The 110,599-nt window shown below is 69.9% G+C and carries 112 protein-coding genes, 1 tRNA gene, 1 pseudogene and 3 riboswitches (2 of these 117 running past the window's edge); of the genes and pseudogenes, 54 read left to right on the forward strand and 60 right to left on the reverse strand.

Annotated elements, in window-relative coordinates:
• The 7 genes from rpmB to ACX80K_RS05430 all read left to right on the forward strand — a co-directional run.
• On the forward strand, positions 1 to 105 hold the final stretch of the coding sequence (gene rpmB / locus ACX80K_RS05400; protein ID WP_043441573.1) for a 50S ribosomal protein L28. 132 nt of this gene lie to the left of the window's left edge; 105 of the gene's 237 nt are visible here — the last part of the coding sequence; its start codon lies beyond the left edge, outside the window; its stop codon occupies positions 103 to 105.
• Positions 105 to 272 (forward strand): 50S ribosomal protein L33, encoded by a 168-nt coding sequence (gene rpmG, locus ACX80K_RS05405; RefSeq protein ID WP_019481734.1) that lies wholly within the window; start codon positions 105 to 107, stop codon positions 270 to 272. Before rpmB ends, rpmG begins: the two co-directional genes overlap by 1 nt.
• 2 nt (positions 273 to 274) lie before the next feature.
• Positions 275 to 580 (forward strand): 30S ribosomal protein S14, encoded by a 306-nt coding sequence (gene rpsN, locus ACX80K_RS05410; RefSeq protein WP_158502799.1) that lies wholly within the window; start codon positions 275 to 277, stop codon positions 578 to 580.
• 254 nt (positions 581 to 834) lie between these two features.
• Positions 835 to 1,113, forward strand: a complete 279-nt coding sequence (locus ACX80K_RS05415) for an HU family DNA-binding protein (RefSeq protein WP_104181350.1) — start codon at positions 835 to 837, stop codon at positions 1,111 to 1,113.
• 129 nt (positions 1,114 to 1,242) lie between these two features.
• Positions 1,243 to 3,396: a cytochrome c oxidase assembly protein gene (locus ACX80K_RS05420; RefSeq protein WP_459270849.1), complete on the forward strand. Its 2,154-nt coding sequence runs from the start codon at positions 1,243 to 1,245 to the stop codon at positions 3,394 to 3,396.
• The gene (locus ACX80K_RS05425) at positions 3,393 to 5,375 is read left to right on the forward strand and encodes an NHL domain-containing thioredoxin family protein (RefSeq protein WP_459270850.1); all 1,983 of its coding nucleotides are present in this window, start codon (positions 3,393 to 3,395) and stop codon (positions 5,373 to 5,375) included. Before ACX80K_RS05420 ends, ACX80K_RS05425 begins: the two co-directional genes overlap by 4 nt.
• 138 nt (positions 5,376 to 5,513) lie before the next feature.
• The gene (locus ACX80K_RS05430; RefSeq protein WP_459270851.1) at positions 5,514 to 6,602 is read left to right on the forward strand and encodes an SDR family oxidoreductase; all 1,089 of its coding nucleotides are present in this window, start codon (positions 5,514 to 5,516) and stop codon (positions 6,600 to 6,602) included.
• Between the two features lie 21 nt (positions 6,603 to 6,623).
• Here ACX80K_RS05430 and ACX80K_RS05435 read toward each other — a convergent pair whose 3' ends face one another.
• The 11 genes from ACX80K_RS05435 to ACX80K_RS05485 all read right to left on the reverse strand — a co-directional run bounded on the left by ACX80K_RS05435 (position 6,624) and on the right by ACX80K_RS05485 (position 16,967).
• The gene (locus tag ACX80K_RS05435; RefSeq protein WP_459270852.1) at positions 6,624 to 7,607 is read right to left on the reverse strand and encodes a hypothetical protein; all 984 of its coding nucleotides are present in this window, start codon (positions 7,605 to 7,607) and stop codon (positions 6,624 to 6,626) included.
• Positions 7,608 to 7,692: 85 nt separating this feature from the next.
• On the reverse strand, positions 7,693 to 8,070 hold the full coding sequence (locus tag ACX80K_RS05440) for a hypothetical protein (protein ID WP_459270853.1): 378 nt from the start codon (positions 8,068 to 8,070) through the stop codon (positions 7,693 to 7,695).
• 40 nt (positions 8,071 to 8,110) lie between these two features.
• Positions 8,111 to 9,868, reverse strand: coding sequence for a helicase HerA-like domain-containing protein (locus tag ACX80K_RS05445; protein WP_459270854.1), 1,758 nt, complete (start codon positions 9,866 to 9,868; stop codon positions 8,111 to 8,113).
• 91 nt (positions 9,869 to 9,959) lie between these two features.
• Entirely contained in the window at positions 9,960 to 11,336 is a 1,377-nt protein-coding gene (locus ACX80K_RS05450; RefSeq protein WP_459270855.1) for an ABC transporter ATP-binding protein, read from the reverse strand.
• A gap of 37 nt (positions 11,337 to 11,373) precedes the next feature.
• On the reverse strand, positions 11,374 to 12,222 hold the full coding sequence (locus ACX80K_RS05455; RefSeq protein WP_459270856.1) for a carbohydrate ABC transporter permease: 849 nt from the start codon (positions 12,220 to 12,222) through the stop codon (positions 11,374 to 11,376).
• Positions 12,222 to 13,238 (reverse strand): carbohydrate ABC transporter permease, encoded by a 1,017-nt coding sequence (locus tag ACX80K_RS05460; protein WP_459270857.1) that lies wholly within the window; start codon positions 13,236 to 13,238, stop codon positions 12,222 to 12,224. The genes ACX80K_RS05455 and ACX80K_RS05460 overlap by 1 nt, the downstream gene beginning before the upstream one ends.
• Entirely contained in the window at positions 13,235 to 14,554 is a 1,320-nt protein-coding gene (locus tag ACX80K_RS05465) for an extracellular solute-binding protein (RefSeq protein WP_459270858.1), read from the reverse strand. Before ACX80K_RS05465 ends, ACX80K_RS05460 begins: the two co-directional genes overlap by 4 nt.
• A gap of 159 nt (positions 14,555 to 14,713) precedes the next feature.
• Positions 14,714 to 15,142, reverse strand: coding sequence for an aspartate 1-decarboxylase (gene panD / locus ACX80K_RS05470; protein ID WP_459270859.1), 429 nt, complete (start codon positions 15,140 to 15,142; stop codon positions 14,714 to 14,716).
• A gap of 98 nt (positions 15,143 to 15,240) precedes the next feature.
• Positions 15,241 to 15,311 (reverse strand) — tRNA-Gly (locus ACX80K_RS05475).
• A gap of 25 nt (positions 15,312 to 15,336) precedes the next feature.
• Positions 15,337 to 15,921 (reverse strand): hypothetical protein, encoded by a 585-nt coding sequence (locus ACX80K_RS05480; protein WP_459270860.1) that lies wholly within the window; start codon positions 15,919 to 15,921, stop codon positions 15,337 to 15,339.
• Entirely contained in the window at positions 15,918 to 16,967 is a 1,050-nt protein-coding gene (locus ACX80K_RS05485) for a M4 family metallopeptidase (protein ID WP_459270861.1), read from the reverse strand. Before ACX80K_RS05485 ends, ACX80K_RS05480 begins: the two co-directional genes overlap by 4 nt.
• A gap of 79 nt (positions 16,968 to 17,046) precedes the next feature.
• On the opposite strand from ACX80K_RS05485, the gene kynA reads away from it, so the two are divergent.
• Together kynA and dcd are read left to right on the forward strand one after the other, a co-directional pair.
• Positions 17,047 to 17,901: a tryptophan 2,3-dioxygenase gene (gene kynA / locus ACX80K_RS05490; protein ID WP_459270862.1), complete on the forward strand. Its 855-nt coding sequence runs from the start codon at positions 17,047 to 17,049 to the stop codon at positions 17,899 to 17,901.
• Between the two features lie 55 nt (positions 17,902 to 17,956).
• Positions 17,957 to 18,532, forward strand: a complete 576-nt coding sequence (gene dcd / locus ACX80K_RS05495) for a dCTP deaminase (protein WP_104051780.1) — start codon at positions 17,957 to 17,959, stop codon at positions 18,530 to 18,532.
• 117 nt (positions 18,533 to 18,649) lie between these two features.
• Here the strand turns inward: dcd and ACX80K_RS05500 are convergent, their stop codons facing one another.
• Positions 18,650 to 20,038 carry an MFS transporter gene (locus ACX80K_RS05500; RefSeq protein WP_459270863.1) on the reverse strand — a complete coding sequence of 463 codons (1,389 nt, stop codon included), beginning with the start codon at positions 20,036 to 20,038 and terminating at the stop codon, positions 18,650 to 18,652.
• A gap of 153 nt (positions 20,039 to 20,191) precedes the next feature.
• Here ACX80K_RS05500 and ACX80K_RS05505 point away from each other — a divergent pair, with 153 nt between their 5' ends.
• The 10 genes from ACX80K_RS05505 to ACX80K_RS05550 all read left to right on the forward strand — a co-directional run bounded on the left by ACX80K_RS05505 (position 20,192) and on the right by ACX80K_RS05550 (position 30,715).
• Complete coding sequence (locus ACX80K_RS05505; protein WP_459270864.1) at positions 20,192 to 23,188, forward strand: Na+/H+ antiporter subunit A; 2,997 nt, start codon at positions 20,192 to 20,194, stop codon at positions 23,186 to 23,188.
• On the forward strand, positions 23,185 to 23,676 hold the full coding sequence (locus ACX80K_RS05510) for a Na(+)/H(+) antiporter subunit C (RefSeq protein ID WP_459270865.1): 492 nt from the start codon (positions 23,185 to 23,187) through the stop codon (positions 23,674 to 23,676). Before ACX80K_RS05505 ends, ACX80K_RS05510 begins: the two co-directional genes overlap by 4 nt.
• Complete coding sequence (locus tag ACX80K_RS05515) at positions 23,673 to 25,283, forward strand: Na+/H+ antiporter subunit D (RefSeq protein WP_459270866.1); 1,611 nt, start codon at positions 23,673 to 23,675, stop codon at positions 25,281 to 25,283. Before ACX80K_RS05510 ends, ACX80K_RS05515 begins: the two co-directional genes overlap by 4 nt.
• Positions 25,280 to 25,828 (forward strand): Na+/H+ antiporter subunit E, encoded by a 549-nt coding sequence (locus ACX80K_RS05520; protein ID WP_459270867.1) that lies wholly within the window; start codon positions 25,280 to 25,282, stop codon positions 25,826 to 25,828. Before ACX80K_RS05515 ends, ACX80K_RS05520 begins: the two co-directional genes overlap by 4 nt.
• The gene (locus tag ACX80K_RS05525; protein WP_459270868.1) at positions 25,825 to 26,082 is read left to right on the forward strand and encodes a monovalent cation/H+ antiporter complex subunit F; all 258 of its coding nucleotides are present in this window, start codon (positions 25,825 to 25,827) and stop codon (positions 26,080 to 26,082) included. The genes ACX80K_RS05520 and ACX80K_RS05525 overlap by 4 nt, the downstream gene beginning before the upstream one ends.
• Positions 26,083 to 26,086: 4 nt before the next feature.
• Positions 26,087 to 26,491: a monovalent cation/H(+) antiporter subunit G gene (gene mnhG, locus ACX80K_RS05530; RefSeq protein ID WP_459270869.1), complete on the forward strand. Its 405-nt coding sequence runs from the start codon at positions 26,087 to 26,089 to the stop codon at positions 26,489 to 26,491.
• 90 nt (positions 26,492 to 26,581) lie between these two features.
• Entirely contained in the window at positions 26,582 to 27,001 is a 420-nt protein-coding gene (locus ACX80K_RS05535; protein WP_459270870.1) for a hypothetical protein, read from the forward strand.
• A complete protein-coding gene (locus tag ACX80K_RS05540) occupies positions 27,001 to 28,644 on the forward strand; it encodes a LuxR C-terminal-related transcriptional regulator (RefSeq protein WP_459270871.1) in 1,644 nt (547 codons plus the stop codon). The genes ACX80K_RS05535 and ACX80K_RS05540 overlap by 1 nt, the downstream gene beginning before the upstream one ends.
• A 136-nt stretch (positions 28,645 to 28,780) precedes the next feature.
• Positions 28,781 to 30,202 (forward strand): FAD-binding oxidoreductase, encoded by a 1,422-nt coding sequence (locus ACX80K_RS05545; RefSeq protein WP_459270872.1) that lies wholly within the window; start codon positions 28,781 to 28,783, stop codon positions 30,200 to 30,202.
• A gap of 132 nt (positions 30,203 to 30,334) precedes the next feature.
• Positions 30,335 to 30,715, forward strand: a complete 381-nt coding sequence (locus ACX80K_RS05550; RefSeq protein ID WP_459270873.1) for a response regulator transcription factor — start codon at positions 30,335 to 30,337, stop codon at positions 30,713 to 30,715.
• Positions 30,716 to 30,773: 58 nt separating this feature from the next.
• Here ACX80K_RS05550 and ACX80K_RS05555 read toward each other — a convergent pair whose 3' ends face one another.
• On the reverse strand, positions 30,774 to 31,460 hold the full coding sequence (locus tag ACX80K_RS05555; protein WP_459270874.1) for an ANTAR domain-containing protein: 687 nt from the start codon (positions 31,458 to 31,460) through the stop codon (positions 30,774 to 30,776).
• Between the two features lie 222 nt (positions 31,461 to 31,682).
• On the opposite strand from ACX80K_RS05555, the gene ACX80K_RS05560 reads away from it, so the two are divergent.
• Positions 31,683 to 32,495 (forward strand): GAF domain-containing protein, encoded by an 813-nt coding sequence (locus tag ACX80K_RS05560; RefSeq protein ID WP_459270875.1) that lies wholly within the window; start codon positions 31,683 to 31,685, stop codon positions 32,493 to 32,495.
• A 110-nt stretch (positions 32,496 to 32,605) separates the two neighbouring features.
• Here ACX80K_RS05560 and ACX80K_RS05565 read toward each other — a convergent pair whose 3' ends face one another.
• Positions 32,606 to 33,376: a TetR/AcrR family transcriptional regulator C-terminal domain-containing protein gene (locus ACX80K_RS05565; RefSeq protein WP_459270876.1), complete on the reverse strand. Its 771-nt coding sequence runs from the start codon at positions 33,374 to 33,376 to the stop codon at positions 32,606 to 32,608.
• 248 nt (positions 33,377 to 33,624) lie between these two features.
• Here ACX80K_RS05565 and ACX80K_RS05570 point away from each other — a divergent pair, with 248 nt between their 5' ends.
• Together ACX80K_RS05570 and ACX80K_RS05575 are read left to right on the forward strand one after the other, a co-directional pair.
• A complete protein-coding gene (locus ACX80K_RS05570; protein WP_459270877.1) occupies positions 33,625 to 35,730 on the forward strand; it encodes a putative bifunctional diguanylate cyclase/phosphodiesterase in 2,106 nt (701 codons plus the stop codon).
• A complete protein-coding gene (locus tag ACX80K_RS05575; protein WP_459270878.1) occupies positions 35,723 to 36,400 on the forward strand; it encodes a GAF domain-containing protein in 678 nt (225 codons plus the stop codon). Before ACX80K_RS05570 ends, ACX80K_RS05575 begins: the two co-directional genes overlap by 8 nt.
• Before the next feature lie 303 nt (positions 36,401 to 36,703).
• Here ACX80K_RS05575 and ACX80K_RS05580 read toward each other — a convergent pair whose 3' ends face one another.
• The 9 genes from ACX80K_RS05580 to ACX80K_RS05620 all read right to left on the reverse strand — a co-directional run bounded on the left by ACX80K_RS05580 (position 36,704) and on the right by ACX80K_RS05620 (position 45,514).
• Positions 36,704 to 38,434, reverse strand: coding sequence for an alpha/beta fold hydrolase (locus ACX80K_RS05580; RefSeq protein ID WP_459270879.1), 1,731 nt, complete (start codon positions 38,432 to 38,434; stop codon positions 36,704 to 36,706).
• A gap of 129 nt (positions 38,435 to 38,563) precedes the next feature.
• A complete protein-coding gene (locus ACX80K_RS05585) occupies positions 38,564 to 38,854 on the reverse strand; it encodes a hypothetical protein (protein WP_459270880.1) in 291 nt (96 codons plus the stop codon).
• A gap of 274 nt (positions 38,855 to 39,128) precedes the next feature.
• Positions 39,129 to 39,470 carry a UBP-type zinc finger domain-containing protein gene (locus ACX80K_RS05590; RefSeq protein WP_459270881.1) on the reverse strand — a complete coding sequence of 114 codons (342 nt, stop codon included), beginning with the start codon at positions 39,468 to 39,470 and terminating at the stop codon, positions 39,129 to 39,131.
• Complete coding sequence (locus tag ACX80K_RS05595; protein ID WP_459270882.1) at positions 39,467 to 41,080, reverse strand: FAD-dependent monooxygenase; 1,614 nt, start codon at positions 41,078 to 41,080, stop codon at positions 39,467 to 39,469. Before ACX80K_RS05595 ends, ACX80K_RS05590 begins: the two co-directional genes overlap by 4 nt.
• Before the next feature lie 21 nt (positions 41,081 to 41,101).
• Complete coding sequence (locus ACX80K_RS05600; protein ID WP_459270883.1) at positions 41,102 to 41,749, reverse strand: 4a-hydroxytetrahydrobiopterin dehydratase; 648 nt, start codon at positions 41,747 to 41,749, stop codon at positions 41,102 to 41,104.
• An 86-nt stretch (positions 41,750 to 41,835) separates the two neighbouring features.
• Positions 41,836 to 42,486 (reverse strand): arsenate-mycothiol transferase ArsC, encoded by a 651-nt coding sequence (locus ACX80K_RS05605; protein ID WP_459270884.1) that lies wholly within the window; start codon positions 42,484 to 42,486, stop codon positions 41,836 to 41,838.
• An 87-nt stretch (positions 42,487 to 42,573) separates the two neighbouring features.
• Positions 42,574 to 44,025: an NAD(P)-binding domain-containing protein gene (locus tag ACX80K_RS05610; RefSeq protein WP_459270885.1), complete on the reverse strand. Its 1,452-nt coding sequence runs from the start codon at positions 44,023 to 44,025 to the stop codon at positions 42,574 to 42,576.
• On the reverse strand, positions 44,018 to 44,995 hold the full coding sequence (trxB, locus tag ACX80K_RS05615) for a thioredoxin-disulfide reductase (protein ID WP_459271373.1): 978 nt from the start codon (positions 44,993 to 44,995) through the stop codon (positions 44,018 to 44,020). The genes ACX80K_RS05610 and trxB overlap by 8 nt, the downstream gene beginning before the upstream one ends.
• Positions 44,996 to 45,049: 54 nt before the next feature.
• Positions 45,050 to 45,514, reverse strand: coding sequence for an arsenate reductase ArsC (locus tag ACX80K_RS05620; protein WP_459270886.1), 465 nt, complete (start codon positions 45,512 to 45,514; stop codon positions 45,050 to 45,052).
• A 286-nt stretch (positions 45,515 to 45,800) separates the two neighbouring features.
• On the opposite strand from ACX80K_RS05620, the gene ACX80K_RS05625 reads away from it, so the two are divergent.
• From ACX80K_RS05625 to ACX80K_RS05640, 4 genes are all read left to right on the forward strand, one after another.
• Positions 45,801 to 46,085 carry an ArsR/SmtB family transcription factor gene (locus ACX80K_RS05625; protein WP_459271374.1) on the forward strand — a complete coding sequence of 95 codons (285 nt, stop codon included), beginning with the start codon at positions 45,801 to 45,803 and terminating at the stop codon, positions 46,083 to 46,085.
• 43 nt (positions 46,086 to 46,128) lie between these two features.
• Positions 46,129 to 46,551 carry an arsenate-mycothiol transferase ArsC gene (locus ACX80K_RS05630; RefSeq protein ID WP_459270887.1) on the forward strand — a complete coding sequence of 141 codons (423 nt, stop codon included), beginning with the start codon at positions 46,129 to 46,131 and terminating at the stop codon, positions 46,549 to 46,551.
• A 180-nt stretch (positions 46,552 to 46,731) separates the two neighbouring features.
• Positions 46,732 to 48,282 carry an arsenic transporter gene (locus ACX80K_RS05635; protein WP_459270888.1) on the forward strand — a complete coding sequence of 517 codons (1,551 nt, stop codon included), beginning with the start codon at positions 46,732 to 46,734 and terminating at the stop codon, positions 48,280 to 48,282.
• A 132-nt stretch (positions 48,283 to 48,414) separates the two neighbouring features.
• Complete coding sequence (locus ACX80K_RS05640) at positions 48,415 to 49,899, forward strand: amino acid permease (RefSeq protein WP_459270889.1); 1,485 nt, start codon at positions 48,415 to 48,417, stop codon at positions 49,897 to 49,899.
• Here ACX80K_RS05640 and ACX80K_RS05645 read toward each other — a convergent pair.
• Positions 49,896 to 50,150: a hypothetical protein gene (locus tag ACX80K_RS05645; protein WP_459270890.1), complete on the reverse strand. Its 255-nt coding sequence runs from the start codon at positions 50,148 to 50,150 to the stop codon at positions 49,896 to 49,898. The two genes, ACX80K_RS05640 and ACX80K_RS05645, sit on opposite strands and share 4 nt — an antisense overlap.
• Positions 50,151 to 50,299: 149 nt before the next feature.
• Here ACX80K_RS05645 and ACX80K_RS05650 point away from each other — a divergent pair, with 149 nt between their 5' ends.
• Positions 50,300 to 51,427 (forward strand): FUSC family protein, encoded by a 1,128-nt coding sequence (locus tag ACX80K_RS05650; protein ID WP_459270891.1) that lies wholly within the window; start codon positions 50,300 to 50,302, stop codon positions 51,425 to 51,427.
• A gap of 74 nt (positions 51,428 to 51,501) precedes the next feature.
• Here ACX80K_RS05650 and ACX80K_RS05655 read toward each other — a convergent pair whose 3' ends face one another.
• A complete protein-coding gene (locus ACX80K_RS05655) occupies positions 51,502 to 51,762 on the reverse strand; it encodes a DUF4235 domain-containing protein (RefSeq protein ID WP_459270892.1) in 261 nt (86 codons plus the stop codon).
• A gap of 144 nt (positions 51,763 to 51,906) precedes the next feature.
• Positions 51,907 to 52,031, forward strand: a riboswitch (TPP riboswitch).
• A gap of 61 nt (positions 52,032 to 52,092) precedes the next feature.
• On the opposite strand from ACX80K_RS05655, the gene ACX80K_RS05660 reads away from it, so the two are divergent.
• Genes ACX80K_RS05660 through ACX80K_RS05670 form a run of 3 tightly spaced genes read left to right on the forward strand, consistent with a single transcriptional unit; the run spans position 52,093 to position 54,976 of the window.
• Complete coding sequence (locus ACX80K_RS05660) at positions 52,093 to 52,701, forward strand: ECF transporter S component (RefSeq protein ID WP_459270893.1); 609 nt, start codon at positions 52,093 to 52,095, stop codon at positions 52,699 to 52,701.
• Positions 52,698 to 54,182, forward strand: coding sequence for an ABC transporter ATP-binding protein (locus ACX80K_RS05665; protein ID WP_459270894.1), 1,485 nt, complete (start codon positions 52,698 to 52,700; stop codon positions 54,180 to 54,182). Before ACX80K_RS05660 ends, ACX80K_RS05665 begins: the two co-directional genes overlap by 4 nt.
• On the forward strand, positions 54,179 to 54,976 hold the full coding sequence (locus ACX80K_RS05670) for an energy-coupling factor transporter transmembrane component T family protein (protein WP_459270895.1): 798 nt from the start codon (positions 54,179 to 54,181) through the stop codon (positions 54,974 to 54,976). Before ACX80K_RS05665 ends, ACX80K_RS05670 begins: the two co-directional genes overlap by 4 nt.
• 109 nt (positions 54,977 to 55,085) lie before the next feature.
• On the opposite strand, the gene ACX80K_RS05675 is transcribed toward ACX80K_RS05670, so the two are convergent.
• The 11 genes from ACX80K_RS05675 to ACX80K_RS05725 form a co-directional block, all read right to left on the reverse strand.
• Positions 55,086 to 55,823 (reverse strand): amino acid ABC transporter ATP-binding protein, encoded by a 738-nt coding sequence (locus tag ACX80K_RS05675; protein WP_459270896.1) that lies wholly within the window; start codon positions 55,821 to 55,823, stop codon positions 55,086 to 55,088.
• Positions 55,820 to 56,584 carry an amino acid ABC transporter permease gene (locus ACX80K_RS05680; protein WP_459270897.1) on the reverse strand — a complete coding sequence of 255 codons (765 nt, stop codon included), beginning with the start codon at positions 56,582 to 56,584 and terminating at the stop codon, positions 55,820 to 55,822. The genes ACX80K_RS05675 and ACX80K_RS05680 overlap by 4 nt, the downstream gene beginning before the upstream one ends.
• Positions 56,585 to 56,594: 10 nt before the next feature.
• Positions 56,595 to 57,512, reverse strand: coding sequence for an ABC transporter substrate-binding protein (locus tag ACX80K_RS05685; RefSeq protein WP_459270898.1), 918 nt, complete (start codon positions 57,510 to 57,512; stop codon positions 56,595 to 56,597).
• Positions 57,513 to 57,677: 165 nt separating this feature from the next.
• A riboswitch (SAM riboswitch) is annotated at positions 57,678 to 57,795 on the reverse strand.
• Positions 57,796 to 57,902: 107 nt separating this feature from the next.
• Positions 57,903 to 58,781 (reverse strand): aminodeoxychorismate lyase, encoded by an 879-nt coding sequence (locus ACX80K_RS05690; RefSeq protein ID WP_459270899.1) that lies wholly within the window; start codon positions 58,779 to 58,781, stop codon positions 57,903 to 57,905.
• A 35-nt stretch (positions 58,782 to 58,816) separates the two neighbouring features.
• Positions 58,817 to 59,830, reverse strand: coding sequence for a galactofuranose ABC transporter, permease protein YjfF (gene yjfF, locus ACX80K_RS05695; RefSeq protein WP_459270900.1), 1,014 nt, complete (start codon positions 59,828 to 59,830; stop codon positions 58,817 to 58,819).
• Positions 59,830 to 60,861, reverse strand: coding sequence for an ABC transporter permease (locus tag ACX80K_RS05700; RefSeq protein WP_459270901.1), 1,032 nt, complete (start codon positions 60,859 to 60,861; stop codon positions 59,830 to 59,832). The genes yjfF and ACX80K_RS05700 overlap by 1 nt, the downstream gene beginning before the upstream one ends.
• Positions 60,858 to 62,381 carry a sugar ABC transporter ATP-binding protein gene (locus tag ACX80K_RS05705; RefSeq protein WP_459270902.1) on the reverse strand — a complete coding sequence of 508 codons (1,524 nt, stop codon included), beginning with the start codon at positions 62,379 to 62,381 and terminating at the stop codon, positions 60,858 to 60,860. The genes ACX80K_RS05700 and ACX80K_RS05705 overlap by 4 nt, the downstream gene beginning before the upstream one ends.
• Positions 62,382 to 62,477: 96 nt before the next feature.
• Positions 62,478 to 63,455, reverse strand: a complete 978-nt coding sequence (locus ACX80K_RS05710; protein ID WP_459270903.1) for an ABC transporter substrate-binding protein — start codon at positions 63,453 to 63,455, stop codon at positions 62,478 to 62,480.
• A gap of 281 nt (positions 63,456 to 63,736) precedes the next feature.
• Entirely contained in the window at positions 63,737 to 63,844 is a 108-nt protein-coding gene (locus ACX80K_RS05715) for an Rv0909 family putative TA system antitoxin (protein WP_459270904.1), read from the reverse strand.
• A 150-nt stretch (positions 63,845 to 63,994) separates the two neighbouring features.
• Complete coding sequence (locus ACX80K_RS05720) at positions 63,995 to 64,594, reverse strand: GNAT family N-acetyltransferase (RefSeq protein ID WP_459270905.1); 600 nt, start codon at positions 64,592 to 64,594, stop codon at positions 63,995 to 63,997.
• A 48-nt stretch (positions 64,595 to 64,642) separates the two neighbouring features.
• Positions 64,643 to 65,398 (reverse strand): ANTAR domain-containing protein, encoded by a 756-nt coding sequence (locus ACX80K_RS05725; RefSeq protein ID WP_459270906.1) that lies wholly within the window; start codon positions 65,396 to 65,398, stop codon positions 64,643 to 64,645.
• Between the two features lie 284 nt (positions 65,399 to 65,682).
• Between ACX80K_RS05725 and ACX80K_RS05730 the strand changes: the two genes are divergently transcribed.
• On the forward strand, positions 65,683 to 66,558 hold the full coding sequence (locus ACX80K_RS05730) for a GAF domain-containing protein (protein WP_459270907.1): 876 nt from the start codon (positions 65,683 to 65,685) through the stop codon (positions 66,556 to 66,558).
• Positions 66,559 to 66,593: 35 nt separating this feature from the next.
• Here ACX80K_RS05730 and ACX80K_RS05735 read toward each other — a convergent pair whose 3' ends face one another.
• The 5 genes from ACX80K_RS05735 to ACX80K_RS05755 form a co-directional block, all read right to left on the reverse strand.
• Entirely contained in the window at positions 66,594 to 68,729 is a 2,136-nt protein-coding gene (locus ACX80K_RS05735; protein ID WP_459270908.1) for a chorismate-binding protein, read from the reverse strand.
• A gap of 3 nt (positions 68,730 to 68,732) precedes the next feature.
• Entirely contained in the window at positions 68,733 to 69,350 is a 618-nt protein-coding gene (locus tag ACX80K_RS05740) for a LysE family transporter (RefSeq protein WP_459270909.1), read from the reverse strand.
• A 23-nt stretch (positions 69,351 to 69,373) separates the two neighbouring features.
• Positions 69,374 to 69,883 (reverse strand): low molecular weight protein-tyrosine-phosphatase, encoded by a 510-nt coding sequence (locus tag ACX80K_RS05745; protein ID WP_459270910.1) that lies wholly within the window; start codon positions 69,881 to 69,883, stop codon positions 69,374 to 69,376.
• 71 nt (positions 69,884 to 69,954) lie between these two features.
• A complete protein-coding gene (locus ACX80K_RS05750; RefSeq protein WP_459270911.1) occupies positions 69,955 to 70,752 on the reverse strand; it encodes a methyltransferase domain-containing protein in 798 nt (265 codons plus the stop codon).
• A 29-nt stretch (positions 70,753 to 70,781) separates the two neighbouring features.
• Positions 70,782 to 71,252: a MarR family winged helix-turn-helix transcriptional regulator gene (locus ACX80K_RS05755; protein WP_459270912.1), complete on the reverse strand. Its 471-nt coding sequence runs from the start codon at positions 71,250 to 71,252 to the stop codon at positions 70,782 to 70,784.
• Positions 71,253 to 71,352: 100 nt separating this feature from the next.
• Here ACX80K_RS05755 and ACX80K_RS05760 point away from each other — a divergent pair, with 100 nt between their 5' ends.
• The 6 genes from ACX80K_RS05760 to ACX80K_RS05785 all read left to right on the forward strand — a co-directional run bounded on the left by ACX80K_RS05760 (position 71,353) and on the right by ACX80K_RS05785 (position 77,368).
• Complete coding sequence (locus ACX80K_RS05760; protein ID WP_459270913.1) at positions 71,353 to 73,503, forward strand: MMPL family transporter; 2,151 nt, start codon at positions 71,353 to 71,355, stop codon at positions 73,501 to 73,503.
• Positions 73,504 to 73,723: 220 nt separating this feature from the next.
• Positions 73,724 to 73,975, forward strand: a complete 252-nt coding sequence (locus ACX80K_RS05765) for a hypothetical protein (RefSeq protein WP_459270914.1) — start codon at positions 73,724 to 73,726, stop codon at positions 73,973 to 73,975.
• A 100-nt stretch (positions 73,976 to 74,075) separates the two neighbouring features.
• Positions 74,076 to 74,822 carry a response regulator transcription factor gene (locus ACX80K_RS05770; RefSeq protein WP_459270915.1) on the forward strand — a complete coding sequence of 249 codons (747 nt, stop codon included), beginning with the start codon at positions 74,076 to 74,078 and terminating at the stop codon, positions 74,820 to 74,822.
• A 29-nt stretch (positions 74,823 to 74,851) separates the two neighbouring features.
• Positions 74,852 to 76,372: a sensor histidine kinase gene (locus ACX80K_RS05775; protein WP_459270916.1), complete on the forward strand. Its 1,521-nt coding sequence runs from the start codon at positions 74,852 to 74,854 to the stop codon at positions 76,370 to 76,372.
• An 85-nt stretch (positions 76,373 to 76,457) separates the two neighbouring features.
• Positions 76,458 to 76,751 (forward strand): DUF6221 family protein, encoded by a 294-nt coding sequence (locus ACX80K_RS05780; protein WP_459270917.1) that lies wholly within the window; start codon positions 76,458 to 76,460, stop codon positions 76,749 to 76,751.
• 164 nt (positions 76,752 to 76,915) lie between these two features.
• On the forward strand, positions 76,916 to 77,368 hold the full coding sequence (locus tag ACX80K_RS05785; protein ID WP_459270918.1) for a hypothetical protein: 453 nt from the start codon (positions 76,916 to 76,918) through the stop codon (positions 77,366 to 77,368).
• A 7-nt stretch (positions 77,369 to 77,375) separates the two neighbouring features.
• On the opposite strand, the gene ACX80K_RS05790 is transcribed toward ACX80K_RS05785, so the two are convergent.
• The 3 genes from ACX80K_RS05790 to ACX80K_RS05800 form a co-directional block, all read right to left on the reverse strand.
• Complete coding sequence (locus tag ACX80K_RS05790; RefSeq protein ID WP_459270919.1) at positions 77,376 to 78,188, reverse strand: response regulator transcription factor; 813 nt, start codon at positions 78,186 to 78,188, stop codon at positions 77,376 to 77,378.
• A 122-nt stretch (positions 78,189 to 78,310) separates the two neighbouring features.
• Positions 78,311 to 78,385, reverse strand: a riboswitch (cyclic di-GMP riboswitch).
• Between the two features lie 362 nt (positions 78,386 to 78,747).
• A complete protein-coding gene (locus tag ACX80K_RS05795; RefSeq protein WP_459270920.1) occupies positions 78,748 to 78,972 on the reverse strand; it encodes a hypothetical protein in 225 nt (74 codons plus the stop codon).
• A 58-nt stretch (positions 78,973 to 79,030) separates the two neighbouring features.
• Positions 79,031 to 79,429, reverse strand: coding sequence for a cupin domain-containing protein (locus tag ACX80K_RS05800; RefSeq protein WP_459270921.1), 399 nt, complete (start codon positions 79,427 to 79,429; stop codon positions 79,031 to 79,033).
• 119 nt (positions 79,430 to 79,548) lie between these two features.
• Between ACX80K_RS05800 and ACX80K_RS05805 the strand changes: the two genes are divergently transcribed.
• The 9 genes from ACX80K_RS05805 to ACX80K_RS05845 all read left to right on the forward strand — a co-directional run bounded on the left by ACX80K_RS05805 (position 79,549) and on the right by ACX80K_RS05845 (position 87,997).
• Complete coding sequence (locus ACX80K_RS05805; RefSeq protein WP_459270922.1) at positions 79,549 to 79,893, forward strand: PadR family transcriptional regulator; 345 nt, start codon at positions 79,549 to 79,551, stop codon at positions 79,891 to 79,893.
• Positions 79,890 to 80,879 carry a permease prefix domain 1-containing protein gene (locus tag ACX80K_RS05810; RefSeq protein WP_459270923.1) on the forward strand — a complete coding sequence of 330 codons (990 nt, stop codon included), beginning with the start codon at positions 79,890 to 79,892 and terminating at the stop codon, positions 80,877 to 80,879. The genes ACX80K_RS05805 and ACX80K_RS05810 overlap by 4 nt, the downstream gene beginning before the upstream one ends.
• Positions 80,880 to 80,917: 38 nt before the next feature.
• Positions 80,918 to 82,231 carry a DUF2252 domain-containing protein gene (locus ACX80K_RS05815; protein WP_459270924.1) on the forward strand — a complete coding sequence of 438 codons (1,314 nt, stop codon included), beginning with the start codon at positions 80,918 to 80,920 and terminating at the stop codon, positions 82,229 to 82,231.
• A gap of 138 nt (positions 82,232 to 82,369) precedes the next feature.
• Entirely contained in the window at positions 82,370 to 84,238 is a 1,869-nt protein-coding gene (gene dnaK / locus ACX80K_RS05820; protein WP_459270925.1) for a molecular chaperone DnaK, read from the forward strand.
• A 2-nt stretch (positions 84,239 to 84,240) separates the two neighbouring features.
• Complete coding sequence (locus ACX80K_RS05825) at positions 84,241 to 84,900, forward strand: nucleotide exchange factor GrpE (protein WP_459270926.1); 660 nt, start codon at positions 84,241 to 84,243, stop codon at positions 84,898 to 84,900.
• Between the two features lie 167 nt (positions 84,901 to 85,067).
• On the forward strand, positions 85,068 to 86,057 hold the full coding sequence (locus tag ACX80K_RS05830; protein ID WP_459270927.1) for a DnaJ C-terminal domain-containing protein: 990 nt from the start codon (positions 85,068 to 85,070) through the stop codon (positions 86,055 to 86,057).
• Positions 86,058 to 86,108: 51 nt separating this feature from the next.
• Positions 86,109 to 86,537 (forward strand): heat shock protein transcriptional repressor HspR, encoded by a 429-nt coding sequence (locus tag ACX80K_RS05835; RefSeq protein ID WP_459270928.1) that lies wholly within the window; start codon positions 86,109 to 86,111, stop codon positions 86,535 to 86,537.
• 141 nt (positions 86,538 to 86,678) lie between these two features.
• A complete protein-coding gene (locus ACX80K_RS05840) occupies positions 86,679 to 87,245 on the forward strand; it encodes a hypothetical protein (RefSeq protein ID WP_459270929.1) in 567 nt (188 codons plus the stop codon).
• Positions 87,246 to 87,295: 50 nt separating this feature from the next.
• Positions 87,296 to 87,997 carry a PspA/IM30 family protein gene (locus ACX80K_RS05845; RefSeq protein WP_459270930.1) on the forward strand — a complete coding sequence of 234 codons (702 nt, stop codon included), beginning with the start codon at positions 87,296 to 87,298 and terminating at the stop codon, positions 87,995 to 87,997.
• On the opposite strand, the gene ACX80K_RS05850 is transcribed toward ACX80K_RS05845, so the two are convergent.
• On the reverse strand, positions 87,954 to 88,532 hold the full coding sequence (locus ACX80K_RS05850) for a DUF5655 domain-containing protein (RefSeq protein ID WP_459270931.1): 579 nt from the start codon (positions 88,530 to 88,532) through the stop codon (positions 87,954 to 87,956). The two genes, ACX80K_RS05845 and ACX80K_RS05850, sit on opposite strands and share 44 nt — an antisense overlap.
• 118 nt (positions 88,533 to 88,650) lie before the next feature.
• On the opposite strand from ACX80K_RS05850, the gene ACX80K_RS05855 reads away from it, so the two are divergent.
• Positions 88,651 to 89,334, forward strand: coding sequence for an SDR family NAD(P)-dependent oxidoreductase (locus ACX80K_RS05855; protein ID WP_459270932.1), 684 nt, complete (start codon positions 88,651 to 88,653; stop codon positions 89,332 to 89,334).
• Between the two features lie 28 nt (positions 89,335 to 89,362).
• Here the strand turns inward: ACX80K_RS05855 and ACX80K_RS05860 are convergent, their stop codons facing one another.
• On the reverse strand, positions 89,363 to 90,544 hold the full coding sequence (locus ACX80K_RS05860) for an MFS transporter (RefSeq protein ID WP_459270933.1): 1,182 nt from the start codon (positions 90,542 to 90,544) through the stop codon (positions 89,363 to 89,365).
• A gap of 26 nt (positions 90,545 to 90,570) precedes the next feature.
• Between ACX80K_RS05860 and ACX80K_RS05865 the strand changes: the two genes are divergently transcribed.
• Positions 90,571 to 91,179 carry a TetR/AcrR family transcriptional regulator gene (locus tag ACX80K_RS05865; RefSeq protein WP_459270934.1) on the forward strand — a complete coding sequence of 203 codons (609 nt, stop codon included), beginning with the start codon at positions 90,571 to 90,573 and terminating at the stop codon, positions 91,177 to 91,179.
• On the opposite strand, the gene ACX80K_RS05870 is transcribed toward ACX80K_RS05865, so the two are convergent.
• The 7 genes from ACX80K_RS05870 to ACX80K_RS05900 form a co-directional block, all read right to left on the reverse strand.
• Positions 91,169 to 92,212 carry an LLM class flavin-dependent oxidoreductase gene (locus ACX80K_RS05870; RefSeq protein ID WP_459270935.1) on the reverse strand — a complete coding sequence of 348 codons (1,044 nt, stop codon included), beginning with the start codon at positions 92,210 to 92,212 and terminating at the stop codon, positions 91,169 to 91,171. The genes ACX80K_RS05865 and ACX80K_RS05870 overlap by 11 nt on opposite strands.
• 61 nt (positions 92,213 to 92,273) lie before the next feature.
• Positions 92,274 to 92,480: a tautomerase family protein gene (locus ACX80K_RS05875; protein ID WP_459270936.1), complete on the reverse strand. Its 207-nt coding sequence runs from the start codon at positions 92,478 to 92,480 to the stop codon at positions 92,274 to 92,276.
• 10 nt (positions 92,481 to 92,490) lie between these two features.
• The gene (locus ACX80K_RS05880; protein WP_459270937.1) at positions 92,491 to 93,972 is read right to left on the reverse strand and encodes an aldehyde dehydrogenase; all 1,482 of its coding nucleotides are present in this window, start codon (positions 93,970 to 93,972) and stop codon (positions 92,491 to 92,493) included.
• On the reverse strand, positions 93,965 to 94,723 hold the full coding sequence (locus ACX80K_RS05885; protein ID WP_459270938.1) for an alpha/beta fold hydrolase: 759 nt from the start codon (positions 94,721 to 94,723) through the stop codon (positions 93,965 to 93,967). Before ACX80K_RS05885 ends, ACX80K_RS05880 begins: the two co-directional genes overlap by 8 nt.
• Positions 94,720 to 95,271, reverse strand: a complete 552-nt coding sequence (locus tag ACX80K_RS05890) for an amino acid synthesis family protein (protein WP_459270939.1) — start codon at positions 95,269 to 95,271, stop codon at positions 94,720 to 94,722. Before ACX80K_RS05890 ends, ACX80K_RS05885 begins: the two co-directional genes overlap by 4 nt.
• A complete protein-coding gene (locus ACX80K_RS05895) occupies positions 95,268 to 95,894 on the reverse strand; it encodes an amino acid synthesis family protein (protein ID WP_459270940.1) in 627 nt (208 codons plus the stop codon). The genes ACX80K_RS05890 and ACX80K_RS05895 overlap by 4 nt, the downstream gene beginning before the upstream one ends.
• A 116-nt stretch (positions 95,895 to 96,010) precedes the next feature.
• Positions 96,011 to 96,712: a GntR family transcriptional regulator gene (locus tag ACX80K_RS05900; RefSeq protein ID WP_459270941.1), complete on the reverse strand. Its 702-nt coding sequence runs from the start codon at positions 96,710 to 96,712 to the stop codon at positions 96,011 to 96,013.
• Positions 96,713 to 96,852: 140 nt separating this feature from the next.
• On the opposite strand from ACX80K_RS05900, the gene ACX80K_RS05905 reads away from it, so the two are divergent.
• The 4 genes and pseudogenes from ACX80K_RS05905 to ACX80K_RS05920 form a co-directional block, all read left to right on the forward strand.
• A complete protein-coding gene (locus ACX80K_RS05905; RefSeq protein ID WP_459270942.1) occupies positions 96,853 to 97,797 on the forward strand; it encodes a flavin reductase in 945 nt (314 codons plus the stop codon).
• 127 nt (positions 97,798 to 97,924) lie between these two features.
• Positions 97,925 to 99,454, forward strand: coding sequence for a BCCT family transporter (locus ACX80K_RS05910; protein WP_459270943.1), 1,530 nt, complete (start codon positions 97,925 to 97,927; stop codon positions 99,452 to 99,454).
• A gap of 54 nt (positions 99,455 to 99,508) precedes the next feature.
• Positions 99,509 to 101,029, forward strand: a complete 1,521-nt coding sequence (locus ACX80K_RS05915; protein WP_459270944.1) for an NAD-dependent succinate-semialdehyde dehydrogenase — start codon at positions 99,509 to 99,511, stop codon at positions 101,027 to 101,029.
• Between the two features lie 58 nt (positions 101,030 to 101,087).
• Positions 101,088 to 101,234: pseudogene (locus ACX80K_RS05920) on the forward strand (riboflavin kinase); the annotation flags it as partial.
• A 52-nt stretch (positions 101,235 to 101,286) separates the two neighbouring features.
• Here the strand turns inward: ACX80K_RS05920 and ACX80K_RS05925 are convergent.
• The 7 genes from ACX80K_RS05925 to glnT are packed head-to-tail and all read right to left on the reverse strand — an operon-like array spanning position 101,287 to position 108,797.
• On the reverse strand, positions 101,287 to 101,874 hold the full coding sequence (locus ACX80K_RS05925; protein WP_459270945.1) for a helix-turn-helix domain-containing protein: 588 nt from the start codon (positions 101,872 to 101,874) through the stop codon (positions 101,287 to 101,289).
• Positions 101,875 to 101,929: 55 nt separating this feature from the next.
• Positions 101,930 to 103,195 carry an allantoate amidohydrolase gene (locus ACX80K_RS05930; protein ID WP_459270946.1) on the reverse strand — a complete coding sequence of 422 codons (1,266 nt, stop codon included), beginning with the start codon at positions 103,193 to 103,195 and terminating at the stop codon, positions 101,930 to 101,932.
• A 35-nt stretch (positions 103,196 to 103,230) separates the two neighbouring features.
• Positions 103,231 to 104,364 (reverse strand): FAD-dependent oxidoreductase, encoded by a 1,134-nt coding sequence (locus ACX80K_RS05935; protein WP_459270947.1) that lies wholly within the window; start codon positions 104,362 to 104,364, stop codon positions 103,231 to 103,233.
• 9 nt (positions 104,365 to 104,373) lie between these two features.
• The gene (locus ACX80K_RS05940; RefSeq protein ID WP_459270948.1) at positions 104,374 to 105,753 is read right to left on the reverse strand and encodes an FMN-binding glutamate synthase family protein; all 1,380 of its coding nucleotides are present in this window, start codon (positions 105,751 to 105,753) and stop codon (positions 104,374 to 104,376) included.
• A gap of 13 nt (positions 105,754 to 105,766) precedes the next feature.
• Entirely contained in the window at positions 105,767 to 106,507 is a 741-nt protein-coding gene (locus ACX80K_RS05945; protein WP_459270949.1) for a GltB/FmdC/FwdC-like GXGXG domain-containing protein, read from the reverse strand.
• Positions 106,495 to 107,403, reverse strand: coding sequence for a class II glutamine amidotransferase domain-containing protein (locus tag ACX80K_RS05950; RefSeq protein ID WP_459270950.1), 909 nt, complete (start codon positions 107,401 to 107,403; stop codon positions 106,495 to 106,497). The genes ACX80K_RS05945 and ACX80K_RS05950 overlap by 13 nt, the downstream gene beginning before the upstream one ends.
• Positions 107,404 to 107,423: 20 nt before the next feature.
• Entirely contained in the window at positions 107,424 to 108,797 is a 1,374-nt protein-coding gene (gene glnT, locus ACX80K_RS05955; RefSeq protein ID WP_459270951.1) for a type III glutamate--ammonia ligase, read from the reverse strand.
• Between the two features lie 159 nt (positions 108,798 to 108,956).
• Between glnT and ACX80K_RS05960 the strand changes: the two genes are divergently transcribed.
• Together ACX80K_RS05960 and ACX80K_RS05965 are read left to right on the forward strand one after the other, a co-directional pair.
• A complete protein-coding gene (locus tag ACX80K_RS05960) occupies positions 108,957 to 109,544 on the forward strand; it encodes a HutD/Ves family protein (RefSeq protein ID WP_459270952.1) in 588 nt (195 codons plus the stop codon).
• Between the two features lie 160 nt (positions 109,545 to 109,704).
• Positions 109,705 to 110,599, forward strand: partial view of a tyramine oxidase subunit B gene (locus ACX80K_RS05965; RefSeq protein WP_459270953.1) — the 5' portion only. It continues 236 nt past the right edge of the window; the window shows 895 of its 1,131 coding nt (coding positions 1–895); the start codon lies at positions 109,705 to 109,707; its stop codon lies off the right edge, out of view.

Consider the following 110,599-nt stretch of genomic DNA (forward strand, 5'->3'; position numbering starts at 1 on the left):
CGCAACGTGACGCTGCAGGTCTCCGCCCGCGGCATCAAGACGATCGACGTCCGCGGCATCGACGCTGTCGTCGCGTCGATTCTCGCGAGGGGAGTGAAGCTCTAATGGCAAAGGACAAGGACGTACGTCCGATCATCAAGCTGAAGTCCACCGCAGGGACGGGCTACACCTACGTGACGCGCAAGAACCGTCGTAACGATCCGGACCGCATGGTCCTGATGAAGTACGACCCCAAGATCCGCAAGCACGTCGAATTCCGAGAGGAGCGCTAACCATGGCCAAGAAGTCAAAGATTGCTCGCAACGAGCAGCGCAAGGTCATCGTCGAGCGCTACGCGGCCAAGCGCCTCGAGCTCAAGAAGACCCTCGTCGACGAGAACGCCACCGACGAAGCACGCGAAGCGGCACGCCTCGGCCTGCAGAAGCTCCCGCGCAACGCCTCGCCGGTGCGCCTGCGCAACCGCGACCAGATCGACGGCCGCCCCCGTGGCACGCTCCAGAAGTTCGGCATCTCGCGTATCCGTTTCCGCGACATGGCGCACCGCGGCGAGCTGCCCGGCGTGACCAAGTCGAGCTGGTAACAGCCGCCGGGGCCCAGGCCCCCAGCACGACCATGCACGACACCGGAGAAGCCGGCAACCACAGGTTGCCGGCTTCTCCGTTCTTCACCGGATGTGTGCAGGAGACGCCCAAACTGGCCCGAAACGACCCTGTTCCGGCCGAAAAGCCGCGTAAACACGCGGGGCAGGGCGTCCAAGCTGATAGGTTTTCGGACAGAGGCTTTCGAATACCGCGAAAAGCTCGTTCCGCAGAGTGACGTCCAGGAGGACCTAAATTGGCTAAAAACCGTAGTGAACTTGTTGCCGAGGTAGCAGCGAAGGCTGACACCAGCCAGGCCGCCGTCAACGGCGTCCTCGACGCGCTGTTCGACGTCTTCGCCGAGTCCATCGCCAAGGACGAGAAGATCACCATCCCCGGATGGCTCGCCGTCGAGCGCACCAGCCGCGCAGCGCGCACCGGCCGCAACCCCCAGACCGGCGAGACCATCCAGATCGCCGCCGGCCACAGCGTCAAGCTGACCGCCGGCTCGAAGCTGAAGGCTTCCGCCAAGTAGTCCCTGTTCCACCGGAGTTCCACCGGAGGGCCGCTGCCGCCATGGCAGCGGCCCTCCGTCGTTCCGGGGCCGATCGGAGGCGGTCGCGACCCCGCGCGGGATTGGCCCTATTTCTACTGCGGGTAGAGAATGGTGTACGTGTCGACTACTGCCAAGCACCCGCGCGAGACGCTCGCCCGCACCTCCCCGGAGCGCGCCGTCGGGACCGCCTGGCTGATCCTCGCCGGCGTCGTCGTCCTCGCCGCCCTCGTGGTGGCCCTGTTCTTCTCGGGCGCCGCGGCGGCCCGGCAGCTCGGTGACCCGGGCGCCCTGACCCGGTGGGGCCTGCCCGTCGCCAAGGTCCTCAACAACACGGCGGCCGCGGGGACCATCGGCGCCCTCGTCTTCGCCGTCGTCATGCTGCCCCGGCAGGTCGGCACCAACGGGCGCAAGCCGCGGGACGACGCGGGCGAGCACCCCGCCTTCTCCCGCGTGCTGCTCCTCGCGTCCGTCTCCGCCGTCGTCTGGACCCTCGGGGCGCTCGGCGTCATGGTCTTCACCTACTCCGACGCGGCGGGCCTCCCGCTCAGCACCGACCCCGCCTACACGCAGGGGCTCGCGGCGTTCCTCACCGATTTCTCCACCGGCCGCGCCTGGCTCGTGACGTCCATCGTCTCCGCGGTCCTCGCCACGGTGCTGTTCGGGGTGCGGTCGCAGACGGGGCTGGCACTGGCGCTGGTGCTCGCACTCCTGAACCTGCTGCCCATGGCGCTGATCGGGCACTCGGCCAGCGGTAACGACCACAACGCCGCCGTGAACTCGATCGCACTGCACCTCGTCGGGGTCTGCCTGTGGGTCGGGGGGATCATCTCCCTCGCCGTCGTCGGCGGCAGGCTGGGGGACCAGACGCTGCCGGTCCTCAGGCGCTTCTCCGCGCTGGCCGGGTTCGCGTTCCTCCTCGTGGTGGGCTCCGGCGTGGTGAACGCCAGCCTCCGGATCACGGAGCTCGCGCAGCTCAGCTCGCAGTGGGGCCTGCTCGTCACCTTCAAGACCATCGCCACCCTGCTGCTGGGCGGCATCGGCTGGATGCACCGGCAGTGGATCATCCCGCAGCTGGAGGCCCCGGCCGGGACCGCGGCGTCGAAGCTCTCCGCCCGGCGCGTGCTGTGGCAGCTCATCGCCGTGGAACTCGTGATCATGGCCGCGGTGTCCGGTGTGGCAGGCGCCCTCGGCCGCACCGCACCCCCACGCGGGGAGGAGCTGCCCACGGAGGCGGGCCCCGCCCGGATCCTGACCGGGTACGACCTCCCGCCCGACCCGACCCTGGACCGCTGGCTCAGCGAGTGGCGGCTGGACTGGCTGTGGATCACGGTGGCCCTGACCCTCGGCGTCGCGTACCTCCTCGGCGCGGTCAAGCTGTACCGTCGCGGCGACTCCTGGTCCCCGCTGAGGCTCGTCAGCTGGCTGGTGGGCCTGTGCCTGCTGACCTACTTCACGTCCGGGGCCCCCGCCGTCTACGGCATGGTGCTGTTCAGCGCCCACATGATCGACCACATGGCGTTGACCATGGTGGTGCCGCTGTTCCTCGTCCTGGGCGCGCCCGTCACGCTGGCGCTCAGGGCGCTCGGCGCGCGACGCGACGGGACCCGCGGTATCCGGGAGTGGATCCTCGTGATCGTGCATTCCTGGCCGTCGAGGATCATCACGCACCCGCTCTTCGCGGCGGGCAACTTCGTGGCCTCCATCGTCGTCTTCTACTACTCGCCGCTCTTCGGGTTCGCGCTCCGCGAGCACGTGGGCCACGAGCTGATGATCACGCACTTCCTCATCACCGGGTACATCTTCGTGCTCTCGATGATCGGCTCCGACCCCGTCCCGTACCGCGCACCCTTCCCCCTGCGGATCCTGCTCCTCTTCGCGACCATGGCCTTCCACGCCTTCTTCGGCGTCACCCTCATGGGCTCCACGTCGCTGTTCGAGGCCTCCTGGTTCGGCAACATGGGCCGCGAGTGGGGTGTCTCCGCGCTCGCCGACCAGCAGGTGGGCGGCGCCGTGACGTGGGGCGTCGGCGAGATCCCGACGCTGCTGCTCGCGATCGGCGTCGCGATCATGTGGTCGAAGTCCGACGCCCGGGAGACGAAGCGCAAGGATCGTGCGGCGGACAGGAATAACGACGCCGACCTGACGGCTTACAACAGCATGTTCGCCGACCTCGCGGCGCGCGACGCCGGACCCCGGCGTCCCGGGCAGCAGCCCGCGGCGCGGGCCACGACCGCAGGAGATCCTGCAGGGGAGACCGAATGACCGAGACCACCGGGCGCACCGGCTACCGCGTGCGCGGTTCAGCGCTGACCGGCCGGAACTGGCTCAACACCGGCGGGAAGCACCTGCAGCTCGAGGACCTCCGAGGCAAGATCGTCGTCCTCGATTTCTGGACCTTCTGCTGCATCAACTGCCTGCACGTCCTCGACGAGCTGCGCCCCCTCGAGGAGCAGTATTCGGACGTCCTCGTCACCGTCGGCGTGCATTCCCCGAAGTTCGAGCACGAGGCCGACCCGGTGGCGCTCGCCGCCGCCGTCGAACGCTACGACATCCACCACCCGGTGCTGGACGACCCGGAACTCACCACGTGGCAGGCGTACACGGCGCGCGCGTGGCCCACGCTCGTGGTCATCGACCCCGAGGGCTACATCGTGGCGCACCTCTCCGGTGAGGGCCATGCGGCCGGTCTGACCTCGCTCGTCGAGGAGCTCGTGGCCGAGCACGAGGCGAAGGGCACCCTGCACCGGGGGGACGGGCCCTACGTCCCGGCCGAGAGCACCGCCGGGGAGCTGAAGTTCCCGGGCAAGCTCCTCGCCCTGCCCGCCACCGGCACCTTCCTCGCCGGGGACACCGGCCACCACCGGCTCGTGGAGCTCGAGGCGGACCTCGTCACCGTGCGCCGCACCATCGGCTCCGGCACCAAGGGCTTCCGCGACGGCACGGCCGACGAGGCCGAGTTCAACGAGCCCCAGGGAGTCGCCCTCCTGCCCGCCGGGCTCGCCGCGGAGGTCGGGTACGACGTCGTCGTCGCCGACTCCGTCAACCACCGCCTCCGCGGCGTGGACCTCGCGACCGGCGAGGTGCGAACGCTCGCCGGCAACGGGACACAGCGCCTGCTCGACGCCGGGAACCACACCAAGACGGGCCGGCAGGAGAACGCGTACGAGGTCGGCGCGCCGAGCGAGACGCCGCGCCTCACCGAGACGCACCTCGGCACCGATGCCCTGCACGTGTCGCTGTCCTCCCCGTGGGACGTGCTCTACTCGTCGGTCCTGGACCGCGTGGTCATCGCCATGGCCGGTACCCACCAGATCTTCGGCTACGACCCCCGCACCCATGCCGTCGAGGTCCTCGCGGGGACGGGCCTCGAGGGACTGCTCGACGGCGACGCCTCGGCGGCCTGGTTCGCGCAGTCCTCGGGCCTCGCCGAGGACGCGAACGGCTCCATCTGGATCGCCGATTCCGAGACGTCCTCCGTACGGATCCTGTCCTTCCTCGAGGTTAACGGGCGCAACCGGGTCCAGGTGCAGACGGCCGTCGGGACCGGCCTGTTCGACTTCGGGTTCCGCGACGGCGACGCCGACCAGGCGCGCCTGCAGCATCCGCTCGGCGTCACCGCCCTGCCTGACGGCTCCATCGCGATCGCCGACACCTACAACGGCGCCGTCCGCCGCTACGACCCGGCCACGCGCCAGGTGTCCACGCTGCTGCGCGGACTGTCCGAGCCGTCCGACGTCCTCGTCGACATGACCCCAGTGGCCGACGGCGGCGACCCCCTGCTGATCGTCGTCGAGACCAACCGGCACCAGCTCGTCCGCGTGCCGCTGCCCAAGGAGGCGCTCGCCGTCGACGAGGGGGCGTCCCGGACGCAGCGGCCGAAGACACCGATGGCCGCCGGCCCGGTCGCGTTGACCGTCCGCTTCGCCGCGCCCAGCGGCCAGAAGCTCGACGACCGCTGGGGCGATCCCACCCAGCTGAAGATCAGCGCGTCCCCCGAGTCACTCCTGGTCTCCGGCGGCGGCACGTCCACGGGGCTCACGCGCGAGCTCGTGCTGTCCCCCGATGCAGGTGACGGCGTCCTCCACATCGCCGCGCGGGCGGCGTCCTGCGACGGCGAGCCGGGCGGGGAGATCCCCGACCACGCCGCCTGCCACCTGTACCAGCAGGACTGGGGCATCCCGGTGTCGGTCACGGTCGACGGCGACACGGCCCTGACCCTGGACCTGCGGGGCCTCGACTGACCTTCCGCTCGTGGGGGCCGCCGCGCCGGGTGCCCACACCCGGTGCGGGGTTTCCCCGGACGTGCACCTGACCACCGGCTTCAACCCCTGCAACCCGTGGCACCGTGCCGACGCACGGCCCACGACGAGGAGCGCACCATGACCGACGACGGACCAGCAGCACAGCAACAGCGGACGGCGCTCGTGGTGGGGGCCACGGGCATCGCCGGCTCGGCGCTCGTCGAGAGGCTCACCTCGGAGGGGTGGCCGGTGCTGGCGCTGTCCCGCACACCCGGCGCGGAGCGCGACGGCGTCCGCTGGCTCTCCGCCGACCTCACCTCGGTCGAGGCGCTGTCCGCGGTCCTCGCACCCGAGCATCCCACGCACGTCTTCTTCACCGCGTGGTCGCGCCGGGACACCGAGGAGGAGAACATCGAGGTGAACGCGGGCATGCTGCGTGACCTGCTGCTCGCCCTCCGCGGCAAGGACGTGGCCCATGTGGCCCTCATGACCGGACTGAAGCACTACCTGGGGCCGTTCGAGGCGTACGCCGCCGGGCAGATGGCCGACACGCCGTTCCACGAGGAGGAGCCGCGCCTGCCGGTACGGAACTTCTACTACGCCCAGGAGGACGAGCTGTTCGCCGCCGCCGCGGAGCAGGGTTTCGCGTGGTCGGTGCACCGCGCGCACACGGTGATCGGCCATGCGGTGGGCAACGCCATGAACATGGGGCTGACGCTCGCCACGCAGGCCACCCTCTGCCGTGAGGCCGGGCAGCCCTTCGTCTTCCCCGGCTCGGAGACGCAGTGGAACGGCCTCACCGACATGACCGACGCCGGCGTCCTCGCCGAGCACATGCTGTGGGCCGCCACGACTCCCGCCGCCGCCGATCAGGCCTTCAACATCGTCAACGGCGACGTCTTCCGGTGGCGCTGGCTGTGGCCGCAGCTCGCCGCCTACTTCGGCGTGGAATGGGAGGGCTACAGCGGGGCGCCGCGGCCGCTCGAGCAGGCGATGGCCGGCCGGGACGAGGAATGGGCCGGGATCGCGCAGCGCCGGGGGCTGGCCGAACCGCGGCTGGACCGGATGGCCTCGTGGTGGCACACCGACAGTGACCTCGGGCGCGGCATCGAGGTCGTCACCGACATGGGCAAGAGCCGGGTGGCCGGATTCACCGGATACCGCAGGACGCCGGACGCGTTCTTCGCGCTGTTCGACCGCTACCGCGCGGAGCGCCTCATCCCGTAGCGCGCGGCCGGGCCCCGTCGCCTAGTAGCGGACGACGGGCGTGACCGTGACGGCGTCGTCGGTCACCTCGAGGTCGGCACCGAACTCGAACGGCACGGGCTCCGACACGTCCCGGACGGCGCCGGAGAAGAAATCGCGGAGCTGCGTGTCGATGCGGGCCGAACCCTGCAGCGGCGCCAGGCGCCACCCGCCGTCCTCCGGGGTGACGGACGCCGCCGGGTACTCCTCGATGGACCAGGCGATGTCGCCGGCCAGCCGCTCGTTGGTCAGGTAGTTGAACGGGCAGTTCGTGGGCTGGAAGACGGTCTGCTGCGCGCATCCGTCGAGGAAGGCGTGCAGCTGCTCGTCGACCGTCCGGGTCAGTTCCGGCGTCGCCTCGGTGGCGAGGGCCAGGGGAGGCGGCGCCTCCTGGCCGGTGACCGTTGCATGACGCTCGGGTGCCGAGAAGTACTTCCCCTCGTACTGTGCCGTGACCGCTGTGGGGTAGAAGGAGGCGAGGGCGGCCCTACCGTCGGGAAGACCGACGTCGATGCCGTTCACCGTCGCCTGGACGCTGTTCGCCACGGACACCTCGACGGTCGGGAGGACGCCCTGCTCGAACTGCCACACGTTGAACAGCCCCCACTCGGTGCCGGTGCGCTGGAGGGGGAAGGCCGTGGTCGTCTCGGCCCCGTCGAGCGAGTAGGTGACGGGGACCTCGGCGCGGTCCGCGCCCGTCTCCCGTGCCTCACCGATCGCCACGTCCTCCACGGAGGCGCTGGCCCGGCGGAGGGCCTCCCCGTCCAGGAGGGCCGGGTTGGCCCCTTCCGGCACCGACGCGTTGAGCAGGCCCAGGGCCTTCCCTCCCTCGCCCTCGCGCAGGGCCTCGAGGTACAGGCCCACCTGATGTTCGGGGCTGTACAGCCGCGCATTGAGGAGGGAGACGGTCGCGAGGAAGCCCGTGCCGACCAGCATGAGACCGAGCAGCCAGGCCGCGAGTACCTTCACGACAGGAGTGGTTTGCACCCCTCCACGGTACCGGCTGCGCCGGGGCCGCCCGACAGCGGGCCTGACAGCCGGATTGACAGCGGCATCGGGGGCCGGCCGGAGATCAGCCGGGAAGGAAGCCCAGGAGCGCCCCGAGCACCGCGCAGGCGAGCCCGACGACGGCGACCACCCGGGTGCCCCGGTACGGCTCCTCGAGCGACCACTGCGTGGGGTTGCGTGCCTGGTAGAAGATGGTGACGTCCACGCCGGGGGGCAGCGGCGGCCCGGCATCGCGCCGCCGTCGTACACCGCTGGACCACAGCGCCTCGACGATCCGGTACCGGTGGTCGTGCCAGCGGAGGTAGGGGTGCCCCTCGTGGTCGTAGGTGATGGCCTGCGTCCTGATCCACGAGCCGTAGACCAGGCGGATGACGAGCGCGGCCACGAGCAGCCCGAGTCCGAGCGCCGTCAGGGCCGCCGTCACGAACTCGATCACGACCACGGGGTGCTTCCTTCGGGAACTGCGGCAGGGGCGTCCGGCCTCACCATGGGCGCTTGCGGCGTTTCGTGCCGAACAGGCCCCGCACCAGCTCCTTCCCGATGACCCCGGCGGCCTTCAGCGCGAGATCGGCCAGCTCGTCCCGGTCGGGGCCACGGCGCTGCGGCGTCCCGCCCGTACGGTGCCCGCCGTCGTACGGGTCGACGTCGCTGTCGTCCCGACCGACGCCGCCGGAACCCCCGGAGCCGCGCCCTGCGGTACCGGGCCCGTCCCGCCGTTCGTCCCTCGGCGGGCCGTCGGCACGCTGCGGTGCCGGACGGGGCGGCAGGCCGAGGATCTCCTCCTCGATGCGCCGCGCCTCGTCGTCGCGTGCCTGGCGGGACGCGGCAGGCCCCCCGGCGGTATCCGACGCACCCGACGGCGTCCCCGGAGCGCCGGTCGGCGCGCTGGCGGCCCGGCCGGTGAGCTTCTCGTGGGCGGAGTGGCTGTCCACGGCCTGGCTGTACCGGGACAGCAGGGGAGAGGAGGCGACGACGGCGGGCACCGTCCCCTCGGCCGCCCGGCCCATGACGGACTCGGGGGAGCGGAGCCGCGTCCAGGCGACCGGCGTGGGGGCGCCGCGCTCGTTCATCACCGTGACCACGGCCTCGCCGATGCCGGCCGACGTCAGGACCTCCTCCAGGTCGTAGCCGCTCATGGGGAAGGTGGAGACGGTGGCGCGGAGGGCCTTGGCGTCGTCGGGTGTGAAGGCGCGCAGGGCGTGCTGGATGCGGTTGGCCAGCTGGCCGAGCACCTCACCGGGCACGTCCTTCGGCGTCTGCGTGATGAAGAAGATGCCCACGCCCTTGGACCGGATGAGGCGCACCGTGGCCTGGATGGATTCGCGGAAGGCCTTCGAGGAGCCGGTGAAGAGCAGGTGCGCCTCGTCGAGGAAGAACACGAGACGGGGCTTGTCGACGTCGCCGACCTCGGGCAGCTCGGCGAAGAGGTCGGCGAGCAGCCACATGAGGAAGGTGGAGAACAGCCGCGGCTTCTGCTGCACGCTGACGAGTTCCAGCGCGGTGATGATGCCGCGACCGTCCGGGGCGGTGCGGAGGAGGTCGGCGGTGTCGAACTCCGGCTCGCCGAAGAAGGTGTCCATGCCCTGGGCCTCGAGCGTCACGAGTTCGCGGAGGATCACCCCGGCCGTGGCACGGGACAGGCCGCCGAGGGAGGCGAGGGCGTCCCTGCCCTCGTCCGAGGTGAGGAAGCCGATGACGGCGCGGAGGTCGGCGAGGTCGTAGAGCTCCAGGCCGTTCCTGTCCGCGTAGTGGAAGACAAGCTGCAGGCTCGATTCCTGCGTCTCGTTGAGGTCCAGGACCCGGCTGAGGAGGAGGGGCCCGAAGGAGGAGACGGTGGCGCGGACGGGGATGCCGTCCCCTCCGCCGAGGGACAGGAACTCCACGGGGAAGCCGGTCGGCGTCCAGTCCTGTCCGACGCTCGCCGTCCGCTTCGTGAGCCGGTCGGAGGCCGTCCCCGGCGTGGTGAGGCCGGTGAGGTCACCCTTGATGTCGGACAGGAACACGGGGACGCCCTGCGCGGAGAGCTGCTCGGCGAGGACCTGCAGCGTCACGGTCTTGCCGGTGCCCGTCGCGCCCGCGATCAGCCCGTGGCGGTTCATCATGGCGAGCGGCAGGCGGACCTGCGCGTCGTCGTGCAGCGTACCGCCCACGAGGGCCGCCCCGAGGTGCAGGGTCGGCCCATCGAAGACGTATCCGGCGGTGATGGCGGCGACCTGTGCCGCGCCGTCGTGTTCGACCATAGGGCCACACTACACAGCAGGACCGGCACCCGATCGGGTGCCGGTCCTGCTGTTCTCGAGCTCTTCCGGGACGGAGGCAGCCCGGGTCCGGTCAGCCTGCCGCGTGCTTGCCGCCGGCGGCGGACGAGCCGCCGGAGCGGGAAGCTCCGGCCTCCACCGTGGCGGTCCCACCAGCGGATGTCCCGTTGCCGGAGGTGCCGTTGCCGAAGGCGCTGCCTCCCTGCCGGTCCGCCTGCTGGGCGGTGGCGATCTCCTCCGCGCGGTCCTCGGCGGCCTCGAGCGTCAGTGCGGCACCCGCGTCGGCGTCCCGCGTCAGGTTCTCCCCGGACTCGGCGTCGAACAGGTGGAGCTTCCGCGTGTCCAGCCAGATCTCGGCCTCCCTCCCGCCCCGGATGCGGCTCGCGGCGTCGAGGGTGACCACGACCTGCGGGCGCAGTTCGTCGGCGTCCATGTCGCGGGCGAGGCTGTTGAGCAGCTCCCTCATCTCGGGGGCCGGGTCGAAGTTGATGTACCCGTACTGCTCGTTGCCGAGCCACTCCGTGTGGGTCAGCGTGGCCATGAACGTGGAGCCGTGGGGGCGCTTGCTCTCCTCGACGAGTTTCGCGTCCTCGAAGAACTCCGGGCGGACGCCCACGAGGACCACCCGCTTGCCGGCAGCCTTGCGGGCCTTCTCCTCCGGGATGCTGATGTTGCCGAGTGCAGTGCTGAGGGTCGTACCGTCCAGGGTGGCCGGCAGGAAGTTCATCGACGGCGAGCCGATGAAGCCCGCCACGAAGAGGTTCACCGGCTGCTCGTACAGCTCCCGCGGAGAGGCGATCTGCTGCAGCTCGCCCTTCTTGAGCACGGCGACGCGGTCACCGAGGGTCATGGCCTCGGTCTGGTCGTGCGTCACGTAGACGGAGGTGACGCCCAGGCGCCGCTGCATCTGGGAGATCTCGGACCGCATCTGTCCGCGCAGCTTGGCGTCCAGGTTGGACAGCGGCTCGTCGAAGAGGAACGCGTCCGCCTGGCGGACGATGGCCCGGCCCATCGCGACGCGCTGCCGCTGGCCGCCCGAGAGGTTCGCGGGTTTGCGCTGCAGGTGGTCGGTGAGCTCGAGGGTCGCCGCGGCCTCGGTGACGAGCTTGTTCACCTGGTCCTCCGAGTGCTTGCCCTTGGCCAGGCGCAGGGGGAACGCGATGTTCTCGTACACCGTCAGGTGCGGGTACAGGGCGTAGTTCTGGAACACCATCGCCAGGTTGCGGTCGCGGGGCGCCTTGTCGTTGACGCGCTGGCCGTCGATGAGCAGGTCGCCGTCCGTGATGTCCTCGAGGCCCACGATCATGCGCAGCAGCGTGGACTTCCCGCAGCCCGACGGGCCGACGAGGATGATGAACTCGCCGTCCGCGATGTCGATGCTGATGTCGTTGACGGCGGGGAAGCCGTCGCCGTATTTCTTGACCAGATGGTTGAGGGTGATTGAAGCCATGGTGCGATTCCTTTTCTTGAGCGCGCCGGGAAGGGCGTCAGCCCTTGACGGCGCCCGAGGTCAGGCCGGAGACGATCTGGCGTTGGAAGAGGAGGACGAGGAGGACCACCGGGATGGTGACGATGATCGCCGCCGCCGAGATGGCTCCGGTCGGTGACTCGAACTGCGAGGCCCCGGTGAAGAACGCGAGCGCGGCGGGCACGGGGCGCGCCGCCTCGGTGGACGTCAGCGAGATGCCGTAGACGAAGTCGTTCCACGCGATGAAGAACGCGATGATCGCCGTCGTGAACACCCCCGGCAGGGCGAGCGGGACGATGGCCTTGCGGAACGCCTGCCACGTCGTGGCGCCGTCCACCTGGGCCGCCTGCTCGAGCTCCCAGGGGATCTGCCGGAAGAACGCGGCGAGGGTCCAGATGGAGATGGGGAGCGTGAGCGACAGGTACGGGATGATGAGGCCGAGCCACGTGTCGTAGAGGCCGATGGTGCGCCACAGGTTGAACAGCGGCGTCACGATCGAGATGACGGGGAAGATCGAGACGGCCAGCGCCGTCGTCAGGATGACCTTCTTGCCGGGGAAGTCCAGTCGGGCGATCGCGTAGGCGCACAGCGTCGCGAGGACCACGGCGATGAACGTCGCGATGAGCGAGATGCCGATGGAGTTACGCAGGGCCGAGAGGAACAGCCCCTGGGCGTCGCCCACGAGGATCTGCTCGTAGTTGCCCGTGGTGGCCGTGCCCGACGAGGGGAGGAACTTCCCGTTCGTCAGGTCGCTCGGGGACTTGAAGGACGTGGCGAGGATTGAGGCCACCGGGAAGAGCGCGTAGAGGAGGACGAGGATCGTGGCGATCGCCCAGAGGACCTTGTTCCTGGTGCTGGTGTTCGTCATTACTTTCCTCCCTGCGTTCCGGCGAGATCGACCTTGAACAGCTTGATCGCCACGAAGCAGATCAGCAGGACGCAGAGGAACAGGAGCACGGACACCGCGGAGCCGAGCCCGATCTCCAGTCTGCTGATGGACTGCCGGTAGGCGAGCAGCGAGAGCACTTCCGTGCCGTAGGCGCCGTTGGTCATGATGAACACGTTGTCGAAGATGCGGAAGGCGTCGAGGGCCCTGAACAGGACGGCGACCATGATCGCGGCCTTCATGTTCGGGATGATGACCTTGCGCATCTGCTCCCACCAGGTGGCGCCGTCGACCTTCGCCGCCTCGCTGAGCTCGTCCGGTACCTGCGCGAGGCCGGCGAGGAGGAGCAGCGAGATGAACGGCGTGGTCTTCCAGATCTCGGAGGCCATGATGACGAACAGGGCGGTGGGGCCCTGGGCGAACCAGTTGAGGTTCTCGTCGATGCCCGGCAGCCAGGCGAACCAGCTGTTGACGTAGCCCGAGTTGATGTCGAAGGCGTAGAACCAAGCGAACGCGGACACCACGGTGATGATGCCGTACGGCACGAGGATCGCGGTGCGCAGCAGTCCCCGGACCGACTTGAGCGCCTTGTGCATGACGAGCGCGAGGGCGAACCCAAGCACGAGTTCCACGGCCACCGTGATGATGGTGATGAGCACCGTCGTCCACAGCCCGGACCACCAGACCGGATCCGACAGGATCACGATGTAGTTCTCGAGGCCGATGAACGCCCGCTCGTCGGGCGCCGTCAGCCGGAAGCGGAACAGCGACTCGTAAATGGCCTGCAGGATCGGGTACAGCGTGACGAGCAGCATGATGATGAACGCGGGGCCGGCGAGGATCCAGCCGAGCCGCCGCTCCGCGCGGGTGCGGTCGCTGTACTGCTTCGGGGCCCTGCCGGTCTTCGTGCGGTTGCCGTTGCTGCCGCCCGTCTCGAGGCTCGGGCCCGGTTCGCCGGGTGACGCCGTCGTCGTCTTCGCTGGGATGGCGGAGGTCACAGGAGTTGCTCCCCTCGGAGGACCGATGTGATGAAGTCGCTCGACGACTGCGGCGTGCTGTCCGGGTCGACGGCGGCGGGTGGCGCCCAGGTCTGCTGGATGCCGGTGGACACCTCGTTGTAGAACGGGGTCTGCGGGCGGGGTGCCGCGGCCTGGAGGGAGTCCCTGATGGTCTCCGCCATCGGGAACGACTCCTCGATCCGCGGGTCCTCGTAGGCTTCCGTGTTCGCCGGCGGGTTGCCGTTGGTGACGAAGTACTCGGCCTGGTTCTCGACCGAGACGATGCACTCGATGGCCTCGAAGGCGAGCTCCGGGTTGTCGCTCTGCGCTCCCACGCCGAGGTTGATGCCGCCGAGCGGGGGTGCGGCCTCCTGGTCCTCCGTCATGCGCGGGTAGATGCCCCAGGCGATATCGTCGAGGACCGCCTGATCCAGCGTGCCGGCCTCGACCGCGGCGACCGTAGCGGGCCAGACGAAGGGCCAATTGACCATGAATGAGCCTGAATCACCCTGGAAACCGATGAGGGATTCGTTCTCGGCCTGCGTGGGAAGGCCGGGACCGCCCAGGCCGTCCTTGCCGATCGTGGAGATCACGTCGGCCGCCGCAACGCCTGCCTCGGTGTCCAGGCCCAGTTCGATGGTCTCCGCCGTGGCTTCGGGGTCGACGACGATCGATCCGCCCGCCGATTCGACGAGGGCGTTGACCCACACCGTCATGGATTCGGCCTGCGCACCCTGTACCCCGAGGGTCTTGTCCTGGGTCCGGGCAGCCTCCATGACCTGCTCCCAGGTGACGGGTCCGCTCATGTCGAGACCCGCGGCCTCCGCCACCGACTCCCGGTACCAGAGGATCTGCGTATTGGCCCAGAACGGGACGGTGACGAGTTCGTCCTTCCAGGTGGCCCCGGCGATGGCACCCTCGACGACGTTCTCCGTGGTGGTCTCCGCCACGTCCTCGGGCACCGGCGCCAGGAAACCCGGCTCGGCGAGTTCGGGGACGAAGGGCGGGTCGAGGCTCATGATGTCGAGTGACGCGTCACCGGCTGCGAGGCGGCGGGCGAGCTGTTCGCGCTGCGAGGCGGCGTCGTTCGGGAGGAGCGAGGTCTCGATGCTGTAGCGGCCGCCGGACTCGTCGCTGCACTTCTGGGCGATGGCGGCCTGGCCGCCGGCGTCCGGATTGATGTACCAGGTGAGGGTGTTGTCCGCCTGTGCGGGGCCGCAGCCGCTCATCACCAGCGTGCCCATCACGAGACCCGCCAGGGCGGCGGATTTCGGGCGGCGCTTCACGGCGCCGGGCGTTCTTCGACTAATGGGCATTCGTACCGAGCCTCCACATCCTTGTAGACAACCCGGCTGACGGTTCGGTCGAATCGACAGCCTAAGCAACCTTGCTTTTCGACCCTATGCCTTGCCGTCGCAAATCGCTAGACAGGCTACTGACGATCCCGTGACGAGGGTGTTCGTGTAGGCCCGGCCTCAGGAGACGGCGGAGTTGTCCAGTGCGAAGGGAGGGCGTTCGACGTCCCCGGTCACTGCTTCCGCGGGATCGGAGCCGAGCTCGACGATCCGGTTGTCCGCGTCGACGTGGACCACGGTGGGGACGAACGTGCGCGCTTCCTCGGTGGTCATCTGCGCGTAGGTGATGAGGATGACGAGATCGCCCCGCTGCACCAGATGCGCGGCTGCACCGTTGATGCCGATGACGCCCGATCCGCGCTCGCCGGCGATGGTGTAGGTCTCCAGCCGGGCACCGTTCGTGATGTCGACGATCGAGACCAGCTCGCCGGGCAGGATGTCCGCGGCGTCGAGCAGGTCGAGGTCCACGGTCACGGAACCGACGTAGTGGAGGTCCGCGTGGGTGACGGTGGCGCGGTGGATCTTGGACTTGAACAGTGTGCGATTCATCGCCTCAAGGATACTGCCGATCCCGGGCCCGGCGACGGGCGGGGGAGGTGTCCTTGGGCACACCCAAGATGTGCAATGGAGCCCCGTCAGGGGCAGGGAGCGGGCGACGGGAATCGAACCCGCGTATCGAGCTTGGGAAGCTAGCGCTCTACCATTGAGCTACGCCCGCACGGTGGTGGAACCGCTCCATCACCTTACAACAGTTCTTCCGGCTTCCCGGGATCCGCCTCCCCGACCTGCCCCGCGCCTTCAGTCGTCGCGGGGTCCGGCACCGCCGGGTCCGACGTCGCAAGGTCCGACGTCGCAGGGGCGGGCACCGCGGTGTCCGGCACCGCCGCGGGCGGAGTGCCCGGAGCCGGGTTACCCACGGCGGGAGCCCCTGGAGCCCCTGGAGCCCCCGGAGCACCCGGAGCACCTGGAGCCGCTGCGGCCCGCGCCCGCTCGATCAGTTCCCGCCACGGGTCCGCCAGATGGCTCTCGGAGAGATACACCTCCGTGTACCCGATGGCGATCCGGTACATGAAGCGGTCCCGCTGCGCGCCTTCTCCCTGCGCGCCTTCTTGCTGCGCGCCTTCTCCCCGGGTGCCTGCTTTTTGCGGGGAGGCGCCCGTCGCGCGGGACTCCGGGACCTCCGCGTCCGTCTCCGCGTCCGTCTCCGCGTCCGCTTCCGCCTCCGCGAGCGGGAGCCAGCGCTGCTCGGCCTCTGTGCGGCTGACCTCCAGGCTCCACGAGCGGGTGAAGCCGCCGAAGCCGCCCGAGCGGGTAATCTCGATCCTCACGGCAGCACGCCGACCTGCACCCACGCGTCGGCGACCGCTCCCGCCTCCCGGCTGCCGGGCCCGAAACGTTTCTCCGCCGCCTCCCCGGTGGCCCGCGCGAACGCACGGAAGTCGCAGTCCGGGGCGATGCTCCCACTGAGGACGGTGTCGTACCAGATGCGGCCCGCGCCTTCCCAGGCCCGGCCGCCGAGGGCCCTGGCCGCGAGGTAGAAGGCGTGGTTGGGGATGCCCGAGTTGATGTGGACACCGCCGTTGTCGGACGCCGTCTGCACGTAGCCCGCCATGGTGGCCGGCTGCGGGTCCCTGCCGAGGATGTCGTCGTCGTAGGCGGTTCCCGGAGCGGCCAGCGAACGCAGCGCGCTGCCCTCCACCGCCGCCGTGAAGATCCCCGCCCCCACGAGCCAGGACGCGGCAGCGGCGTCCTGGCTCTGTTCGCGCTGCTCCACGAGGACGCCGAAGACGTCCGACAGGGACTCGTTGAGGGCGCCCGACTGGCCCTGGTACTCGAGGTTGGTGGAGTACTGCGTGAAGCCGTGCGTGAGTTCGTGGCTGATCACGGTGAGGGACGCCGTGAAGCGACCGAAGACCTCGCCGTCGCCGTCCCCGAACACCATCCGCTCGCCGTCCCAGAAGGCGTTGTCGTAGTTGGACCCGTAGTGCACCGTCGCCTCGAGCGGCTTGCCCGCGCCGTCGATCGAGGACCGCCCGTACTCCTCGCTGAACAGCCGGTAGGTGGCACCGAGTCCGTCGTAGGCCTCGTCCGTCGCGGCATCGCCCGTCGCCGGGGCTCCCTCCCGCCGCACGAGGGTCCCGGGGAGGTCCTCGCGTCCGCCGGCGTCGGAGATGCGGCGGGTCAGCGTCCCCATGACGGCCGAGCCGTGGCGCACCGGGACGCGGAGTGCCTCCGAGCGGACCTGCAGCAGGGGAGCCAGCTCCAGCAGGGCGTGCCGGGCCGCCTCGGACGCCACGGACAACCGGGCGTCCCGGACCGCCGCGAGGCGCGTGAGCAGGTGCGGCGGGATGATGCTGCAGTGGATTCGCTGCATGGGGCCTCCTCGAATTGGTCCCACCGTAGACGGGCAGGCCGACATTCGGCGGCTGATCCGCGCCGCGTAGTCTTGCCGCATGAGCGTGGAGCGGAACACCCGCAGCCTGGAGCAGGGCATCGAGCGGGACTTCTCGGACAAGATGAGCTACGGCTCGTACCTGGAGCTGGATCGGCTGCTGGACGCCCAGCATCCCGTGAGCTCGCCGGAGCACCACGACGAGATGCTCTTCATCATCCAGCACCAGACCTCCGAGCTGTGGCTGAAGCTGGTGCTGCACGAGTTGCGCGCCGTGCGCGTCCACCTCCGGGCGGACGACCTGCGGGCCGCGATGAAGGGCGTCGCCCGCATCAAGCACATCCAGCGCTCGCTGACGGAGCAGTGGTCGGTGCTGGCGACCCTCACCCCGTCCGAGTACGCCGAGTTCCGCGGCGACCTGGGCTCCTCGAGCGGCTTCCAGTCCTACCAGTACCGGGCCGTGGAGTTCCTGCTCGGCAACAAGAACGCGGCCATGCTCCAGGTGTTCGACGCGGACCCGGCCGCCCGGGCGCTGCTCACCGAGCTCCTGGCGCAGAGCAGCGTGTACGACGAGTTCATCGCCCTGCTGGCCCGGCGGGGCTACTCCGTCCCGGCGGACCTGCTCGACCGCGACGTCAGTCTGGCCCACGAGTTCACGCCCGCGCTGGTCGCCGTGTACAAGCAGGTGTACGAGGACGCCTCGGGGAACTGGGACATCTACGAGGCGTGCGAGGAACTCGTGGACCTCGAGGACAACTTCCAGCTCTGGCGGTTCCGGCATCTCAAGACGGTCGCGCGGACCATCGGGTTCAAGGCGGGGACGGGCGGCTCGTCCGGCGTCGGGTTCCTCCAGCGCGCACTGGAGCTCACGTTCTTCCCGGAACTGTTCGCCGTCCGCACCGAGATCGGGCGCTGACGGAGGTTCGGGGGACCCGCCGGGGACGGCCCCGCGGGGCTGGTAGTTTTGGACGGTGCTGATCTCAGACCGCGACATCCGAGCAGAACTCGACGCCGGGCGGATCGTCCTCGACCCGCACGATCCCGCGATGGTGCAGCCCTCGAGCGTCGACGTCCGCATCGACCGCTACTTCCGGTTGTTCGACAACCACAAGTACGCGCACATCGATCCCGCCGAGGACCAGCCGGAGCTCACGCGCCTGGTCGAGGTGGCCCCCGACGAGCCGTTCATCCTGCACCCCGGCGAGTTCGTGCTCGGTTCCACCTACGAGACGGTGACGCTGCCGGACGACATCGCAGCGCGCCTCGAGGGGAAGTCCTCGCTGGGCCGCCTCGGGCTCCTCACCCACTCCACGGCGGGGTTCATCGACCCCGGGTTCTCCGGCCACGTGACCCTCGAGCTGTCCAACATGGCGACCCTGCCGATCAAGCTGTGGCCGGGGTCGAAGATCGGGCAGCTGTGCTTCTTCAAGCTGACCTCACCGGCCGAGCACCCCTACGGCTCGGGCGAGTACGGCAACCGGTACCAGGGCCAGCGGGGCCCGACGGCGTCGCGCAGCCACCTGAACTTCCACCGCACCCGGATCTAGCCCCGGGGACCTCGACCTCGACCACGAGCGTCGAGGCGACAGGAATGACCGGAGGGACGGCGTTCGGGCGGTCATTCCTGTCCTCCCGACGGCCGGCCCGACGGCCGGCCCGACGGGTCAGGCCTCCGGCACGACGGCCCGCGTCACGCGCGCGGGGGGCTTGACCGGGAGCAGGACGAGGAGCCCGGCGAGCAGGACCACGAGGATGCCGATCACGCCGTAGAGCTGCGAGCCGAAGATCCCGATGCACAGGGCGAAGAGGGTCGGGGCGAGGAAGCTCACCGCGCGGCCCGTCGTCGCGTACAGGCCGAACAGTTCCCCCTCGTCCCCGACGGGGGCGAGGCGCGCGAGGTACGCGCGCGACGATGCCTGGGCCGGGCCGACGAACAGGGTCAGCAGCAGGCCGAAGACCCAGAACGTGGTGTCCGAGGTCCATTCCATGCCGAAGAAGGAATGCGTCCCCGTCCCCAGGACGAGGATCGCCGTCCCCGCGACGAGCAGGCCGACCAGGGCGCCGATGATGACGCGCTTCGGGCCCACCCGGTCGTCGAGGAAGCCGCCGATGACGGCTCCGGCCGCGGCGACGACGTTGGCGGCGATGGCGAAGACGATCACCATGCTCGCCGAGAAGCCGAAGGCGCCCGCCGCGAGGATCCCGCCGAAGGTGAAGACGGCGGCGAGTCCGTCGCGGAAGATGGCGCTGGCGAGCAGGAAGAAGATGGTGTGCGGGCTCTCCCGGTAGATCGCCTTCACACGCCGCACCAACAGCCCGTAGGACGCGAGGAAGCCCAACTGCGCCGCCCTCGCACGCCGCGGGACCTCGGGCACCGCGAACAGCACCGGGACCGCGAACGCCGCGAACCACAGCGCCGAGAAGACGGCGACGAGGCGGATGTTCAGCCCGTCCTCGCTCGAGGCCCCGGGCCACTCGACAACGGGCTGGATGAACACCACGAGCACCACCACCAGGGCCGCGATGCCGCCCACGTACCCCATGGCCCAACCGAAGCCGCTGACCCGGCCGATCGTGGACGGCGTGGAGATCTGGGTCAGCATCGCGTTGTAGTTCACCCCGGCGAATTCGAAGAAGATGTTCGCGGCGGCGATCAGCGCGACGCCGAGGAGCAGCATCTCCGGGCTGGGGAACACGAAGAAGCACAGGGCCGTGAGGACGGCGACGATCCCGCTGTTGACGCCCAGCCAGAGCTTCCGGCGCCCGCCGCTGTCGGAGCGCTGCCCGGTGACGGGCGCGAGGAGCGCGATCAGCAGGCCGGCGCCGGCGAGGCCCCAGCCGAGCACCTGCGAGGCCCGCTCCTCCCCGCCGAACGCCTCCGACGTGAGGTAGACCGTGAACACGAATGTGGTCATGACCGCGTTGAACGCGGCCGAACCCCAGTCCCAGGACGCCCAGGCGAGGACCGGCCTGCTGAAGATGCGGCCGGAACCCACGACCGGCAGGGGTGCAGGGGCCTCCGCGGGCGGCGGAAGCTGCTGATGCGTACTCATAGGTGAATGCTAACGCCGCGAGACGCACGTCACCCCGGGGCTCGCTCCGGCACCGCGGAAGGAGCCCTGCGCGTGATCGGTGGAAGGTTGGAGTAATTCCTTCGGTAGACTGGAGGGAGCCCGACCGTCCCCCAGCGGAAGATCGAGACTCCCATGCTCACCGTGCTGATCGCGATGTTCGCGCTGGCACTCGGAGCGCCCGTCCTCTTCTCCCGGCTCGGCAGATCCGCCTTCTTCGTCCTCGCCGCGGCACCCGCGGCCGCCTTCGCGTGGCTGCTCGTCGAGCTGCCGGGAGTCCTCGCCGCCGACCAGTCGGCGCCGACGGGTGCACCGGGTGCGCCGCCGTCGGTCGTCGTCCCCTGGATCCCCAACCTGCAGCTCGAGCTCGCCTTCCGGCTCGATGCGCTCGCGGCCGTCCTCTGCATCCTGATCCTCGGCGTCGGGGCGCTCGTCCTCTTCTACTGCGCGCGGTACTTCAAGAACGACGACCCCGACGTCGGTGCCTTCGGTGCACAGCTCCTCGCCTTCGCGGCCGCGATGTTCGGGCTGGTCCTCGCCGACGACCTGATCCTGATGTTCATCTTCTGGGAACTGACGACGATTCTCTCGTACCTCCTCATCGGCTACTCACGGCAGCGGCTCTCCGCCCGCCGGTCCGCCCTGCAGGCACTCATCATCACGACCTTCGGCGGCCTCGCGATGCTCGTGGGACTGGTCATGCTGGGCCAGGAGGCGGGGACGTACCGGATCTCGGAGATCCTCGCGGACGCCGAGCGCCTCGTGGCGCGCGGGACGCTCGTGGACGTCGCGATCGCCCTGGTGCTGGTCGGAGCGGTCACCAAGTCCGCGCTCGTCCCGTTCCACTTCTGGCTGCCCGCAGCCATGGCGGCGCCCACCCCGGTCAGCGCGTACCTCCACGCTGCGGCGATGGTGAAGGCCGGGGTCTTCCTCGTGGCCCGCTTCGCCCCCGGCTTCAGCGAGACGGCGTTCTGGCACCCCCTGATCTTCGTGCTCGGCATGGCGACGATGCTGCTCGGCGGGTGGCGGGCGCTGCGGCAGTTCGACCTCAAGCTCGTCCTCGCGTACGGGACGGTGAGCCAGCTCGGCTTCCTCACCATGGTGGTGGGGCTCGGCGGGCGCGACGGCGCTGTCGCCGGCCTGGGCCTGCTCCTCGCCCATGGCTTCTTCAAGGCGACGCTCTTCCTCGTGGTCGGCATCATCGACCACCAGTCCGGGACGCGCGACCTCCGCGTCCTGTCCGGCGTGGGCGCCACCTCGCCCGTGCTCTTCGCCGTCGCCCTCGTGGCCGCGGGATCAATGGCCGGGGTCCCGTCGCTGCTCGGGTTCGTCGCGAAGGAATCGGTGTTCGAGGCGCTCGCGCACCGGGCCGAGGGCGGCCTCGCCGGGATCCTGCTCCTCGGCGGCATGGTGCTCGGGTCCGTCCTCACGTTCGCCTACAGCGCCCGGTTCGTGTGGGGGGCCTTCGCGCTCAAGCACGGCCGGGCGCGGACCACCTTCAAGCGCGTCCGCGTCTCCTTCGTGCTGGCGCCCGCCCTGCTCGCCGTCGCCTCCGTGGTGTTCGGCCTCTGGCCCGCACCGCTCGACGGCGTCGTCCAGCCGTACGCCACCCTCTTCGCGTCCGACGGCGCGGCCCCGCACCTGGCCCTGTGGCACGGCTTCGGGCTCCCGCTGCTGCTCTCGGGCATCACCCTGGGCGCGGGAGCGGCGCTCTACCTCGTCCGCGGGCCCTTCGAGCGGTTCCAGGAGCGCCTGCCGTCCATGCGTGAGGCGGAAGTGGTCTACCGGTCCGTGATCGGCGTGCTCGACGACGTCGCCGTCTGGATCACCGGACGGACGCAGCGCGGTTCCCTGGCGTTCTACCTCTTCGTCATCCTCACCACCGCCGTCGTCACGCCGCTGACCGCCCTCGTCATCTTCGACGCCCCGCTGCCCACCGGCTTCAGGATCGCGCAGTCCCCGGCGCAGGTCGTGGTGGCGGGTGCCATCATCGTGGGGATCATCGCGGCACTTCGCTCGAACAAGCGCTTCATGGCGGTGCTCATGGTCGGGATCACCGGCTACGGCATGGCGGCGATGTTCGCCCTGCACGGGGCGCCGGACCTGGCGCTGACGCAGATGCTCGTCGAGACGATCGTGCTCGTGGCCTTCGTGCTCGCCCTGCGGTCGCTGCCCGCGAGGCTGTGGAACCGCGCCGAGAGCAGGCACCGACTGCTGCGTGCAGGGCTGGGCATCGCGTTCGGCGGCATCATGGCCGTCATCGCGATGTCTGCGATGGCCTCCCGGAACGCCGCCCCGATCTCGCTCGCCTATCCGCAGCTCGCCTACGAGGACGGCGGCGGCGCGAACGCCGTCAACGTGCTGCTCGTGGACATCCGCGCCTGGGACACCCTCGGCGAGATCACGGTGCTGGCCCTCGCCGCCACCGGCGTCGCCAGCCTGATCTTCATCCGCGGCCGCAGCGACCACCGGCGCCGGGCCGACGGCATCGAGGACGGGTCGGTGGACAGGGGGCAGGAGCTCCTCGACGCCGGCGGCCGCTCCGGCGCCGCGCTCGCGCTAGCGGCCCGCTTCGCTGACGTCCCGCGCGACCCGTGGCTCGTCGCCGGGCGGACCCTGGCGCCCGAGCGCCGGTCGATCATCTTCGAGGTCGTCACGCGGCTCCTCTTCCACACCATCATCCTGCTCTCCGTCTACCTCCTCGTCGCGGGGCACAACCTGCCCGGCGGGGGCTTCGCCGGAGGGCTCACCGCCGGGATCGCCCTGGCCATCCGCTATCTCGCGGGAGGCCGCTTCGAACTCGCCGAGGCGAGTCCCGTGAGCGCCGGCACCCTGCTCGGCGTGGGGCTGGCGATCGTGTCCGTGACCGCAGCAACGCCGCTCCTCCTCGGCGGTGCGGTCCTCGAGAGCTACATCCTCGAGTTCTGGCTGCCCGTCTTCGGGGACGTGAAGTTCGTGACGTCCACCGTCTTCGACATCGGCGTGTACATCATCGTCGTCGGACTGGTGCTCGACGTCCTCCGCAGCCTCGGCTCCGAGATCGACGAGCGCAGCGAGGCGGACGATCCCGTCGAGGAGGACGCCGGGGCGGACGCCCTCGTCCCGCCCGCCACCGAGGGGATCCGGCCATGACCGTCGACATCACCCTGATCGTGCTCATGGCCGTCTTCTTCGCCGCCGGGATCTACCTCCTGCTCGAGCGCAGCCTCACCCGGGTGCTGCTCGGCCTGATCCTCCTCGGCAACGGCGCGAACATCCTCCTCCTCGCCATGAGCGGAGGAGGGGGCAAGTCACCGCTCTACGTCTTCGGGACCCCGGCGGAGGACTACACCGACAGCCTGCCGCAGGCGCTGATCCTGACGGCGATCGTCATCACGTTCGCCGTCACGGCGTTCATGCTCGGCATCATCTACCGGTCCTGGGTGCTCGGCCGCCAGGACGACGTCCAGGACGACCCCGAGGACCGCCGCGTCGCGGACCAGCCCAGCTACGACTACGAGGACGACGCCGACATCGCCGCCGACACCACCGAATTCTCCGACGACGGGGCCGCCCCCGAGCCACCCGGGACGCCCGCGTCCGGCGGGGTCCGTGCCGACCGGCCGGGGGACACCCCGTGATCGCCGCCGACCTCGCCCCGCTCGCCGTCGTCCTGCCGTTCCTCGGGGCCGCCGTGACCTTCCTGCTCCTGCGCCACTCACGGGCCCAGCGCGCGGTCAGCATCACGACCCTCAGCATCACCCTGCTGATCGAGGTCGTCATGCTCCTCGCCGCGCCGTCCGCCGGGACCCACGCGGTGCGGCTCGGGGGCTGGGCGCCGCCGTTCGGGATCGTGCTCGTCGTGGACCAGTTCTCCGCGCTCATGCTCGTCGTCTCGTCCGCCGTGAGCCTCGCGGTGCTGATCTACGCCGCGGGCCAGGGCATGGCCGACGGCGACGAGGACGGCCCGGTGTCGATCTTCCATCCCACCTACCTGATCCTCGTCGCCGGTGTGTCCAACGCCTTCCTCACGGGCGACCTCTTCAACCTCTACGTCGGTTTCGAGATCCTCCTCACCGCCAGCTACGTCCTCATGACCCTGGGCGGCACGGCGCCGCGCATCAGGGCCGGCGTGACGTACGTCGTCGTCAGCGTGGTGTCCTCGATGCTGTTCCTCATCGCCATCGCGATGATCTACGGCGCCACGGGGACGGTCAACATGGCGGACCTCGCCGTGAAGCTGGAGTCGGTGGACCCGGCCACGCAGCTGGTGCTGCACCTCATGCTGCTCGTGGCCTTCGGCATCAAGGCCGCCGTCTTCCCGCTGTCCTTCTGGCTGCCGGACTCCTATCCGACGGCGCCCGCACCCGTGACCGCGGTGTTCGCCGGCCTGCTCACCAAGGTGGGCGTGTACGCCATGGTCCGGGTGGAGACGCTGCTCTTCCCCGGCGACCGCATCAACACGCTCCTCATGGTGGTCGCCCTGCTCACCATGATCGTGGGGATCCTCGGCGCCCTCGCGCAGTCCGACATCAAGAGGCTGCTGTCCTTCACCCTCGTCAGCCACATCGGGTACATGGTCTTCGGGCTGGCCATCTCCACGCGGATCGGACTCGGAGCAGCCGTCTACTACGTGGCCCACCACATCACCGTGCAGACGAGCCTGTTCCTCGTCACGGGCCTCATCGAGCGCCGCGGCGGCACGGCGAACGTGGACCGGCTCGGCGGGCTCGCGAAGCTCTCGCCGCTCCTCGGCATCCTCTTCTTCCTGCCGGCCATGAACCTCGCGGGCATCCCGCCCTTCTCGGGCTTCCTCGGCAAGCTCGGGCTCATCCAGGCCGGGGTGGAGCTCGGGACGCCGCTCGCCTACGTGCTGGTGGCCGGGGGAGTGCTCACCAGCCTGCTCACGCTGCTGGTCATGGCGCGCGTCTGGAACCGCGCCTTCTGGCGCAGCCCGGCCGACGCGGAGGACCCGGACCCCATCCTGCTCGCCAGCAAGGCCGACGGTTCCAGCGTGGGGACCTCACGCCACGTGACCGGCGAGGAGACCGGGAAGTTCGCCGGCAAGGACCCCGTCACGCTGCTGCCCGGGACCATGACGGGCCCCACCATCGGCCTCGTGGTGCTCGGGCTCGCCCTCACGATCCTCGCCGGCCCCCTCTTCGCCCTGAGCGACGATGCGGCGCAGGAGATGCTCGACCGCACCCCCTACATCGAGGCCGTGCTCGGAGCGGGGGCCGACGGATGAACCGCCGCCACATCCCGCTGATCACCGAGCTCCCGCTCGTCATCTGGCTCGTGCTCGTCTGGGGTGCCCTCTGGCAGGACTTCAGCCCGGGGAACCTGGTGTTCGGCGCCCTCATCGCCTACGTCGTCGTGAACTTCTTCTACCTCCCGCCCGTCGAGCTGACCGGCCGCTTCAACGTGCTCTGGCTGGTGCCGTTCCTCGGGCGGTTCCTCCTCCAGCTGGTAACGGCGAGCGTCCAGGTGTTCTGGCTCGCGGTGACGCGGGGCCCGACGCTGCGGAACGCCGTGGTGTCCGTCGCCCTGCGCAGCCACTCCGACTTCCTGGTCACCGCCACCGGCCACGCCATCTCGCTGATCCCGGGATCGCTGGTGCTCGAGGTGGACCGGTCGACCTCCACCCTCTACCTCCACTGCCTCAACGTGGCATCCGGCGAGGACGCCGAGGCCGTCCGCCGCGACGTCCGGGCCACGGAGGCCTGGCTCATCCGCATCATGGGGAGCTCGAGGGACCTCGCGGCGCTCCGGGCCGAGGAGGCGAACCGATGACCGTCGTGGCGTATGTCGTGGGCGGAATACTCTCCGTGGCGGCGGTCCTCGCGCTCTACCGGGCGGTGCGCGGACCGTCGATCCTCGACCGCGTGCTGGCACTCGACGTCGTCCTGGCCGTCATCGGAGCGGCGCTCGTCCTGAACATGGTGGTGAACCGGCACCTCGACAACCTGATCCTGCTCGTCACGATCTCGCTCATCGGGTTCATCGGTTCCGTCACCGTGGCCCGCTTCGTGACGGACAGGAAGTAACCGCATGGTCCACGACGTCGTCGTCTCGGTGCTCCTCATCGGCGGGGCTCTGATGTCCCTCGCCGCGGGCATCGGACTCGTCCGCTTCCCCGACCTGCTCTCCCGGATGCATGCCGCCACCAAGCCGCAGGTCCTCGGTCTCCTGCTCCTCCTGCTCGCGCTCGCCGTCGAGAACAGGAGCTGGATCCTGGTGCCCGTCCTCGTGCTCTGCTGGGTGTTCCAGCTGCTCACCAGTCCCGTCTCGGCGCACATGGTCGGCCGGGCGGGCTACCGCACACGGCACCTGCGGCGCGACCTGCTCACCCTCGACGAGCTCGACGACGTCGTCGCGCGGGCTGCCGACGCCGACCCGGGTCGCCCCGGCGGGACCGATGCCCCGGACGGGGGTGTCGGTCGCGATCCGGCGTGACCGTCTGCATCATTCCCCCCAGGACGGACCGGGGGAAGATGCACGGCTTGCCCGATCCGGCCGCAGCCACCGATCCGTAGCGTTGCGGTCATGGAAATTCCCGTCCTCGCAGGCAGCCTGTCCACGGTCCTCTTCGCGCTGGCGACCCTGCCGATGCTCCTCAAGGCCGTGCGCACGAGGGACCTGAGCTCCTACAGCCTGAGCAACATCGTGATCAGCAACATCGCCAACGCCGTGCACTCCGTCTACGTGTTCAGCCTGCCTTTCGGGCCCATCTGGATGCTGCACTCCTTCTACGTGGTCGCCAGCGCACTCATGCTCGGCTGGTGCTTCAGCTTCCGTGCCGGCCGCTCCGCGGCGCCGGGACGCCGCCGGGTCCGCCGGGTCCGGTGGCTCCGATGGCTCCGCCAGGTCCTCCGACGGCCGAGGGCGGGAACGGTCGTCACGCTCGCGCGAATTGTGCCGGGGCTGGTGCCGTCCGCGCAGGGGAGGAATAGCATGGACGCCTGATGGGCACGGTCGGCGGTGCAGGGCCAGTCGAGACCGGGCGGGAAGCGTACGCCCGGGGTGACTGGCGCACGGCCTACGCGTCCCTCGGGACGGCCGGGCCGACGTCGTCCCTCGCCGTCGACGACCTCGAGGCGCTTGCCAGGTCGGCGTGGTGGCTGGGCCTGGTCAAGGAGAACCTGGAGCTCTCGGAAGAGGTGTTCCACCGTCGCCTGGCGGCGTCGTCGCCGGACGCGGCGGCCATGACCGCGCTGGAGCTGGGCCTGCAGTGGGTGCTCCGCGGGGACGTGACCGTCGGGTCGGGCTGGGTCAGCCGGGCCCGCAGGATCCTGCGGGACGTGCCCGAGGGGCCGGCGCACGGCTACCTCCACTACCTCGAGGCGGCCGTGGAACTCGAGTTCGCCGGTGTGCTCTCCCGGCCGGCGTGTCCCGAGCAGCTCCAGGACATGGGCAGGCGCTTCGGCGAGCCCGCGCTGATGTCCCTCGGGCTCGTGCTGTCCGGGCTCGCCAACCTCCGGGCGGGCAGCACGGACGTAGGTTTCGCCGAACTGGACGAGGCGATGCTGCCGGTCCTGGCGGACCGGGTCCCGCTGGTCTGGGTGGGAGACATCTACTGCACCGTCATCCATCTCTGCCACGAGCTGGCGGATTACCGGCGCATGCTGGCGTGGACCGCGGCGACCGAGCGCTGGTGCGCCCGCGTGGGCAACGAGGTGATGTACTCCGGCGTGTGTCGCGTGCACCGGCTCGAGCTGATGAGCATCGAGGGCGGCTGGGACGAGGTGGAGCCGCGCATCGAGCAGGAGAGCGAGCAGCTCGCCGTCCGGAACGTGTGGGCCGCCGGGGAGGGGTTCTACCAGCTGGGGGAGCTCCGGCGGCTGCGCGGAGACCCTGCGGGTGCCCGCACCGCGTACGACCGGGCGGAGTCGCTCGGCATCGACCCGCAGCCCGGCAGGACCCTGCTGGACTTCGCCGCGGGGCGGTCCGAGCAGGCCTGGAGCGCCCTGGCGTCGTCCCTGGAGTCCCGTCATCGGATCGGCCGGGTACGCCTGCTGCCCGTGGGGGTCGAGATCGCCCTGGCCACCGGCCGGACGGCCCAGGCGGACGCGCTGGCCGCGGAGCTGGAGACGGTGGCCGCGCAGTGCGCCAGCCCGGGCTTCGAGGCGTGGGCCGCCTCCGCCCGGGGGATGGTGCTGCTCGGCCGCCGCCGAGCGGCAGGAGCGCTCGAGGCCTTCGAGAGGGCCGCGCGGTTCTACCGCAGCATCGGCGCCCGCCACGACCTGGCGCGGGTCCTCGTCTGGCAGGGCCGTGCACTGGAGGAGCTGGGCCGCGCCGAGGCGGCACGGCGCAGCATCGCGGCGGCGGAGGCCATCTTCGGGGAGCTGGGTGCGGCGCCCGTCGCCGTCCGTCACCGGTCGGCGCGTGCACCGGGAGGGCTGACGGCCCGCGAGGTCGAGGTCCTCGCCGCCGTCGCCGCAGGGAGCTCCAACCGCGACGTCGCGGCGCGACTGTTCATCAGCGAGAAGACCGTCGGCCGGCACCTGGCGAACATCTTCGTCAAGATCGGGGTGTCCTCCCGCACTGCTGCCGCCGCGTGGGCCCACGATCGCGGGCTGGCCCGGCTGGGATCCGACGCCGGCCGGTGACCGGGCGGCACGCGAGGCGGGCGAAGATGCATCATTTGCCCGATGCCGGGTCCTCCACCGCCTCCCTACTCTCGATCCAGCGGCACAAGGATGCGCCGCCGGACCCGACGGGTCACCCCACGAAGGAGGCAGGGACATGACGACGATCCATGGAAGTGAAGCGGACCGGCAGACCCTCGACGCACTGCGCCGGCTGCGGACCCGGCTCTCCGGGTCCCTCATCGAGCCGGGGGATCCGCTCTACGACGAGGCCCGGAAGGTCTGGAACGGGATGATCGACCTGCGGCCCCGCGCCGTCGTCCGGGCAGGGTCGGTGGCGGACATCGACCCGGTCCTCGCCGCGGTCCGCGCCACCGGGTTGCCGCTGGCCGTGCGCGGCGGAGGCCACAACATCGCCGGCCACAGCTCCGTGGACGGCGGCATCGTGCTGGACCTCGGCGGCCTCCGGGGCGTGACGGTCGACGCCCGGCGCCTCCTCGTGACCGTCGAACCCGGGGCGACCCTCGCCGACGTGGACCGCGCGACCGCCGGTCACGGGCTCGCCGTCCCGCTCGGGGTGATCAGCGGCACCGGGGTCGCAGGGCTGACCCTCGGCGGGGGTGTGGGGTGGCTGACCCGCACCGACGGCCTGACCCTCGACAACCTCGTGTCCGTCGACCTCGTCACGGCGGAGGGAGAGCACGTCCGCGCCGGCGAGCAGGAGAACCCGGACCTGTTCTGGGGTCTGCGCGGAGGGGGCGGCAACTTCGGTGTGGTGTCCTCCTTCACCTTCCGTGCCCGCCCGCTGCCGTCGGCCGTACTCGGCGGCAACTTCTTCTACCGGCGTCCGCGCTGGCAGGAGGCGCTCGGCGCCTTCAGCCGCTGGTCGACCGACCTGCCGGACGAGATGAATCCCATCGTCTCCTTCCTGGTGCTCCCGGCGGAGCTCGGGATGGGGGACGAGCCGTGGATGGTGGTCGGGTTCGCCTGGGCGGCGGAGGACCACGGGGCGGGCCTCGAGCACATCGGGCGGCTGAGGGGCCTCGCGCCTCCGGACGAGGAGGAGGTGGGGCCGGTGAACTGGCTGGAGTGGCAGTCGGCGATGGACGCGCTGTTCCCGCGGGGCTCCCGCGGGTACTGGAAGAACGTGTCCTTCTCCCGGCTGGACGACGACGTCGTCGAGGTCCTGGCCGGCGTCGCGTCCGAGGTGACCTGGGCGGGAACCGGCATCGACATCCACCTGATGGGTGGGGCGTTCGGCCGGGTCGGCGAGGACGCCACCGCCTTCCCCAACCGGTCGGCCCGGTACTGGCTCAACATCTACGGCTTCTGGCAGGACGCGGGCGAGGACGGGCGGCTGAGCGCCTTCGCGCGGAGGGCCCATGCCCTCATGCAGCCCTTCGCGGATCGCGGGCAGTACCTCAACTTCATGGGCGCCGACGCCGGGATCGACCCGCGGGAGGCCGCGCAGCAGACCTACGGCCCGGAGATCCTCGCGCGCCTGACGGCGCTGAAGGACCGGTACGATCCGCACAACCTGTTCCGGCGCAACCACAACATCCCGCCGACCCGGGCCTGAGGTCACAGCCTGCCCGCCCTGCTCCGCACCGGCCTGTCAAGCCGCGGCGGAGGAGCGCCGCCACCGCGGTGCCTCCCCGCCGCGAACGATACGGTTGCTGATGATCACGGGGTACTGGAGTTAGGGTCGGCAATGAACAGGCTGCAGCGCAGCGCGGTCGTCATCGAGGACGACGCCGACATCCGACGACTGCTCGTCATCGTGCTGTCGGACCGGGACTTCACCGTGCACGAGGCCGGCACGGGGGCCGAGGGGCAGCGCCTCGTCGACACGATCCGGCCGAGCCTCATCACCCTCGACCTCAACCTCCCGGACGTGGACGGCATCGACCTGTGCCCCCGGCTCCGGGCCCGGTCCGATGCGCACATCCTCACGATCTCCGCGCGCCCTCCGCAGCTCACCCAGGAACAGTGCCTGGCAGCCGGTTCGGATCACTTCGTGGCGAAGCCCTTCAGCCCGCGTGCGCTCCGCGCCTATCTCGACGACGTCCTCCCCGTCCGGGACGCCGCATAGCAGGAATCGGCAGGACGACGGGCGACTCGGACGGGTTCCCCCTCGGGGGGGGCGGATGTCAGAGGGCGTCGAAGAGGTCGACCAGGGCGTCGGTGCGGGACTGGTGCCGGTGCTCGCGGGTGAGGGTCACGGCCCGGTCGATGATCTCCTGGGAGATGACGACGACTTTCCGGTTGGTGCGCTGGCTGTAGGAGGAGAGCCGCTCGAAGGCCTCGGTGGCGGTGAGGCCGGCACGTCCCATGAGGATGCCCTTGGCCTGCTCGATCACGGCCCGGCTGACCGCGGACGCGGCGACGGCTTCGTTGGCGAGCCGGTGCGTGTCGGCGTGGATCGACCGGGTGAGATCCACGACCAGGGCCCACACCCCGATCGGTTCCTGCTCGTCGTCGAGGATCAGGTCCGCGGAGATGAGGAGTTTGCGGGTGTTCCCGGTGAGGTCGAGCAGGGAGGCGTAGACCGAGGCCGGTCCGCCGACCGTGGTGGCCTGGGTCCAGAACGCGCGGACGGCGTCCCGGTCCGCGGGGACGAAGTGGGACATCCCGAGCGCCAGGGTGGGCACGATGTCACCACGTTCGTAGCCGTGGATCCGGTACAGCTCGTCGGACCAGGTGTAGGTGTCGTCGGCGAAGTAGTGCTCGACGGTGCCGGTGGGGCAGTCGATGAAGTACTCGACACTGGACACGGCCCCGGACAGGGGCACGAAGGGTTCCGTGGGTTCGAGCGAGGGTTCAAGGGTGGAAGACATGGAGAAGCCGTTCGACGTACTCGGATCAGGGCTAGCGTCTTAACCCGGATCTTCCAGCAGCCTAACAAGGCACACCAAACCGCTGAGTGCACACGCGCGTCCGGCGTTCTTCCCACCCGGCGACGACCGCTATCCTTGGGTACTAAGGGCGCTTATCATCGTGGGTCTCGGTGGCGAGGTGAAGTCCGGCTGGGGAATTTCCGTCGACTCCTGTAGGTGCACATGAACGGGCGAGTACAGATCAAGATGACCATGTTCGCTCTCTCCGAGACGGGCCTGAGCATCGAGGACGTGTGGGTGCGCTACTACGGGCTCGGCGGGGCGATCTCGGCCTTCGAGGTCCAGGCATATCTGGCCGGCCTCCTCTCGCTCCCGGCGTCCGAACGGAATCTTCTCGCGGAAGCCACGAACGAATTGCTCGAGCTGTCATCGGTACAGGTCCGGGTACCGACCGACGCCGAGGACGAGGCCGGTCTCTCGGGCGAGGACTCGCGGCGGGCCCTCGGCGCGATGGGTGCCTTCCTGTTCAGCGTCGAGGAGCAGGAGACCGAACGCCTGGCGGCCTTGGACCGGACGCAACTGATGGATTCGCAGCCCGAGGCCCGCTTCGACCGCTACACGGAGCAGGCGAAGGAGTACTTCCGGGTCAGCTCGTCGATCATCGCGCTGCTCGATGACCGACGCATGTTCCTGAAGTCCGTGATGGGGCCCATCGAACAGGACCTCCCGCGGGAGATCACCTTCTGTCATGCCACGATCCGCAACGCCGGTCCGCTCATCATCAGGGACGCGCTCGAGGACGAGCGCTTCAGCACGAATCCGCTCGTCGTGGGTGAGCCGTTCATCCGTTTCTATGCCGGTTACCCGCTCCGGGGGCCCGGCGGGTGGACGGTCGGCACGCTGTGCGTCATCGACCAGAAGCCACGCGACTTCTCCGCCGCCGACGGCCGGTTCCTGCGCAAGCTGGCGGGTCTCGTGGAGCACGAGATCAATCCCGAGCCCTCCACGGCCTCCGGCCACGTCCCGGAGGAATGACCCGGGTCGTGGCAGCGACGATGCCGTGCCGTCTGCCCTCCGCGTCGCGTGCCGAGGATCCGCGTCGTGGCCCGGGGGCTCCGGGTGCGGCGGATCCTGCGGCGGGTGCGTCAGTCCGACGTCGGCGAGGTGCGCAGCTGCGCTTCGAGGCCCTGCAGCAGGATGGTGATGCCCTGCTCGAGTTCCGCCTCCCCGTCGTAGTTCAGCAGCATCGGTGCGAGCTCACGCAGGTGCGGGAAATCCTTCTTGGGCAGGCGGTGGAGGCCCAGCTTCAGGCCGAGCTCGTCCTCGTCGGGGTTGACGACGAATTCCTCGAGCTCGTTGAGGATGTGGCCGATCAGGAAACCGTAGTAGGCGCGGTATGCGTGCAGGGCATCAGCCGGCTCGAAGCCGGCACTGCTGAGGACGGCCAGGATCTGCTCCAGGGGCCGCAATGCGCCCAGGGGCCTCAGTCCCATGGGGGTGGACAGGGGGCGGGTCACCAGGAGCGGGACGACATGGCGGTGCGCGAGGACCAGGGCGCGGAAGTCGTGGGCGGCCTCGCGGAGCTGCCCCTGCCAGGACGACGAGTCGTCGGCCTTCGCCACGACCCACTGGTCGAGCAGGAGCTCGGTCAGCCCGTCGAGGAGCGCGTCCCTGTTCTCGGCATACCGGTACAGGGCCATCGGGTCCTTGCCGAGCCTGTTCCCCAGCCGGCGCATGGACAGTGCTTCGAGTCCGTCCGCGTCGACCAGGTCGAGGGCCGCCCGCAGGACGATGTCGCGGTTCAGGCGGACGTCCCCCTGCCGGCCCTTGCCCCGCCCGGTGCTGCCGGTAGCCCGGGGTGGATCTGCGGGCGTATCGGCCGGATCTGCATCGGCCGATGCTTTGCGGTCCCTCATCGGAATTCTCCCTTTCACCCTTCGGTGGGTCGACTTGCGAGCAGTGAATCTACGCCGTAGCATCTACAGCGTAGAGCGATGGTGTAGGGCATAGTTCGAGCATACTGCCGGGCACTGCCCTGAGCAGCACCCGAGAGCCCCATCCGCTGACACCCCACCCCTTCACCCTGCCTCGTCGCGCCCTGATTGCCGGTCGTCCGGGCACGGCTGCAGCAGTCCCTCCACCAGCCGATCTCTCGATGGGAACCATGAGCGTGCTTCCGCAGACAAGCGCAGGCGACAGCGCCAGCACCGGCGACTCCGAGGGCCACGAGGCCGGAGGCCTCACGGCGGTGCTCACCGCGGCCCGGACGGCGACGGCGGACATCGCGGTGATCGCGGATTCCACCCAGGCGATCGTCCACGTGTCGGCCTCCTTCACGGCGATCACCGGGTACCGGCCGGCCGAGCTCATGGGGCGGAACTGCCGGATCCTGCAGGGACCGGGCACGGACGCCGGTATGACGCGACGGATGAGGGACGTCCTGGCCTCCGGGGAAGTGTTCGAGGGGGAGTTGCTGAACTACCGCAAGGACGGATCCGCGTTCTGGACCGAACTGAGGGTCATCCCGATGAGGGTGGGGAACGGATCCGAGGTCACCCACTACGTGAGTGTCCAGCGCGATATCAGCAACAAGATCGCCCTGCTCAAGCAGCTGGAGGCACAGGCCCTCCACGATCATGTGACAGGGCTCCCGAACCGTTCGGCGGCCGAGCGGGCCGTGGAGGAAGCGGTCGAGGGCTCTCCCTCCAGGGGCCTGACGACGGCGATCGGGCTGATCGACCTGGACGACTTCCGGATCGTGAACAACACCCTCGGGCATGCCGCGGGGGACTCCGTGCTGCAGCAGTGGGCGTCCCGCGTCCTCTCGCGCCTGCGCCAGGGGGATCTGCTCGCCCGTATGGGAGGCGACGAGTTCCTCCTGATCCTCCGGGACATCTCCCGGGACACCTCGCCCAGGGACCTCCAGGGCATCCTCGGAGAGCTCCACCGTGCCGTCGAGCAGCCCTTCAGCGTGGACGGGCAGCAGGTGGCCCTCGGCATGAGCATGGGGATCGCGCTGGTCCCCGACGACGGCACCGACAGCCGGACGATCCTGCGCAGTGCCGACGACGCCCTCTACGCCATCAAGAAAAGGCCTCACCCGAGGTCGACCTGGTGGGAGACCGCCGCCCATCCACCTGCCGACCTGCGTGGCCCGCAGGCACGGCCGGCCACGCCCGCCGATGCCCACGGCGACGATCCTGCACGAGGCCGCGCCGTCGGAGCGGACGTCCTTCGAGCTGCCCTGCGCAGCGGGAACATCGTGGTGCACCTCCAACCCGTGGTGGATCTCCGCGACGGGTCGGTGCACCTCCTCGAGGCGTTGGCCCGGCTGAGGCTACCGGACGGGCGGATCGCGTATCCCGGCGAGTTCCTGCCCCACCTGGACACGGAGGATCAGCGCTTGCTGTTCGTCGGCGTCCTCGAGCAGGCACTGGAGATCATCGGGTCCTGGGACGGCGCGGGTACCCACCACGACCTGTCGGTGAACCTGCCGCCCGAGATCCTGCAGGACGGTTCGCTGGCGGCGATCGTGAAGGACCTGCTCGACACCCGCGGTATCCGCCCGGGCAGGCTGGGCCTGGAACTGCTGGAATCCCAGACCATGACCCTGGAGTCGCAGCGGGCCGCGCTGCAGGAACTCACAGCTCTCGGGGTGGGCCTCGCCATGGACGACCTCGGCTCCGGCTACAGCAGTCTGCAGAGGCTGTCCTCCTTCCCCTTCAGTGCCATCAAGCTCGACCGCGGACTGTTCAGGCACGTCTACGCCAAGCCCCTGGAGACGCTCAGCTTCATGGCGACCCTCATCCAGATGGGCCGGGACCTGGCGATCGACGTCGTCATCGAGGGGCTGGAGGAACGAAGCCTCACCGAGGCAGCGATCGTCCTCGGCGCACCCCTCGGCCAGGGCTACTTCTTCACCGAACCCATGGCGCCGGAGGAGTGCGCGCGGTGGTTGGCCTCGTTCACCTTCGGGCTCCACCGATCGCCGGTGGAGACGGCCCTCGGCGCCCTGGCCTACCACTGGCAGTTCGCCCGCCTGGCCGCCCCGCATCCGCTGCCGCCGGAGGAATGCCCGCTCACCCTGTTCCTCCAGGGCACCGATGCCGGTCCGGACGTCGAATCATGGCATGCCCTGCAGCACTCACCCCGACACATCTGCGAGACCTCGAGCCGCTCCCTCATCCACTGGTTCACCCAGCGGGTGACGGCTGCCGGCCGGTCGACGGGCGGCGGAGCGCCGAGCGGGAGGGTGATGAGTCATGGATGAGCTCCCGCTCACTGCCCCGGAGAGCCTGTTCGCGGCCCTGTGCCGACCGTTCCTCGACGCCTTGCCGGTCGACGGGGCGTCGATGTCCCTCTTCGGGTCGCCGTCGGTGCAGCTCGTCGGCTATGCCAGCAACGACACGGCCCGCAGGATCGACGAGCTGCAGTTCGACCTGGGTGAAGGGCCCCGCTGGGTCGCGGCCGATAGCCGGGAACCCGTGCTGTTGCCCGACCTCACCGCCGCCGACCACTCCCGGTGGCCGTTCTTCGGGACCGCCGTCCAATCGCTCGACGTGCGGGAGCTCTTCGTGTATCCCCTGAGCGTGAATGCGCTGTTCCTGGGGATCGTCGCACTGCACTCACGGGAGGAGACGGGGTTTCCCACCCATCAGGCCACGGCGTCACGCCTGGTCGCCGGGACTGCGTCAGTTCTGGAGAGGGAGCTCCCCGCACTCGCCTCCGGCATCGGCGCAGACCTGCTGCACGCCGATCCGAAGAGCTGGGGGCGGGAGATCTACCAGGCGACGGGCATGGTCCTCGCCCAGACCCGCACGAGTGTCAGCGATGCGCTGCTGCTGCTCAAGGCGCACGCCTTCGCGAACGACCTGACCCTCAGCGAGACGGCACACGCCGTCCTGGCGCGGCACGTCGATTTCAGCACGCACCTGAGGTGAGTCGCCGCAGTGGCCGGCAGGGGTCGGGAGGTCGTCGTGGACGGTCCGTCGATCTCGCCAGGGCCGTACGGCCTTGGGGAGCAGAGGAGGCAGGAATACGGGCGTTGGCACCGCGTCTCTGCCGCCTCTGCACATGCCCGGCCCGCTGCTGGACCTGGTAGGCGTACTTCCCAGTAGGGCAGACATCGGCCGAGATGTCGAATGGGGAGAAACCGGCCGAACCCTGTCGCCGTCGCCGCTGCCGTGCAACGCGCGACCCCTGACCGGTTCGCCGGCCCGCCGGACGACGGGCCGGCCACGTGATCAGGCTCGCTGGCCGCCCCGGAGGAAGCCGACGACGGCGGCCGCCACGGCGTCGGGAGCACTGTGATGGGCGGCGTGGGGTGCCCCGTCGATCATGGAGACCTCCCCACGCCTGGACTCGCGGGCGAGCCTACGGGACCAGGCGGCTCCGGCGACGACGTCGCGTGAACCACGGAGCACGAGGACGGGCTGCAATGCCAGGGGCAACCGGTCCTCGAGGGGGTAGCCCATCGCCATTTTCAGTTGAGCGAGGTACCAGCGTGGTCCGCACCGCAGCACGTCGAAGAACTGCACCATGCTCAGCAGCGGCTTCTCCAGGACGGAGTTGATGCCCAGCGTCATGGCCTGTTGGTGGACCGTGCGGCGTTCCGCGTCGACGGCGGCGCCGATCAGGACGAGGTGCGACACCAGGTCGGGCCGTTCGAGGGCGAGTTCGGTGGCGCTCTGCACCCCCATGGAATGCCCGACGACGACGCAGGACGAGACGCCTGCTTGGTCGAGGAGTGCCCCGACGAGTTCCGCCGTCGCCTTCGTGGTGGAGGCGTGTGCCGGCCGTCCCGTCCATCCGTACCCGGGCAGGTCGATCAGGTGCACCTCGCCGTAGGCGGACAGGAGCGAGCCGAGCCGGCGGAAGTAGCGGTGCGACATCCCGATCCCGTGGATGAGCACGAAGACGGGAGCCGGGCCTTCGCCGGGATCTGTCCGCTTCCCCTTCGCGGTGCGTTCGATGACATAGGAGCGGCACTGCCGGTCCTGGACGGTGACGCTGCGCAGCTCGACGGCCTTCGCCGGGGTGTCCGGCCCCAGGGGGTAGGACCTCAGCGAGCGGTCCGAGTGGGTGGTCCCACCGTCCGGGACCGCGTCCGGAGCGCCCGGCGCCGACGGGCCCTGGAGCGACGGATGGTCGTGGACGAGATCGAGGACGGCCGTCGCGACGGTGGCGGCGCCCCCGCGATGCGCAGCGTGCGGCTGACCGCTGATGGAGACGAGGCGACCCTGCTGGGCGCCGCCGCTCAACCTCTCGCACCAGTCCTGGCCGGCGATGATGTCCAGGGACCCCCGGAGGACCAGGACGGGACAGGCCACCAGGGGCAGCCTGTCGTCGAGGCGGTAGCCGAGCATGACGGGCAGCTCCTGCAGGTACCAGGGGATCCCGCACTGTGCATAGGCGGTCGCGACCATCAGGTTCGTGACAGGGCGTTCGACCAGCGTGTCGGCGGCGAGCATCAGCGCGTGCTTGATCGGAGACCGGTGCTCGACGTCGGTGACGGGACCGATGAGGACGAGGTGGGAGACCAGGTCGGGGCGGCTGATGGCGAGCTCTGTCGAGAACTGCGCACCCATCGAGTGGCCGATCACCACGCACGACTGCACGCCCTCCTCGTCCAGCGCCTCCGCGATCAGGGCCGCGTAGTCCCCGACGCCGAGGGGCCGGTCGGGCTTCGCGGTCCCGCCGAAACCCGGGAGGTCCAGGATGAGGGTGTCCCCGTGCTCGATGAGCTTCCGCTGCAGCTTGTCGTAGTAGCGGTGGGACATCCCGATCCCGTGCACCATCACGAAGAGCGGCCGGGAGCGTCCCGACGCCGGGGCACGCCGTGACAGGTGCACGCGGCACGACAGCCGATCCTGGGCGAGCACGGCAGAGGCCACGTCGGTCACCTCAACGGCTCCCTCCGCGGTGGGGTCGGCAGCGGGGTCGACGGTGATGTCGGCGGTCGTCTCGGTCGTCATATCGGTGGCTCCGTCGGTCGTGGCGGGTCGGGCGCTCCGGGTCGGGTTCATGGTGGTCCGGGTCGGCGGCCGGGACATACGTCATCCCCGCACCGGAGGGTCGCTCCGGTGCGGGGATGACGGGAAGTGCTAGGCGCTGTAGTGCTCGCGGCTGCCGGACTTGGCCAGGCCACGGGCGATCATGTAGGCGATGGTGAGGTAGGTGATGAGTTCCATGCCCTGGTGGGCGTTGAACATGTCCATCCCGTCCTCGCTGTCGCCGTCCCCGACGACGAGCGCCGTGACGACGGTCGCGATGACCATGGCGATGTAGGCGAAGAACTCGGTGGTCTTCGTCGAGGCCTTCGTCTCGGTCGACCGGCGGTCCACGGCGCGATCGCCGGTGGTGGAGGTGTTGTGTGCGGTGTTGCTGTTAGCCAAGGGTTTCTCCTGAAACGGGTGAGGGGCCGGAAAACGGCAAGAAGACCCGCAGGGGGCTGCTTCTCGGGGATGTGAGCCGAAAGATCCGCATTTGCTCAACGGTCGCTCTACACCGTAGATGCTACGGCGTAGCGACAGGGATAGCAAGTCGGCTTGGTATCGGTCCGCACGGCTGCAACGTCAGCCACGCCGACGAATGGAACCGCGCCCTGACCACCTTCCTCGCGAAGCAGGGGCTCGAGCGGCACCACCGCCCAACAGGGCGGGGTGCGGGTCAGTGGATCCTCTGCCGCCAGTCGGCCGGCACACGTCCCTTGGGACCGGGTGCGGGCTGGTCGGCCGGGCGGCTGGTGGGTTCCAGAAGGGCCGGACCGTCCACGAACTGCTGCGTGCTGTAGTCCCAGAACCAGTCCTCACCCGGTTCGAAGGACATGGCCACCGGATGTCCCGCCTTCTCGGCGTGGGCGGAGGCATGCTGCGACGGCGAACTGTCGCAGCACCCCACCTGACCGCACGCGGCGCATCGCCGCAGGTGCACCCACCAGCCGCCCGCGTCGTCGCAGTCCCGGCAGCCGGTGCCGGAGGGTGCCGCCCCTGTGTCGATGGATTCCGTCATGAGCGTCCTTCCGAGGATTGTGACGAGGGCTGCGACGAGGGTTGTGACGAGGGCTGCGACGAGGGTTCTGACGAGGGGGAAGGGAGGTAGGCCCGCGCCGCCCGGAACGCCGAGGGCGCTTCCGCGGGAACGGCTGCGGCAGCCACGAACCCGTCGGGACGCACGAGGTACAGCAGGCCGGGCCGGAGGCGGGTCGAGCCGGTCGCCGCGAAGGTGTGCAGGGGGAGCCCGAGTTCCTCGGCCGCGCGGACGGCTTCGCGGGCCGCGGCGTCGTCCGCCGCGTAGAGGTGGAGTTGCCACGTGGCGGATCGGAGCGCCCTGAAGTTGTCGCCGGTCCAGGGGAGGCGGCGCCCGATGACGGCGTCCCTGCGTCGCCCCTCGGGAGATCCGCCCACCCGGTAATGGATGCGCACCTGGCCGAGGTACCCCGCGAGGCGGCGGCCGATCGGCAGTCGGGGCAGCACGGCGAGGGCCACGGGCAGCACCGCCCGCGGCACGTACCGGCGCACCAGGACGGCGCGCCTCGTGCCGGACGTGACCCCACGGAACACCGTGTCCGTGGTCTGCAGGAGGCGCACGGCCACGGGCCTGCGCTCGGCCTCGTAGCGGTCGAGGAGCGGCTCGGGGGCGCGCCCGGACACGACGTCGTCGAGCTTGAACGCGAGGTTGTGGGCGTCCTGGAGCCCGGTGTTCATGCCCTGCGCGCCGACCGGGGAATGCACGTGGGCCGCGTCGCCGGCGAGGAACACGGAGCGGGTCCGGAAGTGCGCGGCGATCCGGTGGTGCACGCGGTAGGTGGAGTACCAGCGGGACCCCTCGTACGTGACGCCGAACATCTCGGACATCCGGTCGCGTGCGAACTCCTCGGTGACGGCCGGGGCGTCGTCGTCGCCGGCGATGCCGATCAGGCGCTGCCCCGTCCGGCCGTCTGCCGCAGGCCGCATGGGGAACGCGAGGAGGAAGGCGGTGGCGCCCAGGCGGACGTTGATGGAGGCGGAGTTCAGCCCGTCGACGCCCACCGCGTCGACGAGGTAGAAGGTCTGCCGGCTGGTCGTCCCCTCGAAGGCGGTCCCGCATAGAGAGCGGACGGTGGACGACGCCCCGTCACAGCCGACGGCGAAGCGCGCACGGATCGTCGAGGGCCCGGCAGCACCCTCGACGACGGCGAGGACGCCGTCGTCGACCTGCTCCAGCGCCGACAGCCGGTGCTGCCACAGCACCGAGCCGCCGAGCGCGCGCAGGTTGTCGCCGAGGACCCGCTCGTTCGCGCTCTGCTCCAGGATGTACAGGCCGGGGTACGGCGTGATGCCCCGGCCCAGCCTGCCGAGCGGGACGGGCGCGAACGATGCGCGTTCGAAGCCCTGCCGGATCGACTGCACGTGCACGGCCTCGGCCAGCACGCGGTCGATGACGCCGAGCTGGTCGTAGATCTCCATCGACCGCGAATGCACGCCGAGCGCCCGTGACTCCACGGTCGGCCCGTCCTTGCCGTCGATCACCGCGATGCGCACCCCCAGCTTCACCAGCCAGTTCGCCAGCATCAGCCCCGTGGGACCGGCGCCGACCACGAGGACCTCGATGTTCTCCTGTGCCGTGCCCTCGTGTGCCATCGTCGTCTCCGGATCAGCCGTTCAGCGTTCGAGCATGGTGCAGACGCACGCCCGGTTGCCCTCGGCGTCCGCCAGCACGGTGAAGGCGGGGGCAGCGTCGTCGTCGACCACGGTGCCCCCGGCGGCGACCGCCGCGGCGATACGCGCTCCGGCCACGTCGTGCGGTACCCACACGTCCAGGTGGAAGCGCTGCCGCGGGGTCTCGTGCGCGTCGGTGTGCTGGAACCACAGGAGCGGCACCTGCCCGCCCGGGTCCGCGACGTCGTCCCCGTCCGCCGCGCCCGCGTCACCGGTCAGCAGGGCCGCCCAGAACGGTCCGATGGCGGCGACATCGGCCGTGTCGAGCGCGAGCTCGACGACGGCGGGGGCCGCGGGGTCGGCGGCGACGCCCCGCTCCGCGGCGACGGCGCTGATGCGGCGGGCGAGCTCGACGTCGCGCTGCGTCACCCCTGACGCGTCGTGGCTCAGCAGCTTCACATCGACGTGGGGGTAGGTGAGCGTGACGTCGGGGTGGTGGCCCGCGTCCTCGGCGAGGTCGCCGATGGCGGAGACGAACGTGAGGCCCGTGGCGAAGTCGCGCGTCAGGAAACGGGCGTGCAGGGCCTGTGCGAGTTTGCGCCAGTCGTCGAGTCCTGCGTCGAGGATGTCCTGGGTGCCGAGGATCGTCATGCGGCAAGTATGCCGCTGTCCGGAGGGCGAGAGAAGGCCCCCGACAGCGGCTCCGCCCCGGAGCCGGCCGGGCGCTGGTCGAGCGGCTAGGGCAGGTGCACGAGTTGCGACGCGAGGTTGTCGACCCTGGTTCTGAGCACCTCGCGAACGGTGCGGACTCCTTCGAGGTCCATGGCGGCGGGGTCGCTGATGTTCCAGTCCTCGTACTTCTTGCCGGGATAGATGGGGCAGGTGTCTCCGCAGCCCATGGTGATGACGACGTCAGCCGCCCGGACGACGTCGTCGGTGAGGGGTTTGGGGAATTGCTCGTCGAGGTTCAGGCCGATCTCGTGCATGGCGGTGACGACGTTCTCGTCGAGGTGCTCGGCGGGCATGGAGCCTGCGGAGCGTACATTCACCGCACCCTGGGTGAGATCCCTGAGCAGGGCTGCGGCCATCTGGGACCGGCCTGCGTTCTGGACACAGACGAAGAGGACTTCCGGCACGCCGCTGGGTCGCTTGCCCTGGGCGTGGGCGAGGGCGCTGAGCCGGTCGCGGGCGAACCGGCGCGTGATGATCGGCAGGTAGGTTTTGATCTTCGCCGTGCGGGCGAGGGCGGTGTAGGACTCGAAGACGTAGCGCTCGACCATCTCGGGGCTGAAGACCCCGTCGAATGCTGCTGCGAGTTCGTCGCAGATGCGGTGCAGGACATGCTCCTGTGTGCCGGTGGGGTCATCGGCTGGCGACAGCGTGCTCATGGTGTCCTTCCTGGTGCTCTGCCCGCCAGGCGGGTCTGCCTACCGGGTCCTCCCTTGATCTGCTTGTATCCAGCGCCGACAGGTAGGTCAGTGGTCGGCGTCTCCCGAGCGGCCGTGTGCTGCGCCGGTGGGAAATCCGATGGTGAGCAGCTGAGGTGCGGAGCAGCACCCGCCCGCATCACCTGATGTGTCGGTTCCACAGGACCCTTCAAGGGCCTGGCCGGCCTTCCTGGGCATGGTTGCGGGGGTGTCGCAGGAGCCGCCGAGGTCGGTGCTGCAGACTCCTGTCTCGGGGAGCTCGAGCTGCAGCCGGGACGCGGCCTCGGTGTCACCGGCGATCGCCGCGGTGACGGAACGGACCTGCTCGTAGCCGGTGGCGAGCAAGAAGGTCGGAGCCCGCCCGTAGGACTTCATGCCGACGAGGTAGAAGTCCTTCTCGGGGTGGGCGAGGACGTCCGCGCCGTGGGCCGGGACCGTCCCGCAGGAGTGGAATTCAGGATCGATCAGGGGGCCGAGGGCGCGCGGCGCCTCGACGGCCGGATCGAGCTCGAGGCGCAGCTCGCGCAGCATGTCCAGGTCGGGCCGGAACCCGGTGGCGGGCACGAGGACATCGACCTCGAGGGTGCGGAGGCCGTCCGGTGTCGACGCTGTGACCGCAAGACGCCCGTCGGTGCTCTCGAGGGTGGTGATGGTGAAGTGGGCGATCAACTCGACGACGCCATCGTCGACCAGCGTGCGCAGCCGACTGCCGAGGGCGCCGCGGGCAGGCAGTCCGTCGAGGTCCCCGCCGCCGTAGAGGCGCTGCGCGGATCCGCTGCCACGCACCGCCCACAGGATCCTGGTGCCGGGTTCGTTCTTCGCGACCTGCCCGAGGTTGATCAGCGTGTTCGCGGCCGAATGTCCGGCTCCGACGACCAGGACCGTCTGGCCGGCGAAGCGTTCCCGCTCCGCACCGACGACGTCGGGCAACGCGGAGGTGATCAGCTCGGCGACGGTGTCCTCGCCGGTGGCCGGCAGTCCTGCCTGCCCGAGGGGGTTGGGCCGGCTCCACGTGCCGGAGGCGTCGATGACGGCGCGCACGAGGTGATCGGCCGTGCCCTCGGGGCTGGTCACGCGGACGAGGAAGGGCGTGATGTCGCGGTCCCTGGTGCGGGTCTTGTCCATACCGTGGCGGGTGATCGCGGTGACCGTGCTCTTGAAGTGGAGCGTCTCGGCGATCGACGGGATGGCGGCGAGGGGTTCGAGGTAGGACTCCACCAGCTCACGTCCGTAGGGGAGGGCTGTCTGCCGCGGTTCGATCCAGTCCGTGGGCTCGAGGAGCCGCCGGGCCGCGGGGTCGATGTCGTACTGCCAGGGCGAGAAGAGGCGGATGTGCGCCCACTGCCGGATCGCCGCGCCGACGCTCTCGCCCTGCTCGAGGACGATCGGGGTCAGACCACGTTCGCGGAGGTTCGCGGCCGCGGACAGGCCTATCGGCCCGGCGCCGATGACGGCGACCGGCAGATCAGCGAGGTCTGGGGTGTCGGGGGTGTCAGACATGGGCGTTCTCCTCGATGAGGGCGGTGGCGATGCTGGGGGCGTCCTCGAGGGCGGCGATGTACCGTTCGGCGTCCAGTGCTGCGGCGCAACCGGAGCCGGCTGCGGTGATGGCCTGCCGGTAGCGGTGGTCCACCGCGTCCCCGCAGGCGAAGACGCCGTGGACGTTCGTCAGGGTGGTGGGCGAGTCGACGACGATGTATCCGTCGTCATCGAGGGTGACCTGCCCCTGGACGAGGTCGGTGCGGGGGAGGTGGCCGATGGCCACGAAGATCCCGGTCGCCGCCAGGTCCCGGGTATCTCCGGTGATGGTGTCGGTGAGGGTGACACCGGTGACCTTCGCATCGCCGTGGATGGCGGTGATGGCGCTGGTATATGCGAAGCGGATCTTCTCGTTGTCCATGGCCCGCTGCGCCATGATCTTCGAGGCCCGGAGCGCGGAGCCGCGGACGACGACGGTGACAGTGCCCGCGAAGCGGGTGAGGAACAGGGCTTCCTCCATCGCGGAGTCCCCGCCGCCGACGACGATGATGTCCTGGCTGCGGAAGAAGAACCCGTCGCACGTCGCGCACCACGACACACCCCGGCCCGAGAGGCGCTTTTCATCCGGCAGGCCGAGTTCCTTGTACGCGGAGCCGGTCGCGAGGATCACGGCCGGCGCCTGATAGGTGATCCCGCTCAGCGTGGTGACGGTCTTGGTGGTCCCGGTCAGGTCCACGGTGGCGGCGTCGTCGTAGTCGATGACCGCGCCGAAACGTTCGGCCTGCCCGCGGAGGTTCTCCATCAGCTCGGGTCCCTGGATGCCGTCGGTGAAGCCGGGGAAGTTCTCGACCTCCGTGGTGTTCATCAGCGCTCCTCCTGCGGTGACAGCGCCGGCGATGACCCTGGGCGCCAAGCCGGCCCGTGCGGCGTAGATCGCTGCCGTGTAGCCTGCGGGACCGGAGCCAACGATGATGATCTTCTCCTGCTGCATGCCTGTCATGACGGTGCCTTTCGAATCCTGCGACGAACGATGAGTGCCTGCGGGTCAGGCGCTCGGCGTACCGGTGCTCGCGCTGGTGGCGGGCAGGAGTTCGCTGATGAGCTGCCGGATGCGGCCCTTGATCTCGTCGCGGATCGGGCGGACGGACTCGACGCCCTTGCCGGCCGGGTCCTCGAGGACCCAGTCCTCGTACCGTTTGCCCGGGAAGTACGGGCACTCGTCCCCGCATCCCATGGTCACGACGACGTCGGAGGCCTTGACCGCTTCGGGAGTGAGGATCTTCGGGGTCTCGGCCGTGATGTCGATGCCCTCCTCCTTCATCGCCTCGACGGCGGCCGGGTTGACCTGGTCCGCGGGCTGGGACCCGGCCGACAGGACGTCGATGCGCCCCTCGGACAGGTGGTTCAGGTAGGCCGCAGCCATCTGGGAACGGCCCGCGTTGTGCACGCAGACGAACAGGACCGATGGCTTCCGGTCGGTGGTCGCGACAGCTGCAGGTTCAGTGGTCATGGTGATCCTTCGTTCAGCGACCGTCGCCGGGGGGCCGGGGTCGGCGCGTGGAGAGTAGGACTCGGCCCCGATACCTCGTGTGGCGGTATCGGAGCGGAAATCGATTGGCGTCGATACTGAGTATGGGTAGACATATCGACGGTTGTCAATGCAAGGGTATGCTGGGCTCATGACGACGATCTCCGAGCCCAGAGCGACGGACCCTGAACCAGCCGGGGCGGCTGCTGCAGCGCGACCTGAGGCAGCCGGTGGAGATCGTTGCTGCGTGCCGTCCGGGGCTCCGGCGATGAGTGCTGATCGGGCCGAAGAACTGGCGAAGCAGTTCAAGGCGATCGCTGATCCGAACCGTCTGCGACTGGTGTCCCTGATCTCCTCCAGTCCCGAGAACGAGGCGTGTGTCTGCGACCTCACGGAGCCTCTGGACCTGGGCCAGCCGACGGTGTCGCATCACCTGAAGATCCTCGTCGATGCGGGCATCCTGCACCGCGAGAAGCGCGGCGTCTGGGCTTACTTCTCCATCGTGCCCGGCGCCCTGGACTCCCTTGCCGGTGTCCTCACCGAAGCCCGATGACTCAGCACCCTTTCCAGCCCGTTCAGAAGAATCGAGCATCCCTGTGAGCTTCAAGACCGACACGCCCTCCGTCCTGTTCGTGTGCGTGAAGAACGGCGGCAAGTCCCAGATGGCTGCCGGCCTCATGGACAAGGTCGCCGGAGGTTCCGTCACGACGGCGTCGGCCGGAACGATGCCAGGCTCCGCCGTCAACGCGCTCTCCGCGGAGGTCCTCGCCGAGGTGGGAGTCGACATCAGCCGGAACGTCCCCCGCCGGATCACCGCCGAGGACCAGGACCAGGCGGACGTCGTCGTGATCCTCGGCGCCGAAGCCCAGGTCGACGAGGTCCCGGGCACCCTCTACGAACGCTGGGAGACCGACGAGCCCAGTGACCGGGGCATCGACGGCATCGAACGGATGCGGCTCGTCCGCGACGACATCCTCGCCCGCGTCACCACCCTGCACGCCACCCTCACCACCGCATAGGGGGCGCGCAGCGGCCCACGTCCCGGGGCGCAGGCTCGCCACCGAACGGAACCCGCTGCGACGGCTGATCCCCTGCGTCCGACGTCCTGCCCGCCCGTCTCCTTCCCTCCCTGCTCGAGTCCTGCACGTGTCCTTCCGTGGGTTTCTCCTACGTCGTCCTCCCCAAGGAGCCCTGCCGCCATGACCGTGGTCGCCGTCCTGATCTTCCTCGCCACCCTGACCCTGGTCATCTGGCAGCCTCGCGGCCTCGGCATCGGCTGGTCCGCCCTCGGTGGGGCCGCGGTCGCGCTGCTCACCACCGTCGTGAGCCTGTCCGACATCCCCATCGTGTGGGACATCGTCTGGAACGCGACGTTCGCGTTCGTGGCGATCGTCATCATCTCCCTGATCCTCGACGAATCCGGGTTCTTCACCTGGGCGGCACTGCACGTCGCACGGTGGGGACGCGGCAACGGACGACTGCTGTTCACCCTCGTCGTGCTGCTCGGGGCAGCCATCGCAGCGGTCTTCGCGAATGACGGGGCGGCGCTGATCCTCACGCCGATCGTCATCCAGATGCTCGTCGCCCTGAAGTTCCCGGCCAAGGCATCGCTCGCCTTCGTCATCGCCTGCGGGTTCATCGCCGACGCCGGCAGCCTACCCCTGGTCGTGTCGAACCTCGTGAACATCGTCACCGCCGACTTCTTCGACATCGGCTTCGCCCGCTACGCCGTCGTCATGGTGCCGGTCGGCGTGGTGTCCGTCGCCGCGAGCCTCGGCGTCCTGCTCCTGTTCTTCCGCAAGGTCATCCCGCGCCACTACGACGTCACCGTCCTGTCGAGCCCGGGTTCCGCCATCGCGGATCCGCTGACCTTCAGGACCGGTTGGGTGGTCCTCGGGGTACTGCTGGTGGGCTATTTCGCAGCCGAACCCCTGCACATCCCGCTCTCCGCCGTCGCGGGCGTCGGAGCCGTCGTCCTCATGCTCGTCGCCTCCCGCCGACCCGCCTTCCTCTTCCCCCGCGCCTTCCCCCGCGCCGCAGCCTCCGTCAGCGCTGGGGCGGGGGCGGCACGGAGGTCGGTTGATGCTGCGGGCGGAGCGCCGGACCCGGATTTCGAGACAGTCGGAGCAGTGCACCGCTCCACGACCGGAAGCACGCCGAGGACCTCCCCCGCCGCCGGTGGGGCCGGCCGCGATGAAGCAGTCCTCGGTGCCGGGGGTGGAGCGGCGGACGGCGGCCCGCCGGACGCCATCTCGGGCAGGATCTCGGTCCCGCGGATCCTGAGGGAGGCGCCCTGGCAGGTCGTCCTGTTCTCCCTCGGCATGTACCTGGTCGTCTACGGGCTGCGGAACCAGGGCCTCACCGATCGGCTCGCCGGCGTCTTCTCGGCCGTCGGCAACAACGGTGTGCTCGTCACCGCCCTCGGTGTCGGCGTGATCGTCGCCGTCCTCGCGTCCCTGATGAACAACATGCCCACCGTCCTCATCGCCGCCCTCGCCATCGGCTCCGCCGGCGCCACCGGGCTGACGCAGGAGGCGATGATCTACGCGAACGTGATCGGCTCCGACCTCGGCCCGAAGATCACCCCCATCGGGAGCCTTGCGACGCTCCTGTGGCTCCACGTGCTGGACCGCAAGGGCATCCACATCGGCTGGGGTCAGTACTTCCGCACCGGTATCGTCCTGACGATCCCGGTCCTGGTCGTCACCCTCCTGGCCCTTGCCGGATGGCTCACCGTCGTCGGCGCCTGACCCGGGCGGCGCGCCCGTGATTTGACTCACGCCCGCGGACCGTTCAGGGTTTTAGGTCTGCCCCCAACGTCCCGACCCACGCGCTCGCAGCATCACCGCATGCCCTGCGACCGCGGAAGGAACCCATACCCCATGCCTGAATCCGCTTCCCCGGCGCAGGTCTCCACGGCCCGCGCCGTCGGCGACCAGCACGCGTCACCGCACCTCAGCAGGTCCCTGAGCAACCGCCACATCCAGCTGCTCGCCATCGGCGGGGCCATCGGCACCGGCCTCTTCATGGGCTCCGGCAAGACCATCTCGCTCGCCGGCCCCTCGGTGATCTTCGTCTACATGATCATCGGCTTCATGCTGTTCTTCGTCATGCGCGCCATGGGCGAGATCCTGCTCTCCAACCTCGAGTACAAGTCCTTCAGCGACTTCGCCGGCGACCTCCTCGGCCCCTGGGCCGGATTCTTCACGGGCTGGTCCTACTGGTTCTTCTGGGTGGTCACCGGCGTCGCCGACATCGTGGCCATCGCCGGCTACGTGGACATCCTCGCGCCCGGGACCCCGCTGTGGATCCCTGCGCTCGCCACCCCCGTGGTCCTGGTGCTCCTGAACCTCCCGACCGTGAAGGCGTTCGGCGAGGCCGAGTTCTGGTTCGCCATCATCAAGGTGGTCGCGATCCTCGCCCTGATCGTCACCGGCATCGTCATGATCGCCACGCGCTTCCAGTCACCCGGCGGCCAGGTCGCGGACCTCGCCAACCTCTGGAACGACGGCGGCATGTTCCCGCACGGCCTCTTCGGCTTCATCCTCGGCTTCCAGATCGCGATCTTCGCGTTCGCCGGCATCGAACTCGTCGGTACCGCGGCCGCGGAGACGAAGGATCCCGAGAAGACGCTGCCCCGCGCCGTGAACTCGATCCCCATCCGCGTCCTGCTCTTCTACGTCGGAGCGCTCACCGTCATCATGGCGGTCAACCCGTGGCGGACCATCGACGCCGCGAACAGCCCGTTCATCGGCATGTTCACGCTCGCCGGCCTCGGCGTCGCCGCCATCGTAGTGAACCTCGTCGTGCTGACATCGGCCGCCTCCAGCGCCAACTCGGGCATCTACTCGACGTCCCGCATGGTCTTCGGACTCGCACAGGACGGCAACGCCCCGAAGTCGTTCGGCAGGCTCAGCTCCCGCAAGGTGCCGCAGAACGCCCTGCTGTTCTCCTGCATCTTCCTGCTCGCCGGGCTGGTCCTGCTCTACTCGGGCGATTCCGTCATCGGCGCCTTCACCATCGTCACTTCGGTGGCCTCGGTCCTGACGATGTTCGTCTGGTCCATGATCCTCATCAGCTACCTGGCGTTCCGCCGTCGCCGGCCCGAACTGCACGAGCGGTCTACGTTCAAGATGCCCGGGTCCTCGTTCATGCCGTACGTGGTTCTGGCGTTCTTCCTGTTCATGCTCGTGGCCCTCGCGCAGGCCGAGGACACCCGCCTCGCGCTGTTCGTGGCACCGCTCTGGTTCATCCTGCTCGGGGGTGCGTGGTTCCTGAACAGCAGGACGCCGCTCCAGCAGGCACGCATCGAGGAGCACCGGGCGCTCGTGCGCAGCGAGCAGGCAGCCCGCTCGACGCGCGCCTAGTCCCCCTGTCCGCGCTGAAGGACCGTCCCGCCCGGGGCGGTCCTTCGTGCGTCCCGGCCGATCGCCGGCGGGTGCTTGCGGCGACCGAGGAGGGCCGCGTTGAGGCCTCCGATCGCCGCCGCCGTCGCGAGGCTGAGGAGGACCGCGGCCTGCAGCCCCCGGCCGGTCTCGGTGTGGGCAGCGACGAGGATCGGCGTCACCACCAGCACGGTGGCCACGAACCAGAGGGCCCTGCTGTGCACGAACCGCATGCCGCGTCCTTCCGTCGACCCGTCCAGCGTAAGGACCGGTGCCTCCCGGCGCGTCATCCCTGAGACGGAAAGGGCGTCATCCCACGGGTTTCCGGGACGGTGACCCCGACGCGCCCAGCCCCTCCCATGCGCGGCTGCGATACTGCAGGATGGCCAAGAACAGGATCCCCTCCGACCGTGGCGTCCTCGCCGCCCGCCTCGACGACGACCTGAAGGACCGCCTGCGCTCCGCGGTGCTCAACCCCCAGCTCCTGCTCGCGGCGAAGGCCGCCCTCGCCGCCGCGCTCGCCTGGACCATCGCGCTCGCCATCCCGGGGGAGGCCTCCCGGTACCCCTACTACGCGCCGCTCGGTGCGCTGCTCGCGATCTATCCGACGGTCGCGGGAACGCTGAAGTCCGGGCTGCAGACCGTCATCGGCCTCACCATCGGGATCGTCCTGGCCCACATCGCGGTCTGGGCCGGAGAGCCGAACTGGGGGACGATCGCCTTCGTCGTCGGGGTGGGGGTGCTGCTCGCGGGTGCCCTGAGGAGGACGGCGGGCGGCGGCTCGGGGATCGCCTCCGCCGGGCTGTTCGTCCTCGTCATCGGCAACGAGAACCTCGGCTACTCGCTGGGCTACTTCGTCCAGACGGTGGTGGGGGTGGGCGTGGGGCTCGCGGTGAGCGCGCTGATCCTGCCGCCGCTCCACCTGAACGACGCCGTCGGCCAGATGAGCCGCCTCCGCAGGACCGCGGCGCGGCAGCTGCAGGAGATGGGCGAGGCCCTCGAGGAGAACTGGGTCGCGGACGACCCGCGCTGGTCGGAGCGGCGGGACGACCTCACGGCGTCCGCCCGGAACGCGCGGGACGCCCTCCAGTACGCGGACGAGAGCCGGAAGGGCAATGTCCGACGGCGCTTCCACCCGCGCGACGTGCAGCGCGACTACGAGCACGTCGAGGTCCTGGAGGTCGTCGCGGCCCACACCCTGAACATCACCAACATGCTGCAGGACGGGCTGCACGGGACGCCCCGCGAGTACCCGATCCCGGAGGCGGTGCGGCCGCCCCTCCAGCGTGCCTTCACCGCGGTGGGGGACGTCCTCGATCTCTGGACGGTCGAGGAGGACGATGCCGCCACGCTCCGGACGGCGCAGGACAGCCTGAGGGAGCTGGCGGCCGCAGCCTACGAGTCGTCGTCCAGGGACCTGCCCTTCGGTGCCGCGGCCGCGATCGCCATGAGCCTGCATCGCATCGTGCAGGCGGTGACACCCGGGCTGCACATCGAGGGCGCGGAGTAGGACGACGCAGGGGAGGAGGAACGCCCGGCTCGGGTGTCCCTCCTCCCCTTCCGCGGCGGGTCAGGTCAGGCGGGTCAGGTCAGGTCGCGGGTCTTCGAGAACCGGTCGATGGCCTTCTGCGTGGAGCGGTTGGTGAGCACCTGGATCGTGGTGCTCACGGCACCCGAGACGATGGCGAACACCAGGGCGGAACGCAGCGTGTTCTCGAGCCCGTCCTTGCTCTTCGGGGGCGCCTCGCCCGTGATCTTCTCCCACAGGAAGTCGACGAGCTTCGTTCCGACGAAGCCCGCAGCGACGCTCATGCCGACGCCGAGCAACTTGAACACCAGGGTCATGGTTTCTCCTTCTGGTCCGAATAGTCCTCGCCCTAGCCTAGTCGTGCTCCGCGCCCCTTCGCAGGGAAGGCCGGCGGGTCACCGAGACCCGGGAACCGGCGCACGGCGCCGCGATCCGCCGGTGTAGGATCGGTAGCGCTCAACCAACAACGACAGGGGAGCGCCGATCCGCAGCATGCTGCCGGAGCGGGCGCTGAGAGTGCGGACCGCCGCAGACCCTCGAACCTGATCCGGCTAGTACCGGCGAAGGGAGTCGAGTTCTCAGGGTGCACGGACATCGCTTCGGCGACGGCCCGTCGCCCTCCCCTCCTGCATCCCAGGAGGAATCCCATGGCATCATCAACAGCCCTTCCGGGCACCCCGACACCCACCCGGCAGTGGCGCGTCGTCGACATCGTCGTGGCGTCGGTCATCGCCGTCGCCGTCGGCGTGCTGTTCTTCGCATGGTCCGCCGGCTACTCGGGCATCAGTCTCCTCACGGCCGGTTTCCCGCCGCTCGGCGGCCTGTACACGGGCGGCTGGCTCATCGCGGGCGTGCTCGGCGGGCTCATCATCCGCAAGCCCGGTGCCGCCATCTACTGCGAGATCCTCGCCGCGGCGGTCTCGGCCCTCATCGGCACCCAGTTCGGCATCAGCGTGCTGCTCTCCGGCGCCATCCAGGGCGCGGGGGCCGAGCTCGTCTTCCTGCTCTTCCTCTACCGCCGGTGGAACCTCCCGGTCGCGCTGCTCGCCGGGCTCGGGGCGGGCCTGGCGCTCGCGATCAGCGAGAACATCCTCTACAACGCGCTCTGGGCGTTCGAGTTCAAGGTCCTCTACGCGCTGTTCGCCGGCATGTCCGGCATCCTCATCGCGGGCCTGCTGTCCTGGCTGGCCATGCGCGGACTCGCGAGGACGGGCGTCCTGTCCGCCTTCGCCGCGGGCCGCACGGCGGACGTGTGACGGCAGCCCCGTCCCCGGGCCCCGTGCACGTCCGCGCCCGGGGATGGGGGTGGCGCCACGCAGGCCGCAGGGCCTTCGCCGCACGCCACCTGGACCTCGACCTCCAGCCAGGGGACCGCGTCCTGCTCCTCGGTGCCTCCGGAGCCGGCAAGTCCACGGTTCTCCACGGCCTGGCCGGGCTGCTCGGGAGCCACGACGAGGGCGAGCAGGAGGGCGCACTCCTGCTCGACGGCGCCTCGCCCGCCGCGGTGCGGGGGAGGGCCGGGCTCGTGCTCCAGGACCCGGAGACCCAGGTGGTCCTCGCGCGCGTGGGCGACGAGGTGGCCTTCGCCGCCGAGAACCTCGCCGTGCCGCGGGAGGAGATCTGGCGTCGCGTGGGCCGGGCGCTCGACGACGTCGGCCTCGACCTGGCCCTCGACCATCCGACCACCGCGCTGTCCGGCGGCCAGAAGCAGCGCCTGGCCCTCGCCTCCGTCCTCGCGATGGAACCCGGGCTGCTCCTGCTGGACGAACCCACCGCGAACCTCGACCCCGCCGGCGTCCTGGAGGTCCGCGACGCGGTCGTCCGCGTGCTCGACCGCACCGGGGCCACGCTCGTCGTCGTCGAGCACCGCGTGGCCGTCTGGGCCGACGTCGTCGACCGCGTGATCGTGCTCGATGCCGCGGGAGGCATCCTCGCCGACGGCGCACCGGGCGCCGTGCTGGAGCAGGAGGCCACCCGGGCGCGCCTCGCCGCCGCCGGAGTGTGGGTGCCGGGCCGTCCGCCGGCGGTCGGGGGGACGATGCCCGCGGGGCCAGGGGGTGAGACCCTCCTGTCGGCGGAGGGTCTGGGCGTCGCCAGGACCCGCCGCGGTCCGGTCGCCGTCGGAGACCTCGATCTGCAGGTGCGCTCCGGGGGAGCCCTGAGCATCACCGGACCCAACGGTGCGGGGAAGTCGACGGCGGCCCTGACGCTCGGGGGCCTGCTGCGCCCCCGCGCCGGACACCTCTCCGCCGCACCGGCCTTGGCGGGATCGGCCGGCAGCGACCCGCTCCGCTGGCGGTCGGCGCAGCTCGTCCAGCGCATCGGGACCGTCTTCCAGGAGCCCGAACACCAGTTCCTCACCGCGAGCGTCGAGGACGAGCTCGCCGTCGGACCGCGGCAGGCCGGTGGCGTGGATCCGGCCCGCAGCGGGGCGGTCGCCGAGCGGCTGCGCCTCACGCACCTGCTGAAGGCCAACCCGTTCACGCTCTCCGGCGGGGAGAAGCGGCGCCTGTCCGTCGCGACGATGCTCGCCACGGCCCCGCGCGTCCTCATCCTCGACGAACCGACGTTCGGCCAGGACGCCCTGACGTGGGCAGAGCTCGTGACCCTGCTGCGTGAACTCGTCGACGACGGCGTGGCCGTCCTCTCGGTGACGCACGACGCCGAGTTCATCGCCGCCCTCGGCGGAGCGACCCTGCACATCGCCGGCGGAGCAGGACGGCTGGCGTCCCGATGAGCGGCGACTACCTGACCCCGGTCCTCACGGGGAGGACACTCCTGCGGGCCAACCCCGTGTCCAAGCTCTTCGCCGCCGTCGCGATCACGCTGGCGCTCCTGGCCAGCATCGACTGGGTGAGCGCCGCAGTGGTCCTCGCCTGCGAGCTCGCCCTCATGCCGTTGCTGGGCATCAGCATCGGCGGCCTCGCCCGGCGCATCTGGCCGCTCCTCGTCGCCGCCGTGGTCGGCGCCTACGGCACCGCCCTGCTCGCCGAGAAGACCGGGGCGGTCCTGCTCGACGCCGGGCCGTTCCTGTTCACCGAGGGATCCGTGGCGGCCGGTGTCGCCGTCGGGCTGAGGGGACTGGCGCTGGCACTGCCGGGCATCTTCATCCTCCTCACCACGGACCCCACGGACCTCGCCGACGCCCTCGCGCAGAAGCTGCACCTGCCGCACCGCTTCGTCCTCGGCGGGCTGGCAGCGCTGCGGCTCGTGGGGCTCCTCGTGGAGCAGTGGGAGACCCTCGGGCTCGCGCGGCATGCTCGCGGCATCGGTTCGGACGGCTCCGTCCTCGCCCGCGCCCGGAACCTCCTGGGGCAGTCCTTCGGGCTGATCGTGCAGGCCATCCGCCGGGCCACCCGGCTCGCGACGGCGATGGAGGCGCGCGGCTTCGGCGGCGGGCCCCGCACCTGGGCCCGGACGAGCACCTTCTCGGGCCTCGACGCCGTCGTCGCCGGCGTCGGGCTGCTCATCGCCGCGGGCGCGGTGACGGCGGCGGTGCTGGCCGGGACGTGGAACTTCCTGCTGTCCTGACGGGGATCCCGGGGCTCCCGGTCGTCCCGAACGCCACGGAAGGCCGCGGGCACGACACACGGAACGGGGGCCCGCCGAAGCGGACCCCCGGTACGGGACTGGATGGTTCCTAGAGCACGTCCGAGAGGAACGACTTCAGGCGCGGCGTCTGCGGATCGTCGAAGAGCGCGGCCGGTGGGCCGGTCTCCACCACGACGCCGGCATCCATGAAGGTCACGGTGTCCGAGACGTTGCGCGAGAAACCCATCTCGTGGGTGACGACGACCATGGTCATGCCCGCCGTCGCGAGATCCGCCATGAGGGCGAGGACGCCCTTGACGAGTTCGGGGTCCAGGGCGGAGGTCGCCTCGTCGAAGAACATCACCTCGGGGTCCATGGCGAGCGCTCGGGCGATGGCCACGCGCTGCTGCTGCCCGCCCGAGAGGTTGCCCGGACGGACGTCGGCCTTGTGCTTCAGGCCCACGAGGTCCAGCTGGGCGAGGGCCTTCTCCCGCGCCTCGCCGGCCGACATCCGGCGGAGCTTCCGGAGGGCCAGCGAGACGTTCTCCAGCACCGTCTTGTGCGGGAAGAGGTTGAACTGCTGGAACACCATGCCGATGCGCCGGCGCAGCTCGTCCGGGTTGTCCTTGAGAACGGACCGGCCGTCGAGCAGGATGTCCCCCTCGTCCGGTTCGATCAGCCGGTTCAGGACGCGCAGGAGCGTCGACTTCCCGGAGCCCGACGGGCCGATGACGGACGCCGTCGTGCCCTGCTCCACGTGCAGGTCGATCCCGCGCAGCACGTGGTTGGTGCCGAAGGACAGGTGCAGGTTCTGCCCGGTCAGGGTTCCCGATTCGAGAGTCGTCACGCCTTCGCTCCTTCGCCGATCTTCGCGGCCAGTTCGTCCGGTTCGGGCTTCTGCTTCTTGCCCACGCGGAGCCGGTTGTCGATGAAGTTGACCAGGTGGGTCAGCGGGATGGTCAGGCACAGGTAGAGCACCCCGGCCGCGATAAGCGGCGACAGGTTGCCGGTGTTGCTCGCCGCGTCGTTGCCGACCCGGAAGAGCTCCCGCTCACTGGCGACGAGCCCGATGAAGTAGATCAGCGACGACTCCTTGATGAGCGAGATGAACTGGTTCACCAGGGCGGGCAGCACGCGCCGCACGCCCTGGGGGACCACCACGAGCTGCATGGACGAGCCGTAACTGAAGCCCAGGGCACGCGAGGCCTCCAGCTGGCCCTTCTCCACGCTCTGGATGCCGGACCGGAAGATCTCGCCGATGTACGCCGAGGCGATCAGCGAGAGGGCGAGGATGCCCAGGGGGTACGGGCTGGTGCTGCCCGTGACCTGCCGGAGGATCGGGCCGAGCCCCAGACCGATGAGCAGGATGATCACGACGGCGGGCAGCCCGCGGAAGATGTCCGTGTAGATGCGGGCGATCCACCGCAGCACCCGGTTCCGCGAGATCCCCATGATCGCGAGGATCATGCCGACGATCGTCCCGATGATCCCTGAGGCCAGGGCGAGCATGAGCGTGTTCGGCAGTCCGACGGTCAGGAGGTCGGGCAGGACTGCGGCCATCGCCTCCCAGTCGAAGAACGTCTTGCCGAGCTGTTCGAGGGCATCCATGCAGGGACCGCTACTTTACTTCCACGGCTTTGCTGCCGGGCTTCCAGTCGGAGGGCATCTCGCGGTCCGGGTACCACTCCTCGGTGAGCTCCGTCCAGGTGCCGTCGGCGACGACGGCGTCGAGGCCAGCATTGAGGGCGTCGATGAGGGGCTGGTTCTCGCTGTTCACGGCGTACGCGGTGAAGTTCTCGGTGTTGATGATCGTCTCGGCGATCGTGGTGTCGTCGCCCTCCTTCACCTGTCCGGTGGCCTGCTGCGACGGCGCGACCCACGCGTCCACCTGGCCGTTCTTCACGTTGGCGTACACGGTGTTGTAGTCCGGGAAGCGCACGGGCTCGAGGCCGAGGGTGTTGGAGACGTAGTCGTCCTGGACGGTTCCCTGGACCACGCCGATGCGGGTGCTCTCGGACAGCGAGTCGAAGCCGGTGACCGAGGAGCCGTTCTTCGCGACGACGGCCATGTAGCCGAAGTCGTAGCCGTTGGTGAAGCCGACGTTCTCGCGACGGGCCTCCGTCGTGGAGATCGACGAGGATCCGACGTCGTACTGCTTGTTCTGCACCTGGGCGAGCAGCGCCGAGAAGTCGGTGGACGCGAACTCCACCTCGAGGCCGAGCTTGTCGCCGATGGCGCGCAGCAGTTCGTTGTCGTAGCCGGTGAAGACGCCGTCCTCCAGGAAGATGTTCGGCGGTGCGTCGGAGAGCGTCCCGACGCGCAGCGTGCCGTCGGTGATGAGGCCGAGTTCCGCCGTGTCGATCTCCTCGACCGGGGTGGTGGTCTCGGTGGTGTACTTGTCCAGCGACTGCTGGTCGCTGCCGGCCAGGGCGTCGGTGGTCTCGGTGGGTTCGCTGCTGCTGCTGCTGCCGCAGGAGACGGTCAGGGCGAGCAGGGGCACGGTCAGTACCGCGAGGACCTTGCGGGAGAGGTTCATGGTGTCCTTCTTCGAGGCGGGCCCCGAGAGGGGCGCGCTGGGTGGGGCTGCTGGACGCCGGAGGCCGGCGGGGGAACGACTGGCTGCTGGGTGACACGCTCGCTGTTCTGGGCTGTGCGCGCTGTGGCGGGCGGACCCGGAGGAAACACCGGGACGGACCGCACGACGCCGTACTTGCCAACCGGGGGACTGGACCCGGCGGCCGAATCTTCACCTGGAGCACCCCACTACGGGAGAGGGTTGCTGTCCAGCCGGCCAGGGCCGATGGCTGGAACTCTTGATTTGAGCAAAACGCTAGGGCAGCACGGAGGGCCGGGTCAAAACGGGAACGTCACTATTCCGGTTCTTGACGTCGAAATCCGCCTCCTGGGGCGCATTGTGTGGCGGAGATTACACGAAACGGTCCACGAGTGCGGTGAGTTCGGCCGTAAGGGCGGCCGAGGTGCGGAGCTCCCGGCCGTCGAGCGAGAGGACCGGCGCGAGGAGCCGGATGCTCGAGATGAGCCAGACGGCGTCGGCCTCGAAGAGGTGGTGCGGTTCGAGCGGACCGTACCCGAGGTCCCACCCCTGCTCCTTCGCCGCGGTGAACAGTGCGGCCTGCGAGGTGCCCGCCAGGATCCCGCTCTCGAGCTGCGGTGTGACGAGGGTCTTCCGCCCGTCGCGCTCGTGGGCGAGCAGCACGGTGGAGGTGGGCCCCTCGAGGACCTTGCCGTCGGAGGAGGTGAAGATGACGTCGTCGGCGCCGGCGGCCTTCGCGTGGCGGATCGCGGCCATGTTGACCGCGTAGGAGAGGGTCTTGGCGCCCAGGAGCAGCCACGGGGCGCGCTGTGCCACGGTGCTGTCGTACCCGCGCTCGAGCAGGAGGACCTTCAGGCCCGCCTCGCGCTGCGCCAGCGTGGCCGCCGGGACGGGCGCGACCTGCACCCACGCCGTCGCGCGTCCGGCGCCCTCCATGCCGCGCGTGGCGACCAGCTTCACGACGGCGGTGCTCCTGCCCGGGTCCGCCGCGGCGAACTCGCGGAGGCCCGTGCGGATGGCACGGCTCCACGCGCCGGCGTCGGGCACCGCGAGGTCGAGGGCGGCGGCCGACGCCGCGAGCCTCGCCAGGTGCGCCTGTTCCTTCCGGGGCGTCCCGTCGACGGCCAGCATCGATTCGAAGACCCCGTCCCCGCGGGTGGCACCGAGATCGGTGGCCATCAGCTGCGGCTGCGCGGCATCCGCGATCCTGCCGTCGTCGGAGGCGGGGTCGAGGAACACGAGAACGGTCATGGGTCCCAGCGTATCGGCCGGAGGATCCGCGGTCGTCAGGTGAGTCTCACCTTCCGGGTGAAGAGTTTCTGCAGCAGGATGAACGCGAGGAGCAGGGCGCCGATCACGATGCGCGTCCACCAGGAGCTGAGGGTGCCCTCGTAGGAAATGAAGGTCTGGACGATGCCGAGGACGAGCACCCCCGCGAGGGACCCGAGCACGTAGCCGTACCCTCCGGTGAGCAGCGTCCCACCCACCACCACGGCGGCGATCGCGTCCAGCTCGAGGCCCGTGGCCGCCAGGCTGTACCCGGAGAGGCTGTAGAACGAGAACAGGATCCCGGCGATCGCGGAGCACAGTCCGCTGATCCCGTACACGAGGACCTTCGTGCGCGGGACGGCGAGGCCCATGAGCAACGCCGAGGACTCGCCGCCGCCGATGGCGTACACGGTCCGGCCGAACCGCGTCTGGTGCAGTACGTAGAACGCGGCGGCGACGACGAGCAGCGCGATCACGACGCCGGGGGAGACGAACAGCTTCCCCACCAGCGGGATCCTCGCCTGGGCCATGGACGTGAAGAACGGGTCCGTCACGGTGATGGAGTCGACGCTGATGACGTAGCAGAGGCCGCGCGCCAGGAACAGGCCCGCGAGGGTGACGATGAACGGCTGGATCTCGAAGACCTGGATGACCAGCCCCATGAGCAGGCCGAAGGTCGCGCCCGTCAGGAGCACGAGGGCGATCACCGCGACCGGGTTCCAGCCGGCCTGCAGGAGGGAGGCGGCGATCATCATGGACAGCGCGACGACGGAGCCGACCGACAGGTCGATGCCCCCGGTGAGGATCACGAACGTCATGCCCACGGCGAGCACGATGAGGAAGGTGTTGTCGATCAGGAGGTTGAGGAAGACCTGCCCGGACAGGAACCCCGGGTACATGGCGGCGCCGACGGCGAACATCGCGAGGAACAGGCCCACCGTCGCAAGGGTGGGCGCGTACCGCGCCCTGCCCTGCAGGCGGCTGATCCGGGAGCGGTCGAGCGGAGCGGGTGTGCGCGTGAGGACGGACATCAGACGGCCACCTCCACCGTGGACTGCTCGGTCACGGGACGCCTGCGCCGTCCCAGGAGGGTGCGGGCCCTGCTGGACTGCAGGAGGCAGACGATGATCACGACGAGCGCCTTGAAGACCAGGGTGGCTTCGGGTGGGATGCCCAGCGTGTAGACGGTGGTGGTCAGGGTCTGGATGATGAGCGCTCCGACGAGCGTCCCCACGAGGCTGTACCGGCCCCCGGCGAGGGAGGTACCGCCGATGACGACGGCGAGGATCGCGTCCATCTCGATGTACAGCCCGGCGTTGTTGGAGTCCGCCGCCGTGACGTTTGAGCTGATCATGAGCCCGGCGACCGCCGCGCACAGTCCGCTGAAGATGTACACGGTCCAGGTGATGGTGCGGGCATCGAGTCCGGCGAGGCGGCCGGCCACGGGGTTGATGCCCACGGCCTCGATGAGCGTGCCGAGGGCCGTGCGGCGTGTGAGCAGGCCCGCGACGCCGAACGCGGCCGCCGCGATGAGGATCGAGATGGGCAGGCCCAGGAAGAAACCGGCGCCGATCGCCTGGTAGGAGTCGTTGGAGACGGAGATGATCTGGCCATCGGTGACCAGCTGCGCCAGTCCCCGGCCGGCGGTCATCAGGACGAGCGTAGCGATGATCGGCTGGATCCCGATGACCGAGACCAGGAAGCCGTTCCACGCGCCGAGGACCAGGCCGGCGACGACGGCGATCGCGACGCCCGTGGCGGCGGTCCGCAGGGAGGTGGGGTCGGGGGAGCTGTAGATGTACATGCAGGAGATCGCGCCGGCGATCGCCGCGACCGCACCCACCGACAGGTCGATGCCCCGTGAGGCGATGACGAGTGTCATCCCGAGGGCGATCAGGAGGGTCGGGGCCCCGTTGCGGAGGATGTCGATGAGGCTCCCGAACAGGTGGCCGTCCTGGACGCGGACCGAGAGGAAGTCCGCGCGGAAGAGCTGGTTGAGCAGGAGCAGGAGGACCAGCGCGAGGACGGGCCAGGTGAGGCGGTGCCTCAGCAGCGCGCTCATGCGTTCGTCCCCGCGATGACCGTCATGACGTCTTCCATGGTGACTCCGTCGTTGGGTATGTCCGCCACCATCCGCCGGTCCTTGAGGATGGCGATGTGGTCGCTGAGACGCAGCACTTCCTCGAGTTCGGCCGAGATGAAGACGACGGACATGCCGTCGGCCGCCAGGCTGCTGATGAGCTTCTGGATCTGCGTCTTGGCGCCGATGTCGATGCCCCGGGTCGGCTCGTCCAGGATGAGCAGTTTCGGATCGGTGATGAGCCAGCGCGCGAGCAGCACCTTCTGCTGGTTGCCTCCGCTGAGGTCACGGATGAGCGAGTCCTTGTTGGCCGGGCGGATGTCGAGGGCCCTGATGAAGCGCTCGGCCAGCTCGTCCTGCGTGGTCCGGGGGACGCGGCGCCACCAGCCCTTGCCCGCCTGCATCGCCAGGATCAGGTTGTCGCGCACCGAGAGGTCCCCGATGAGTCCCTCCTCCTTCCGGTTCTCGGAGGAGAACGCGATGCCGCGCTCGATCGCGGACCGCGGGGTGCGTAGGGTGCGCGTGGTCCCGCCGATGCTCAGCTGCCCCTGGTCCGCCCTGTCGACGCCGAAGAGCAGCCGGGCCGTCTCGGTGCGGCCGGACCCGAGCAGGCCCGCGAGGCCGAGGATCTCGCCGGCGTGGACGGTGACCGTGACGTCCCGGACCGAGCCCTTCCGGCCCAGGCCCTCCGCGCGGAGGAACGGGACTTCCTGCGTGCGGTCCGGATGGCGGCGGCTCTCCGCCTCCTCGAGTTCGGCCAGGGCATCCAGCTCCTTGCCGATCATCTTCGAGATCAGGCCCATGCGCGGCAGCTCGGAGGTCAGGTACTCACCCACGAGCCTGCCGTTACGGAGGACCGTCATGCGGTCGGAGACCTCGTACACCTGCTCGAGGAAGTGGGACACGAACAGGATCGCGACGCCCCGGTCGCGCAGCGTCCGGATGACCGAGAACAGCTGCTGGACCTCGTCCGCATCGAGGCTGGAGGTGGGCTCGTCGAGGATGAGCACCCTGGCGTCGACCTGCATGGCGCGTGCGATGGCGACGAGCTGCTGGATCGCGATGGAGTGCGAGGACAGGACGGACCGGGGATCGATGTGGCCCAGCTGCAGCTGCCCGAGGACCTCCTCCGCCTTCCGGCGGACCTCCCGCCAGTGGATGGCGCCGCGCCTGCGGGGTTCGCGCCCGAGCAGGATGTTCTCCTCGACGGAGAGGTTGGGGCAGAGGTTCACCTCCTGGTACACGGTGCTGATCCCGGCGGCCTGCGCTGCCGCCGGTGTCGCGAAGCCCTGGCGGGTCCCCATCACGGTGATGGTGCCGTCGTCGACCGCGTAGACCCCCGTGAGTGCCTTGATGAGGGTGGATTTCCCGGCGCCGTTCTCACCCAGGAGGGCATGGACCTCCCCCGGGAACAGCCGGAAGTCGACGCCGTCGAGCGCCTTCACGCCCGGGAAGGCGATGGAGATGCCCTGCATGTCCACCACGGGGACGGTCTCGCTCATGGATCTGCCTCCTGTGCCCGGGATGCGGCGGGCCCGGCCTGCCGCATCCCGATCTCCTGGCGACCCGGCCGTCCCCGCGGACGGCCGGCCCGGTTCCTAGTACTCGCGGCTCGCGAGGACTTCCTTGGCCTGCTCGGGCGTGAAGGCCGTCTCCTCGGTGACGACGCGGGCCGGTACCTCCTCGCCCGCGACCACCTTGGCCGCCAGGTCCATCAGCTGGTCGCCGAGCAGCGGGTTGCACTCGACGATGTAGTTGATCTTGCCGTCCGCGAGGGCGGTCATGCCGTCCTTCACGGCGTCCACGGTGATGATCTTGATGTCCTTGCCGGGCACCTTGCCGGCGGCCTCGATGGCCTCGATGGCACCCAGGCCCATGTCGTCGTTGTGGGCGTAGACCACGTCGATGTCGGGCGTGTTCTTCAGGAACGCCTCCATCACCTGCTTGCCGCCGCTGCGCGTGAAGTCGCCGGTCTGCGACTGGACGATCTTGAGGTCGGGGTCCGCCGCGATGGCAGCCTCGAACCCTTCCTTCCTGTCGATGGCCGGCGCCGCTCCGGTGGTGCCCTGCAGCTCCACGATGTTGACCGGGCCCTCGGTCGAGGCCGAGTCCTCGACGAGCCAGTCGCCGGCCTTCTTGCCCTCCTCCACGAAGTCCGAGCCGAGGAAGGTCTTGTACAGCGAGGTGTCGGTGGAGTCGACGGACCGGTCGGTGAGGATGACGGGGATCTCCGCGTCCTTCGCCTCCTTCAGCACGGTGTCCCAGCCCGACTCGACCACGGGCGAGAAGGCGATGACGTCCACCTGCTGCTGGATGTAGGACCGGATCGCCTTGATCTGGTTCTCCTGCTTCTGCTGCGCGTCGGAGAACTTGAGGTCGACGCCCGCTTCCTCGGCGGATTCCTGGATCGACTTGGTGTTGGCGGTGCGCCAGCCGCTCTCCGCGCCGACCTGGGCGAAGCCCATGGTGATCGTGTCGTCGGAGGCGCCGCCGCCACCGGAATCGGACCCGCCGCCGCAGGCCGTGAGGGCGAAGGTGGTGGCGGCAACGACCGCCACGAAGGATTTCCTGAACACTGCTGCCTCCTACGATTCGGGACCACAGCAAGGGGCTATCTGCACCGTCGTTGCTGCAGGGGCGGGGAGCCCTGCGGCAATTGTGAACGGTAACAAATAGCCGGTCAAGGGATAGCGGGCACAATCCTGCGGCGATTTCCGGCAGCCCTGCGAGGGCGTGCGGCGGCCCCGGCGGCGAACGGCGGCATCCTCCGGGGAAGGGCAGCGGCTTCCGGCGGCATCCGGCGGAGAAACGAAGACCGGGACGCGTTGTCGCGCCCCGGCCTCCGGTAGGGGATCAGTTACTTCTGATCGTCGTTCTTCCCGTCGACGGCGTCCGTGGCCTTGTCCTTGGCCTGGTCCACCTTCTCGGGGTTGTCCTGTGCGTAATCCTTGGCCTTGTCAGCCATTCCACCAATGTCCGCCATAGAGTCTGCTTTCAGTCGAACCGGTCCGCGGCCCACCGGAGCTGCCGCGGTCTGACGCCTTCATCCTGCACCTGTCGGAAGGACGGGCGGTACCGGCAGGATCCGGTTGACAACGTACCGCCGGGCGGATGCTCAGGGGGCCGACATCCTGTGGAGGAGGTGGTCGCGCACCATGGGCCACTCGTGGGAGAGGATCGAGTAGACCACGGTGTCGCGCAACTCTCCGTTCCCGGACCGGGTGTGGCTCCTGAGCACGCCGTCCTGCTTCGCGCCGAGCCGGGTGATCGCCTCCCGTGACTGGTGGTTGAGCCAGTGCGTGCGGAACTCCACCGCCGGGCATCCGATCACCTCGAAGGCGTGGCGGAGCAGCAGGTACTTGGACTCCGTGTTGGTGCCGGTCCGCTGGGCCGACGCGGCGTTCCAGGTGGATCCGATCTCGACCCGCGGCGTGTCCCGGTCGATGTTCATGTACGTGGTCATGCCGATGATCCTGCCGGGCCCGTCGTCGGCGGCCAGCCGCGCGGTGAAGGGCAGCATCGTGCCCGCGTCCTGCAGCGCGAGCCGCCGGTCGATCTCCCGTGCCATGCCCTCCGGACCGGGCACCGAGGTGTACCAGAGTCTCCATAGTTCGCCGTCGCGGGCCGCCGCGACGAGACCGTCGTGGTGCCCGGGGGCGAGCGGCTCGAGGAGGACGCGGGTGCCGCGCAGGGTGACGGGGGTGAGGGCGCTCATGCCCCGACCCTAGCGGCGTCGGGGCCTCGTCACTGGCCCACGCGGCCCTCAGTGTTCGAAGTGGGTGGCGAGGGGTTCCGTCTGCCCGACCGACGCGAGGATGGTGACGGCGAGGTCCCGCAGCTTCACGTTCCGGGAGGACGACGCCCGCCGGAGGATCGCGAACGCCTCCTTCTGGGTGCACCTGTTCTGGGCCATGATCGCACCGACGGCGGTGTCGATCGTGGTGCGGGACGTCATCGCGGCCTTGAGATTCCGGCTGTCCTCGCTCAGCGTGGCGATGCGGACGGCCAGCCGCAGCGACCGCGAGGCGTCGCGCGCCAGGCCCTCGGCCACGGCGATGCCCTTCTCGTCGAAGACGTCCGGGCTGGTGGAGTAGAAATCGAGACCCGCACTGGCCCCGTCCTCGAGGCGGATGGGGATGCCGAGCGCGGAGCGGAGCCCGTAGGACGCGATGGCCTCACGGTACTCGGGGAAGCGCTCCTCGGTCAGGAAGTCCCGGATGTGGACCGTGACGCCGGTGCGGGCGGCCCTGAGGCAGGGGCCGTCGTCGAACCCGTACTGCACCTCGTCGACCTCGCGGGCGCGGTCGCTGCTGCTCGCGACGGTGATCATGGACCGCGGTCGCAGGAGCGTCACCCCGCAGAACACCTCGCCGTACGCCCCGGTGAACGCTTCGGCGGCCATGATCGCGAGCCCGGCGAGGAACTCCTGCACATCCTCGCTCTCGAGGACCATGTCCTGCAGGAGCGCCGCGACCGGGTCGCGCTCGGTCTCGTAGGCGAGTTCGTCTTCATCGGGCATTGGGGCACTCGTCCATTCATCGCACAGTTCTCGCACCACGGAAGGAGGGCTCCCTGCTGAGCCGGTATCAGCAGGACCCGGAACGCGGTACCACTCCCGAGAACTATACGGCCAGCGGTCCCCAGCCCGCTGTCGGTGGGGCACGCGGACGTCCGCCTGTCCACCCCCGCGCCGATCCCCGACGTTCCCGCGCACGGGAGGCCGGGGGTCCTACGATGGAAGGCAGCCGTGGCGGCTTCCGGTGCATCCTCCTGGGATCGTCGACGACGGGAAAGGAACCACCGATGACAGACGCGTACCTCCAGCAGTGGACGGCCCTCGAAGCGACCCGGGCAGCAGGCATCGACCTCGAGCACGTGGGCATGAGCTACACCGCGATGGGCGGCACCCATGACGAGTTCGAGGTCGAGGGATACCTCCGGGGGCTGACCCGCCTGCCGTCCCGCGACCGGGACCTCATCGCCCATGCGATCAACGAGATCATCGACACCACCGGGTCGATGGCCGACGGCGCGCACTACAGCACCGACCGGGCCGCGTCCTCCTCCGGGTTCGAGGAGTATCTCCGGCCGCTCACCACCGACCCCGACGGGTACGGGTTCGACCGCCGCGCGCTCCGGCCCGAGGCCCGGAGCAGCAACGGGGTCGGAGGAGCGCCGGCGGGTTCGTCGTCGGACCTGCTGGAGGATCTGGAGTTCCGGCGCGTCCAGGCGCTCTACGGGTCGGGTCTGCTCGACACCGGCGCCGAGGCCCGGTTCGACCGCCTGACCGCCCGTACCCGGGAGTGGTTCGATGTGAGCTCGTCCTCGATCGCCCTCATCGCCGAGGACCGGCAGGTGATCAAGTCCCTGGCCGGACCCATCGGCGCGGACCTGCCGATCGGCCTGTCGCTCTGCGCCGTGACGATCGCGGCGGACCGCACCCTCGTGATCCCCGACGCCCGCCAGCACCTCACCTACCGGGAACACCCCCTCGTCACGGGCGGCCCGAAGGTCCGCCTCTATGCCGGTCACCCGCTCACCACGCCGGACGGGTGGCGCATCGGCTCGCTCTGCGTGATGGACGACAAGCCGCGGGAGTTCACGGAGAACGACGTCCGCGACCTGCGGGCCTTCGCCCAGCACGTCCAGGACGAGATGTGGCGGGGACCGGTCGGCTAGTCCGCCGATACGACCGCCGACGGACGGCCCCGCCCTCAGGGCGTGCCGGACCCTCCGGCGGCGTCGGAGGGATCGTGCTCGCCGTCGCCCGACGGGAAGACCGCGCCGAGGGCCGAGAGGACCCCGCGCGCCTTGGTGCGCACCTCCTCCCACTCCTCCTCGGGATCCGAGTCGGCGGTGATCGCCCCGCCCACTCCGAGCGTCAGGCGCGTGCCGCCGTCGTCCGGCCCCTCCCCGACCGCCCCCATCTCCTCGAGGACGAGCGTGCGGATGACGACGGCGAGATCCGTGGCGCCGGTGAGGCTGAAGTACCCGGCGGCGCCCGAGTAGGGGCCGCGCGGCGCCCCCTCCAGCCGGTCGAGGATCACCATGGTGCTGATCTTCGGCGCCCCGGTCATCGAGCCGGCGGGGAAGGCCGAGGCGACGACCCCGGCCCGCGCACTCCCCGGGCGCAGGCGGGCGTCGATGGTGCTGACCATCTGGTGCACCGTCGCGTACGTCTCGATGTCGCACAGTCGGCTCACCGCGACCGAGCCCGGGATCGCGTGGTGGGAGAGGTCGTTGCGGAGGAGGTCGACGATCATGATGTTCTCCGCGCGGTCCTTCGCCGACGTCCGGAGGTCGTCGAGCAGGGCGGCGTCGGTGGCGGGATCGGACGAACGCCCCCGCGTCCCCTTGATCGGTTCGGCGCGCATCCGTCCGTCGGTGGTGAGCCGCAGGAAACGCTCGGGCGAGGTGCTCGCGACGGCGAACCCGGGGAAGCGCAGGTAGTGCGCGAACGGGGCCGGGCTCGCTGCGCGCAGCCGGAGGTATGCGTCCAGCGGGTCGAGGCGGTCCGCGCCGTCGATCCGCGCCGACAGCGACGTCGTCAGGCACACCTCGTAGGTGTTGCCGTCGGCGATCTCGGCCTGGGCCCGGCGGATCTTCGCGAGGTACCCGTCGCGCGTATCGCGCGCTCCGAAGCGGGGCACCGGCAACGGGGGCGGCACCGGGGGAGGGCCGGGTGCGGCGACGGCGTCCCGTGCCCGGGACAGCCAGGCGTCCCGGTCGGGGTCGGGCCGTCCGTCGGAGAGGGTCAGGAGGAAGACCGTGTCGTCGGCATGGTCGAGGACGACGGCGCGGCCCGCGAACAGCAGCGCGGCATCGGGCAGGTCCCCCGCGGGCGAGGCGGCGGCGCCGCCCGTCTCCCGTCTCAGTCCGTAGCCGAGGTAGCCCAGCCAGCCGAGCCCGAAGTCGCAGGCGAGGCCGTCGGGCACGCGCACGGCCCGCCGGCCCCAGACGTCGTCGAGCCACCGGAAGAAGGGCTCCCTGATCCGCGTCGTCACCGGCCCGGCCACGATGTCCGTGACGCCGTCCCGGTGCAGGGCGCGCTGCCCGAAGGCGCCGCCGGCGTCGGCCATGATGGTGAACCGGTTGCGCCCGTCCGGCAGCGCGTCCGTCCCGGCGTCCGAGCTGTCGAGCCAGACGGCCGCGGGCGCGTCGCCGTAGAGGGTGGAGAACAGTGCCGCGGCGTCCGGGGCGGCCGGAAGGCGCTCGCAGTCCAGGACGAGCCCGCGCCGGCCCGCACGCTCCGGTGCCAGCAGCACGGTGCAGGCGGGCAGCCCGGTGAGGGCGAGGCGCACGGCCTGCGGTGACGGTGGCCCGTGGTGGCCCTGCACGACGACGTCCGCGGCCGCGCCGGGATCGTCGGCCGCCAGCCAGCGGTCCTCCTGGTCGGCCCAGCGCTGCCAGAACGGGGCGTAGGCGTCGCCGTCGCGCTCGATCGCGGTCCGCTGCCGGACCTGCGCGTCGGCCTCCACCCAGATGACGGCGTCGAGCCGGGAGCGCGCCGCAGCCGCCGCGGCGCCCACGCCCTCCAGGATCACGATCTCGGCCGCCGCCGTCGTGCGCTCCGCACCGTCCTGCCCCTGCGCCCAGTCCCAGGCGTTCCACCGTGCCGTCCGCCCCTGCCGTAACGGGGTGAGGACGTGCTCCACGTAGCGGGTGATCCCGGCGTCTAGCCCGTCCCACCCCGGGTAGATGTCCTCGAGGTGGAAGAGGCCGACCGTGTGGTGCTCGCGCAGCAGGGCGGCGAGTTCGACGGCGAGGGTCGTCTTGCCGGCACCGGACCGCCCGTCGATCGCGATGAGCAGGGGTGGGGTGGCGGGTGCGGTGCTGGGCGCGGCGGGCACGGGTCAGGCCAGGGCGAGCAGCACGCCGACGCCCACGAAGAGGGAACCGAAGGTGCGGTTCAGGACGAGCTGGCCGCGGTCGTCCTCGGTGAAGCGCCGGAACGAGCGTGCGGCGCCGGCGTAGAAGAACCACATGACGAGGACGTCGACGACGATCACCGTCGCGGTCAGCGCCCCGTACTGGCGCAGCAGGGGCTCCTCCGGCCGGATGAACTGGGGGATCAGCGCGAGGAAGAAGACGATGGCCTTCGGGTTGAGCAGGTTGACCCACACGCCGCGGCGGAACATCGAGAGCGACCCCTCGCCACCCTGCAGGGCGCGGACCTCGCTGTGCTCGGGCTTCTGCAGGAATTTCCGCACACCGAGGTGGACGAGGTACGCGGCGCCCGTGTAGCGGATGACGTCGAAGGCGAGGGGCGAGTTCGCGACGAGGAGCCCGACGCCCGCGCCGGCGATGGCGATGTGCACCAGGAGGGCCGCCTGCTGCCCGAGGATGCCCCAGAGGGAGCGGCGGAATCCGGCCGTGAGGGCGTTGCTCATGGTGTTGACGGCTCCCGCGCCGGGCATGAAGCTGATGAGCGTCTGGGCACCGAGGAGCGCCAGCCAGAGGGAGGGGTTCACCCGATCATGGTACGCATGGCACGTCAGGCGTCCGGACCCTCGGCGTCGAGCTCGTGGCGTACGAACCGTACGACGCCCTCGACCGCGCCGTCGACCATCTTCCAGGTGGCCTCGAAGTCGCTCGCGTCGCCGTACCAGGGGTCGTAGATGCCGAGGTGTTCCAGCCCGATGTCCGTCGTCGAGGGGTCGAATTCGCGGAGGAGGTGGATCTTCTCGCGCGCGCCCTCGTCGGGGGAGTTCTCGCGCAGGTGGCGGTAGTGGTCGAGGTCGAGGGCGAGGATGAGGTCGCGCTCGCCGTACCAGCCCTGCTCGAAGCGGCGTGCCCTGTGCCGGTGGCTGTCGATGCCGAGCTCGGCCAGCTTCGCCGCCGCCCGCTCGTCGATGGGCCTGCCCGCCTCCCAGTCCGTGGTGCCCGCGGAGTCGACCGTGACGTCGTCCGCCATGCCCGCCTCCGCGAAGGCACGGGTCAGCATGAGTTCGGCCATCGGGGAGCGGCAGATGTTCCCGGTGCAGACGGTGACGATGCGGTACATCGGGCCAGCCTAGCGGCGGTACCCGTTCCGGGCACGGCGGGAGGGAGGCGGCGAGGAGGGCACTCCGCGGGTCAGTCCCGCGCGAGGATCTCCAGGCTCGGCATCAGGAACACGCCCCCGTCGGCCCTCGACCACCTGCGCCACCCCTCCGCCAGTCGTTCGAGGGTGCGCTGGTCGGCCAGGCCGCGCTCGAGGGTCTGCCCGGCGAAGGCCGAGTGCAGCACCCGCTGTGCCCACGACTCCGCGTGGACGCGGCGGTCCTCGGGCGTGACGTAGATCCAGTTCGACGACGACACCTCGACGTCCGCGAACCCCGCCTCGGCCGCCCAACCCGGGAGGCGGCGTCCGGCATCGGGCTCGCCGCCGTTGCCGCGGGCGAGCGTGCGGTAGAGCTCGCGCCATTCGTCGAGCTCGTCGACGGCCGGGAACCAGGTCATGGCTCCGAAGTCGGCGTCGCGTGCGGCGACGATCCCCCCGGGCCGGACGACGCGCCGCATCTCGCGCAGCGCCGCCACGGGGTCGGCCAGGTGCTGCAGGAGCTGGTGCGCGTGGACGACGTCGAACGATTCGTCGGGCACGTCGAGGTCGTACACGTTGCCCTCGCGGAACGCGACGTTCGCCACGTCGGCGTACGCCCGGGACGCCTGCGCGACGACGTCCGCCGAACTGTCGAGGCCCACCACCGAGCCCGGTCCCACGAGGTCGGCGAAACCCGCCGTGATGCTGCCCGGTCCGCAGCCGATGTCCAGGACGTCCAGCCCGGCCTCGAGGAAGGGCTCGAGGTAGGCGGCCGAGGAGGCGACGGTCCGCGCCGCGTGTGCCGTCGTGACGCTCGGGTGGTGTCCGTGGGAGTAGACCTCGTCGTTCATGTTCCGAAGGCTAACCGCCGGAAGGGCGCTCAGCCAGCATCCACGTCGTCCAGCGCCACATCCCGGGCCGCGACCGTGGCATCGGTGACGTCCTGCAGCATGTCGCGCAGGAGCTCCAGCTGCTCCTCGGAGTAGCGGTCGAGGACGGCGTTGATGTGCCGGGCGAGGGGGGCGAACAGCATCGCGCCCGTGGAGCGTGCCTTCTCGGTCATCTCGAGGTGGACCTGCCGCCGGTCGACGTCGCTGCGACGCCGGGTCACGTGGCCGGCCGAATCGAGGCGGTCGACGAGGGCCGTGGTGGCGGGCGAACTGAGGTTCAGCTCCTCCCGCAGCAGGCCGGGGGTGACGGTGAGCCCGGCACGGGCCGCGCCCATCATGATGCTCAGGGCGTGCAGGTCGGTCCGGTAGAGGCTGTCCCGCTCGCTCGCGACATCGACGTAGCGGTCCGTCTCGACGGTGAACTGCCGCAGCAGTGCCATGAGATCTTCCCTCGCGGCCATGGGTCCTCGCCTTCCTTCCCCTCCAGTTTAGGCCGATGACAATTATCTCCACCATAGATATACTTTGCCATAGAGATAACTTGGGAAGGCAGGGAAATTCATGAAGAGCAGATGGTTGAGGGTGCTGTTGCCCGCGGTGGTCGTCCTGGTCTGGCTGATCGGGGCGGCGATCGGCGGTCCCACGTTCGGACGGCTCGAGGAGGTCTCGAGCAACGACCAGGCGTCGTTCCTGCCCGCGAGCGCGGAGTCCACGGAGGCGGGCGAGCTGCAGCAGCGCTTCAGCGACTCCGATGCCATCCCCGCAGTGATCGTCGCCGAATCGGACACGGTGATCGACCCGCGGGACCTCGGCCCGTTCGAGGACCTCGCCGCCACGCTCGGGGAGGTCGAAGGACTCGAACCGCCGGCCGAGGGTGCACCGCCGGTCGCCGGGCCCGTCCCCTCCGAGGACGGGCTCGCGGTGCAGTACATCGCCTTCGTCTCCTCCGACGCGGAGCTCGCCGAGGTGGTAGGCGAGCTGCGCACGGTGCTGACGGAGGAACTGCCCGACGGCGTGAGCGGCTACGTCACCGGACCGGCGGGCTTCACCAACGACCTCGTCGGGGCCTTCGGCGGGATCGACGGCATCCTGCTCGGCGTGGCGCTCGGTGCGGTGTTCATCATCCTCCTCGCCGTGTACCGCTCGGTCGTGCTGCCGTTCCTGGTCCTGCTGACCTCGGTCTTCGCCCTCTCGACGTCGATCCTGCTGGTCTTCGGCCTCGCGCAGCTCGAGTGGATCAAGCTCAGCGGGCAGAGCCAGGGCATCCTCTCCATCCTCGTGATCGGTGCGGCCACGGATTACGCCCTGCTGCTCGTGGCGCGGTTCCGGGAGGCGCTCGCCGAGCACGAGACGACGTGGGACGCGCTGCGTGTGGCGTACCGCAGCTCGGTGGAGCCGATCGTGGCGTCCGGCGCCACGGTCATCCTCGGGCTGCTCTGCCTGCTGTTCTCCGACCTCAACTCGAACAAGAGCCTCGGGCCCATCGCCGCGATCGGCATCGTCTTCTCGCTCGGCGCCGCCCTCACCCTGCTGCCCGCGCTCCTGCTGCTCTTCGGCAGGGCCGCGTTCTGGCCGCTGCGCCCCCGCTACGACCCGGCACTCGCCACCGTCGTCGCGCCGCACCACGGCCGGCACGCAGCGCCGACGGACACCGGCGCGGAGACCGGGCTCGAGCGGCTCAAGGGGATCTGGAGGCGCGTGGCCCTGCAGGTCGCCCGCCGCCCGCGCGTCCTCTGGATCGCATCCCTGCTCATCCTCGTGGCCGGCGCGCTCGGGCTCACGCAGCTGCAGGCCAGCGGCGTCCCGCAGTCGGCCCTGATCCTCACGCCGTCGAACGCCGTCGACGGGCAGGACGCGCTGGGCCGGCACTTCGACGCGGGGTCCGGAAGCCCGGTCTACGTCGTCGCGCCGGAAGCGGACCAGGACGCGGCCCTCGACGTCGTCGCCGGGCAGGAGGGCATCTCCGGGGCGACGCTCACCGCCGATCCGGGCGGTGCCGCCGTCGTGGAGGACGGGCGGGTGCTCATCAGCGGGACCCTCGCGTACCAGGCCGACTCGGAGGAGGCCGAGGACGTGGTGCGCGAACTGCGGACCGCGCTCGACGACGCCAGCCCGGATGCCCTCGTGGGCGGTGTCACGGCGGTGGCGGTCGACACGAACGACACCGCGCTCGCCGACCTCGTGAAGATCATCCCGATCGTCCTGGCGGTCATCCTCGTGGTCCTCATCGTCCTGCTGCGCTCGGTCCTGGCGCCCGTGCTCCTCGTGGCCAGCGTGGCGCTGTCGAACGCGACGGCGCTGGGTGTCTCCGCGCTCGTCTTCAACAACGTCTTCGGGTTCGAGGGCGCCGATGCGTCGGTGCCGCTCTTCGCCTTCGTGTTCCTCGTGGCGCTGGGCGTGGACTACAACATCTTCCTCATGACGCGGGTGCGCGAGGAGTCGCTGCGCATCGGCACGCGGCCCGGGATCCTGCGCGGGCTGGGGGTCACCGGCGGGGTCATCACCTCCGCGGGCGTGGTGCTGGCCGCGACCTTCGCGGCGCTCGGCGTCATCCCGGTGCTGTTCCTCGCGCAGATCGCCTTCATCGTGGCCTTCGGCGTGCTGCTGGACACCGTGCTGGTGCGGTCGCTGCTGATCCCCGCGCTGGCCTACGACATCGGGCCGAGGATCTGGTGGCCGTCGAAGCTGGGCAGGGTTCCGTCCCCGCGGTAGCCCGCCGGGCGGGTGCCGCGCGCCTGTGCCGGCACAGGGGCGGCCCCGGCGGTGTCCGGCGGCACCCCGCGCCCACCGCGCCCACTCCGTGCGCGCCGGGTGGCAGGACGTGCGGAAGCTGGGAGTTTCCTGCACAGCAGCCGCACAGCTCCCGGAAAGGAGCGCGCTAGGTGCGGGCGGCACAGTGGAGGGACAACGCCCGATCCGCCAGGAGGACACCATGATCAGCTACCGACCCACCCCCGACCTCACGCCCGGACGCAGGGGCCTGCGGGCCGCGCTCGGCGCGATGGCGCTGGCCGCGGTCCTCGGCACGACGGCGTTCGCGCCAGCGGGCACCGGGGCCGCTCCGGCGGCGGAAGCGCACGCCGTCGTCGTCGGGACCATAGCGCCTGCCGAGCAGGCGGTCGTCCGCCGCCAGGACACGGGCGGCTCCCTCGACCAGGGCGCCGCCGGGCCCCAGCGGGCCTGACCGTCCCGCCGGTCCGCCCCGTGGGGGATACTGGACCGCAACGCCCGCCCGGCCCGCGCCGGTTCCCCAGAACGATCTCCGACGTTTCCAGGAAGACCCGATGGCCGACGCCTCCCACTCCATGACCGACAACCTGCCGCGCCTCGCGCACCCCGACGGCAGCCCCATCCGGGCACTCGTGGTGGACGACGAGACGAGCCTCGCGGAACTCGTCAGCATGGGCCTGCGCATGGTCGGCTGGAGCGTGACGACGGCGAACGACGGCCGCACCGCGGTGTCCGCCGCGCGGGACTTCCGCCCCGACGTCCTGGTGCTCGACGTCATGATGCCGGGCGTGGACGGTATCGAGGCGCTGAAGAAGATCCGCGCCTTCGCACCGAACGTCCCCGCACTGTTCCTGACCGCGAAGGACGCCGTGCAGGACCGCATCTCCGGGCTGTCCGCGGGCGGCGACGACTACGTCACCAAGCCCTTCAGCATGGAGGAGCTGATGCTGCGCCTCCACCGCCTCGTCCAGCGCTCGGGTGTCGCGGCGTCGGACTCCGCAGAACTGGTCGTCGGGGACCTCGTGATGAACGTCGACACCCGCGAGGTCACCCGAGGCGGCGACGATATCGCCCTGACCTCCACCCAGTGGGAGCTGCTGCGCTACCTCATGGAGAACCCGCGCCGCGTGGTCAGCAAGTCTCAGATCCTCGACAGCGTGTGGAAGTACGACTTCGGCGGCCAGGCCAACATCGTCGAGCTCTACATCTCCTACCTCCGCAAGAAGATCGACGTCGGGCGCACACCCATGATCCACACGGTGCGCGGCGCCGGGTACGTCCTCAAGCCCGCGGCTCCGTGACAGCTCCCGGCACGCCCCGGACCCGCCCGGTGGCAGGCCGCAGGCCGCTCCACCTGCGGACCAAGCTGATCCTCGCGACGCTCGCCCTCCTCACGACGATCTGCATGGCGATCGGTGTGCTCAGCCACCTCGCGATGAGCAGCTACCTGACGCGGCAGCTCGACGACGCCCTCACCCCCGCCGCAGGTCGGGCGGGGTTCCCCGGCGGGCGCCCTCCCGGCGACGACCAGCGGCCGTCGCGCGACGTCGACCCTGAGAACGCGGCCGGGCAGCGCCCAGGGACCCTCAACGCGGTGTTCGACGACGGCGACGTACGGGGTTCCGCCCTCGTGCAGGACGACGGCAGCACCGATCCCCTCACCGCCGCGGACCTCGACCTGCTGGCGGGTCTCGACCCGGTGGCGGGCCCCGAGGAACTGACCCTGAGCACCGGCCACTACCGCGTCGACGCGGCGGTCCTCCCCGGCGATGTCGGCGACGACGCCGGCGGCTCCGGTGACGTCGGCGGGGGCGTCCTGGTCACGGGCCTCTCCACGACCGAGCGCGACAGCACGCTCGTGTCCCTCGACATCACCGTCGCAGGCCTCTCCCTCGCAGGCCTGGTGCTCACCGGACTCGCCGGGACCGTGATCATCCGCCGGTCGCTGCGCCCGCTCGAGGAACTGTCCGCCGTCGCGACCTCCGTCTCGCAGCTGCCCCTCTCCTCGGGGGAGGTCGCCGTCCCCGTCCGTGTCCCTCCGGCCGTCGCACGGCCCGGCACGGAGGTCGGGACCGTCGGGCTGGCCCTCAACGGGATGATCGACCACGTCACGGATGCCCTCCGGGAACGCCACGCGAGCGAGCTGAGGGTCCGCCGGTTCGTGGCCGACGCCAGCCACGAGCTCCGGACGCCCCTCACCTCGATCCGCGGGTACACCGAGCTGGTCCTGATGAGCGAGACCGTCAGCCCGTCAGGACGGGCCGCTCTCGAACGCGTCGACAGCGAATCGAGGCGCATGTCCTCGCTCGTCGAGGACCTCCTGCTCCTCGCACGCCTCGACGAGGGCCAGCGCGGAGAGGCGACTGACGTCGACCTCACCGAACTCGTGATCGAGACGACGAGCGACGCCCGGGTCGCAGCGCCCGGGTACTCCTGGAGCCTCGACCTGCCCGACGAGCCCGTCGAGGTGCGGGCCGTCGAAGCGGAGGTCCGGCAGGTGCTCATCAACCTGCTCTCCAACGCCCACAAACACACCCCATCAGGTACTGCCATCGCCACGGCACTCGCCGTCACGGGCGGCACGGCCACCATCACCGTCACCGACTCCGGGCCGGGGATCGATCCCGCGTTCCTCGACACCATCTTCACGAGGTTCAGCAGGGCCGACGCCGCCCGCTCGGCGAACGCCGGCAGCACCGGGCTGGGACTCGCCATCGTCCGGGCGCTCGCGGAGGCCAACGGCGGGGCGATCAGCGTGAGCAGCGAGCCCGGTCGCACGCAGTTCCGGGTGGACCTGCCGCTCGCCCGGCCGCTCTCCCCGGCGGGCCACGCCGCAGGGGAACACGCGTAGGCCCCGGCGCCGGCAGGCGGCACCGGGAAATTTTAGATGTCCGTGGCGTGGCGCTTATACGCGCGAAGCTCGCTACCCTCTACGTATGGACGACATCGCCGCTTTTCTGGACGCACGCATCACCGAGGACGAGAATGCGGCCCGCAGGGGCAGCCTCCCGGAGGAAGTGTGGGGGGTCGGGGGCTGGTACGACCCCCAGCGCGTCCTCGCGGAATGCGAGGGCAAGCGTGAGCTCCTCCGCTACGCCGTCATGGAGCTCGACACGCGCAGCAGCACGTCCGTCCTCCGACTGCTCGCCCGCCCGTGGGCTGGCCACGCCGATTACAGGGCCGAGTGGCGGGCCTCGGCGGGGGCAGGATTGAAGGACCTGACGGCCTAGTCCCGGGGGTCAAGGCCCGCGCGACCGACACTCACCCGCCCCGGAAGCAGGGCCGGCACCGCCGACGGGAGCTGCATGACCACGGGCCGGCATCCTTCCGCAAGCTTTGCGCAAGAACATCGAGGCACTGCTCCGGACGGGGCGCGGGTCACTACCCTTGGACTGTGCCCATCCATTCCGTCCCGCCTACCCCTGGCCAGCACCAGGAGCGTGGCGTCGCGCCCCTCGGGGGCGACGCCGACGTCCCGGACGCGTCGGGGAAGGCGATGGACATCCTCGACCCGCGCGTCCTGCAGGAGATGGAGCGTGATTTCTCGGACCCCGCCGCCGTGCACCGGTTCGCCCGCGATTTCTGTGCCGGGCTGGCAGGGAAGATCGACCGGCTGGACCTCCGGCTCGCGGAGGGGGATTCCCGCGGCGCCGAGGACGCCGTCCTGAGCGTGACCGCGTCGTCATCGATGGTGGGCGCCCTGCGCCTCGTCCAGGCAGGACGCGCGACCCACCGCCTGATCGTGGCCGGGAACCTCGACGGCGCCCGGCGTACCGTGGCGTTGCTGCGAGCCTGCGCTGCCGCGACCGTCGGCGAACTCCGGGACATCCACCCCGAACGCCCCTGAGGCCGGTTCAGCGCGAGGTGCTCCCCGGCACGATCCGGAACCCGACCCCGCGCACGGTGACGATCACGTCAGGATCCCCCTTCGTCCGCGCGAGCTTCTGGCGGAGATTGGCGATGTGCACCTCGATGGCCCGCTCGTCCGTGCGGCTCACGAAGTTGTAGCCGCGGTAGTCCCGGCCCCGCGACACACGCACCAGCTCCTCCTTGGTCCGCACGGCACCGTTGCTCCTCATCAGTTCGTGCAGGAGGTTGAACTCGGTCTTCGTGAGCGGCAGCTCGACACCGGCGCAGCTCGCGGTGCGGGCCTCACCGTCCACGACGAGGATGCCGTTGCGCAGGAGGGTGTCGGACAGTTCCCGCGGATCGTCGTCGATGCGGACGGGGGCAGCGGCGGGCGCGGCGGACTGCGCCGACGGGTGCTGCGCCACCTGCTCGGCCCGGGGCCTGCGGAGCATCGCGTCGATACGGGCCCGCAGTTCGCGGGGGCGGAACGGCTTCAGGACGTAGTCGTCGGCGCCGGCCTGGAGGGCGGTCAGGATATCGAGCTCGTCGTCGCGGCCGCTCAGGACGATCACGTAGCAGTCGGTGGTGGAGCGGATCCGCCGCAGCACCTCGTACCCGTCGATGTCGGGTAGGCCGATGTCGAGGGTCACGACGGTCGGGTGTTCCTGGCGGACGACGTCGACGCCTTCCCGTCCGGTGGCAGCCCCGGTGACCTGGAAGCCTCCCTGCGCGAGGATGGCCGAGACCAGATTGCGGATATCGAGGTCGTCCTCGATGACGACGGCGGCCCGCAGCTCACCGGAAGCTGAGCTACTCATGCCGGCAAGTCCCGCGGTGGCTTCGCACGTCGGCTGACGCGAGCCCGCGGGCACGGCATCCGATCGGTTCAGGAGCGATATTGAATTGGGTTGTCCGAGCCATACTCCGTGGACCTGTTCTCTTCGGCGGCCCGGCTGACCGCGTGGGTCCCGTGGCTTTGCGTCCCCGGTTCGCACCGGGTTTGCCTTTATCGACGAGCGGTTGCCCGCCCGACGATAGTAGCAACCCCTACTGACACTTCGGTGACCGGCGGCGTGCGGCTCCAGGCCGCGCCTGAACCGCCGCTTCCCGGTGCGTCCGGGGCCCGATCACCGTGACCGGGTGGACCCTGACCATCCGTTCCGAGGGCGACGGGGTGGACTCCGCCGGCGATGCGAGCGTCACCGGCGGCACTGATGTCGTGAACGGGCCGTCGGGCGACGGCAACGGCGTCCTGGACGTGAACGGGGGAACGCGCAGTCCCCGCCGGCGCGGCCCTGCAGATCGCGTCGTCGGACGGCACCGTCGAGGCCGGCGACCACATCGAGGCTGCCGGCCCCGGGCGGCGCTGAGATACCACTACTCCTCGCCGTTCGCCCGCTCCTCGATCCAGTCGGTCGCGGCGTCCGACAGGAACAGGCCGTCGGGTCCGCGCGCACCCATCCACCAGGAGTCGGAGGCCACGAGGCCGCCCGCAGCGCTGATGTCCGCCACGACCTCGGGGGTCAGCGCCTCTCCGTTGTGGGCGATCAGCCAGTCCCGGGTCTCCGGCGTGACGCCGCTCCACCACTGTTCGAGGTCCATGCCGCCCAGTATCGCACCCTGCGTCCCTGACGGTCCGGGCAGGCAGGGCCGGGCAGGGCTACGCGGGTCCGTCGTCGTCCTTCCACTCCTGGATGATGCGCGGCGAAGCGTGGATGCACATCATCCGCAGCGGACCGTCGCCGTCGTTCGTGAAGCCGTGCCAGACCTCGGCAGGCGCGACGACGGTATCGCCGGGCGCCCCGGCGACTCCCGCGGTGCCGACCGTGAACCGCACGTGGCCCTCGAGGACCACCCACGTCTCGGTGTACGGATGCCGGTGCAGGGCGACGGTGTCCCCGGGGTCGTTGTCCACCGCGAAGTAGGAGGCGGCGGAACCGAAGGCGCCGCCGTCGAACCGGCGTGTCCTGCTGCCGGGCAGTGCGAGCTCTCCCGCCGGGATGGCGCGCGGCGGCGCTGGAACCCGGGGAGAGCTCCCGGTCGGCGTGTCGGTGTCCATGAATGCCTCCTGGATCGATGTGACAGAGGGTAGACGGTGCGGGGGGACGGTTCCCATCGCTCGTGGCTCCCATTGCTGTGCCTCTTGCTATGGTGTGTAACGCACAGTATTATTTCCGCATGAAACCCGACGAGGACCTGATTGCCGGACACCTGCAGGAGTTACGGCGCGGGACGGTCGTCCTGGCCTGCCTCACGCGGCTGCGCACCCCCGACTACGGGTACTCGCTCCTCGAGTCCCTCGACGTTTTGGACATCCAGGTCGACGGGAACACGCTCTATCCACTCCTGCGGCGCCTGGAGAAACAGGGACTGCTGACGAGCGAGTGGAACACTGCCGAGTCCCGTCCGCGGAAGTTCTACCGGACGAGCCCGGCCGGCGACGACCTCGCCGCCACCCTCACGGCCGACTGGGACCGGCTGACCACCTCGCTCCATCGCCTCGCCGAAGGGGAAGTGCCATGACCACGCTGACCGATCGCTATGTGTGGGCCGCAGTGCGGACCGTCCCGGAGCCCCAGCGCTCCGACCTCGAACCCGAGATCCGGGAACTGATCGAGGAGACCCTGCAGGCTCGCCGGGTGCCGGGGGAGGAGCCGGGCGCGGCCGAGCGCGCGGCGCTCGTGCAGCTCGGGGATCCGGAGCGTCTCGCGGCCGACTACGCGGACCGGCCGCTCACGCTGATCGGACCGCGGTACTACCTCGACTGGCTGCGTCTCCTGAAGACCCTCCTCGCCATCGTCGTGCCGATCGTCACCGTGGTGGTCTTCCTCGCGCAGTTCCTGAGCCGGGGCGATCCCGGCGGCGCCATCGGTGGCGCGGTGGCGACGGCCCTCAGCGTGACGGTGCATCTCGGGTTCTGGACCACACTCGTGTTCGTCCTCCTCGAGCGGGCGGGCACCGCGGATGCCGGTATCCAGTGGTCGCCCGAAAGTCTTCCCGCCCTGCCCGACCACTCCCGCCGTGCCCGCCTGCCGGAGTTCGTCGCGTCCGTCGTCCTCCTCGCCGCGCTGGCGGTGGCCATCGTCTGGCAGCATGTGTCCTCCGTCGTCCGGGGGCCCGACGGACGTGCGATCCCGCTCCTCGATCCCGAGCTCTGGGCCTTCTGGGTCCCCTGGTTCCTCGGGCTGCTGGTCGCCGAGGCCGCCTTCGCCTCATGGGTCTATCTGCGGGACTGGTCGTGGACGGCCGCCGCCCTGAACCTCGTCCTCAACCTCGCCTTCGCGGTGCCCGCGGTGCTCCTCTGGTCCGGGGGGCGGCTGCTCAATCCGGACTTCGTCACCGAGGTCGGCTGGGATCCGGCCGTCGCGACGGGCGGCGGCTGGACCGTCGCCTCCATCGTGACCGCCGCGGTGGTGCTGATGGCAGCCTGGGACGTGGTGGACGGATTCCTGAGGGCGAAGCGGGCGTCGCTGCCGGCGACGCGGCGGCCGGTCCTCGTGGGGCGCTGATCCGCGGCACCCGGACCCGGCGAGCGTACCGTGGACGAATGGAAGCCACCGAGTCCCGTCAGCAGCACATCGTCAGTACCCTCGTGGAGGCCCACCAGGACCTCATGAGCGTCGACCCCCTCGCGTTCCGCGCACGGTTCCGGAAGATGGCGGCGGACCCGTACGCCTTCTACCGGGGCAGTGCATCCCTGTTCTACACCGACATGGAACGGCTGGACGACGCCTGGGCGGACGAGCGCACGGGCAGGGTGTGGATCCATGGCGACCTCCATGCGGAGAACTTCGGCACCTACATGAACAACGAGGGCCGGCTCACGTTCGACGTCAACGACTTCGACGAGGCGTACGTTGGCCACTTCTCGTGGGACCTGCGCCGCTTCGTCGCCTCGCTGACGCTGCTGTGCTGGCAGAAGGCGCTGCCGTCGCAGGCGGTCCGCGACCTCTCACGCACCTACCTCGAGGCCTACCTCGGCCGGGTCCGGGACTACGTCGACGACGAGCAGTCCACCTTCGCCTTCGGGCTCGACAACGCCGAGGGGCCCATCTACCGGGTCCTGCAGCAGGCCCGCGCCGCACGGCGCACGCGCCTGCTCGACTCGCTGACCCGGATCGAGGACTACGAGCGCCAGTTCCGCGACGACGGCTCCGTCAGGGTGCTCGACGCCGACGAGTACGCGGAGGTCGCCGACGCCTTCGACCGTTACCTCGGCACCATCCCCGACAGCGAGCGGTCCCGACGCCGCGTGTTCTACCGGGTGAAGGGCATCGTCGGCAAGAAGGGCTTCGGGATCGGCAGTGCCGGCCTGCCCGCCTACAACGTGCTCATCGAAGGCTTCGACGAGGCCCAGGAGAACGACATCATCCTCACGATGAAGCAGTCGAACATCGCCGCGCCCAGCCGGATCGTCGACGACGAGCGCGTGCGTGGGTACTTCGAGGACGACGGTCACCGCGCCGTCATCAGCCAGCGCTCGCTGCAGACCCACACGGACCCGTTCCTGGGCTACACGACCATCCGTGGCGTCTCGTTCGTGGTCTCCGAGCTGTCCCCGTACAAGCGGGACCTCTCCTGGGAGGACCTCACGGAGCCCGAGCAGATGGTGCCGGTGCTCGAGGCCCTCGGACAGGCGACCGCGAAGATCCACTGCTCCACGGACGAGGACAGCGACCACGACCTGGTGCCCTTCCGTACGGAGACCGCCATCCTTGCCGCTGTCGACCGCTCCCGCGAGGACTTCCTCAAGGACATCGGTGGCTTCGGGGAGGCCTACGCGGAGACCGTGCGCCAGGACCACGCGCTCTTCGTCGACGCCTTCCGGGAGGGGCTCATCACCGCCGTGCCGGCCGCGTAGGAACCGAAGTTGAGCGCACGGGACTCAAGTCGGTTTTGATCTCCTGCCGCGCCGGACTATAGTTGAGTGCAGAACGCTCAATCTACGCGCCCGGCGGATGAGCGCCTCGCAAATCCCGGGCAGTCGAAAGGAAATTGCATGTCACGTGCAGTAGGTATTGACCTCGGAACCACCAACTCGGTCGTCTCGGTCCTCGAAGGCGGCGAGCCCACCGTCATCGCGAACGCCGAGGGCGCACGCACCACGCCGTCGATCGTCGCCTTCTCCAAGGCCGGCGAGGTCCTGGTGGGCGAGATCGCCAAGCGTCAGGCCGTCAACAACATCGACCGCACCATCGCCTCGGTCAAGCGCCACATGGGCACCGACTGGAACGTCGGGATCGACGGGAAGAAGTACACGCCGCAGGAGATCTCCGCGCGTATCCTCCAGAAGCTCAAGACGGATGCCGAGAGCTACCTCGGCGAGAAGGTCACCGATGCCGTGATCACCGTCCCCGCGTACTTCAACGACGCCGAGCGCCAGGCCACCAAGGAGGCCGGCGAGATCGCGGGTCTCAAGGTGCTGCGCATCGTCAACGAGCCCACCGCAGCGGCTCTCGCCTACGGCCTCGACAAGGGCAAGGAGGACGAGCTCATCCTCGTCTTCGACCTCGGCGGCGGAACGTTCGACGTCTCCCTCCTCGAGGTCGGCAAGGACGAGGACGCGTTCTCCACGATCCAGGTCCGTTCGACCGCCGGTGACAACCGCCTCGGCGGCGACGACTGGGACCAGCGCGTCGTCGACTACCTGCTCTCCCAGGCCAAGGCCAAGGGTGCGGACCTCTCGAAGGACAAGATCGCCCTGCAGCGCCTCAAGGAGGCTGCCGAGCAGGCCAAGAAGGAACTGTCCTCGGCGACGTCGACGAACATCTCCCTCCAGTACCTCTCGGTCACGGCGGACGGCCCCGTCCACCTCGACGAGCACCTGTCGCGCGCCAAGTTCCAGGACCTCACCAAGGACCTGCTGGACCGCACCAAGAAGCCGTTCCAGGACGTCATCGCCGAGGCCGGCATCAAGGTCTCCGACATCGACCACATCGTCCTCGTCGGCGGCTCCACCCGCATGCCCGCCGTGGGCGAACTCGTCAAGGAGCTCGCAGGCGGCAAGGAGCCCAACAAGGGCGTCAACCCGGACGAGGTCGTGGCCGTCGGTGCCGCACTGCAGGCCGGTGTGCTGAAGGGCGAGCGCAAGGACGTCCTGCTGATCGACGTCACCCCGCTCTCCCTCGGCATCGAGACCAAGGGCGGCATGATGACCAAGCTCATCGAGCGCAATACGGCCATCCCGACCAAGCGCAGCGAGACCTTCACCACCGCCGACGACAACCAGCCGTCCGTGGCCATCCAGGTCTTCCAGGGCGAGCGCGAGTTCACCCGCGACAACAAGCCGCTGGGCACGTTCGAGCTGACCGGCATCGCGCCGGCCCCGCGCGGCGTCCCGCAGGTCGAGGTCACCTTCGACATCGACGCCAACGGTATCGTGCACGTGTCCGCCAAGGACAAGGGCACGGGCACCGAGCAGTCGATGACCATCACCGGCGGATCGTCCCTCTCCAAGGAGGACATCGACCGCATGGTGCGCGAGGCCGAGGAGCACGCAGCCGAGGACAAGCAGCGCCGCGAGGCCGCCGACACCCGCAACGGTGCCGAGCAGCTCGCCTACTCGGTGGACAAGCTCATCGCCGACAACGCGGACAAGCTGCCCGAGGACGTCAGGAACGACGTCCAGGCCGACGTCGACGCCCTGAAGAAGGCACTCGAGTCGCAGGACAACGAGGACGAGGTCAAGACGGCGTTCGAGAAGCTGCAGGCCTCCCAGTCCAAGCTGGGTGAAGCGATCTACGCCTCCGCCCAGCAGGACGCGGGCTCCGCGGCCGGCGCGCCGGCCGATGACCAGCCGGCCTCCGCAGGCACCGACGAGGACATCGTCGACGCCGAAGAGGTCGACGACGTCAACGAGAAGAAGTAGCCATGCCGCACCACGGAAACGAAGAAGAGCACGAGTCGGAGCCGGTGAGCTCATCCGACAACCGGAAGATCGACCCTGAGACGGGCGAAGTCCGTGGGCAGCAGAACGACACCGACGCTCCGGCCGCGGAGGAATCCGCGGCCGGACGGGAGGCCGGTCCCGGCGTGGACGCCTCCGACGGGGATGCCCTGGCCCAGGCCGAGGCGATCCTCAACGAGGCCGGTGCCGAGGGGGGCGATCCCACGGTGGACGTCGTCGCGGAACTCCGCAACGACCTCCTCCGCCTGCAGGCCGAGTACGTCAACTACCGCCGCCGCGTGGAGCGCGACCGCGATGTCGCACGAGATCAGGCGGTCATCGGCGTGATCAACTCGCTGATGCCCGTCCTCGACGACATCGATGCCGCACGCCAGCACGGCGACCTCGCCGAAGGGCCCTTCGCGGCCATCGCCGGCAAGTTCGAGAACGCGCTCAGGACGTACGAGCTCACCCGGATCGACGAGGTCGGCGTCGCGTTCGACCCGAACATCCACGAGGCGCTCATCCAGCAGCCCAGCGCGGACGTGCAGGCCGACAGCGTCAGCCAGATCCTCCGCGCGGGCTACCGCAAGGGCGAGCGCGTCCTCCGGGCCGCCCAGGTCATCGTGGCTGTGCCGGAGTAGTTGTTACCGCGCTGCGCGGACGCCGGGACGGCTCCCGAACGGCGGCAACGAAATTCCTGCGGGCCCTGGGGGCCCTTGGAATATTGAAGCCGCCTTCCTCGGGAACCGTCCCGGCGTACGCCGCCTACTCGCTTTTGAATTGGAAGAACTAGGAAAGGAGACGCCAATTGGCCAGTCAGGATTGGGTCGACAAGGATTTCTACAAGATCCTGGGTGTCTCCAAGGATGCTTCCGGCGCCGACATCAAGAAGGCGTACCGGAAGCTCGCCCGCAAGTACCACCCCGACCAGAACCAGGGTGACGCGGCCTCCGAGAAGACCTTCAAGGACGTGTCGGAAGCCTATTCGGTGCTGTCCGACGACGAAGAGCGCCAGCAGTACGATGCCATCCGCGCGATGGGCGGAGGAGCACGTTTCTCCGCCGGCGGCACCGGTGGCGGCGCCGGCAGCAGTGCGGGCTTCGAGGACATCTTCGGGAACCTCTTCGGCCAGGGGACCGGGACCCGCCAGCGCACCGGCTTCTCGAACAGCAACCTCCCGCCCGAGTTCGCCGACCTGTTCGGCGGCGGAGGCGGCAACGGCTTCCCGGGCGGCTTCCAGTCGACGCGGCCGCAGAAGGGTGCCGACCGGACCGCGTCCACGTCCATCTCCTTCGCGGGGGCCATCAACGGGACCACGATCGGCCTGCGCGAACCCTCGGGCGAGCAGATCGACGTGCGCGTCCCCGCGGGCATCCGCGACGGGCAGAAGGTCCGCGTCAAGGGCAAGGGGCAGCCGGGCCAGGACGGGCCGGGCGACCTGATGGTCACCGTCTCCGTCAAGGAGCACCCGCTGTTCAAGCGCGACGGCGACAACATCCGCGTGCATGTACCGGTCAGCTTCCCCGAGGCGGCGCTCGGCGCCCAGATCGAGGTGCCCACGCTCACGGGTGACCTGGTCAAGATGCGGATCCCCGCCGGTACGCCCTCGGGCCGGACGCTGCGCCTGAAGGGCCGCGGCGTGAAGACCTCGAAGGCGACGGGCGACCTGCTCGTCACCGTCGACGTCGTCGTCCCGCAGAACCTGTCCCGCGAGGCCGAGGCCGCCGTCGAATCCTTCAGGGACGCGACGAAGGACGCCGACCCGCGCGCCGGGCTCGCCGCGAAGGCGCGCCTGTAACCGATGATCCGAGCGATCGCCGGGAGCCCCGGCGAGGGAAGGAGGCCCACCATGGACTACACGATGCCCATCTATGTCATCTCCGTGGCCGCCGAGCTCGCCGACATGCACCCGCAGACGCTGCGCCAGTACGACCGGCTGGGCCTCGTGACGCCCAGCCGGGCGCCGGGCCGCGCGAGGCGCTACTCGCAGAAGGACGTCGGGACGCTGCGGGAGATCCAGCGTCTCTCCCAGGAGGGCGTGTCCCTCGAAGGCATCCGCCGCATCCTCGAGCTCGAGAACCAGGTGGCGGCCCTCAGGGCACGCGTCACCGAGCTGTCCGCCGAGCTGGCGTCCCGCCGCCTGCACTCCGAGTCCAGCCGCATCTTCGCCGCCGGGCTCGCGGGCGACGTCGTGACGCTGGCGCGTGGCCAGCGCCCCCGCCCGCGCAGCCAGGCGCTCGTGGTGTGGCGCCCGGACACTGCGCGTAGAGCGAACTAGGCGCCGCCGCGGAGGGGGCCGGAAGGCGCGTCTCCCCGGGCTCGCGTCGCCGTCCGCAGGGTGGCGTCCGGCAGGCTGCGGTGGAATTTGTCAGGGGACGCGGGCAGACTGGACGGATGGAAACCTTCCCGGAGCTGCGGCATGTTTGAACTCTTCGTCGAGGCCCTCGTGGTCGGTGCAGGCGTCGTCGCGGCCCTCGGTGCCGGTACGGGCGTCGCGGGCTGGTTGGTGGTACGCAAGGTCAGGCGGTCGCGCATCATCGAGCGCACGAAGGACCGTGGCACGCTCGCTGCCCGTGCCTACGCCCCGGACCGGCTGACGAGGGAGCCCGCGCGCCTCATCGCCGACCTCAAGCGCTCGTCCCGCGCCACGCACCTCGCCCTCGCGGAGGCCGGGGCGCAGAGGCGTCCCGTCGGTGACCTGCCACGTGCCGCCGCGGAGATCGACCAGGCCGCGGCCTCGCTCGAGAACCTGCTGCGTGCCGCCGACCGCGAGCCGAACCGCGCCCTCAAGCAGGAGTGGACGACCGACCTCGCGGCGCAGGCCCGGGCGCTCGACGAACTCTCCGCCGATCTGCGCCGCTGCCTCCTGCAGACGTCCCGGTCCATCGACACCCTGCAGCTCGACCAGGCGACCAACCGCCTCCGCACCGAGATCTCCGCCATGGCCACGTGGCGGGACAGCTACGGGAACCGGCAGACCTGGTGACCGGTTGGACCAGGTAGCCGCAACCCAACCACCGACCCGGGGGTCCCACAGTGTCGATCAAACGCCGCATCACGCGCATCGTGCAGGCCAACCGTTACGCGGCGGCGGAATCCAAGGAGGACCCGAGGGTCCAGGCGCAGACGGCCCAGCAGGCGCAGCGCGCGCTCCTCGACCAGGCGCGCCGGGGGGCAGCGGACGTCGCGGCGCATCACCACCGCGTAGGCCTCGCGGCCAACGAGGCCGCCGACTACGTGAACCGGATCGAGGCCGCGGCGGCCGCGGCTGTCCAGCGCGGTGACGACGACGCCGCCCGGGCGGCGATCCGCGAGTCGATGACCGCGCGGCGGCGCCTCGAGACCCTCACCAGCCAGTTGCACGAAGCGGAGCAGCAGGCACGCCGTCTCCACGACGACGTGCGGCGGCTCGAACAGCGCGTGCAGCAGAACGCCCTGGAGTACGACGCGATGCTGGCGCGCCGCGCGGCGGCCCAGGCGGCCATCGGCGTCCACGACGCGCTGGCGTCGTCCTCCCGCGAGGCGGCGGCGATCGACGCCGCGCGGCGTAACGCCGAGCTCGAGGTGCGGCGCTTCGAGGCGCAGGCCCAGGCGCGCGAGGAACTGTCGTGGACCGACCCGTCGTCGCCGCGCCTCCAGCAGGCCTTCGAGGAACTCGAAGCCGAGGCGGCCGCCCAGCAGGAGCTCGAGGAACTCAAGCGGAGGAACGCCCGAGGCTATCCTCCAGCGCAGCGCTGAGCGCCCGCAGGAGGGCGTCGTCGACGTCGTCCTCGTGCCGGAGCCGGATGCGCCAGGCGAACGGGTCATCGGTGCGGACCGCTTCCAGTCGCGGCAGGTCCGGCACCGCGAGGCGGAAGGACAGATCGGCGGCGGTCCTCGTGCTCGGGGTGAGCTGCGCGAACTTCCGCCGTGACGACTGCAGGGAGACGTAGGTCTTGCGCATCTGGATGATGGTCCCGGGCGTCTCCGCGGCCCAGAGCAGGATCCGGTCGGCGAGGGGTCGAAGAGCCGGCCGGTCAACGTACTGGGCCTCGTAGAGCTCGTCGGCGGACCGGAGGAACATCTCGGGGAGCCCGAAGACCTCCCAGTCGACGCTCATCAGGCTGTACCCGGTGACTCCCCGGTCCTTGAGCCAGCAGGACAGCTCCTCGCGCGTGGCGATCCCCGCGGAACGGGCCTCCGCGGCCCAGTCCGCCGGCTTCCGCCCCGTGGTGCTGAGGAGCAGCGCCGCGTTCGTGTCCACCATCGACTGCCAGCTCCGCATCTCGGCCATGCCCACACTGTAACGGCACCGGTGGCGGCACCGGGGCGGGCCCGTTCCCTGTCAGCCCGCCGCGAGGGCGCCGGGAGTGCGCCGGGAGTGCGCCGGAGGCCGTTGCTACACTCGGCGCATGACCGAGCTGAGTGGTGCCCATGTCCTCGTCGTCGGCGCCACCGGGGTCCTCGGGGCCGAGCTGTCCCGCCAGCTCGCGGCCCGGGGTGCCCAGCTCACGCTGTCCGGCAGGTCCGCGGACAAGCTCGGAGGCCTCGCCGAGGAGCTCGGGGACGCCGTCGTGGGCCGCGTGGCCGCCGACCTGGGGAAGCCCACGGGCCCGGCGGACATCGCCGCCGCCGTGTACGGCCGCGAGCTGGACGGGCTGGTGTTCGCGTCGGGCGTCGTGGCCTTCGGACCCGCCACCGAGGTCGACGACGACACCCTCGACGAGCTCATGCTCGTCAACCTGCTCGGCTACATGCGGCTCGTCCGCGCCGTCGCGCCCTCGCTCGGGAAGGATTCGTTCATCGCCCAGATCAGTGCCGTCGTCGCCGAGAGCCCGACGGCGGGCATGGCCGCGTACTCGGCGACGAAGGCCGGACTGAGCGCGTACGGGAAGGCGCTGACGCTGGAACTGCGACGGCAGGGCGTCCGTGTCCTCGACGCGCGTCCGCCACACACGGAGACCGGGCTTGCGACGCGGCCCATCGCGGGGGAGGCCCCGAAACTGCCCCGGGGCAAGGACCCGGTCGCCGTCGCCGGACGCATCGTCACGGCCATCAGCGACGGGGAGCGGGACCTGCCCTCGTCGGCGTTCTGAGGTCGGCAGCCCCGGGAGCGGACCCGCCCTACCGCAGCCGTACGGCGCCCGCCGTCGTCGGGATCGCCGCGAAGGCGCTGGCCGCGCATGCGAGACCCGCGACCGGGAAGGCGAGCGCGGCGCTGCCGGTCTCCAGCAGGAGCCCCGTGAGCGACGCGCCGGCCGCCTGCCCGAGCACCAGGGCGATGAACAGGAGCGACGTCCCGGCCGCGCTGTCCTCCGCGGCGGCGGACGCCCACAGGATCAGCACGGACGTCGCGGCCGTGTAGGCAAGACCGAAGAGGGCCGCAGCGGTGTAGGCCAGGGGCAGGGAGCCGGGAGCCGTGCCGATCAGTGCGGTCGCCACCGCCGTGACGACGGTCGACAGCGACCAGGTCACCGGGACGGAGTGGGCTGCGAGCCGGCGGGACACGGCCGCGGCTCCGGCGCCGCCCACCCCCAGGGCTATCCAGGCACCGGCGGACAGACCGACGCTCATGCCGCCGGCCTGCTCGAGCGTCGCCCTGCCGTAGACCCAGACTGCAGCCGAGCCGCTCCCGAAGACGAGGGCCCCGGCGAGTGGCCGGGCCAGTCCGACGAAACTCGACCGCGCCACGAGCGAGGGCGCGGTCCGTCGCCCCGCGGCACGCGCGCCGGGTCGGTCGCTCCGGTCCAGCCGCAGGACGGCGAGCATCGACGCCGTGGCGAGGACCGCCACCAGCACCCAGGCCAGGCGCCATGCCTCGCCGAGCACGAGGGACAGGGCTCCCGCGAGGACCACTCCGAACCCCGTCCCCGAGTTGACCACCGACTGGAGACGCCCCTCGGCCGGAGGCTCGGCGTTGCGGCGTACCAGCTCCACCAGGGCGGGCGACGCGAATCCCGCCCCCATCCCGGCGAGCAGGACACCCCCCGCGAACACCGGGGTGCCGGAGGCACCGGCGATCGCCAGGCTGCCGAGAGCCGCCGAGATCCCGGCGAGCACGGCCACCGTCCGCGGACGGAGGGATGCATGGCGGAAGCCGATCCCGGCGGACACGCAGTAGAGGATCGAGGCGCCGGATGCCAGCAGTCCGCTCACCGCGGGCGTCAGGGGGAACGCCGCGGAGAACGCCGGCAGGAACAGGCCGTAGCCGAGGCGGGCCAGACCGTAGGTGACGGCGATGAGCGCGACGCCGGAGGTGGCGAAGAGCAGGGGCCGCAGCCCAGGCGATTGTAACGATCGTTTCATTGAAACGAACGTTATACCCTTGTCGCATGGCACCACAACCGACGGCCCGGGACCGGCTGCTCGACGCGGCGGAGGATCTTGCAGCGACGCAGGGGGTGAACGCCCCCGTCGACGCGATCCTCCAGCGCGCCCGGGTCTCGCCGGCGACGCTCTACGCGCACTTCGGCAACAAGGAGGGGCTGATCACGGAGGCGCTGCGCCGTCGGCTGGCCCGATGGGACACCACCTGGCAGGAATGCGTCGACGAGGCACCCACCCCCGAGGAGAAGCTGCTCGCCGTCTTCACCGCTCTCGGCCGGCACCGGCGCGCCCTCACGCCCTCACGGTGGTGCATGTTCCTCGGTGTCGCCGCGGAGACCCCGCACCCGGGGCCCGACCTCGGGGACACGCTCGCTGCCGACACGCGGCTGCTCCTGGACCGGCTGGAGGAACTAGCGGCGCCCCTCGTCGGCGGGCGGCAGGCGCCGGTGCTCGCGCGTCGGCTCGTCCTGATCTACACCGGTGTCCTCGGGATGGTCCTGCGCGGAACGGACGTAGACACCGCCACCGCCGAGGGCCGGCACCTCGCGGGCCTGGCCCTGCACGCCGTCGCCGGACCGGAGACCCCGTCGTCGACCTTCCGGCTCACGCGCTGAAGGCCGGGACGACCTCCCTGACGAACAGTTCCAGCGACTTCCTCTTCTCCTCGTGACTCATCCCGTTGTCGATCCAGTAGCTGAACTCGTCGACACCCAGCTCCTGGTAGTGCTTGATGCGCTCGATCACCTCGTCGGGAGTGCCGATCATCGCCGACCGGTGCAGGTTGTCGAGCTCGAACTCCGGACGGTCGGCGAACTTCGCCTCGGGTGAGGGGTCGAGGAAGCCGTTGGTCGGAATCGTCCGGTTCCCCGCCCACGCATCGAAGGACCTGTAGTAGCGGTTGATCGCGGCGGCACCGGGACGCCAGCCGTCCGCGTCGCCGGATTCGTGCACGTAGGTATGGCGCAGGCACATGACCTCGGGCTCCTTCGAGCCGGGGAACTTCTCCACGGCGGCCCTGGTCTTGGCGGTGAGGTCGGCCACTTCGGCGTCGTCCTTCATCAGTGGCGTGACCATGATGTTGAAGCCGTTCTCCACGGCGAACTCGTGCGACTCGGGGGAGCGTGCCGCCACCCAGATCGGGATGGTGTCCTGTACCGGCTTCGGCACGCTGGTCGAGGTGGGGAACTGCCAGATCTCACCCTCGTGGGCGTAGTCCCCCTGCCAGAGGGCCTGCATCGCGGGAAGCAGCTCACGCAGGTGCTGGGCCCCGGCTGCCGCAGGCATGCCTCCGGCGAGACGGTCGAACTCGAACTGGTACGCTCCGCGGGCGATCCCGAGTTCGAGGCGACCGTTGCTGATGACGTCCACGAGGGCGGATTCCCCGGCGGCCCGGATGGGATTCCAGAACGGTGCGATGAGCGTCCCTGCACCCAGGCGGATGGTCGTCGTCTTCGCAGCGAGATAGGCGAGCACCGGCATGGGGCTGGGCGAGACGGTGTACTCCATGGAGTGGTGCTCCCCGGTCCAGACGGTGGAGAAGCCGCCCTCCTCGGCGAGCTGGACCAGCTCCACGAGATCCTCCATGAGCTGTCGATGGGTGACGTCGCCGTCCCAGCGTTCCATGTGGGCGAAAAGTGAAAAACGCATTGTTGTTGGCCTTCCGTGGTGCGATGACAGGTGGTCGGGTCGGTCGGGTCGGTCGGGTCGGTCAGGTGGGTTCAGGGCTCTTCCTCGCCTCCGCGATGGTCCGGTCGGCCCTGGACCAGTGGGTGGCGGGAACCTCGCGGATGATGACCGTCGTGTTCTGCGGCAGCGCGCCGACCGTCTCCTCGGCAGCGCGGTGCAGGGCGGATACGAGGGCGCGTAGCTGCTCCGGGCTCCGTCCTTCGGCGATACTCACATCGATGAGAGGCATGGTCGGGTTCCTATCCGCGCATCACGAACGGGTCGGCGACGGGATCCTCGTCCGTGTTGATCCAGATGCTCTTCAGCCGCGTGTATTCGTGCATCGACTCGAGTCCGTGCTCGATGCCCACGCCGCTGCTCTTGAAGCCCTGGCGCGGGGACATCGGGGACATCGCCCGGTAGGTGTTCACCCAGATCGTGCCGGCTTCGAGCCTTCGGCTCATGCGGTGGGCGCGCGCCAGGTTCTGGGTCCATACGCCGGCCGCGAGACCGTAGTCGGTGTCGTTGGCCAGTTCCAGGACCTCGTCCTCGGTGTCGAAGGGCATGATCGCGGCGACGGGCCCGAAGATCTCCTCCCGCGTGACGCGCATGGTGTTGTCCACCCCGGTCAGGACGGTCGGCGCGTAGAAGTAACCCGGCAGGTCGACGTCGGGACGGTTCCCGCCGGTGAGGACCGTCGCACCCTCGCTGACGCCGAGTTCCACGTACGAGCTCACCTTGTCCCGCTGGGCTGCGAAGGCCAGCGGACCCAGCTCGGTCTCGTCGAGCAGCGGATCGCCGATGACGATGGAGCGTGCCCGGTCCGCGACCCGCTCCAGCAACTCGTCGTAGATCGAGCGGTGGGCGAAGACGCGGCTGCCGGCGATGCAGGTCTGGCCGGCCGCGGCGAAGATGCCGGCGACGACGCCCATGGCGGCGTTGGGGATGTTCGCGTCCCCGAAGACGATATTGGGGCTCTTTCCGCCGAGCTCCAGCGTGCAGCCGATGAAGCGGGCAGCAGCGGAGGCGGCGATGCGCGAACCGGTGTCGGTGGAGCCCGTGAACGAGATCTTCGCGATCCCCGGGTGATCCACCAGGGGCGCCCCCGCCTCGACGCCGTACCCGGTGACCACGTTGATGACGCCGTCGGGGAATCCCGCCTCGACGGCGAGTTCGGCGAGGCGCAGCACGGTGCGCGAGGTGTATTCGGAGGGCTTGATGACCAGGGTGTTGCCCGCGGCCAGGGCCGGCGCCAGCTTCGAGGTGGTCAGCGTCAGGGGCGAGTTCCAGGGGGTGATGGCGCCGACCACTCCGAGCGCTTCGCGCTGGGTGTAGTTGAGCATCTGGACCGAGTTCGTGGGGACCTGGCTGCCCTGGACCTTGTCGGCCAAGCCGGCGTAGTAGTACAGGTATTCCGGGAGGCTGATCAGCTGGCCCCTCATCTCGCGGAGGAGCTTCCCGTTGTCCTCGGACTCCAGGCGCGCCAGTTCCTCGGCGTGCTGCGCCACCAGGTCACCGAGGCGTCGTAGCAGGTGCCCGCGCCGGGTAGGGGAGAGGTCCCGCCACCGCGGGTCGTGGAACGCCCGATCGGCGGCCGCCACGGCGGCGTCGACGTCCGCGGACGTGCCGCGGGCGGCCGTGTAGAGGATCTCCAACGTGGCGGGGTTGGTGCTCTCGAAGTACTCGTCCTCCACGGGCGCGACGTATCGCCCGTCGATGAAATGGTCGCATCGCTCAGACATGGTCTTCTCCACTCGATTCCTTGATGAAGCGATCGATGATGCGAGCCAGCTCCTCCGGCCGTTCCACGGGGAGCATGTGGCGGGCGCCGGGCACGACGACCGTGCGCGAACCGGGGACGGCCTCGCCGAGGCGGCGGGTCATCTCCGGGGTGGAGCCGGGATCCAGCTCTCCTGTCACGGCCAGGGACGGGGTCCCGATCAGTCCGAGTACCGGACCGATCTCGGCGTCCGCATGTGCGAACACCTCGTAGGCGTGGAGATAGGACTCCACCGAATTCGCCAGCAGGGTGCTCCGCGTCTGTTCGACCCTGCTCCGGTCCACGCCCTGGCCCTGGGGGTACCACCGCTCGATCGAGGCTTCGACGCTGCCACGGAAGTCCGCCCGGGCACCCTCGAGCCGTCGATGCACCGCGATCGACTCGTCGGGGGTCCGCCGGCAGACCGAACTGACACTGGTCAGTGTTGCAACCAGGTCGGGGCGGTGCAGGGCCAGGTGCTGGGCGATGAGAGCACCCAGTGAGAACCCTACGAGATGGGAGCGTCCGGGCAGTCGCCCCGCGACGTCCTCGGCCAGATCACCGAGTGAGACCGGGCCTGTGAGCGCCGGCTCACTGCCGTGGCCGGGCAGGTCCAGAGCGACGACGGTCTTGTCGCTCTGCCGCTGGAGCCCGGCGGCCAGGGGTTCCCACATGCTGCGGTCCAGCCCCACCCCATGGAGGAGGACGATCGGGAGGGGCTGGGGGAGGGTCACTGCTCGCTGCTCAGCGGAGCCAGGCGTTGCTGGGGGCGGCCCTGGGCGGCGGCAGCGAGGGCGATGACGATCTCACCCGCGTGCGGTGCATCCGCCAGGCGTACCTCGATGCTCTGGTGGTGCGACCGGATGGTCGCGTCGGTGATGTGCTTGAGCGGGATATCGAACACGACGCCTGCCGGTCCGCGTTTCTCCACCGCGGGTAGCAGGGTCGTCGCAGAGGCGGCGTCGCGGAAGTGGTTCCCGAACTTCAACGTGTGGATGAGCGCCGAGCCGTGTTCGATCTCCCCGTCGAGACCGACGATGGCGGCCTTGCCGAAGGCTTCCACCGGGGCTCCCAGGGCCTCGACCACGCGAGCCGCCAGCAGGGCCCCGACCTCGGAGGCGTTCGCGTCGATGCCTGGGACGAGGTCCTCGACGAAGCCCTGTCCGGCCCACGGGTTGGCGATCACCACCGCGACGACGGCCACGCGTGCTGCAGGCTCGACGGGCCGGCCTCCCTCGGTGAGGACCTCTTCGACCAGGGTGACGATCTTGCGTGCTCTCATGCTGAGGCTCCTTCGAGGATGGCGGATGTGACGACGGGGTCCGTATTGCGGTCCCCGATACGCGGGTGGGGTCGGGGTCCGGTGGAAGCGGCGACGACGACGACGATCTCGTCGGCGCGTGGGCCGTCGTTCACCCGGGTGGTGATGGTCTGGTAATGGCTGCGGGTCGCGGCATGGGTCTTGTGCCACATGGGCACGACCAACGGCTGACCCGGCTCCGCGCGGTCGTCGGCGAAGCAGATGATCGACGATCCTTCGAGGAACTCGCGGACGAGGTTGCCGAAGAACGGGGTGTGGATGAGTGCTCCAGCATGCTCGAGCTCACCTGCAGTTCCCACGATAGCGGCCTTGCCGAACGCCTCGATCTGTTCGGCGCCGCCCAGTCCCTCGAGGAGTCGGTCGGTGAGCACCCGCGCCAGCAGCGGAGCGAGGTCCTCCGCGGCGGTGGAGAGATCCGTCTCCGGACCGGTCCCGGCCCAGGGGTTGGACACGACGGCTGCGACCGTCGCGCGCCTCACCGACCCGACGGGGCTCCGGCCGTTCTCCGACAGCACGTCCTCCTGGTAGTAGACGATCTTCCGGACTCCCGCACCGGAAGCTCCGTGGGCCGTTCGCTCGGTCATGGACATCTGGGGGCCTTTCGGGGGCGGGGACAGGAACGTTGCGGGCCGGCCTGCGCCGCACGCAGGCTCGCGCTGCCGATGGCGCAGTCCGAACCGGTCGGCAGACGCGGCGGGGATCAGGAGTGGGGCTCGACGGGGGCGGTGCGGGCGTCGGTGAGGACCTCCCGTGCCGAGGCGTGGACGTGGTTCCGCATGGCGGCCTCTGCTCCGAAAGGGTCCTTGTCCCGGATCATCCTCAGCACCGCGCGGTGTTCACCCGTCGATGCCCTGATCCGGCCAGGGTGCTCCGCGGTGCGCAGCACGAGCCGGTGATAGGCCAGTTGGTTCATCAGCCGGTCGTAGTGCTCCACCAACTTGGAGTTCTCCGCGCCGGTGATGATGGTGCGATGGAACTCGTGCACGAGTTCCGCATACCGGGTGGCGTCCTGGTCCACCGCCGCACGGTCGGACTCCTCGATGTTGTGCTCGAGCACACCCAGTTCGGGGACCGAGCCACGACGGGCCAACAGGCCGGCAGCAAGACCTTCCAGGCTCTCCTTGAGCTGGAAGAGCTCCACGATCTCCCGACGTGTCGGCTCCCGGATGAAGGTCCCCACCTTCGGGCGGATCTCCACGAGTCCCTCGTGCTGCAACTGCTTCAACGTCTCCCGGATTGGGGTTCGGCTGACGTCGAACTCCTGCGCCAGGAAGACCTCGGACAGTGGCGCACCCGGCGAGAAACTGCCGCTGAGCACCAACCGGCGCACGCGATCGAGCAGGGGAGTCTCGCCTCCGCCTGCGATTCGGTCCTGATCTTCGGAATCCAGAAGCTGTTGCATGCATCAAACGTTAGATGCCGCCTTGCAGCACGTCAAGGTTGTCGGTTTCCGCGTCAGGAAACATGGTATTCACGGTGACTTAACACTCGGACATCGCTATGTATTGACTCTGATATGTGACGTGGCTAACGTCTACTACCATGCAACAGACATTCCGAGAGACGCTTGATTCCACCTGGGGTGCCGCGTGGGACCACGGAGACGTGGCCGCCCTGGCATCCATCGTCACCTCCGACTACGTGAGGGTCAGCCGCTCCAGCGGCAAGCACGCAGGGCTCGTCGATCTGCAGAACGAGATCGAAGCGATCCGCTCCGGCTTCCCCGACCTGGTGACGACCATCGATTCGGTGGTCACCGAGGACGACACCGCCGCCATCTTCTGGACGACAACCGGAACCCACACGGAGACCTTCCTCGGTGTGCCGGCGACGAACCGCCGCGTGCAGACGCGCGGCTGCAACCATGTGAACCTCGTGAACGGGAAGATCGACAGGGAGGAGGTCACGTGGGACGGCTCGGAACTGCTGCACAGCCTGGGCATCCGCCATCTCAGCGACACGCCCTCGACGTCGGACGACATCACGCTCGATGACTTCTCGGGTGAGCCCGATCCGCAGGTGATGAAGACCTTCAATCGTCAGTTCATCACCGGCGTGACCGTCGTGACCACGCAGGACCAGGGCGCACCCAGGGGGCTGGCGGTCAACGCCTATGCCTCCATCTCCCTGGAACCGCCGCTGGTCATGGTGTGCATCCAGAAGACCTCGTCCACCTACCCGGCGCTGTTCGCCGCGACCCACCTGGGTATCAACATCCTCGGCACGGGGCAGCGGGAGACCATCGCGACCTTCGCCTCCAAGTCCGCCGACAAGTTCGCCGAGGTCGACTGGCACGCAGGACCGAACGGGAGCCCGTTGATCGACGGATCCCCGGCCTCACTGGAAGCAGAGATCCGCGAACGGTTCCAGGCCAAGACCCACACCGTCTTCATCTGCCGTGTCCGACACGCGGAAGTCGTCGAGACCCCCCCGATCATCTACAAAGCGGGGCGCTTCTACGACAGCAACGATCTCACCCAGCTGTGAATCCGCCCGAAGAGTGAGCCCTTCCCCCTCGCGAAAGAAACCGGAGCAAACCGTGGTCCAGCACCTCGATCCACCCCCGACCCGTTCTCATGACGATCACCCGTTCCGGAGAACCAGGCCGGGAGCAGTGTTCGTCGCCTCGATCGCTCTCATCGTGGCTTTCGTGCTCTGGGCCTCGCTGTCCCCGGCCTCCCTGAACGGGGTCATGACGGCGAGTATCAACTGGGCGGCGGGGTCCGTCGGGTGGAGCTACCTGATCGTGACCCTGCTGAGCATCGGGCTGCTGCTCTACCTGGCGTTCAGCCGGTACGGGGGCATCCGGCTGGGCTCGAACGACGCCCGCCCCGAGTACAGCACCTGGGCGTGGCTGGCCATGATCCTCTCGGCGGTCATGGGTATCGGACTGGTCAGCTACGGAGTCGCGGAGCCCATCTCCCACTTCATGGCACCACCGCACGCCCTCGCCGAACCCGAGACCATGAACGCAGCCGTCCTGGCCATGCAGTACAGCTTCTTCGACTGGGGTCTCCACGCCTGGGCCGTCTTCGGGGTCTTCGGGCTGGCCATCGGCTACTCCACCCACCGCAAGGGACGCCCCGGGCTCGTCTCCCCGATGCTCCGCCCGGTCCTCGGCAAGCTCGTCGACGGCTGGTTCGGCAAGGCCATCGACATCTTCGCGATCATCGCCACCCTCTTCGGGACCACCACATCGCTCGGCCTGGGCGCCTCCCAGATCGCCGAAGGCCTGAACCGCATCCTCGGACTGCCGACCAACCTGGCCGTCCAGATCGTCATCATCGCCGTGATCACCGTCCTGTTCACCCTCTCGGCCCTCTCCGGGGTGAACAAGGGGATCAAGTACATCAGCGAGATCACGATGGGACTCTCGGCTCTCCTCGCGGTCTATGTCTTCGTGATGGGGCCGACGAACTTCATCTCCAACCTCTTCTTCCGGTCCATCGGCCAGTACGCCAGCGAGTTCTTCACCACCAGCCTGATCACCCCCTCCACTCCCGAGGACCTCCAATGGATGCAGTGGTGGACGTACTTCATGATGGCGTGGTGGCTCAGCTGGGGGGCCTTCGTCGGGGTGTTCCTCGCGAAGATCTCGAAGGGCCGCACCGTGCGGCAGTTCGTGGCCGGCGTGCTCCTGGTGCCCAGTCTGGTGTTCTTCGCCTGGTTCACCATCTTCGGTGGCGCGGCCATCAAGATGGACATGGACGGAGCCGGTATCGGTGAGGCCACCACCGCCAACATCAATTCCGCCTTCTTCACGATGCTCGATCAGCTCCCGCTCTCCGAGGTCACCGCTGTACTGACCGTGCTGCTGGTGGCACTGTTCTTCATCTCCGGCGCCGACGCGAACACCTACGTGCTGAGCATGCTCTCGTCCAGGGGCACCCTGACACCTACCAAACCCGTCCTCACGCTGTGGGGGCTCCTCACCGGGCTCTGCGCGGTGTTGCTCCTCGCCGCCGGCGGGCTCGCCGCCCTGCAGCAGGCGGCGATGCTCTCCGCCCTGCCCTTCACGATCATCGTGGCCCTCCTCGGCATCTCGCTGATCCTCGAACTCCGCAAGGACCCCGAGTTCGAACTGCTGCGCCACGCCCGACTCCAGGACATCTCCCGGCAGGGATCCGGCGCGGACGGGCGCTGAACCCGGCACGTCCCCTTGCCTGATCCGGCAGTAATCCAACGAAGAGGCTGATACATGAGCAACACCGACCTGGTCCTGGACCTACCGACGATCCGCGGGAGAACCGGCGAGGTGCTGGCGAGGACCCCCACCGGTCTTCTCATCGACGGCACGTGGCGGGACTCCTCGGACGGCGGCACCTTCCCGGTGGAGAACCCCGCTACCGGGAAAGTGATAGCGACCATGGCCTCTGCCACCCGCGAGGACTCGCAGGCGGCCATGGATGCTGCGGCCGGGGCACAGGAATCGTGGGCCCGCACCCCCTCCCGATCCCGTGCGGAGATCCTCCGCCGGGCCTTCGACCTCGTGCAGGACCGCGCCGATGATCTGGCGCTCCTGATGACCCTCGAGATGGGAAAGCCCCTCCTCGAAGCCCTCGGCGAGGTGAAGTACGGCGGCGAGTTCCTGCGCTGGTTCTCCGAGGAGGCCGTCCGCGACTACGGCCGCTACTCGGAGGCGCCGGAGGGTGACCTGCGGATGCTCGTCTCACGCAAGCCGGTCGGCCCGTGCCTGCTGATCACCCCGTGGAACTTCCCGTTGGCGATGGCGACCCGCAAGATCGCCCCCGCCGTCGCCGCGGGCTGCACCATGGTGCTCAAGCCGGCCCGGCTCACACCCCTGACCTCGCAGTACTTCGCCCAGATCATGATCGACGCCGGTCTCCCGGCCGGCGTGCTCAACGTGGTCTCCTCGGCGTCGGCGTCGGCCGTCTCCGAACCGATCCTGGCTGATCCACGCCTGCGGAAGGTGTCCTTCACGGGATCCACACCCGTCGGCAAGCACCTGATGAAGCTGGCGACGGACAACGTGCTGCGCACCTCGATGGAGCTCGGCGGCAACGGTCCGCTGATCGTCTTCGAGGACGCGGACATCGACAAGGCCGTCGCGGGCGCCATGGCTGCGAAGATGCGCAACATGGGCGAGGCGTGCACCGCGGCCAACCGCCTCCTCGTCCACGAATCGGTGGCCGACGAGTTCGTCGCCAAGCTGGGCGCGAAGATGTCGGCCCTGACGGTGGGCGATGGGACCGACGAAGGCACCACGGTCGGTCCGCTGATCGAGGCCAAGGCCAGGGACTCCGTCGAGGAGTTGGTGCAGGACGCTGTGAGGCAGGGAGCGAAAGTGGTCGTCGGCGGGTCGCGCATCGAAGGCCCCGGATACTTCTTCCAGCCCACCCTGCTGACGGATGTGCCCCGGGACGCCCGGGTCGTCCGCGAGGAGGTCTTCGGGCCGGTCGCACCCGTGGTGACCTTCTCGACCGAGGACGAGGCGGTCGAGCTGGCGAACTCGACCGAGTACGGGCTCGCCTCCTACGTCTTCACCGAGAACATCTCCCGCGGGCTGCGCATCGGTGATCGCATCGAGTTCGGGCTCATGGGACTGAACGTCGGGGTGATCTCCAACGCTGCGGCACCCTTCGGCGGTGTCAAGCAGTCGGGCATCGGTCGGGAGGGCGGAGCGGAGGGCATCGCGGAGTACACCACCACCCAGTACATCGGCATCGAGAACCCCTGGGCCGGGTCTCCCCGACGGTGACCGCACGGACGAATCGGCTCCGCTCGTCCGGCACCCGCTCCGGGACGAGTCCGGTCCCATGCTTCCGGTAGAGGTGAAGAGCGTGCAGACACCCGATATCGGGCGACCGCCGGTGAACCGTCAGCACGAGCGCGTCGTCGAGGGAGTCGTCGCCCTCGGGGACAAGCGCGGTCGCCTTCTCGGCTTCCCGACGGCGAACATCGCCGGGTACTCCGTGATCTCCGAGGACGGCGTGTGGGCCGGCACGGTGCACCTGTTCAGCGAGCGGCGACGGCGAGGAACCGGATGGGTAGCTCGAGGAGTTCGAGCGGTCCATGGGGTCCTTCTCCGTCGAGGAGGAGTGAGTCACCCGACTCCATGGCGTACTCGTAGGGCCCGTGCCCGTAGACCATCTTCCCGGCCAGCATGAAGATGAACTCGGTACCCGGATGCTGGAACAGGGGGAAGACGTCGGAGGCGTCGGTCAGTGTGACGAGGGTGGGCTCCAGCGCATCCGGCCGGCCCTTGAGGGTTCCCAGGACATGGTATTCGTGTCCGTGCTGTGTGCCGCTGCGGACGGTGACGCTGCCTGCGCCACTCCTGGTGAAGGTCGCATCCCGGTCGGTGTCCGCTCCGCGGAAGAGCGCCGTGACCGGGATCGCCAGTCCGTCGGCCAGGCGCTGCAGTGTCGTCAGCGAGCAGGAGGTGCTGGCGGTCTCGATCTTCGAGATCATGCCCTTGGACAGCCCTGTCCGAGCCGCCAGTTCGGCCGACGACAGGTTCTGCGCGGTCCGGTAATGCCTCACCTGGGCGCCGATGACCTGCTCGATCTTCCCGCCGCCGTCGTCCTGAGCATGTTCGGTCATAGCTGCCATCCTAGGTAGAAGCACGAGCGGGGCCGGCACGACGGCTCCGGCCGTCTCAGGAGAGCAGCCCGGCGAGCGAGTCGGCCAGGGCGACGGCACCTGCTTCGGCGTCGTCGTCCTCGACGGACTCCTCGGGCGAGTGGGAGATGCCCGTCGGATTCCGCACGAACAGCATGGCCGTGGGGATGCGGGTGCTGAGGATGCCCGAGTCGTGCCCGGCACCGGTGTGCAGGAGCGGTGCGGAGGGAAGCAGGTCCTGGAGCCGGCCCCTCAACCCGTTGTCGAAGTGCACGGTCGGGCTGAGCGATTCCAGGGTGAGAAGGGCCGTGCAGCCCTCCTCGGCGGCCTGGGCGTCGACGCAGGCCTGGATGGCTTCGACGACGGCCGCGGTGACGGCGTCGTCCGGGTGGCGTACGTCGATCCACAGGTCCACCCGCGAGGCGATGACATTGGTGCCTCCGGGGACCGGGTGCAGCCGACCGACCGTCGCCCGGGCGCCGGGGTGTGCCCTGGCGATCTCCTGGATGCTGACGATGATCTTCGCGGCAGCGACCACGGGATCCCGCCGGTCCCTCATGAGCGTGGTGCCGGCGTGGTTGCCCTGGCCGTCGACGCGCAGCTTCCAGCGGCCGTGGCCCAGGATCGACGTGCCGATGGCCACGGGCTGATCGAGGTCGATCAGACCGCGTCCCTGCTCGACATGCAACTCCACGAAGATCCCGAGCTGTGCGAGGGTGCGGTCGTCCACGCCGATCAGTCCGGGGTCCTGGCCCTGGGCTGCCGCGGCGTCCGCGTAGGTGGTGCCGTCGGCGTCCGTGAGCCGGCGGGCCCTGTCAGCATCGATGGCGCCGGTGAGGAGGCGTGATCCCAGGCAGGCGATGCCGAACCGTGAGCCTTCCTCCTCGGGGAAGACGGCTATCGCCAGGGGGCGCTGGAGGCGGGTTCCCCGCGCCCGGAGGATGTCGACGGCGACCAGGGCCGATGCCACGCCGAGAGGTCCGTCGTACTCGCCACCGCCGGGTACCGAGTCGAGGTGGCTACCCGTGACGACCGCGTCCTGTCGGACGCCCGAGGCCGTGTCCCACCATGCCCAGATGATTCCGTTGGAGTCCGTACCGACCTCCAGCCCGCGCACTTCTGCCTGCTCGATGAACCAGGTCCGCAGGTCCATCTCGGCGGAGGAGAAGACGGGTCGCGAGAACCCGCCCCGCGCCCTGTCCCTGCCGACTGCGGCGATGCTCCGCAGCAGGCCGCTGACAGTGGTCGGGGCGGTCGGGGCGGTCGGGGCGGTCGGGGCGGTGGGGGAGGTGGGGGAGGGCACGATGATTTCGATTCTGACGTGGGCGGACGGGGCTGTCAGCTGTGGCCGACGTCGAGGGAGGGGCGGAAGCGTGCCGGGACGCTGCCCGAACCGGTGGCGAGATCGGCTGCCCAGCGGCCGATCAGGGGTGCGAACTTCGCTCCGTGTCCCGAACACGGGGAGAGGATGGTGATCCCATGGGCGCGGTCGACGATGAAGTCCTCGTCGGGGGTACTGGTGAACAGGCAGGTGGTCTCGGCATACGGTTCGGCGTCGACGCCCGGGAGGTACTTCCTGACGTAGTCCACCACCCGGAGCCTGTTGTGCGGGTCGACCGCACCGGTCTGTTCGGCGGCCGAGGGGATGAACTTTCCGCCGTTGTATTCGGCGACCTTCTGGCCCGCGAAGCCTGCATCGCGCCCTCCGGGTAGCCCGTAGGTCTGCATGTCGGCGCTCTTGTGGATGAAGGTGGGCCATGGCTCGTCCGTGCGGTAGCGGAAGTGGTACGCCTGTTCCTGCCGGACGGTGATCCGTGGCAGCCCTGCGAGGAATCGGGCCGGCAACGGCAGATGCCCCACCAGTGCGGGTAGCCATCCGCCGGCGCTGACGACCACGTGTCCGGCGTCGATCGTCTCCCCTGCCTCGGAGTGCACGCGGTAGCCCGCCCCGTGCTCCTCCACCCTCGCGGCACTCCACCCGGTCAGGACCGTCGCGCCGTGCTGCACGGCCTGCCCGACCATCGCGTGCACGGAACGTTCGGCGTCGATGACACCGGCGCCGGGGTGCCACAGGACCGGCGTGTCGAAGGCGATCTGCGGCCACCGTGACCGTGCGTCGGCGGCGCTCAGCAGCTCGTGGTCGACCCCGGCATCGGCGAGGACCCGGGCCAGCCGGTCCGGCCGGCGTTCCGGGCCGTAGTCCACGGCGCCGGCCGGAGTGACCAGTTCCAGTCCGCTGGCCCGATCGAGGTCGTCCCACAAGGCCCTCGACTCGACCACGGCCCGGGCGTAGAAGGGGTCGGGATAGGCGTAACGGAAGATGCGTGCCGATCCGTGGGAGCTGCCGTCGTGGCTCGCCGGAGTGGTGCGTTCGACGACCGTGACCTGATGGCCCCGCCTGGCGAGCTGCCAGGCCGTCGCTGCGCCTGCGAGGCCGGCGCCGACGACGACGTAATCGGTGGAGGTGGTCATCGAGGTCTCCTAGCCCGCACCGGGGATCCAGCTGGTGCCTGCCAGCGGAACCCTTGCCATGGCGGAGGCTTCGATCGTCAGGGCGACGAGGTCCTCGGGTTCGAGGTTGTGCAGGTGCGACTTCCCGCAGGCCCGGGCGATGGTCTGGGCCTCCATCGTCAGGACCCGGAGGTAGTTGGCCAGGCGCCGGCCCGCGGCGACCGGGTCCAGGCGCGCGGCGAGGTCCGGGTCCTGCGTGGTGATGCCGGCAGGGTCGCGACCGTCCTGGAAGTCGTCGTAGAATCCCGCGGCGGAGCCGAGCGCGCTGTACTCGGCCGCGTACCGGGGGTCGTTGTCCCCCAGTGCGATGAGGGCTGCCGTCCCGATCGCGACCGCATCGGCCCCGAGGGCCAGAGCCTTGGCCACGTCGGCACCGGTGCGGATGCCGCCGGAGACGATGAGCTGGACCTTCCGGTGGACGCCGAGCTCCTGGAGCGCCTGGACGGCCTGCGGGATGGCGGCGAGGGTCGGGATGCCGACGTTCTCGATGAAGACCTGCTGGGTCGCGGCGGTGCCGCCCTGCATCCCGTCGACCACGACGACGTCGGCACCGGACTTCACGGCCAGCGCGGTGTCGTAGTAGGGGCGTGACGCGCCGATCTTGACGTAGACGGGCGTCTTCCAGTCGGTGATCTCCCGCAGTTCGCCGATCTTGATCTCGAGGTCGTCCGGCCCGGTCCAGTCCGGGTGGCGACTGGCGGAGCGCTGGTCGATGCCCACCGGCAGGGTGCGCATCCCGGCGACGCGTTCGGTGATCTTCTGGCCGAGCAGCATGCCGCCGCCGCCGGGCTTGGCCCCCTGACCCAGCACGATCTCGATGGCGTCCGCCTTGCGCAGGTCGTCCGGGTTCATGCCGTAGCGGGACGGGAGGTACTGGTACACGAGGTGCTTGGACTGCCCCCGCTCCTCGGGCGTCATGCCGCCGTCGCCCGTCGTGGTGGAGGTGCCGACCTCGCTGGCTCCACGGCCCAGTGCCTCCTTGGCGTTGGCCGACAGGGCACCGAAGCTCATGCCGGCGATGGTCACGGGAGTCTGCAGGTGGAGGGGTCTGCTGGCGTGACGGTCGCCGAGGACGACGTCGGTGTCGCACTTCTCGCGGTAGCCCTCCAGCGGGTAGCGGGACATCGAAGCCCCCAGGAACAGCAGGTCGTCGAAGTGGGGGACCTTGCGCTTGGCACCCCAGCCGCGGATGTCGTAGACGCCGGTGGCGGCGGCGCGCTGGATGTCGGCGATCGTCGCGCGGTCGAACGTCGCGGACTCCCGCAGACCCAGTTCGGCGATGGTCGGGGAGGGGGCGTTCGGAGCAGGGATCTGCACGGGGGCGTCCGGCTGGACCGGGGTGAGGGTCATGGGGGTGTCCTTGCTAGTACGACGTCGAGTTGTGGACGTTGAAGTGGTACAGGGTGCGGGCCGAGCCGTAGCGTTTGAAGTCGGCCGGGCTGTCCGTGCGCCCGCCAGCGGCGAGCAGGCCTGCGAGTTCGTCGAGATGCTCGCCCGTCATGGGCTTCTCGATGCAGTCCGCCCCCAGGGAGGCGACCGCGCCCCGGACGTAGATCCGGGCCTCGTAGATCGAGTCGCCCAGCGCGTCGCCCGCGTCACCACAGACCACCAGGCGCCCGGCCTGCGCCATGAACGCGGACATGTGTCCGATATTCCCGCCCACGACGATGTCCACGCCTTTCATGGAGATGCCGCAGCGGGCCCCGGCGTTGCCGTCTATGACGACCAGGCCGCCGTGCCCCGTGGCTGCCGCGGACTGGGATGCGTCGCCCGTGACGTGGACGGTGCCGGACATGATGTTCTCCGCCAGCCCGACCCCGGCATTGCCCGTGATGGTCACGCGCCCTCTCTGGTGCATGCCCGCCGCGTAGTAGCCGGCATGGCCTGCGATGGCGACGTCGATGTCCGCGGTGATACCGACGGCGAGACTGTGTTTGCCGCCGGGGGAGGTGACCGTCCAGGACGAGCCGTCCACGGCGTCGTGCAGTGCCTGGTTCAGCTCCCGCACGGGCGCCGCCCCGAGATCGATCGTGCTCGTCCCGACCGCTTCCGCACTGGGGCCCGCCGCCGGGGCGGCGGCGTCGGGCAGTGTCAGAGTGACCATGTGTAGACCTTTCCGGGTTCCGGTTCGAAGATGCGGGCGCTCCCGATGCCGGGCAGTGCAGCGAGCGCGCGGTATTCCGACGCCATGGCGACGTAGTCGTCCGTCTCGGCGATGATGGCCGGTTTGCAGGCGATGGGGTCGCGGACGACCGCCATGCTGTCCGCGGTGGTGACCACGAGGGTGTAGAAGCCGTCCAGGACCCTGCCGAGGTCGACCAGGGCCTCCTCGAGAGAATCGCCCTGCGCCAGGCGGGAGGCGATGTAGCGGGCGCCGACCTCGGTGTCGTTGTCCGAATCGAAGACCACTCCTTCCCGCAGGAGGTTCCGGCGGACCGTGGCGTGGTTGGAGAAGGAGCCGTTGTGGACCAGGCAGAGGTCGTCCGCGACGGAGAACGGGTGGGACCCGCCGGCAGTGACCGCCGATTCGGTGGCCATCCGGGTATGGGACAGGCCCTGGCTCCCGGCCATGGACTCCAGACCGTGGGCGGCGGCGATCTCCATGGGATGGCCGACGCCCTTCATCACGGCCACGTGCTCGCCCCGCCCGGTGATGGTCGAGCCGGGAAGCGTCTCGCTGACGGCCTTCACCAGGAGGTCGGTCGGGACGCCTGCGCCGACCAGGGTGGTGTCACCGACGATCCGCACGGTCGGGGCGGCATCCGAGGGCAGGAGATCACCGAGGGATGCCGTGAGGATCGAGGCGTCCATGCCCTGGTGTCGACCGAGGAGGCTCAGGGTCGAGGTCCCGGGCAAGACCAGGCCCGGGACGTCGTACACGGCCAGGCCGGCCGAGTCCGGGCCGCGGTCCACGATCTGGCACAGCATCGAGGACAACAGGGTGCCCATCCGGGGGTGCAGCGATGGATTGCGCAGCTGCAGCGCGGCGATTCCACACATGAGTCGTCCTTTACCGGGGGTTAGATGGAGGTGAGGTAGGTGCGGATCTCCCAGTCGCTGACCTGGTTGTGCCAGCTCAGGAACTCCTCCTCCTTGGCGTCGGCGTAGTACCTGCCGATCGTTTCGTCGCCACTGAGACCGGCGAGGATCACGGGATCCCGCCGGAGGGCCTCGACCGCGTGCAGGAGCGTCGCGGGAAGCAGGTGGGCGTCCGGTCGTGATTCTCCCGGACCGGACGGCGATCCCGGGTCGGTCCTGCTCCTGACGCCGTCCAGTCCTGCCTCGATCGCCGTGGCGATGGCGAGGTAGGGATTCGCGGAGCCATCGCCGGAACGGAGTTCGATCCTCCTGTCGTCCGGGACGCGGACCATGTGGGTACGGTCGTTGCCGCCGAAGGATGCCTTGCGCGGCGACCACGTCGCCCCTGAGGAGCTCGTCGTGGCTCCGGAGCGCTTGTAGGAGTTGACGGTCGGGGCCAGGAAGGCCTGCAGGGCCGGGGCATGCTCCAGGAGGCCTCCGATGAAGGAGTACGCCAGGGCGGAGAGTCCGAGCCCGCGGGTGTCCTCCGCGTCCGGGAACAGCGCATCATCGCCTTCCCACAAAGACAGGTGGAGGTGCAGCCCGGTGCCCGTGCGGTCGGTGAACGGTTTGGGCATGAAGGTCGCCGTCATGCCACGCTGGTCGGCGAGGATATTGAGGATGTAACGGAGGGTGACGACGCGGTCGGCGGTGGTCAGGGCGTCGGCGTAGTCGAAGTTCTGCTCGAACTGGCCGGCGGCGTCCTCGTGGTCGTTGGCGTAGTTGCCCCATCCCAGTCCGTTCATGGCCTCGGAGATGGACGTCAGATGCTCGTACATACGGGTGACGCCGCGGGCGTCGTAGCACGGGTGGGGTGAATCATCCTTGGGATCGGCCGTGCTGAGTGTCCCATCCGGGTTCCTGGTCACCAGGAAGTACTCGACCTCTGCGCCGATCTTCGCCTGCATGCCCTCCTGCGCCAGTCCGGCCAGGGTGTTCTTGAGGATGACGCGTGGCGCGTAGGGCCAGGGCTTCCCGTCGACGTGCGGGTCGCAGTGGATGATCGCCAGGCCTCTCCTGATGAAAGGGACCGGTGTGAACGAGGTCAGGTCCGGCACGGCGATCAGGTCGGAGTCCTGCGGTTTCTGGCCGATGAGGCCGGCGGCGAATCCTGCGAAACCCATCGCGCCGGCCTCGAGCGCGTCCGCCGCTTCCACGGGCACGAGCTTCGCGCAGGGCTTGCCCGTCATGTCCACGAAGGTGGCGAGCAGGAACCGCACGTCGTGCGCCTTCGCGATGTCGGCCAGGGAGATGCGGCCCGCTTCGACCGGTACCGACGGCGCGGCCTGCGCCTTCGGGGTTGCAAGACTTGTCATCGGATTCCCGTCGCCTACTGTTGCTTCTCGTGAAACACTGTTGAACTCCAGTAGACAGATCGGGTGTTTCGTCCAGGCGAGCGGGGTGTTAACTCTGTGTGACACGGCCCGTTGACCAGCAGGCACTCCAGGAGCAGCAGCGCGAGGGGGATGGGCAGAATGATCCAGAAAGGCAGTGGTGGGGCCCTTCGGCCCGCCTCAGGCTCGATCGTCAGCACACAGGATGTCCCGCCCAGCGCCTGGCGGAACGGAGCAGGGGCCACGCGGGAGATTGCCGCCTTCCGGGATACGGGATCCGCGGCCGACTTCGACTGGCGGATCAGCGTCGCGGAGCTGAGGCAGGATGCGCCGTTCTCCCGCTTCCCCGGGATCGACCGGACGTTCCTCCTCGCGTCGGGTGCCGGCGTCGTCCTGGAGATCGCCGGCACCGCCGTATCCCTCGACGAGGGGGATGTGACCGCATTCCCGGGGGAGGACGAGGTGGGCGTCGCTCTTCCTCGAGGTCCCGCGACGGCCGTTAATCTCATGACGGCACGTCCGCGCACCGGGGCCATGAGCGTGCTGTCCGTCGACGGGGCGCGCCCCCTCGCACCCGCCACGGTTGCCGTGCTGGTGCTGGCAGGGAGCGCCCGCACGCGCCGGGGGAGGATCCTCCGTCCGATGGACTTCCTGCTGTGCGGCACCGATCCGGAGACCCTGCACTTCCTGGACGCGGTCGCCGTCCTCGTCGACATCCACGGGCGGTAGGCAGGACGACGGGCAAGCGCCGACGCGGTCCTGCAGGGTCTCCGAGGGCGGTCAGCCGAGAAGTTACACGTCGGAAACCCGGAGATGACGGCCCTGAAACGCCTCCTGAGTTCACTTGAGGTAATCGAAGTTTCCCCACGTGAATCATCAAGGAGTCCCCATGTCGACCGAGATCAACTTCCGCTACCTCAGCGAACCCGACATGATCGAAGCCGGAGTCGGCGACGTCGTCCGCTGCACCGACGTCATGGAGGAGGCTCTGATCCTCCTCCGCCAGGGCGACTACCGGATGGCAGGCGAGAACGGCAATTCCCACGGTGCGATGATCACGTTCCCCGAGCGCCCCGAGTTCGACGGCATGCCCGAGGACGGGCCGGATCGCCGCTTCATGGCGATGCCCGCCTACCTGGGAGGTCGCTTCGGCACCACGGGCGTGAAATGGTACGGCTCCAACGCGGAGAACCGCCGGAGAGGCCTGCCCCGATCGGTCCACGTCTTCGTGCTGAACGACCGCGACACGGGGGCGCCGCTCGCGATCATGAGTGCGAACCTCCTGAGCGCCTACCGCACCGGAGCCGTACCCGGTGTGGGGGTGAAGCACCTAGCGAAGGCCGACGCGAAGGCCGCGGCCGTCATCGGCCCTGGTGTGATCGCACGGTCCGTCCTCGAGACGACGTTGGCGCTCCGCCCCTCGATCGACACGGTGTCGGTGAAAGGCCGGAGCGCCGCCGGTACGCAGGCGTTCATCGACTGGGCCACGGCGAGGTTCCCGCAGCTCAGCCGCGTCACCTCGGCGGAGACGATCGAGGAAGCGATCGCCGACGCCGACATCGTCATGGCGACCACCACCACCGACGCCGCCGGAAGCGATGCATTCCCGTACTTCCCGAAGTCCGCGATCAAACCCGGCGCCCTGCTGCTGCTTCCGGCCGCCGCCCGTTTCGACGACGAGTTCCTCGACGAGGCACGCCTCGTGATCGACGCTGAAGGCCTCTACCAGGCGTGGCTGGAGGAATACGGCCCCACCGCCTACCAGATCCTGGGCATCCCGGGTT

This window comes from Arthrobacter sorbitolis, assembly GCF_054510995.1.

Bases quoted from the DNA above. Each gene is read 5' to 3' on its own strand.
- rpmG (WP_019481734.1), top strand. From the start codon at position 105: ATGGCAAAGGACAAGGACGTACGTCCGATCATCAAGCTGAAGTCCACC.
- rpsN (WP_158502799.1), top strand. From the start codon at position 275: ATGGCCAAGAAGTCAAAGATTGCTCGCAACGAGCAGCGCAAGGTCATC.
- ACX80K_RS05420 (WP_459270849.1), top strand. From the start codon at position 1,243: ATGGTGTACGTGTCGACTACTGCCAAGCACCCGCGCGAGACGCTCGCC.
- ACX80K_RS05425 (WP_459270850.1), top strand. From the start codon at position 3,393: ATGACCGAGACCACCGGGCGCACCGGCTACCGCGTGCGCGGTTCAGCG.
- ACX80K_RS05430 (WP_459270851.1), top strand. From the start codon at position 5,514: ATGACCGACGACGGACCAGCAGCACAGCAACAGCGGACGGCGCTCGTG.
- ACX80K_RS05445 (WP_459270854.1), bottom strand. From the start codon at position 9,868: ATGGTCGAACACGACGGCGCGGCACAGGTCGCCGCCATCACCGCCGGA.
- ACX80K_RS05450 (WP_459270855.1), bottom strand. From the start codon at position 11,336: ATGGCTTCAATCACCCTCAACCATCTGGTCAAGAAATACGGCGACGGC.
- ACX80K_RS05455 (WP_459270856.1), bottom strand. From the start codon at position 12,222: ATGACGAACACCAGCACCAGGAACAAGGTCCTCTGGGCGATCGCCACG.
- ACX80K_RS05465 (WP_459270858.1), bottom strand. From the start codon at position 14,554: ATGCCCATTAGTCGAAGAACGCCCGGCGCCGTGAAGCGCCGCCCGAAA.
- panD (WP_459270859.1), bottom strand. From the start codon at position 15,142: ATGAATCGCACACTGTTCAAGTCCAAGATCCACCGCGCCACCGTCACC.
- ACX80K_RS05485 (WP_459270861.1), bottom strand. From the start codon at position 16,967: ATGCAGCGAATCCACTGCAGCATCATCCCGCCGCACCTGCTCACGCGC.
- kynA (WP_459270862.1), top strand. From the start codon at position 17,047: ATGAGCGTGGAGCGGAACACCCGCAGCCTGGAGCAGGGCATCGAGCGG.
- ACX80K_RS05500 (WP_459270863.1), bottom strand. From the start codon at position 20,038: ATGAGTACGCATCAGCAGCTTCCGCCGCCCGCGGAGGCCCCTGCACCC.
- ACX80K_RS05505 (WP_459270864.1), top strand. From the start codon at position 20,192: ATGCTCACCGTGCTGATCGCGATGTTCGCGCTGGCACTCGGAGCGCCC.
- ACX80K_RS05510 (WP_459270865.1), top strand. From the start codon at position 23,185: ATGACCGTCGACATCACCCTGATCGTGCTCATGGCCGTCTTCTTCGCC.
- ACX80K_RS05520 (WP_459270867.1), top strand. From the start codon at position 25,280: ATGAACCGCCGCCACATCCCGCTGATCACCGAGCTCCCGCTCGTCATC.
- ACX80K_RS05525 (WP_459270868.1), top strand. From the start codon at position 25,825: ATGACCGTCGTGGCGTATGTCGTGGGCGGAATACTCTCCGTGGCGGCG.
- mnhG (WP_459270869.1), top strand. From the start codon at position 26,087: ATGGTCCACGACGTCGTCGTCTCGGTGCTCCTCATCGGCGGGGCTCTG.
- ACX80K_RS05535 (WP_459270870.1), top strand. From the start codon at position 26,582: ATGGAAATTCCCGTCCTCGCAGGCAGCCTGTCCACGGTCCTCTTCGCG.
- ACX80K_RS05540 (WP_459270871.1), top strand. From the start codon at position 27,001: ATGGGCACGGTCGGCGGTGCAGGGCCAGTCGAGACCGGGCGGGAAGCG.
- ACX80K_RS05545 (WP_459270872.1), top strand. From the start codon at position 28,781: ATGACGACGATCCATGGAAGTGAAGCGGACCGGCAGACCCTCGACGCA.
- ACX80K_RS05550 (WP_459270873.1), top strand. From the start codon at position 30,335: ATGAACAGGCTGCAGCGCAGCGCGGTCGTCATCGAGGACGACGCCGAC.
- ACX80K_RS05555 (WP_459270874.1), bottom strand. From the start codon at position 31,460: ATGTCTTCCACCCTTGAACCCTCGCTCGAACCCACGGAACCCTTCGTG.
- ACX80K_RS05560 (WP_459270875.1), top strand. From the start codon at position 31,683: ATGAACGGGCGAGTACAGATCAAGATGACCATGTTCGCTCTCTCCGAG.
- ACX80K_RS05565 (WP_459270876.1), bottom strand. From the start codon at position 33,376: ATGAGGGACCGCAAAGCATCGGCCGATGCAGATCCGGCCGATACGCCC.
- ACX80K_RS05570 (WP_459270877.1), top strand. From the start codon at position 33,625: ATGAGCGTGCTTCCGCAGACAAGCGCAGGCGACAGCGCCAGCACCGGC.
- ACX80K_RS05575 (WP_459270878.1), top strand. From the start codon at position 35,723: ATGGATGAGCTCCCGCTCACTGCCCCGGAGAGCCTGTTCGCGGCCCTG.
- ACX80K_RS05580 (WP_459270879.1), bottom strand. From the start codon at position 38,434: ATGACGACCGAGACGACCGCCGACATCACCGTCGACCCCGCTGCCGAC.
- ACX80K_RS05590 (WP_459270881.1), bottom strand. From the start codon at position 39,470: ATGACGGAATCCATCGACACAGGGGCGGCACCCTCCGGCACCGGCTGC.
- ACX80K_RS05595 (WP_459270882.1), bottom strand. From the start codon at position 41,080: ATGGCACACGAGGGCACGGCACAGGAGAACATCGAGGTCCTCGTGGTC.
- ACX80K_RS05600 (WP_459270883.1), bottom strand. From the start codon at position 41,749: ATGACGATCCTCGGCACCCAGGACATCCTCGACGCAGGACTCGACGAC.
- ACX80K_RS05605 (WP_459270884.1), bottom strand. From the start codon at position 42,486: ATGAGCACGCTGTCGCCAGCCGATGACCCCACCGGCACACAGGAGCAT.
- ACX80K_RS05610 (WP_459270885.1), bottom strand. From the start codon at position 44,025: ATGTCTGACACCCCCGACACCCCAGACCTCGCTGATCTGCCGGTCGCC.
- trxB (WP_459271373.1), bottom strand. From the start codon at position 44,995: ATGCAGCAGGAGAAGATCATCATCGTTGGCTCCGGTCCCGCAGGCTAC.
- ACX80K_RS05620 (WP_459270886.1), bottom strand. From the start codon at position 45,514: ATGACCACTGAACCTGCAGCTGTCGCGACCACCGACCGGAAGCCATCG.
- ACX80K_RS05625 (WP_459271374.1), top strand. From the start codon at position 45,801: ATGAGTGCTGATCGGGCCGAAGAACTGGCGAAGCAGTTCAAGGCGATC.
- ACX80K_RS05635 (WP_459270888.1), top strand. From the start codon at position 46,732: ATGACCGTGGTCGCCGTCCTGATCTTCCTCGCCACCCTGACCCTGGTC.
- ACX80K_RS05640 (WP_459270889.1), top strand. From the start codon at position 48,415: ATGCCTGAATCCGCTTCCCCGGCGCAGGTCTCCACGGCCCGCGCCGTC.
- ACX80K_RS05645 (WP_459270890.1), bottom strand. From the start codon at position 50,150: ATGCGGTTCGTGCACAGCAGGGCCCTCTGGTTCGTGGCCACCGTGCTG.
- ACX80K_RS05650 (WP_459270891.1), top strand. From the start codon at position 50,300: ATGGCCAAGAACAGGATCCCCTCCGACCGTGGCGTCCTCGCCGCCCGC.
- ACX80K_RS05655 (WP_459270892.1), bottom strand. From the start codon at position 51,762: ATGACCCTGGTGTTCAAGTTGCTCGGCGTCGGCATGAGCGTCGCTGCG.
- ACX80K_RS05660 (WP_459270893.1), top strand. From the start codon at position 52,093: ATGGCATCATCAACAGCCCTTCCGGGCACCCCGACACCCACCCGGCAG.
- ACX80K_RS05670 (WP_459270895.1), top strand. From the start codon at position 54,179: ATGAGCGGCGACTACCTGACCCCGGTCCTCACGGGGAGGACACTCCTG.
- ACX80K_RS05680 (WP_459270897.1), bottom strand. From the start codon at position 56,584: ATGGATGCCCTCGAACAGCTCGGCAAGACGTTCTTCGACTGGGAGGCG.
- ACX80K_RS05685 (WP_459270898.1), bottom strand. From the start codon at position 57,512: ATGAACCTCTCCCGCAAGGTCCTCGCGGTACTGACCGTGCCCCTGCTC.
- ACX80K_RS05690 (WP_459270899.1), bottom strand. From the start codon at position 58,781: ATGACCGTTCTCGTGTTCCTCGACCCCGCCTCCGACGACGGCAGGATC.
- yjfF (WP_459270900.1), bottom strand. From the start codon at position 59,830: ATGTCCGTCCTCACGCGCACACCCGCTCCGCTCGACCGCTCCCGGATC.
- ACX80K_RS05700 (WP_459270901.1), bottom strand. From the start codon at position 60,861: ATGAGCGCGCTGCTGAGGCACCGCCTCACCTGGCCCGTCCTCGCGCTG.
- ACX80K_RS05705 (WP_459270902.1), bottom strand. From the start codon at position 62,381: ATGAGCGAGACCGTCCCCGTGGTGGACATGCAGGGCATCTCCATCGCC.
- ACX80K_RS05715 (WP_459270904.1), bottom strand. From the start codon at position 63,844: ATGGCTGACAAGGCCAAGGATTACGCACAGGACAACCCCGAGAAGGTG.
- ACX80K_RS05720 (WP_459270905.1), bottom strand. From the start codon at position 64,594: ATGAGCGCCCTCACCCCCGTCACCCTGCGCGGCACCCGCGTCCTCCTC.
- ACX80K_RS05725 (WP_459270906.1), bottom strand. From the start codon at position 65,398: ATGCCCGATGAAGACGAACTCGCCTACGAGACCGAGCGCGACCCGGTC.
- ACX80K_RS05730 (WP_459270907.1), top strand. From the start codon at position 65,683: ATGACAGACGCGTACCTCCAGCAGTGGACGGCCCTCGAAGCGACCCGG.
- ACX80K_RS05745 (WP_459270910.1), bottom strand. From the start codon at position 69,883: ATGTACCGCATCGTCACCGTCTGCACCGGGAACATCTGCCGCTCCCCG.
- ACX80K_RS05750 (WP_459270911.1), bottom strand. From the start codon at position 70,752: ATGAACGACGAGGTCTACTCCCACGGACACCACCCGAGCGTCACGACG.
- ACX80K_RS05755 (WP_459270912.1), bottom strand. From the start codon at position 71,252: ATGGCCGCGAGGGAAGATCTCATGGCACTGCTGCGGCAGTTCACCGTC.
- ACX80K_RS05760 (WP_459270913.1), top strand. From the start codon at position 71,353: ATGAAGAGCAGATGGTTGAGGGTGCTGTTGCCCGCGGTGGTCGTCCTG.
- ACX80K_RS05765 (WP_459270914.1), top strand. From the start codon at position 73,724: ATGATCAGCTACCGACCCACCCCCGACCTCACGCCCGGACGCAGGGGC.
- ACX80K_RS05770 (WP_459270915.1), top strand. From the start codon at position 74,076: ATGGCCGACGCCTCCCACTCCATGACCGACAACCTGCCGCGCCTCGCG.
- ACX80K_RS05780 (WP_459270917.1), top strand. From the start codon at position 76,458: ATGGACGACATCGCCGCTTTTCTGGACGCACGCATCACCGAGGACGAG.
- ACX80K_RS05790 (WP_459270919.1), bottom strand. From the start codon at position 78,188: ATGAGTAGCTCAGCTTCCGGTGAGCTGCGGGCCGCCGTCGTCATCGAG.
- ACX80K_RS05795 (WP_459270920.1), bottom strand. From the start codon at position 78,972: ATGGACCTCGAACAGTGGTGGAGCGGCGTCACGCCGGAGACCCGGGAC.
- ACX80K_RS05800 (WP_459270921.1), bottom strand. From the start codon at position 79,429: ATGGACACCGACACGCCGACCGGGAGCTCTCCCCGGGTTCCAGCGCCG.
- ACX80K_RS05805 (WP_459270922.1), top strand. From the start codon at position 79,549: ATGAAACCCGACGAGGACCTGATTGCCGGACACCTGCAGGAGTTACGG.
- ACX80K_RS05810 (WP_459270923.1), top strand. From the start codon at position 79,890: ATGACCACGCTGACCGATCGCTATGTGTGGGCCGCAGTGCGGACCGTC.
- ACX80K_RS05815 (WP_459270924.1), top strand. From the start codon at position 80,918: ATGGAAGCCACCGAGTCCCGTCAGCAGCACATCGTCAGTACCCTCGTG.
- dnaK (WP_459270925.1), top strand. From the start codon at position 82,370: ATGTCACGTGCAGTAGGTATTGACCTCGGAACCACCAACTCGGTCGTC.
- ACX80K_RS05825 (WP_459270926.1), top strand. From the start codon at position 84,241: ATGCCGCACCACGGAAACGAAGAAGAGCACGAGTCGGAGCCGGTGAGC.
- ACX80K_RS05835 (WP_459270928.1), top strand. From the start codon at position 86,109: ATGGACTACACGATGCCCATCTATGTCATCTCCGTGGCCGCCGAGCTC.
- ACX80K_RS05840 (WP_459270929.1), top strand. From the start codon at position 86,679: ATGTTTGAACTCTTCGTCGAGGCCCTCGTGGTCGGTGCAGGCGTCGTC.
- ACX80K_RS05850 (WP_459270931.1), bottom strand. From the start codon at position 88,532: ATGGCCGAGATGCGGAGCTGGCAGTCGATGGTGGACACGAACGCGGCG.
- ACX80K_RS05855 (WP_459270932.1), top strand. From the start codon at position 88,651: ATGACCGAGCTGAGTGGTGCCCATGTCCTCGTCGTCGGCGCCACCGGG.
- ACX80K_RS05860 (WP_459270933.1), bottom strand. From the start codon at position 90,544: ATGAAACGATCGTTACAATCGCCTGGGCTGCGGCCCCTGCTCTTCGCC.
- ACX80K_RS05865 (WP_459270934.1), top strand. From the start codon at position 90,571: ATGGCACCACAACCGACGGCCCGGGACCGGCTGCTCGACGCGGCGGAG.
- ACX80K_RS05870 (WP_459270935.1), bottom strand. From the start codon at position 92,212: ATGCGTTTTTCACTTTTCGCCCACATGGAACGCTGGGACGGCGACGTC.
- ACX80K_RS05875 (WP_459270936.1), bottom strand. From the start codon at position 92,480: ATGCCTCTCATCGATGTGAGTATCGCCGAAGGACGGAGCCCGGAGCAG.
- ACX80K_RS05880 (WP_459270937.1), bottom strand. From the start codon at position 93,972: ATGTCTGAGCGATGCGACCATTTCATCGACGGGCGATACGTCGCGCCC.
- ACX80K_RS05890 (WP_459270939.1), bottom strand. From the start codon at position 95,271: ATGAGAGCACGCAAGATCGTCACCCTGGTCGAAGAGGTCCTCACCGAG.
- ACX80K_RS05895 (WP_459270940.1), bottom strand. From the start codon at position 95,894: ATGACCGAGCGAACGGCCCACGGAGCTTCCGGTGCGGGAGTCCGGAAG.
- ACX80K_RS05900 (WP_459270941.1), bottom strand. From the start codon at position 96,712: ATGCAACAGCTTCTGGATTCCGAAGATCAGGACCGAATCGCAGGCGGA.
- ACX80K_RS05905 (WP_459270942.1), top strand. From the start codon at position 96,853: ATGCAACAGACATTCCGAGAGACGCTTGATTCCACCTGGGGTGCCGCG.
- ACX80K_RS05915 (WP_459270944.1), top strand. From the start codon at position 99,509: ATGAGCAACACCGACCTGGTCCTGGACCTACCGACGATCCGCGGGAGA.
- ACX80K_RS05925 (WP_459270945.1), bottom strand. From the start codon at position 101,874: ATGACCGAACATGCTCAGGACGACGGCGGCGGGAAGATCGAGCAGGTC.
- ACX80K_RS05935 (WP_459270947.1), bottom strand. From the start codon at position 104,364: ATGACCACCTCCACCGATTACGTCGTCGTCGGCGCCGGCCTCGCAGGC.
- ACX80K_RS05940 (WP_459270948.1), bottom strand. From the start codon at position 105,753: ATGACCCTCACCCCGGTCCAGCCGGACGCCCCCGTGCAGATCCCTGCT.
- ACX80K_RS05945 (WP_459270949.1), bottom strand. From the start codon at position 106,507: ATGGTCACTCTGACACTGCCCGACGCCGCCGCCCCGGCGGCGGGCCCC.
- ACX80K_RS05950 (WP_459270950.1), bottom strand. From the start codon at position 107,403: ATGTGTGGAATCGCCGCGCTGCAGCTGCGCAATCCATCGCTGCACCCC.
- glnT (WP_459270951.1), bottom strand. From the start codon at position 108,797: ATGACAAGTCTTGCAACCCCGAAGGCGCAGGCCGCGCCGTCGGTACCG.
- ACX80K_RS05960 (WP_459270952.1), top strand. From the start codon at position 108,957: ATGATCCAGAAAGGCAGTGGTGGGGCCCTTCGGCCCGCCTCAGGCTCG.